This window comes from Ewingella americana ATCC 33852, from assembly GCF_000735345.1.
Classification (GTDB): Bacteria; Pseudomonadota; Gammaproteobacteria; order Enterobacterales; family Enterobacteriaceae; genus Ewingella; species Ewingella americana.
This window is the reverse complement of sequence record NZ_JMPJ01000066.1, coordinates 169279-270888: the sequence shown is the minus strand read 5'-3', so window position 1 is coordinate 270888 and position 101610 is coordinate 169279. Positions and strand designations below refer to the sequence as shown.

General features: G+C 54.5%; 85 protein-coding genes, 1 tRNA gene, 1 other RNA gene and 1 pseudogene (1 of these 88 only partly in view). 41 read left to right on the top strand and 47 right to left on the bottom strand.

Going from position 1 to position 101610, the window contains the following annotated elements:
* Positions 1-157 precede the first annotated feature (157 nt).
* From urtA to atzF, 4 genes are read right to left on the bottom strand one after another with little or no spacing between them, the layout of a single operon-like run.
* Complete coding sequence (gene urtA, locus GEAM_RS17810; protein WP_034794111.1) at positions 158-1426, bottom strand: urea ABC transporter substrate-binding protein; 1269 nt, start codon at positions 1424-1426, stop codon at positions 158-160.
* 41 nt (positions 1427-1467) lie between these two features.
* Positions 1468-2205 (bottom strand): GntR family transcriptional regulator, encoded by a 738-nt coding sequence (locus GEAM_RS17805; protein ID WP_034794109.1) that lies wholly within the window; start codon positions 2203-2205, stop codon positions 1468-1470.
* A 22-nt stretch (positions 2206-2227) separates the two neighbouring features.
* Positions 2228-5866, bottom strand: a complete 3639-nt coding sequence (gene uca / locus GEAM_RS17800) for an urea carboxylase (RefSeq protein ID WP_034794106.1) — start codon at positions 5864-5866, stop codon at positions 2228-2230.
* Positions 5867-5877: 11 nt separating this feature from the next.
* On the bottom strand, positions 5878-7725 hold the full coding sequence (atzF, locus tag GEAM_RS17795) for an allophanate hydrolase (protein WP_034794103.1): 1848 nt from the start codon (positions 7723-7725) through the stop codon (positions 5878-5880).
* Between the two features lie 405 nt (positions 7726-8130).
* Between atzF and GEAM_RS17790 the strand changes: the two genes are divergently transcribed.
* The 9 genes from GEAM_RS17790 to GEAM_RS22850 all read left to right on the top strand — a co-directional run bounded on the left by GEAM_RS17790 (position 8131) and on the right by GEAM_RS22850 (position 14019).
* Entirely contained in the window at positions 8131-8442 is a 312-nt protein-coding gene (locus tag GEAM_RS17790; RefSeq protein ID WP_246867342.1) for an antitoxin PaaA2 family protein, read from the top strand.
* A gap of 15 nt (positions 8443-8457) precedes the next feature.
* Positions 8458-8730, top strand: coding sequence for a type II toxin-antitoxin system RelE/ParE family toxin (locus GEAM_RS17785; RefSeq protein ID WP_034794091.1), 273 nt, complete (start codon positions 8458-8460; stop codon positions 8728-8730).
* Positions 8731-8744: 14 nt separating this feature from the next.
* Entirely contained in the window at positions 8745-10187 is a 1443-nt protein-coding gene (locus tag GEAM_RS17780; RefSeq protein ID WP_034794089.1) for an alpha/beta hydrolase, read from the top strand.
* Positions 10184-10534 carry a type II toxin-antitoxin system RelB/DinJ family antitoxin gene (locus GEAM_RS17775; protein ID WP_244956646.1) on the top strand — a complete coding sequence of 117 codons (351 nt, stop codon included), beginning with the start codon at positions 10184-10186 and terminating at the stop codon, positions 10532-10534. The genes GEAM_RS17780 and GEAM_RS17775 overlap by 4 nt, the downstream gene beginning before the upstream one ends.
* A 190-nt stretch (positions 10535-10724) precedes the next feature.
* Entirely contained in the window at positions 10725-11189 is a 465-nt protein-coding gene (locus tag GEAM_RS17770; RefSeq protein WP_034794088.1) for a MarR family winged helix-turn-helix transcriptional regulator, read from the top strand.
* 156 nt (positions 11190-11345) lie between these two features.
* Positions 11346-11768 carry an organic hydroperoxide resistance protein gene (locus GEAM_RS17765; RefSeq protein WP_034794086.1) on the top strand — a complete coding sequence of 141 codons (423 nt, stop codon included), beginning with the start codon at positions 11346-11348 and terminating at the stop codon, positions 11766-11768.
* Positions 11769-11991: 223 nt separating this feature from the next.
* A complete protein-coding gene (eptB, locus tag GEAM_RS17760) occupies positions 11992-13677 on the top strand; it encodes a kdo(2)-lipid A phosphoethanolamine 7''-transferase (protein ID WP_034794084.1) in 1686 nt (561 codons plus the stop codon).
* A 101-nt stretch (positions 13678-13778) separates the two neighbouring features.
* Positions 13779-13855 (top strand) — tRNA-Pro (locus GEAM_RS17755).
* A gap of 35 nt (positions 13856-13890) precedes the next feature.
* Positions 13891-14019: non-coding RNA, RtT sRNA (locus GEAM_RS22850), on the top strand.
* An 82-nt stretch (positions 14020-14101) separates the two neighbouring features.
* On the opposite strand, the gene GEAM_RS17750 is transcribed toward GEAM_RS22850, so the two are convergent.
* Together GEAM_RS17750 and GEAM_RS17745 are read right to left on the bottom strand one after the other, a co-directional pair.
* Positions 14102-14431, bottom strand: a complete 330-nt coding sequence (locus GEAM_RS17750) for a type II toxin-antitoxin system RelE/ParE family toxin (protein WP_034794081.1) — start codon at positions 14429-14431, stop codon at positions 14102-14104.
* Positions 14400-14636 carry a ParD-like family protein gene (locus GEAM_RS17745; protein ID WP_034794079.1) on the bottom strand — a complete coding sequence of 79 codons (237 nt, stop codon included), beginning with the start codon at positions 14634-14636 and terminating at the stop codon, positions 14400-14402. Before GEAM_RS17745 ends, GEAM_RS17750 begins: the two co-directional genes overlap by 32 nt.
* 696 nt (positions 14637-15332) lie before the next feature.
* Between GEAM_RS17745 and dppA the strand changes: the two genes are divergently transcribed.
* The 5 genes from dppA (at position 15333) to dppF (ending at position 21133) form a co-directional block, all read left to right on the top strand.
* Positions 15333-16940, top strand: a complete 1608-nt coding sequence (gene dppA / locus GEAM_RS17735) for a dipeptide ABC transporter periplasmic-binding protein DppA (RefSeq protein ID WP_034794072.1) — start codon at positions 15333-15335, stop codon at positions 16938-16940.
* A 206-nt stretch (positions 16941-17146) separates the two neighbouring features.
* Positions 17147-18166 (top strand): dipeptide ABC transporter permease DppB, encoded by a 1020-nt coding sequence (gene dppB / locus GEAM_RS17730; RefSeq protein ID WP_034794071.1) that lies wholly within the window; start codon positions 17147-17149, stop codon positions 18164-18166.
* A gap of 10 nt (positions 18167-18176) precedes the next feature.
* Positions 18177-19091, top strand: a complete 915-nt coding sequence (gene dppC, locus GEAM_RS17725; protein ID WP_034794070.1) for a dipeptide ABC transporter permease DppC — start codon at positions 18177-18179, stop codon at positions 19089-19091.
* Positions 19092-19101: 10 nt separating this feature from the next.
* On the top strand, positions 19102-20127 hold the full coding sequence (gene dppD, locus GEAM_RS17720) for a dipeptide ABC transporter ATP-binding protein (RefSeq protein WP_051899565.1): 1026 nt from the start codon (positions 19102-19104) through the stop codon (positions 20125-20127).
* Positions 20117-21133 carry a dipeptide ABC transporter ATP-binding subunit DppF gene (dppF, locus tag GEAM_RS17715; protein WP_034794069.1) on the top strand — a complete coding sequence of 339 codons (1017 nt, stop codon included), beginning with the start codon at positions 20117-20119 and terminating at the stop codon, positions 21131-21133. The genes dppD and dppF overlap by 11 nt, the downstream gene beginning before the upstream one ends.
* Before the next feature lie 116 nt (positions 21134-21249).
* Here dppF and GEAM_RS17710 read toward each other — a convergent pair whose 3' ends face one another.
* From GEAM_RS17710 to bcsO, 7 genes are read right to left on the bottom strand one after another with little or no spacing between them, the layout of a single operon-like run.
* The gene (locus GEAM_RS17710; RefSeq protein ID WP_034794068.1) at positions 21250-22278 is read right to left on the bottom strand and encodes a family 8 glycosyl hydrolase; all 1029 of its coding nucleotides are present in this window, start codon (positions 22276-22278) and stop codon (positions 21250-21252) included.
* 9 nt (positions 22279-22287) lie between these two features.
* The gene (gene bcsD / locus GEAM_RS17705; protein ID WP_034794067.1) at positions 22288-22767 is read right to left on the bottom strand and encodes a cellulose biosynthesis protein BcsD; all 480 of its coding nucleotides are present in this window, start codon (positions 22765-22767) and stop codon (positions 22288-22290) included.
* 20 nt (positions 22768-22787) lie between these two features.
* Positions 22788-26624 carry a cellulose biosynthesis protein BcsC gene (locus tag GEAM_RS17700; RefSeq protein WP_034794066.1) on the bottom strand — a complete coding sequence of 1279 codons (3837 nt, stop codon included), beginning with the start codon at positions 26622-26624 and terminating at the stop codon, positions 22788-22790.
* Between the two features lie 48 nt (positions 26625-26672).
* Positions 26673-29153, bottom strand: coding sequence for a cellulose biosynthesis cyclic di-GMP-binding regulatory protein BcsB (gene bcsB, locus GEAM_RS17695; protein WP_034794065.1), 2481 nt, complete (start codon positions 29151-29153; stop codon positions 26673-26675).
* On the bottom strand, positions 29150-31249 hold the full coding sequence (gene bcsA / locus GEAM_RS17690) for a UDP-forming cellulose synthase catalytic subunit (RefSeq protein WP_034794142.1): 2100 nt from the start codon (positions 31247-31249) through the stop codon (positions 29150-29152). The genes bcsB and bcsA overlap by 4 nt, the downstream gene beginning before the upstream one ends.
* A gap of 30 nt (positions 31250-31279) precedes the next feature.
* Positions 31280-32083: a cellulose biosynthesis protein BcsQ gene (gene bcsQ / locus GEAM_RS17685; RefSeq protein WP_034794064.1), complete on the bottom strand. Its 804-nt coding sequence runs from the start codon at positions 32081-32083 to the stop codon at positions 31280-31282.
* On the bottom strand, positions 32074-32661 hold the full coding sequence (bcsO, locus tag GEAM_RS17680; protein ID WP_034794061.1) for a cellulose biosynthesis protein BcsO: 588 nt from the start codon (positions 32659-32661) through the stop codon (positions 32074-32076). The genes bcsQ and bcsO overlap by 10 nt, the downstream gene beginning before the upstream one ends.
* Before the next feature lie 589 nt (positions 32662-33250).
* Between bcsO and hmsP the strand changes: the two genes are divergently transcribed.
* From hmsP to GEAM_RS17665, 3 genes are all read left to right on the top strand, one after another.
* Complete coding sequence (hmsP, locus tag GEAM_RS17675) at positions 33251-35230, top strand: biofilm formation regulator HmsP (protein ID WP_034794059.1); 1980 nt, start codon at positions 33251-33253, stop codon at positions 35228-35230.
* Positions 35231-35536: 306 nt separating this feature from the next.
* Positions 35537-36820 (top strand): dicarboxylate/amino acid:cation symporter, encoded by a 1284-nt coding sequence (locus GEAM_RS17670; RefSeq protein WP_034794058.1) that lies wholly within the window; start codon positions 35537-35539, stop codon positions 36818-36820.
* Between the two features lie 337 nt (positions 36821-37157).
* Complete coding sequence (locus GEAM_RS17665; protein ID WP_034794056.1) at positions 37158-38681, top strand: M16 family metallopeptidase; 1524 nt, start codon at positions 37158-37160, stop codon at positions 38679-38681.
* Positions 38682-39408: 727 nt separating this feature from the next.
* Here the strand turns inward: GEAM_RS17665 and kdgK are convergent.
* Both kdgK and GEAM_RS17655 read right to left on the bottom strand, forming a co-directional pair.
* Positions 39409-40338 (bottom strand): 2-dehydro-3-deoxygluconokinase, encoded by a 930-nt coding sequence (gene kdgK / locus GEAM_RS17660; protein ID WP_034794054.1) that lies wholly within the window; start codon positions 40336-40338, stop codon positions 39409-39411.
* A gap of 216 nt (positions 40339-40554) precedes the next feature.
* Positions 40555-40770, bottom strand: coding sequence for a 2-hydroxymuconate tautomerase family protein (locus tag GEAM_RS17655; RefSeq protein ID WP_072009923.1), 216 nt, complete (start codon positions 40768-40770; stop codon positions 40555-40557).
* A gap of 258 nt (positions 40771-41028) precedes the next feature.
* On the opposite strand from GEAM_RS17655, the gene pdeH reads away from it, so the two are divergent.
* The 4 genes from pdeH (at position 41029) to GEAM_RS17635 (ending at position 44841) form a co-directional block, all read left to right on the top strand.
* Complete coding sequence (pdeH, locus tag GEAM_RS17650; RefSeq protein ID WP_034794050.1) at positions 41029-41805, top strand: cyclic-guanylate-specific phosphodiesterase; 777 nt, start codon at positions 41029-41031, stop codon at positions 41803-41805.
* Positions 41806-41911: 106 nt separating this feature from the next.
* Positions 41912-43975, top strand: a complete 2064-nt coding sequence (locus tag GEAM_RS17645) for an AsmA family protein (protein WP_034794048.1) — start codon at positions 41912-41914, stop codon at positions 43973-43975.
* Between the two features lie 147 nt (positions 43976-44122).
* Positions 44123-44434, top strand: coding sequence for a type II toxin-antitoxin system HigB family toxin (locus tag GEAM_RS17640; RefSeq protein WP_034794046.1), 312 nt, complete (start codon positions 44123-44125; stop codon positions 44432-44434).
* A complete protein-coding gene (locus GEAM_RS17635; RefSeq protein ID WP_034794044.1) occupies positions 44431-44841 on the top strand; it encodes a helix-turn-helix domain-containing protein in 411 nt (136 codons plus the stop codon). The genes GEAM_RS17640 and GEAM_RS17635 overlap by 4 nt, the downstream gene beginning before the upstream one ends.
* Positions 44842-44846: 5 nt before the next feature.
* Here GEAM_RS17635 and GEAM_RS17630 read toward each other — a convergent pair whose 3' ends face one another.
* The 4 genes from GEAM_RS17630 to GEAM_RS17615 form a co-directional block, all read right to left on the bottom strand.
* Positions 44847-45620: a CDP-diacylglycerol diphosphatase gene (locus GEAM_RS17630; protein ID WP_034794042.1), complete on the bottom strand. Its 774-nt coding sequence runs from the start codon at positions 45618-45620 to the stop codon at positions 44847-44849.
* Positions 45621-45671: 51 nt separating this feature from the next.
* Entirely contained in the window at positions 45672-46994 is a 1323-nt protein-coding gene (locus GEAM_RS17625) for an MFS transporter (RefSeq protein ID WP_034794038.1), read from the bottom strand.
* Between the two features lie 270 nt (positions 46995-47264).
* The gene (gene yhjD / locus GEAM_RS17620) at positions 47265-48281 is read right to left on the bottom strand and encodes an inner membrane protein YhjD (RefSeq protein WP_034794035.1); all 1017 of its coding nucleotides are present in this window, start codon (positions 48279-48281) and stop codon (positions 47265-47267) included.
* 113 nt (positions 48282-48394) lie between these two features.
* Positions 48395-49294 carry a LysR family transcriptional regulator gene (locus tag GEAM_RS17615; RefSeq protein ID WP_034794032.1) on the bottom strand — a complete coding sequence of 300 codons (900 nt, stop codon included), beginning with the start codon at positions 49292-49294 and terminating at the stop codon, positions 48395-48397.
* Positions 49295-49420: 126 nt separating this feature from the next.
* Between GEAM_RS17615 and GEAM_RS17610 the strand changes: the two genes are divergently transcribed.
* On the top strand, positions 49421-50179 hold the full coding sequence (locus GEAM_RS17610; RefSeq protein WP_034794030.1) for an SDR family NAD(P)-dependent oxidoreductase: 759 nt from the start codon (positions 49421-49423) through the stop codon (positions 50177-50179).
* Positions 50180-50192: 13 nt separating this feature from the next.
* Here GEAM_RS17610 and GEAM_RS17605 read toward each other — a convergent pair whose 3' ends face one another.
* Positions 50193-50936, bottom strand: a complete 744-nt coding sequence (locus tag GEAM_RS17605) for a flagellar brake protein (protein WP_034794026.1) — start codon at positions 50934-50936, stop codon at positions 50193-50195.
* Between the two features lie 235 nt (positions 50937-51171).
* Between GEAM_RS17605 and GEAM_RS17600 the strand changes: the two genes are divergently transcribed.
* The 5 genes from GEAM_RS17600 (at position 51172) to mqo (ending at position 55635) form a co-directional block, all read left to right on the top strand.
* The gene (locus GEAM_RS17600) at positions 51172-51753 is read left to right on the top strand and encodes a cytochrome b (protein WP_034794139.1); all 582 of its coding nucleotides are present in this window, start codon (positions 51172-51174) and stop codon (positions 51751-51753) included.
* Positions 51754-51850: 97 nt separating this feature from the next.
* Positions 51851-52327: a tetratricopeptide repeat protein gene (locus GEAM_RS17595; protein WP_229333710.1), complete on the top strand. Its 477-nt coding sequence runs from the start codon at positions 51851-51853 to the stop codon at positions 52325-52327.
* A 90-nt stretch (positions 52328-52417) separates the two neighbouring features.
* Positions 52418-52873: a sigma-70 family RNA polymerase sigma factor gene (locus GEAM_RS17590; RefSeq protein ID WP_034794021.1), complete on the top strand. Its 456-nt coding sequence runs from the start codon at positions 52418-52420 to the stop codon at positions 52871-52873.
* On the top strand, positions 52870-53667 hold the full coding sequence (locus GEAM_RS17585) for an anti-sigma factor family protein (RefSeq protein WP_034794017.1): 798 nt from the start codon (positions 52870-52872) through the stop codon (positions 53665-53667). The genes GEAM_RS17590 and GEAM_RS17585 overlap by 4 nt, the downstream gene beginning before the upstream one ends.
* 300 nt (positions 53668-53967) lie before the next feature.
* Entirely contained in the window at positions 53968-55635 is a 1668-nt protein-coding gene (gene mqo / locus GEAM_RS17580) for a malate dehydrogenase (quinone) (RefSeq protein WP_034794015.1), read from the top strand.
* Positions 55636-55690: 55 nt separating this feature from the next.
* On the opposite strand, the gene cytX is transcribed toward mqo, so the two are convergent.
* Entirely contained in the window at positions 55691-56944 is a 1254-nt protein-coding gene (gene cytX, locus GEAM_RS17575) for a putative hydroxymethylpyrimidine transporter CytX (protein ID WP_034794013.1), read from the bottom strand.
* 111 nt (positions 56945-57055) lie between these two features.
* Positions 57056-57712, bottom strand: a complete 657-nt coding sequence (locus GEAM_RS17570) for a Qnr family pentapeptide repeat protein (RefSeq protein ID WP_034794010.1) — start codon at positions 57710-57712, stop codon at positions 57056-57058.
* A 139-nt stretch (positions 57713-57851) separates the two neighbouring features.
* On the opposite strand from GEAM_RS17570, the gene dcp reads away from it, so the two are divergent.
* From dcp to GEAM_RS17555, 3 genes are all read left to right on the top strand, one after another.
* Entirely contained in the window at positions 57852-60014 is a 2163-nt protein-coding gene (gene dcp, locus GEAM_RS17565) for a peptidyl-dipeptidase Dcp (RefSeq protein WP_034794008.1), read from the top strand.
* Between the two features lie 135 nt (positions 60015-60149).
* Positions 60150-61208: a bifunctional transcriptional activator/DNA repair enzyme AdaA gene (locus GEAM_RS17560; protein ID WP_034794006.1), complete on the top strand. Its 1059-nt coding sequence runs from the start codon at positions 60150-60152 to the stop codon at positions 61206-61208.
* Positions 61209-61223: 15 nt separating this feature from the next.
* Positions 61224-61985 (top strand): isocitrate lyase/PEP mutase family protein, encoded by a 762-nt coding sequence (locus GEAM_RS17555; protein WP_034794004.1) that lies wholly within the window; start codon positions 61224-61226, stop codon positions 61983-61985.
* Between the two features lie 172 nt (positions 61986-62157).
* Here GEAM_RS17555 and GEAM_RS17550 read toward each other — a convergent pair whose 3' ends face one another.
* Together GEAM_RS17550 and GEAM_RS17545 are read right to left on the bottom strand one after the other, a co-directional pair.
* Positions 62158-63357, bottom strand: a complete 1200-nt coding sequence (locus tag GEAM_RS17550) for an MFS transporter (protein WP_034794002.1) — start codon at positions 63355-63357, stop codon at positions 62158-62160.
* Between the two features lie 122 nt (positions 63358-63479).
* The gene (locus GEAM_RS17545; protein ID WP_034794000.1) at positions 63480-64133 is read right to left on the bottom strand and encodes a TetR/AcrR family transcriptional regulator; all 654 of its coding nucleotides are present in this window, start codon (positions 64131-64133) and stop codon (positions 63480-63482) included.
* A 148-nt stretch (positions 64134-64281) separates the two neighbouring features.
* Between GEAM_RS17545 and GEAM_RS17540 the strand changes: the two genes are divergently transcribed.
* On the top strand, positions 64282-65820 hold the full coding sequence (locus GEAM_RS17540; protein WP_051899564.1) for an MDR family MFS transporter: 1539 nt from the start codon (positions 64282-64284) through the stop codon (positions 65818-65820).
* A 45-nt stretch (positions 65821-65865) separates the two neighbouring features.
* Here the strand turns inward: GEAM_RS17540 and GEAM_RS17535 are convergent, their stop codons facing one another.
* Positions 65866-66678, bottom strand: a complete 813-nt coding sequence (locus tag GEAM_RS17535) for a Cof-type HAD-IIB family hydrolase (protein ID WP_034793999.1) — start codon at positions 66676-66678, stop codon at positions 65866-65868.
* Positions 66679-66857: 179 nt separating this feature from the next.
* Between GEAM_RS17535 and GEAM_RS17530 the strand changes: the two genes are divergently transcribed.
* Positions 66858-68690 carry an ABC transporter ATP-binding protein gene (locus tag GEAM_RS17530; protein ID WP_034793998.1) on the top strand — a complete coding sequence of 611 codons (1833 nt, stop codon included), beginning with the start codon at positions 66858-66860 and terminating at the stop codon, positions 68688-68690.
* A gap of 22 nt (positions 68691-68712) precedes the next feature.
* On the opposite strand, the gene GEAM_RS17525 is transcribed toward GEAM_RS17530, so the two are convergent.
* Both GEAM_RS17525 and GEAM_RS17520 read right to left on the bottom strand, forming a co-directional pair.
* Positions 68713-69834: a GNAT family N-acetyltransferase gene (locus GEAM_RS17525; protein WP_034793997.1), complete on the bottom strand. Its 1122-nt coding sequence runs from the start codon at positions 69832-69834 to the stop codon at positions 68713-68715.
* Between the two features lie 27 nt (positions 69835-69861).
* A complete protein-coding gene (locus tag GEAM_RS17520) occupies positions 69862-70779 on the bottom strand; it encodes a LysR substrate-binding domain-containing protein (RefSeq protein ID WP_034793996.1) in 918 nt (305 codons plus the stop codon).
* 115 nt (positions 70780-70894) lie between these two features.
* Between GEAM_RS17520 and GEAM_RS17515 the strand changes: the two genes are divergently transcribed.
* Complete coding sequence (locus GEAM_RS17515; RefSeq protein WP_034793994.1) at positions 70895-71650, top strand: metallophosphoesterase family protein; 756 nt, start codon at positions 70895-70897, stop codon at positions 71648-71650.
* Positions 71651-71700: 50 nt separating this feature from the next.
* On the opposite strand, the gene GEAM_RS17510 is transcribed toward GEAM_RS17515, so the two are convergent.
* Entirely contained in the window at positions 71701-72336 is a 636-nt protein-coding gene (locus tag GEAM_RS17510) for a carbonic anhydrase (protein ID WP_034793993.1), read from the bottom strand.
* Positions 72337-72646: 310 nt separating this feature from the next.
* Here GEAM_RS17510 and msrA point away from each other — a divergent pair, with 310 nt between their 5' ends.
* Both msrA and folC read left to right on the top strand, forming a co-directional pair.
* Positions 72647-73192 carry a peptide-methionine (S)-S-oxide reductase MsrA gene (gene msrA, locus GEAM_RS17505; RefSeq protein ID WP_034793991.1) on the top strand — a complete coding sequence of 182 codons (546 nt, stop codon included), beginning with the start codon at positions 72647-72649 and terminating at the stop codon, positions 73190-73192.
* 203 nt (positions 73193-73395) lie between these two features.
* Positions 73396-74661 carry a bifunctional tetrahydrofolate synthase/dihydrofolate synthase gene (gene folC / locus GEAM_RS17500; protein WP_034793989.1) on the top strand — a complete coding sequence of 422 codons (1266 nt, stop codon included), beginning with the start codon at positions 73396-73398 and terminating at the stop codon, positions 74659-74661.
* A 73-nt stretch (positions 74662-74734) separates the two neighbouring features.
* Here the strand turns inward: folC and GEAM_RS17495 are convergent, their stop codons facing one another.
* The 7 genes from GEAM_RS17495 to GEAM_RS17465 form a co-directional block, all read right to left on the bottom strand.
* Positions 74735-75745, bottom strand: a complete 1011-nt coding sequence (locus GEAM_RS17495; protein WP_072009921.1) for a DapH/DapD/GlmU-related protein — start codon at positions 75743-75745, stop codon at positions 74735-74737.
* Positions 75746-76068: 323 nt separating this feature from the next.
* Positions 76069-76488 carry a helix-turn-helix domain-containing protein gene (locus GEAM_RS17490; RefSeq protein ID WP_034793985.1) on the bottom strand — a complete coding sequence of 140 codons (420 nt, stop codon included), beginning with the start codon at positions 76486-76488 and terminating at the stop codon, positions 76069-76071.
* Complete coding sequence (locus GEAM_RS17485; protein ID WP_034793981.1) at positions 76485-76796, bottom strand: type II toxin-antitoxin system HigB family toxin; 312 nt, start codon at positions 76794-76796, stop codon at positions 76485-76487. The genes GEAM_RS17490 and GEAM_RS17485 overlap by 4 nt, the downstream gene beginning before the upstream one ends.
* A 200-nt stretch (positions 76797-76996) precedes the next feature.
* The gene (locus GEAM_RS17480) at positions 76997-77446 is read right to left on the bottom strand and encodes a GyrI-like domain-containing protein (protein ID WP_034793979.1); all 450 of its coding nucleotides are present in this window, start codon (positions 77444-77446) and stop codon (positions 76997-76999) included.
* Positions 77447-77720: 274 nt separating this feature from the next.
* A complete protein-coding gene (gorA, locus tag GEAM_RS17475) occupies positions 77721-79073 on the bottom strand; it encodes a glutathione-disulfide reductase (RefSeq protein ID WP_034793976.1) in 1353 nt (450 codons plus the stop codon).
* A gap of 193 nt (positions 79074-79266) precedes the next feature.
* Entirely contained in the window at positions 79267-80109 is an 843-nt protein-coding gene (locus GEAM_RS17470; RefSeq protein ID WP_034793973.1) for a 23S rRNA (adenine(2030)-N(6))-methyltransferase RlmJ, read from the bottom strand.
* A gap of 185 nt (positions 80110-80294) precedes the next feature.
* Positions 80295-80897 (bottom strand): histidine phosphatase family protein, encoded by a 603-nt coding sequence (locus GEAM_RS17465; protein ID WP_051899563.1) that lies wholly within the window; start codon positions 80895-80897, stop codon positions 80295-80297.
* 288 nt (positions 80898-81185) lie between these two features.
* Between GEAM_RS17465 and prlC the strand changes: the two genes are divergently transcribed.
* Together prlC and rsmJ are read left to right on the top strand one after the other, a co-directional pair.
* Positions 81186-83261 carry an oligopeptidase A gene (prlC, locus tag GEAM_RS17460; protein WP_034793970.1) on the top strand — a complete coding sequence of 692 codons (2076 nt, stop codon included), beginning with the start codon at positions 81186-81188 and terminating at the stop codon, positions 83259-83261.
* On the top strand, positions 83258-84004 hold the full coding sequence (gene rsmJ, locus GEAM_RS17455) for a 16S rRNA (guanine(1516)-N(2))-methyltransferase RsmJ (RefSeq protein ID WP_034793967.1): 747 nt from the start codon (positions 83258-83260) through the stop codon (positions 84002-84004). Before prlC ends, rsmJ begins: the two co-directional genes overlap by 4 nt.
* 105 nt (positions 84005-84109) lie before the next feature.
* Here rsmJ and uspA read toward each other — a convergent pair whose 3' ends face one another.
* Entirely contained in the window at positions 84110-84556 is a 447-nt protein-coding gene (uspA, locus tag GEAM_RS17450) for a universal stress protein UspA (RefSeq protein WP_034793965.1), read from the bottom strand.
* A gap of 347 nt (positions 84557-84903) precedes the next feature.
* Between uspA and uspB the strand changes: the two genes are divergently transcribed.
* Positions 84904-85239 carry a universal stress protein UspB gene (gene uspB / locus GEAM_RS17445; protein WP_034793963.1) on the top strand — a complete coding sequence of 112 codons (336 nt, stop codon included), beginning with the start codon at positions 84904-84906 and terminating at the stop codon, positions 85237-85239.
* Between the two features lie 126 nt (positions 85240-85365).
* Here uspB and pitA read toward each other — a convergent pair whose 3' ends face one another.
* Positions 85366-86880 (bottom strand): inorganic phosphate transporter PitA, encoded by a 1515-nt coding sequence (gene pitA / locus GEAM_RS17440; protein WP_034793961.1) that lies wholly within the window; start codon positions 86878-86880, stop codon positions 85366-85368.
* A 346-nt stretch (positions 86881-87226) separates the two neighbouring features.
* On the opposite strand from pitA, the gene GEAM_RS17435 reads away from it, so the two are divergent.
* The gene (locus tag GEAM_RS17435; RefSeq protein ID WP_034793959.1) at positions 87227-88423 is read left to right on the top strand and encodes a BaiN/RdsA family NAD(P)/FAD-dependent oxidoreductase; all 1197 of its coding nucleotides are present in this window, start codon (positions 87227-87229) and stop codon (positions 88421-88423) included.
* Between the two features lie 174 nt (positions 88424-88597).
* Here GEAM_RS17435 and GEAM_RS17430 read toward each other — a convergent pair whose 3' ends face one another.
* The 9 genes and pseudogenes from GEAM_RS17430 to GEAM_RS17390 all read right to left on the bottom strand — a co-directional run bounded on the left by GEAM_RS17430 (position 88598) and on the right by GEAM_RS17390 (position 97760).
* Positions 88598-89089, bottom strand: coding sequence for a DUF1120 domain-containing protein (locus tag GEAM_RS17430; protein WP_128124379.1), 492 nt, complete (start codon positions 89087-89089; stop codon positions 88598-88600).
* The gene (locus GEAM_RS17425; protein WP_034793957.1) at positions 89040-89267 is read right to left on the bottom strand and encodes a DUF1120 domain-containing protein; all 228 of its coding nucleotides are present in this window, start codon (positions 89265-89267) and stop codon (positions 89040-89042) included. Before GEAM_RS17425 ends, GEAM_RS17430 begins: the two co-directional genes overlap by 50 nt.
* A 128-nt stretch (positions 89268-89395) precedes the next feature.
* On the bottom strand, positions 89396-90019 hold the full coding sequence (locus GEAM_RS17420) for a DUF1120 domain-containing protein (protein ID WP_034793956.1): 624 nt from the start codon (positions 90017-90019) through the stop codon (positions 89396-89398).
* Between the two features lie 39 nt (positions 90020-90058).
* Positions 90059-92716 carry a fimbrial biogenesis usher protein gene (locus GEAM_RS17415; RefSeq protein WP_051899562.1) on the bottom strand — a complete coding sequence of 886 codons (2658 nt, stop codon included), beginning with the start codon at positions 92714-92716 and terminating at the stop codon, positions 90059-90061.
* Between the two features lie 117 nt (positions 92717-92833).
* Positions 92834-93538: a fimbria/pilus chaperone family protein gene (locus tag GEAM_RS17410; RefSeq protein WP_034794125.1), complete on the bottom strand. Its 705-nt coding sequence runs from the start codon at positions 93536-93538 to the stop codon at positions 92834-92836.
* A 923-nt stretch (positions 93539-94461) separates the two neighbouring features.
* Entirely contained in the window at positions 94462-95145 is a 684-nt protein-coding gene (locus GEAM_RS17405; RefSeq protein ID WP_034793955.1) for an outer membrane protein, read from the bottom strand.
* A 37-nt stretch (positions 95146-95182) separates the two neighbouring features.
* A pseudogene (locus GEAM_RS17400) lies at positions 95183-95678 on the bottom strand (GlcG/HbpS family heme-binding protein).
* 139 nt (positions 95679-95817) lie between these two features.
* Entirely contained in the window at positions 95818-96438 is a 621-nt protein-coding gene (locus tag GEAM_RS17395; RefSeq protein WP_034793954.1) for a response regulator transcription factor, read from the bottom strand.
* Positions 96438-97760: a sensor histidine kinase gene (locus GEAM_RS17390; protein ID WP_034793953.1), complete on the bottom strand. Its 1323-nt coding sequence runs from the start codon at positions 97758-97760 to the stop codon at positions 96438-96440. The genes GEAM_RS17395 and GEAM_RS17390 overlap by 1 nt, the downstream gene beginning before the upstream one ends.
* Before the next feature lie 313 nt (positions 97761-98073).
* On the opposite strand from GEAM_RS17390, the gene GEAM_RS17385 reads away from it, so the two are divergent.
* The gene (locus GEAM_RS17385) at positions 98074-99282 is read left to right on the top strand and encodes a serine hydrolase domain-containing protein (protein ID WP_034793952.1); all 1209 of its coding nucleotides are present in this window, start codon (positions 98074-98076) and stop codon (positions 99280-99282) included.
* 68 nt (positions 99283-99350) lie between these two features.
* On the opposite strand, the gene GEAM_RS17380 is transcribed toward GEAM_RS17385, so the two are convergent.
* Positions 99351-100217 carry an NAD(P)-dependent oxidoreductase gene (locus GEAM_RS17380; protein WP_034793951.1) on the bottom strand — a complete coding sequence of 289 codons (867 nt, stop codon included), beginning with the start codon at positions 100215-100217 and terminating at the stop codon, positions 99351-99353.
* 329 nt (positions 100218-100546) lie between these two features.
* Here GEAM_RS17380 and GEAM_RS17375 point away from each other — a divergent pair, with 329 nt between their 5' ends.
* On the top strand, positions 100547-101610 hold the 5' portion of the coding sequence (locus GEAM_RS17375) for a hypothetical protein (RefSeq protein WP_034793949.1). Its footprint extends 310 nt past the window's final position; only the first 1064 of its 1374 coding nucleotides appear in the window; its start codon is at positions 100547-100549; the stop codon falls past the right edge of the window.

The following is a 101610-nucleotide window of genomic DNA, read 5'->3' as shown; positions in this document are numbered from 1 at the left end:
TTATCACCTCGGGTTGAAACCACCCCTCATCCCAGCCTTCTCCCCGTGAGGGGAGAAGGAGTTAAGGCTCATCCTGCTTTCCCCATGAGGGGAGAAGGAGTAGAGGCTCATCCTGCTTTCCCCGTGAGGAGAGAAGGAGTTATCCCTTACCTAACAATCAGTTAGTGCTTTTCACCGGGGTGTCAGGCTTTTTGTCGTTCCCGGCGATATACGGGCTCCACGGCTGGGCGCGGATAGGCTTGTCGGTCTGCCATACCACGTTGAACTGGCCGTTGGACTCAATCTCGCCAATCATCACCGGCTTGTGCAGGTGGTGGTTGGTGGCGTCCATGGTCAGGGTGAAGCCAGACGGCGCGGCGAAGGTCTGCCCGGCCATGGCGGCGCGGACTTTATCGACATCCGTCGTCCCAGCTTTTTCCACGGCTTGCGCCCACATATGAATGCCCACGTAGGTGGCTTCCATCGGGTCATTGGTCACGGCGGTGTCAGCATTTGGCAGTTTGTGGGCCTTGGCGTAAGCCTTCCACTCGGCGACGAATTTCTTGTTCACCGGGTTATCCACGGATTCGAAGTAGTTCCACGCGGCGAGGTCGCCGACCAGCGGCTTGGTGTCGATACCGCGCAGCTCTTCTTCACCCACGGAGAAAGCGACAACCGGTACGTCGGTGGCTTTAACGCCCTGATTCGCCAGCTCTTTGTAGAACGGCACGTTGGAGTCGCCGTTGATGGTGGAGATCACTGCAGTTTTGCCACCGGCGGAGAATTTCTTAATGTCGGAAACAATAGTCTGGTAATCGCTGTAGCCGAACGGCGTATAGACTTCCTGAATATCGCTGTCTTTCACCCCTTTCGAGTGCAGGAAGGCGCGCAGAATTTTGTTGGTGGTGCGCGGGTAAACATAGTCAGTACCCAGCAGGAAGAAGCGTTTGGCGCTGCCGCCATCTTCGCTCATCAGGTATTCCACCGCCGGAATAGCCTGCTGGTTTGGTGCCGCGCCGGTGTAGAACACGTTTGGCGACATCTCTTCCCCTTCATACTGCACCGGGTAGAACAGCAGGCCGTTCAGCTCTTCGAACACCGGCAGCACTGATTTGCGCGATACCGATGTCCAGCAGCCAAACACCGCCGCCACCTTGTCTTGCGTCAGCAGCTGGCGGGCTTTTTCGGCGAACAGCGGCCAGTTCGACGCTGGGTCAACCACCACCGGCTCGAGCTTTTTACCCAGCACGCCGCCGTGGGCATTGATGTCGTCAATGGTCATCAGCGCCACGTCTTTTAAAGGCGTTTCAGAAATTGCCATGGTGCCGGAGAGCGAGTGCATGATGCCGACTTTGATGGTGTCGGCGGCCTGCGCGCCCCAGGCCAGACCCATGCTGACCACGGTCGCAGAGAGAGCAAAAGCTTTAATAAAATGTCGACGATGCATAGTAAAACCCCTGTTGGTTATTGGTTTAAGTCGAAAAATTTTTATAAAAGTCCTGATGGGTTGCCCTCATCATTTCGAGCCTGATGCAGCATGTGCAGCGTGATTTTGCGTACCTCGGCCTTACTGCCCGAGATGTGGTCGTGAAGTTGGCGCTGAGCCTCCTCGGTTTGCTGGTGCAAGATAGCGAGCAGAATGCTCGCGTGTTCGTGATACGTGGCATCAATGCGCGAGCCTTTGGTGAAATCGAGGCGGCGAATGATGCGGATTTTCTCCGTCAGGTCGCGGTGAATACGCGCCATTTCGGCATTGCCCGCGGCCTCGACCAGCGTCATGTGGAAAGCTTCGTCATAGCGCGAGACTTCCTGCCCGTCCTCGAGGCGCGGCGCCTCTACCCAGAACGCCTTTAGCTGGCCGAGTTGCACCGGCTGCAAGGCCGCAGGCAGGGCGCAGAGGCGTTTCACCGCCTCCAGCTCCAGCACGATGCGCAGGTCGTAAAGCTGCTCGAAATAGTCGAAGTCGAACGGCCTGACCTGCCAACCGCTGCGGAAAAACACCTCGACATAGCCTTCGCGCTCCAGCCAAAACAACGCCTGACGCACCGGCGTGCGGCTGGTTTCCATGCGGTCTGCAACATCGTTCTCACTGAACCTGTCGCCCGGCAGCAGGCGAAAGTTGAAAATGTCGTCCTTGAGCTGCAAATAAATGCGCTCGGCCAGCCCTTCCGGGCGGATTTTGGTGCGCTTTTTATCCGCAGCGTTACGTGAATCAGTCAGTTGCATCTTGGCTCCTACTCTTCTTGGCTTAGGCCGATTGCGCGACGTCTAGCCATAGCAGTGCGTCGCCGGGGCCGACCGGACGGCCTTGCTGACAGCTGATTTTGCTTACTCGGCCCGCGCAAGGGGCGTAGACCGACAGCTCCATTTTCATCGCTTCCACCACGATCAGCGCCTGACCCTCTTCCACCTGCTGGCCCGGCTCGACCAGAATCTTCCACACGTTGCCATTCAGGTCGGCGCTCACCAGATGGCCGTCCTGTTCGCTTTGATATTCAACCACTTGCACCGCGTTGGCGGCGGCTTCCACGGCCGCACTCTCCTGCGCGGCCCAGTGGGCGACTTCGGCGGTGAAAGCGGCGGACTGGCGCGAGCGGAAGTCGGCGATATCCTCCGCGTTGTCAGCCAAGAACTGGGTGTACTGGGCAAAATCAAACTCGGTTTCTTCAATCCGCACCTGCGCGCGGCCTTCGCGGAAGGCGTCGCGCTGGGCCTCAAGCTCCTCTTCAGTCACTTCATAGAAACGCACCTGATCGAAGAAGTGCAGCAGCCACGGCTCGCCGTTTTTGAACTGGGCATTTTTCAGATACTTGTTCCAAATCGGCAGGGTGCGGCCCACCAACTGGTAGCCCCCCGGCGAGTCCATGCCGTAGATGCACATGTACATGCCGCCAATGCCGACGGTGCCTTCGGCGGTGTAAGTACGCGCCGGGTTGTATTTCGAACTCAGCAGACGATGGCGCGGGTCGACAGGCACGGCGCACGGCGCGCCGAGGTAGACATCTCCCAGCCCGAGGATCAGGTAGCTGGCGTTGAAGATGATGTCTTTCACTTCCTGACGGCTCGCCAGCCCGTTGGTGCGCTGAATAAAGTCGACGTTGTTCGGCAGCCACGGCGCTTCGGCGCGCACGGTTTGCTGGTAGCGCTCCACCGCGCCAAGGGTGGCGGAGTCTTCGAACGCCATCGGCATATGCACGATGCGGGTAGGGATTTTTAGCTGGCTGACGTCGGCCAAGTCGTGCTCCAGCGTCAACAGGTGCTGAAGCAGGTGCGACTGGTGAATCACCCGGCTGTCATAGCGAATTTGCAGCGAGCGCACGCCCGGCGACAGCTCCTCAATGCCCGGCTCGGCGGCTTCGCGGATGGCTTTCATCAGCAGATAAAGGCGCAGACGCAGGGCCAAATCCAGCACGTTGTCGCCGTACTCGATCAGAATGTAGCCGTCACCGGCCTGACGATATTGCACCGACGGGCGCTCGGCGCTGGCCGGAAGTTCAGCCAGCACGGTGGCGGACGCCGTGGTGTCAGGCAGCAGGGACGGCGTGGCCAGCGCCATAGCTTCGACCGGCATTAATGAGTCGATGGTGCCCTGCTGGGCCAGCTCCAGCGCCTGCGCTTGCTCAAAGCTGATAGGGTGGAAGCGAATTTTATCCCCCGGTTTCACCTGACCGACTTTCCACAGCTCGGCTTTGGCAATGGTCACCGGGCAGACGAAACCGCCGAGGCTTGGCCCGTCGCGGGTCAAAATCACCGGGAAGTCGCCGGTAAAGTTGATTGCGCCGATGGCGTATTCGCAGTCATGCACGTTGGACGGGTGCAGGCCCGCTTCGCCGCCGTCCAGCCGCGCCCACTGCGGCTTTGGTCCGGTCAGGCGCACGCCGAGGCGGTTGGAGTTGTAATGCACTTGCCACTCGGCTTCGAAGAAGGCGTCGATGGACTCTTTGGTGAAGAAGTCCGGTGCGCCGTGCGGCCCGTAAAGCACGCCGATATTCCAGACATTGCCGTAAGTCGGCACGATGTGCGGTGCAGCGGCCTGCGGCAAATCTACCGGCGCAGGGGTGGTGCAGGCGTCAAGCTCCGGCTGGGAAACGGTGAGCATATCGGCGACGCGCAGCGTGCGGCCCGCGTGGCCGCCAAACTGGCCGAGGGCAAAGGTCGAACGGCTGCCGAGGTAAACCGGCACGTCGAAGCCGTTGCGCACCGCCAGATAGGTGCGACAGCCCTGAGTGGCGCGGCCAAGAGTTAGCGTCTGCCCGGCTTTGACCTGCACCGGCTGCCAATAGTCCACGGTTTCGCCATCAAGGTCTGCCGGGCAGAGTGCGCCGGCCAGCGCGATAGTGGCGTCGCAGTGGAAACGCAGGGTCGGGCCTTGCAGGGTGAATTCCAGCCCGGCGGCGTCGAGGTGGTTGCCCACGATGCGGTTAGCCAGACGGAAGGCAAAATCGTCCATCGGGCCGGACGGTGGCACGCCGATATCCCAATAGCCGAGGCGGCCGGGGTAATCCTGAATGCTGCTGTAGGTGCCGGGCGCAATCACTTCGACGGCCTGCGGCGCGTACTCGAAGCTGTCGAGCATCCGCGTCCACATCTCGCCCTGATGGAACACCGGCGTGGCGACCACTTGGCGCAGATAATCAATGTTGCTGCTGATGCCGTGCAGGCGGGTGGCGGCCAGCGCACGGGACATCTTCTCAAGAGCCTCTTCGCGGTCTTTACCGTGAACGATAAGCTTGGCGATCATCGGGTCATAAAACGCTGAAACTTCACTGCCGGTAGAGACCCAGCCGTCGACGCGTACGTCGTCAGGGAACACCACTTCCGTCAGCACGCCGGGGCTTGGCTGGAAGTTTTTCAGCGGGTCTTCGGCGTAAATACGCACTTCCATCGCTGCGCCCTGCGGGGCTTTTTCCATCGCAGCCCAGTCTAGCGGCTGATCGGCGGCCACGCGCAGCATGCACTCAATCAGGTCCAGCCCGGTGACCATTTCGGTGACCGGATGCTCAACTTGCAGGCGGGTATTCACTTCGAGGAAGTAAAATTCGTTGCGCGCCGGGTCGAAAATAAACTCGACAGTGCCCGCGCTGCGATAGCTGACCGACTCCCCGAGCTGCACGGCGGCGCGGTGCAAGGCTTCTCGCGTGGCCTGTGGCAGGTTCGGCGCTGGCGTCTCCTCAACCACTTTTTGGTTGCGGCGTTGCAGCGAACAGTCACGCTCGCCGAGGGCCACCACCCGGCCTTTGCCGTCACCAAAAATCTGCACTTCTACATGGCGCGCGCGATCTACAAAACGCTCTAAAAACACCCCCGCGTCACGGAAGAAGTGCTCGCCGAGGCGTTTCACACTGTCCCACGCGGCGCGCAGGGCGGCTTCGTCATCACAGCGAGTCAGGCCGATACCGCCACCACCCGCGGTGCTTTTCAACATAATCGGGTAGCCAATTTCAGCCGCCGCGCTGACGGCTTCTTCAATGCTATCCAGCAGGCCGGTGCCCGGCGTCATTGGCACATTGGCGGCTCCCGCCAGCTCGCGCGCCCGGTGTTTAAGGCCAAACTCGCGGATTTGCGCCGCGCTCGGGCCAATAAAGGCGATGCCCGCTGCTTCACAGGCGTCAGCGAATTCGGCGCTTTCGGACAGGAAACCGTAGCCCGGATAAATCGCCTGCGCGCCGGTCTGTTTGGCGGCGGCCAGAATCTTGTCGATCACCAAATAGCTGTCGCTGGCCTTCTCACCGCCCAACGCAATGGCGATATCGGCGTCGGTGACGTGCGGCGCATTGCGATCGGCGTCGGAATAGACCGCCACGCTGGTCACGCCGAGGCGTTTCAGAGTACGAATTGCGCGGCAGGCAATTTCGCCGCGGTTTGCCACTAATACGGTAGTAAACATCGTCGTGATCCTCAGGCGTGATTCAGGGAGGCGAGGTGGGAGATGTAGCTTCTCCAGCCGCCAAAATGGGTGATGTCGGTAGCGTCGGAAATTGCCCACGGCTCGCAGATAAAGCCTTTCACCGTGCGGCCGTCGGCCAGTTGCAGCGAGCCAATGCCCAGCGGCGCGGGGATCTCCGCCACGAACTCGCCGAAGCGCGCCAGCGGAATGTCCCACAGCTCGACGATGATGGCGCTGCCGCCCTCGGCGCGAACCAAGCCCGGTTTTGGCGGCTGGGTGTTGGCCAGCGCAAACAGCTTGTAGTTGGCAGCGGTGGTGGTCTGCTCGACCCGCACGGCTTTGCGCTGGGTCAGTTGGAAGTTCAGCGGCATGCCGGTCAGGTGCGCCCCCACCACGGCGACGCGCACGTGGTCTTTACTGGTCGGAATGGCGTGCATCAGCGCGTTGGCGCTCAGTTCGCGGCCGGTTGCACCGAGAGGCAGAGAAAGGCTGCGCTGCCACTGGCGACCAAAGGCGGCCAGCGCGTCGTCGTGCCATGCCGGAGCAATCAGCGTGATGCCGGACGGCAGGCCGTCGGCGCGAATGCTGGCAGGCAGCGCCAGCGCAGAAAGGTCCGCCAGATTGGTGAAGTTGGTATAGGTGCCGAACTGCGAGTTGTAGCGCACCGGCTCCTGCGCCATCTCTTCCAGCGTGCGAATGGTCGGGGAGGTCGGCACGATCAGCGCGTCAAAACCTTCGAGCGCCAGATTGATTTTGCGCGCCAGCTCGGCCCGCAGGTATTCGGCCCGCCAAGCATCACAGGCGCTGTAATTCAGCCCGTTCGCCACAATGCCGCGCACCGTGGGGTCCATCACTTCTGGCGTTTCTTCGAAAATTTTCCCCACCGCCACCGTGCGCTCGGCGACCCACGCGCCGTAATAGAGCTGCTCCGCCAGTTCGCGGAACGGCGTGAAGTCGATAGGCACCAGCGTCACGCCGCTGGCAGACAGGCGCTCAAGAGATTGCTCAAATTCAAACTCGGCCAGCGCGTCGCCGAAGAATTCCAGACTGTTCGGCACGGCGAAGCGCGGGTGGGCGGACATGGCGGCTGGCGCGGTGTGCGGATTGGCGCGCGAATAGGCATCAGCGGCGTCATATCCCCCGGCGGCGTGGGCCACGGCTTGGGCGTCTTCCACGGTGAGAGCGAAAACGGAGACGGCGTCGTTCAATCGGCAGGCCGGAACCACGCCTTTATTCGACAGCCAGCCCTTGGTGGGCTTCAAACCCACAATATTGTTGAAGCCCGCCGGTACGCGGCCGGAGCCTGCGGTGTCAGTGCCCAGAGAGAAGGCAACCAGCCCGTGCGCCAGCACCGAGGCCGAGCCGGAGCTTGAGCCACCGCTGACGTAATCTGGGTTGAAAGTGTTGCGCACCGCCCCGCGCGGAGAGCGAGTGCCCACCAGTCCGGTGGCGAATTGGTCGAGGTTGGTTTTGCCGACCACAATGGCCCCTTTGGCGCGCAGGTTAGCGACCACGGTGGCATCGTCTTGGGCGACGTAGGTGAATTCAGGGCAGGCGGCGCTGGTCGGCCAGCCGCCGACGTCGATGTTGTCTTTGACCGCGAAAGGCACGCCAAACAACGGCAGTGAAGCCAGTGAGCCATTGGCATCGCGGCGTAACTGCTCCAAATGGGCGAATTGCGCCTCGAGCTGGTCAGGCGTCGCCAAATAGAGCCATGCGGTGTCTTGCGGATTCAGGCTGGCCAGAACCATTGACAGCGAACTGCGCAAACTGTCCGGTGCAGAAAGATAGTGCCGTTGCCAGTCAGGTAAAGTGAAGGCATGAAAAGGTGTAGTTACCGAGCTTTTGCTGTCGTTCATTGGTTGAATTCCATCTGGTACACAAGATTGAATTCAACAAAGCAAAGGCTGTGCCATATTTTTAGTTTTTGATTTTAAAGGGTTTTGTGGTGGGTAAAATATCCACTGCACAAATGTTGCACCACCGTTGCTATGCAACTGACCGAAAATGGCGCGGGAATTTTGCGAGTTGCCACGCACAAAACAGATAAAATCGGCTTTCTATTCTCTGCGATGTATAGATAATTGCATAAATGATTTATTGTTGATTACAGGAAAGTGAGCTGACCTATGGCACAAGAGATGATCGACCACGGATCACTGACCCGCTTGAACGAGGCGGGAGTAGTGAGTCAGGTAAGTGTGATAGCCCAACATGGAGGATGGACAATAATGATTAAATATGGCGTAAGTCAGGCGGCCCTTATGGCCCAACGCAGTGGTAAGGTGCGCGTTTTCAAACGGTTTGAAACGCTCGCCGCTTACTTAAAAGAGTTCGGTATCAATCGCTTTGAAGTGGATATCACCGACTTTGACCCCGCGAACGGTGGAGGAGTGACCCGCCCGGACCGTTCCGAAGCCCTCAAACGTGCCCACGAGGCTGCGGCTCTTGATGCTTGGCTGCGCGAACAGGTCCAAGAATCACTTGATGACCCACGGCCCACCGTTGCTCATGAAGACGTCAAAGCCTACTTCGCAGCCCGAAAAGCCGTGCTGAATAAAAAAGAGAGTGAATAAGCGTTAAGGAAAACTATGCAACTGGTATGGAAACCAATGGCACTCGAGGACCGTGAACGCATTTTTGACTGGCTATCAGCCCAGAATGTGCAGGCTGCGATAGCGCTTGATGATGAGTTTGACATTTTTGCCGAGCGGGTCTGTATCGACCCGCTAATTTATAGAGAGAGTAGAGTCGCGGGTTTACGTGAGGCAGTGATTCGGCCAAATTACATTATGATTTATCAGATACGGTGCGTTGAACTTCATATCGTTAGAATCATTCACCACGCCCAGCGATGGCCCTAGGGAATACTGACTTCATGCACTTTCGAAAATTGTCGCGCCGTTTGAAAAGAGGGCTATTTGCCCTGTTGCTGGTGGCACTCACCCTGTTTGGCGTCCGTGCTTACGACTCCCTTCAAGGAGCACCCCTTGAGCCTTGGCATCGTTTGGTTCCGGATGAACTCACCGAGGCGCAGCTTGATAAAAGCACTTGGGCGGATTATCTCAAGGCAGAACAGCGCGCGTTTGAAGAAGTGAAACAGCAGGTGACGGACAAACTGGAGCCTGAAGAGCGTATTCCTTTGAATCGCTATTATGACCGTAGCCCGATTTATCCCGAGCATTTTGCGACGGACTGGAATCGGTCTTACGAGCTAATGCCCGAGGGGAAACCCCGAGGCGCGGTGGTGTTGCTGCATGGCCTGACTGACTCGCCTTATAGCCTGCGGCACATTGCACAAGATTATCAGCGGCGCGGTTTTGTGGCGGTGGGCATTCGTCTGCCGGGTCATGGCACCGTGCCGGGCGGGCTGACCAATGTTGATTGGCCGCAGTGGCTAGCCGCCACAAGGCTCGCCGTAAGGGAAGCGCGGCGCGCGGCAGGTCCCGATGTCCCGCTACAAATGGTCGGTTTCTCAAACGGCGGGGCGCTGGCGGTGAAGTACACGCTGGACGCGTTGGATAATGCCTCCCTTGAACGGCCGGCGCGTTTAGTGCTTATCTCGCCGATGATCGGCGTCACCAGCTTTGCGCGCTTTGCCGGTATCGCTGGCTGGCCGGCGATTTTCCCCGCCTTCGCCAAGACGGCGTGGCTAAATATTTTGCCGGAGTTCAATCCGTTCAAATACAACTCATTTCCGGTGAACGGCGCGCGACAGTCCTATCTGTTGACCCGCGCCTTGCAAAAGCAGGTCAGTGCAGATGCCAAGTCGGGCAAGCTGGAGCAACTGCCGCCGATTCTGGCTTTCCAATCAGTGTTGGACTCGACAGTCAGCACCCGCGCCGTGGTCACGCACCTGTTTAACCAGTTGCCCGCCAATGGCAGCCAGCTGGTGTTAATTGATATCAACCGCAATGCTTATGTCGGGCCATTGCTGCGTGCGTCTAGCGAAACCGCCATCGAGCGGCTGCTGCCCGCCGCGCCGCGTCACTATCAAACCACGGTTATCACCAACGCGTCGCCAGAGCAGGCGGCGACAGTGGCGCAAATCACCGAGGCGGAGCAGGCTCAGGCCACCACCACGCCGCTGGGTATTGATTATCCATCAGAGTTTTATTCGCTATCACACGTCGCGCTGCCTTTCCCACTGGACGACTCCCTGTATGGGCGAAATCCGCAGGGCGCACCGCAATACGGCATTCACCTCGGGCGTTTGGCCGCGCGGGGTGAAAGCGGGGCGCTGGTGGTCAGTATGGATCAGCTAATGCGCGTGTCATCCAACCCGTTCTATCCCTACATGCTGCAAAGAATCGCGCAGTGAAGGTGGATGTTGTCATTCAATTGAATGACAATAAGGGCTTAATGCCCAATGAGGAAAACATGATGCCAAATGCTCTGGTTCAGGCGCGTATCGATTCAGAAATTAAGGACAAAGCAAGCGCAGTGCTTGAAAGCCTTGGTTTGACCCTCTCTGACGTTGTGAGGATTTTATTGACGCGAGTCGCCAATGAAGGAGGGTTGCCAGCCGGGTTTGTCTCGGATTCAAAAGCTTACGATATATGGTTTAAGGCTAAAGTTCGGGAGTCCTTGGAAGACGACTCGCCGGGCATACCTCATGAAGAGGTGGAGGCGTATTTCGCCAAGCGCAGGGAAGAAAAGGGCGTTTAGCGGAAACCCGCGAACTGATTATTCCGGAAACACACTTCATTGTGGTCTATGCTGTTCTTCCATCAACTCCTAACAAGATCAAGATATTGCGTGTTTTACACAGCGCACGGCAATGGCCCGAATAGCTTTCGAGCAAAATTCCGTCAAAAAATGCTTGCGATAAAATCGTGCACTATATATATTGAGTCTCATGAAGACGAAAACTGAATCACCGATACCTACCAATGCTCTGCTCCATCTGGACCAACAGATGTGTTTTGCGCTCTATTCCGCGAATCTGGCACTGCATAAGGTCTACCGTAAGCTGCTGGGCGAGCTGGATCTCACCTATCCGCAATACTTGGTGATGCTGGTGCTGTGGCAGCGTGATGATGTGATCGTATCGGAGATTGGCGAAAAGCTGTTCCTTGACTCCGCGACCCTGACGCCGCTGTTGAAGCGTCTGGAAACCGCCGGGCTGCTGGTTCGCAATCGCGCTAAAAGCGATGAGCGTCAGGTGATTATTACCCTGACCGACGCAGGCAAGGCGCTGAAAGAGAAAGCAAAAGGTATCCCGGAGGCGATTATGTGCGCCACCGAATGTGATATCGAAGAAATGTCAGCGTTGAAGGGCCAGCTTGAGTCCCTGCGTGAAAGGCTGAAAGATAAGTCCTGATTGTTGACTATCAGGCAGCAACAACATTCTTTGCAGTAAGCAGATAAGTCCGGAGTAGAGTTTCGAGTTTGTCTGCGAATAATTAACAAGTCGTGCGCTATTAAATAGCGATATTAATTCTTACCCTAAACCTAACCTGTCTTAAAGGAATGAAATATGTCTATCGAAAAAGTAATGTACCGCGCTCATGTCTCTTCCACCGGTGGTCGTGATGGCCGTGCGGTTTCTGACGACGGTCTGCTGGATGTCAAACTGGGCCTGCCGAAAGAGATGGGTGGTTTGGGTGGTGCAACTAACCCTGAGCAGCTGTTCGGCGCGGGTTACTCAGCCTGTTTCTTGGGTGCTTTGAAAGCCGTTGGCGCGAAAGAAAAGGTGAAAATTCCTGCCGACGCTAAAATCGAAGCCACCGTGGGTATAGGTGAAATCCCAGGCGGCTACGGTTTAGAAGTGCAGCTGGACATCACTCTGCCAGGTATTGAACGCAGCGAAGCCGAAGCGCTGGTTGAGAAAGCGCACCACGTTTGCCCTTACTCCAACGCCACGCGTGGCAACATTGATGTCACTCTGAACGTAAAATAAAATCACGGCATCAGTGGAAACCTATTAATAACGCGTTTGCCACACCAGTTTTTATATCTCAAGGAGGCTTCGGCCTCCTTTTCTCGTTGATGGTTGGCTTATGCAGATCATTCTGGAAATCCTAGCCAAATCCCGTTTCTGACCAATATCTATGAACCAGTGGGTAACAAACATGTCACAATGATTCAGAATCTTTCTAAAACTGTCTGGATAACCACATTACATGAATAGAGTGAAGACTCTATCGCAGCAAAATCTCTCCTTCTTGTTAGCGATCTACATCGGCATTTTCCTCAATGTCTCCGTGTTTTACCGCCGTTTCGCACCGATGGCCCACAACGTCAATCTGACCGAAGTCATGCAGGCCGTCACTGAAGTGGTGGCCATCGTGCTGTTCACCTTCTTCCTGCTGCGCCTGTTATCACTCGGTGGACGCCTGTTTTTCCGCGTCATCGCCAGCTTTTTGCTGCTGATATCGGTGGCCGCCAGCTATTACATGGTGATGTTCAACGTGGTCATTGGCTACGGCATTATCGCCTCGGTTATGACCACCGACATTGACCTGAGCAAGGAAGTGATTGGCTGGTATTTCTTCTTGTGGATGGCCGTTGTCAGCATTATTCCTCTGATTTTTATCTGGAAGAATGACCTGCGGCTGACGCTGATTGAGCAGATGAAAACGCCGGGCCAGCGCCTGATCCCGCTGGCTATTTTGCTCGCGGTGGTGGCACTGGTATGGTTGCCGCTGCGCATGCTCGATCGCCAGCAGAGCTTGAATGAGAAGCTGACTAACGTCGATTTGCCGAGCTACGGCGGCGTGGTCGCACACTCCTATTTACCTTCTAACTGGCTGGCCGCGCTGGGGCTTTTTGCCTACACGCAGGTGGATGAAAGCACTGACACCAGTAACTTGTTAGACCCAGCGAAAAAGTTTACTTACATTCCTCCGGCCGGAATTGATGACACTTACGTGGTGTTTATCATCGGCGAGACCACCCGCTGGGACCATATGGGCATCCTCGGCTATGAGCGCGATACCACCCCGCGTTTGTCGCAAGAAGAGAATCTGGTGGCTTTCCGTGGTACCTCGTGCGACACCGCCACTAAGCTCTCCCTGCGCTGTATGTTCGTGCGGGAAGGCGGGGCGGAAGATAATCCGCAGCGAACCTTGAAAGAGAAAAACGTGTTTTCAGTGCTCAAGTCGCTGGGGTTCAGCTCTGAACTGTTCGCGATGCAAAGTGAAGTGTGGTTCTACAACAACACCAATACTGACAATTACTCATTCCGCGAAATCATCGCGTCGGAAAAGCGCAACGACGGCAAGCCGGTAGATGACATGCTGCTGGTGAATGAGTTGCAGGAGTCGGTGAAAAACCATCCGCAGGGCAAGCATTTAGTCATTCTGCACACCAAAGGCTCGCACTATCAGTACTCGCAGCGCTATCCGCGCAGTTTTGCGCGCTACACGCCAGAGTGCATGGGCGTTGACCGCTCTTGTTCGAAGGCGCAGCTGATTAACGCCTTCGACAATAGCGTGCTGTATACCGACACCTTTATTGGCAACGTGATTGACTCACTGCGCGATAAAAAGGCCGTGGTGTTCTATGCCGCCGATCACGGCGAGTCGATTGATGAGAACTCGCACCTGCACGGTACGCCGCGCCAGATGGCCCCTGACGAGCAATTCCGCGTCCCGATGATTGCCTGGGCGTCCGACAGTTTCCTCGCCCAGCCGGACCATCAGGAAGCTTTCGACAGGTTAAAAGCCCAGCAGCGCGTTGGTGGCAAAAAACGCCACGAAGAGTTATTCGACTCCATCTTGGGCTGTTTGGGATACACCTCGCCTGACGGTGGTATTAATCCCGCCAATAATTGGTGTGCCAAACCTCAGTCTGCTGACAGTATTTAAGGCTGAAAATGCCGGTTCCGCTGAATTTCTAAGCAGTCAGCAGAGTTGTCATAAAAAGGCGTTGACGCTCCGAATCAGCAGCAGTAACATGCGGCCCAATTCGGCGAGTAGCGCAGCTTGGTAGCGCAACTGGTTTGGGACCAGTGGGTCGGAGGTTCGAATCCTCTCTCGCCGACCACATTTAAGAAACCTGCTTTTTAAAGCAGGTTTTTTTTCGTCTGAAGTTTATGAGGATGAGAACCTCCGAAGGAGGTTTGAGCCGAGCGAAGCGAGACCACGTTGCTTTAGCAACGGCCCGCAGGGCAAGCATCGCAGATGCGCGTAATCCTCTCTCGCCGACCACATTTGAAAAACCTGCTTTTTAAAGCAGGTTTTTTTTCGTCTGGAGTTTATGAGGATGAGAACCTCCGAAGGAGGTTGGTGGTTACTTCATTAGCTTTAAATCAGCCTTCCGATGATTCTTCTGATCCTTATAGAAGTTTTCATGAGAATCCAGACTCAGCAAATACAGCGCAATTTTATCTTCGACCCAGCTATAGCCTATTAGCGCGAGCTGATGGTTGAGTTGGAATTTGTGCACTCGCAGGTAATTCAAGTCCCCTTTCTTTAACTCGCCGATAGTCGGGTTGTCCTGTATGCGTTCAATCTCATCTTCCACCACGGCTTGTTGCTGTTGCGGTAAGCGATTTAATGCCTTTGAGAAACGATGAGACTCAAACGTATCAATCCTTTGACCGCTCTGTCCTTCTGACATAACGCGTTACCTTGTGGTTATCAATTTCACTTTTGGCTAAGAGTGTTTCCATAATAAATCGATACGTAAGGTCGGGGTTATCTTCGGCAATTCGGCCTATTTTCGCCCAATGTTCGATCTGCTTTGGAATGCTGCGATGGGTAGCTTCTGCGTGGATTTTCACTTCGCTGACAAAATCATCATCAAGCCTGATGCTGGTTGCCATAATTTCACCTTTATTTGAGTGCATATTAGTCAATAATGTGCGCCATAATGTCGCTATGCGCAACAAAATGTCGCAAGTAAAATTCTTTCACTCGGTAACAAACACCCTTTTCCCCTCTGCACCAAAATGGATCGCCGGCTCTATTTTGGCGTCCATCTGCACCCTTTTCTGGCGCGTTCGCGGCAAATTATCTTATCCGTTCCCAGCATTTTCCGCTGGCTTATGGCCCGATCACACCAATAACCGTTCATATAATCATCATTTGGCAAGAAATTTTTTTTGAATGAAAACGGGGTAAAGCGCTGAGATGATTCTGTCAGATAGGTGAATGTGTTGACTTTAAGGCTTATGGCTGAACTTTCATCCTGCATATGTTAAAGAAAGGTTTTTTTATGTTTGTTTGCTGTTACTCACAGTCTTTGTAAATGCCTATTGGTTATATTGACGTCATCCATCAGAGTTGCCAAATTGATAGCCCGAAGTAAGACCAGAAGATTTTTCCGGTAATTTTTTGTAACGCTAAGTTTACGAGTTTTGCCTGAGAAAACGCCTCCTCGGCGTTCCTCCCTTTTTCTGGAAAGACTTTCCGCAGCGAATTGGGCAACACAGCCTCCCGTCTATAAAAAATAAAGGGGGGCGTGAGCTGCAAATACAACACACACATCCACATCACCATTAATAGATGGAGCACAAGCGATGAAAATCTCCTTGGGTAAAGCAGGGCTACTGAAATTCAGTATGGGCCTGATAGCGCTGACCGTGGCCGCCAGCGTCCAAGCCAAAACTTTAGTTTATTGTTCTGAAGGCTCGCCTGAAGGCTTTAACCCACAGCTGTTCACCTCTGGTACGACTTACGATGCCAGCTCCGTGCCTATCTACAACCGTTTGGTAGAGTTCAAAATTGGTACCACTGAATTGCAGCCTGGTTTGGCTGAGAAGTGGGACATCTCCCCAGATGGCAAAACCTACACCTTCCACCTGCGCAAAGGCGTGAAGTGGCAAGACAGCAAAGATTTCAAACCGACTCGCGATTTCAACGCGGATGACGTGGTTTACTCCTTTGAGCGTCAGTTAGACAAAAACAACCCATACCACGGCGTTTCTGGCGGCAGCTACGAATACTTCGAAGGCATGGGCATGCCTGACCTGATCAACAAAATCGTTAAAGTTGACGATTACACCGTTCAGTTCGTGTTGAACCGCCCTGAAGCGCCATTCTTGGCTGACCTGGGTATGGACTTCGCGTCAATCCTGTCGGGTGAATATGCAGCGAACATGCTGAAAGCCGGTACGCCGGAGAAAGTTGACCTGAACCCAATCGGTACTGGTCCATTCCAGCTGCTGCAATACCAGAAAGACTCCCGCATCCTGTACAAAGCCTTCCCAGGCTACTGGGGCACCAAGCCGCAGATCGACCGTTTAGTCTTCTCCATCACGCCTGACGCTTCTGTGCGTTACGCCAAATTGCAGAAAAACGAATGCCAGGTTATGCCGTTCCCTAACCCAGCTGACATCGCTGCAATGAAGAAAGACAAAACCATCAACCTGATGCAACAACCGGGTCTGAACGTGGGTTATGTCTCCTTCAACGTTGAGAAAAAACCACTGGATGACGTGAAAGTGCGCCAAGCACTGACCATGGCTGTGAACAAACAAGCCATCATCGACGCGGTTTATCAGGGTGCTGGCTCTGCGGCTAAAAACCTGATCCCACCAACAATGTGGGGCTACAACAAAGACATCGTTGATTACCCATACGATCCAGTTAAAGCCAAAGAGCTGCTGAAAGAGTCTGGCCACGCTGACGGCTTCACCATCGACCTGTGGGCAATGCCTGTTCAGCGTCCATACAACCCGAACGCTCGCCGCATGGCTGAGATGATTCAGGCTGACTGGGCGAAAGTGGGCGTGAAAGCCAACATCGTGACTTACGAGTGGGGCGAGTACCTGAAACGCGCCAAAGCGGGTGAGCATCAGGCTGTGATGATGGGCTGGACCGGCGACAATGGGGATCCAGACAACTTCTTCGCCACCCTGTTCAGCTGCGCAGCGGCGAAAGACGGTTCTAACTACTCTCGCTGGTGCTACAAGCCGTTTGAAGACCTGATCCAGCCAGCTCGTGCTGAATCTGATCACGCCAAACGTGCTGCGCTGTACCAACAGGCTCAGGTTGTGATGCATGACCAAGCGCCTGCGCTGATCGTGGCTCACTCCACCGTTTATGAGCCAGTGCGTAAAGAAGTCAAAGGCTATGTGGTAGATCCACTGGGCAAACACCACTTCGAAAACGTTTCTGTGGAGTGATCGACTACTGAGCGCACAGGGAGCTGCGTTGTGCGGCGCTCGCAATTTTCGCCTACCTGATGGTATGTCTCAATTGCGGCGCTCCTCCGCCTTGCTCGCTGAGCGCTCACTACGTCCTTCAGTTCAGTAGTTTATAGTTTTGTGAGCTAACAATAAGCCCGGCGAGCTACGGTTCTCCGGGCATTTTATACAAGAGAGTACGGGATATGTTTCAGTTCATACTCCGACGTCTGGGGTTAGTTATCCCAACGTTTATCGGCATAACTTTGCTGACTTTTGCCTTCGTGCACATGATTCCAGGCGACCCGGTGACCATCATGGCCGGAGAACGCGGTATTTCTGCTGAGCGCCACGCACAGCTGATGGCCGAAATGGGCCTCGACAAGCCGCTGTATCAACAATACTTCAACTATGTGACAGGGGTGCTGCACGGCGACCTTGGCGTCTCGTTAAAAAGCCGCGTCCCTGTTTGGCAGGAGTTCGTGCCACGTTTCAAAGCCACGCTGGAATTAGGCATTTGCGCCATGATTTTCGCGGTGATCGTCGGTATACCCGTGGGGGTATTGGCGGCGGTGAAGCGCGGCTCCATCTTTGACCACACCGCCGTAGGTATCTCATTGACGGGATACTCAATGCCTATCTTCTGGTGGGGCATCATGCTGGTGATGCTGGTCTCGGTGCATCTTAATCTCACGCCCGTGTCGGGGCGAATAAGCGACACGGTGTTCCTTGATGACAGCCAGCCGCTGACCGGCTTCATGCTGATCGACTCCTTAATCTGGGGCGAGCCGGGTGACTTCAAAGACGCCGTGATGCACATGATCCTGCCTGCCATCGTGCTCGGGACTATCCCGCTGGCGGTTATCGTGCGTATGACCCGTTCTTCCATGCTGGAAGTGCTGGGCGAAGACTACATCCGCACCGCGCGCGCTAAAGGCGTGAGCCGTATGCGCGTCATCGTGGTCCACGCACTGCGCAATGCGCTGCTGCCGGTCGTGACCATCATTGGTTTGCAGGTCGGTACGCTGCTTGGCGGTGCCATCCTGACGGAAACCATCTTCTCTTGGCCAGGACTCGGCCGCTGGTTGATTGATGCATTACAACGCCGCGACTATCCGGTCGTGCAGGGCGGTGTCTTGCTGGTCGCCATTCTGATTATCGTGGTTAACCTGCTGGTAGACGTGCTCTACGGCGTGGTCAACCCGCGTATTCGCCACAGAAAATAAGGGGCTCACTATGTCTCAAGTTACAGAGCCCGTTGCTAACGAAATAGTGACGGCAGCGCCGACGCCGATGCCGCCAATGCGCGAATTCTGGCACTACTTTAAGCGCAACAAAGGGGCCGTGACTGGCCTGGTTTACATCATCATCATGCTGGTTATCGCCATTGGCGCTAACGTGATTGCACCCCACGGCCCGGCCGAACAGTTCCGTGACGCGCTGCTGCGCCCGCCGGTCTGGCAAGAAGGCGGCAGCTGGAAGTTCCTGTTAGGCACCGACGACGTGGGTCGCGACATCTTGTCCCGCCTGATGTACGGCGCGCGCCTGTCGCTGCTGGTTGGTTGTCTGGTGGTGGTACTGTCGCTGATCCTCGGCGTGGTTTTCGGCCTGTTCGCCGGTTACTACGGCGGCGTGGTTGACGCCACTATCATGCGTATCGTTGACATCATGCTGGCGCTGCCAAGCCTGCTGTTAGCACTGGTACTGGTGGCGATTTTCGGCCCGTCGATAGTCAACGCCTCGTTGGCTCTGACCTTCGTCGCCTTGCCGCACTATGTGCGTTTGACCCGCGCCGCGGTGCTGGTCGAAGTGAACCGTGACTACGTGACGGCTTCTCGCGTGGCGGGTGCAGGTTCCGCGCGCCAGATGTTCGTGAACATTTTACCTAACTGCTTAGCGCCGCTGATTGTTCAGGCATCGCTCGGCTTCTCCAACGCCATTCTGGATATGGCGGCTCTCGGCTTCCTCGGCATGGGCGCACAGCCGCCAACGCCTGAGTGGGGCACTATGCTGTCCGACGTATTGCAGTTTGCTCAGAGCGCGTGGTGGGTTGTGACCTTCCCGGGCGTGATCATTCTGTTGACGGTACTGGCATTTAACCTGATGGGTGACGGTCTGCGCGACGCCCTTGACCCTAAACTCAAGCAGTAAGGGACGAGAGATGGAAACCACATTGATTAAAGATGTACCGGTTGGCAAAACCCTGCTGACCGTAGATAAGCTTTCGGTTCACTTTGGTGACGAAGGCACGCCGTTCCGCGCGGTTGACCGTATCAGCTACAGCGTTAAACAGGGTGAAGTCGTCGGGATTGTTGGCGAGTCCGGCTCGGGTAAATCAGTCAGTTCACTGGCGCTGATGGGGCTTATCGACTTCCCCGGCAAAGTGATGGCTGAAACGCTGGAGTTTGGTGGTCGCGACCTGCAGAAAATGAGCGAAAAAGAGCGCCGCCAGATTGTCGGTGCCGAAGTCGCGATGATTTTCCAAGACCCGATGACCAGCCTCAACCCTTGCTACACCGTAGGTTTCCAGATCATGGAAGCCATCAAGGTGCATCAGGGCGGCAACCGTAAAACGCGTCGTCAGCGCACTATCGACCTGCTGACGCTGGTGGGTATTCCTGACCCCGCTTCGCGCCTTGATGTTTATCCGCACCAGCTTTCTGGCGGTATGAGCCAGCGCGTGATGATTGCGATGGCGATCGCTTGCCGTCCGAAACTGTTGATTGCCGATGAGCCGACTACCGCGCTCGACGTGACCATTCAGGCGCAGATCATTGAGCTGCTGCTGGAGCTGCAACAGAAAGAGAACATGGCGCTGATGCTGATCACGCACGACTTGGCACTGGTTGCCGAGGCCGCGCAGCACATCATCGTGATGTACGCCGGGCAGGTGGTTGAGTCCGCCCGCGCGTCGGAAATTTTCCGCGCGCCGCGCCATCCGTACACCCAAGCCCTTCTGCGCTCCCTGCCGGAATTCGCGGCGGACAAGGCCCGTTTGCAGTCATTGCCGGGCGTCGTGCCGGGTAAATATGACCGCCCGAACGGCTGCCTGCTCAACCCGCGCTGCCCGTATGCTAACGATCGCTGCCGTAAAGAAGAACCTGCACTGCGCGACTTGGGCAATGGACGCCAGTCGAAGTGCCACTACCCGCTCGATGATGCCGGGAGACCAACTTATGAGTCATGATAATTCTGTGAAGTCAGAGCCGCTGTTGCAGGCGATTGACCTGAAGAAACACTATCCGGTGAAGAAGGGGCTGTTTGCTCCTGAGCGCACGGTAAAAGCCCTCGACGGCGTCTCTTTTGACCTTGAGCGCGGTAAAACGCTGGCGGTGGTGGGCGAGTCTGGCTGTGGGAAATCCACGCTGGGCCGCTTGCTGACCATGATTGAAATCCCAACCGGCGGTGAGCTTTACTATCGCGGGCAGGATTTGCTCAAGCCTGACGCCACGGCTGAAAAGCTGCGTCGCCAGAAGATCCAAATCGTGTTCCAGAATCCTTACGGATCGCTGAACCCGCGTAAGAAAGTCGGGCAGATCCTCGAAGAGCCGCTGCTGATCAACACCAAGCTGTCAGCCAAAGAGCGCCGCGAAAAAGCACTCGAAATGATGGCCAAAGTGGGTCTGAAAACCGAGCATTACGACCGCTATCCGCACATGTTCTCCGGCGGCCAACGTCAGCGTATCGCCATTGCCCGTGGGCTGATGTTAGACCCGGACGTGGTGATCGCCGATGAGCCAGTTTCCGCGCTGGACGTCTCGGTGCGCGCACAGGTACTGAACTTGATGATGGACTTACAGAAAGACCTCGGTCTGTCTTATGTCTTCATCTCGCACGACCTCTCCGTGGTGGAGCACATCGCCGACGAAGTGATGGTGATGTACCTCGGCCGCTGCGTGGAGAAAGGCTCGAAAGACGCCATCTTCAACAATCCGCGCCATCCGTACACCCAAGCGCTGCTCTCCGCGACGCCGCGCCTGAACCCGGATGAACGCCGCGAGCGCATCAAGCTGACCGGCGAACTGCCAAGCCCGCTGAACCCACCGGCCGGTTGCGCGTTCAACGCCCGCTGCCGCCGCGCCTTCAGCACCTGCAAACAGTTCCAGCCGCAGCTCAAGCAGTACGGCGACCAGCTGGTTGCCTGCTTCGCCGTCGATCAAGACGAGAACGGCCAGACGCAAACCGTGGCCTAACCTCTGGCTTCGACCCGTCTGCTGCAAAACAAAAAGCCCGCGATTGCGGGCTTTTTTTCGTCCAAATCATATTAAATATGCAATGGATACTCAGCCAATCCATTGCATATATACAATTATTTCCCCTGACTCGCCCACCACGCCAGCAGTTGCAGGGACGAGGAGTAGTAGTCATCTTTGGGGGCGAGGTCGGGGCTGATGGCGCTGCGGTTGGCCATGGTGAAGTCGCGGATGGCCAGCAGGCCGGGGGACATGTTGTAGTCGGCTTTGGTGCCGGTCATGACGTCAACCCAAGCAGGCGTGGTGTCGCGCGGGGACTTCTGCCACCACTGGATATAGGGCGCGAGATTTGGGCTGCCAGCGTGCGCCCAGCCGAGGTACAGCGGGATGCGCACTGCGTCGTAGCTAAAGCGCGGCGGCCATTTGCTGGAAGGCAGCAGGGTGCCGTCGGCTTGCAGCGTCACCCAGTCGGTCGGCAAACGCAGTTCGCCAAAGGTCATCTTGCCGAGCAGCGCGACGCCGCTTTCGTCGAGATCTTTCCATACTTTCAAATGGCTATGCTGGTAGAAAGCCTGCCACGCGGGGAACAGAAAATAGGACGGATTGAGGGTTATCGAGCTGGTCTGGTTAAAGCCCGAAACACCCGGCAGCATCACTTTATATCCGGCGTAGTCGATCACCGTATTCTTGATGAGCGCGGACTGGAGTTTGTTCGAAGCCTGCGTGTAGCGCGGGTCATGCCACTGATCGCCCGCCAGCAGCAGCGCCCAAGCCATCAAGGTATCGCCATCAGACGCGTTGTTTTTATCCGCCACTTTGGGGGTGGCGTTCGGGTCATAGCGCCAAGAATAGAGGCCAATATCCTTGCGATAAAGATTCTTATTGGCCCACTGCCACAGCTGGTCGAAACTCTTCTGGTCATTGTTGTACACCGCCAGCAGCATGCTGAAACCCTGCCCCTCGGTGTGACTCACGCCTTTGTTGGCGGTATCGGCGATGCGCCCGTCGGCCAGCAGAAATCGACTTTTATACTCTGACCAGCCACTGTTCTGCGCCATTACTGCCGCTGAGAACAGTGTTGCTGAAACCAGTGAACAGAAAACGCCAAGCCACAACAGCAGGCGACGTGCCCGAACTGACAACATAAAAATTCCTTACAATCCATTTTGATAACGGAAAAGCAGCGCGCCTTCGCGGCCGCTTTCCTGCCAGCGGAGTGACACCGAAGGCTGCCCGCCCTGTGCCAGTAACCATTCGCCGTAAGCCCCTTCCAGTACCGCAACCAGCGCCATTTGCCACAGGGATTCATCGCTGCCCTGCGGGGCCGCAGGCCAAGCGATGTGCGCCAGCGTCAGCTGTTGGTTGGTGGCTTCAATCTTCACTACACCCCAGTCGAACTGGCCGAGCAGTTGATTGAGCTGGTCTTCCAACTCGCCCAAGGTGGCTGCCGCCGCCAGCGGGTACTGCTTGGCTAGATTGCTGCCCATCAGTGCCAGAAAGCGTCGCCCGTCTTCATCATCCGCTGAGGAAAGGATCCCTGAGAACAGCACCTGCACCAGATTTTGCCAGCCTGAAGTCTGTTTACGCTGGCGATAATACTGCTGCTCTACCTGTGTATAGTCTTGTTGTTGCATGGTTTTTTCCGTCACTAAGATCAATTCTGGCCCATAAGATAGCGGAAGTAGAGTTGAGCTTTGCTTTCATTGTAGTCGCCGAAAGTGTCATAGCCCACTTGCCCGCCAATCTGCATATTTTTGTTCAGGTGGTAGTTGCCGCCGATCCCCGCGTTCCAGCCGATGCCGTTCTTCGAGCCGCCGGAGTAGAAGGCTTCCTGCGCTTTGCCGTCGGCGACCAGCTGTTCTAACTGGTTTTGCAGGTTTGAGTCTTCAGGGAAGTAAGGGCTTTCGTCCTGCGTGTAAGACTGGTAGCCGACCGAGCCGCTGAGTTTCAGATCCCAATCATCATACTTCTGGGTGTACTCCACCGGGAAGGAGACGCTGACGTAGTTCTGCGGGCTGAAATAGCCACCCTGACCATAGCTGAAGTAACTAAGGTTTTTGTCGAAGTTCATATAGCCGACGTTGACCCCGGTTTTCAACTCGCGGTCGTCATAGCGGTACGGGCGAATGTACAGGCCGACATTGGCGTTCACCGCCTTGTTCGAGGTGACGTGGTCGCCTAGATAGCTGTAGTAGCCGCCACCGGCGTAGAAACCGGCGTCGCCGTCGTCATAGGATAAATTGACGCTGCCGCCGTTTTTGGTGACTTGCCCCCACTTGCTGCCCGTATAGGCGTCTCTGGCCCCGACATAGGAAAGCAGGCTGTCGTTGACCGCGCGGCGTTCGGCGGTCACGGTCAGGGTGGTGAAGTCGCCCAGCTTAGGCGCCCACTGCGCGCCGCCGACCAGTGAAGTTAAATCCTGACCCAGCGGCGTGGAGCCGACGTCCACCTTGTAGTTGTCGCCACTCAGCGCGGCGTTCAGCTCGACGCCGGACTCGCTCTGCGAACCCGAAGACTCTTTGGCGATGTACTGCGACGGCGAGGCCGGGGTGTTGGAGGCGTTTTGCTGCGCCTGAGCCAGCGGGCTGAGTTCGCCGTGCAGCGCGCCAGTACCAAAGCGGTTGTTGGCGCTGCCGCTGCTTGAACCCGCGTCCAGCGTGACCGGCGTGACCCCCAGCGTGACGCGCGACGTGTCGAACGGTACGAAGGAGAAGCTCATCGGCGCTTTGGCTTCGGTCAGCTGGCTCAGACCACTTTCCCCATCGCGCCCGCGCACCGACAGTTCGCCCTGCACCCAGTTGGCGGTTCTGTCTTGCAGCTGGTCGAGCATGTCGTCAATCTGCTTTTCAGTGGCATTGCGCTGAACCACGGCGGTTGGCGCTGCGCCCGGCAGAGGCACGGTACTGGTGGAGGATACTTGGTCCGGCTGCTGCCACGGCATCACTGTGCCATACACCGACTGCGTGGTGGTGCGCGAGGTGCGGGTAGAACGGTTGATGAACGGATTGTCGCTCAGTTGCAATCCGGCAATCTGCGACGAGCCGCCGTCCGCGCCTTCCAGCCCGATCATCTTGCCTTTGGCCGAGCGCAGCAGCGCCAGCGCCTGCTGGTGGTCGCCTTCGGCTTCGGCAACTCTTGCGGCCAGCAGCAGGCGGTCTGGCGTGCGTGGCCCGGTTAAGCCATTCATCAATTGGTGCGCCCGCGAGGTATCGCCATCGGCCAGCGCGACGTTGATCGCGCCGACGCGCGCGTCCTGTGTCGGAGTATCGTTGCTCATCAGGTAGTTATAAACCTGACCCGCCTGCTTATTCATTTTGCCGGACTGGTACAGACGAGCCATCGCCAGCATCAGGTCGCGGTTTTGCGGATCGGCCTGCAGGGCGACAACCAGCTTGTCATAAGCCGCCGCGTATTGGCCCTGCTCGCGCAGTTCGTCGGCCTGATTAATCACAAAGCCGTTGCGCATTCCGGCCATTTCGGTCGGCGTCGAGCTGGCCTGAATCTGCGGATTTTGCAAGAACGCCTGCGCCTCGCCGCTCAGCCCGGCCTGATTCAGCACGGTTATCTGGTCGGCATAGTCTCCGGCATTGCCATGCACCCCTTGGCGCATATTCTGGCGGACAATCTGCACCGCCAGCGGAATTTGCCCGGTGGCGGCTAAGTTTTTCGCCAGCGCGCCCGCATCGGCGGGGGCCGAGGGCGGGTTCTGCGCTAAGGCACGCAGGGTGTTGGCGGCCGCGGCGCTGTCCCCTTGGCGTAAATAGGTTTCAGCCGAAGCCATCTGCTGATTGAAGTTCGCCCGCTGGCCAAGTTCACGCATGGCGGGAGTCTGGCTGGCACGTGGAATGCGCGCCAGCAGGGCGCTGGCGGTGGACCAGTTCTGCGTTTCTGAAGCGAACAGTGCGGCGGCGTAGAGTTCGGTTGCTCCTGCGCCCGGCTGATTCGCGCTCGCCATCAGAGACTGCGCCTGTCCGGTTTGCCCTTGTCTTTGCAGGATGCGTGCGATGTCCAGCTTCACCCAGACATTGTTCGGCTGACGCTCGCGCGCCTGTTGCAGAATCATCAAGGCGCGCTGCGGGTCATTATTAGCCACGGCCTGCGCGGCTTGGCGGCGCATCGGCTCGATGACGTCAGCCACCGCCGGGGGTTGCAGCTTATTGCGCAGCGCGGTCGGCAGGGTTTGCAGCACCTGATTGGCCTCGGCGGTTTTATTTTGCTGGCGTAAAACGTAGTACAGCCCCGCGCGGGCATCCTGATTGTCACCGAGCTGGCTGTACTGCTGCTCGGCGGAGGGCAGGTCGCCTTTACGGCGCAAAATATCGGCGCGCAGCAGGCTGGCGGACAGCCCTTTGTCGCCACTGGCCTGAGTCAGCGGCGTGACGCTGGCAAGCGCGGCGTCGAAGTTGCCCGCTCCGGCGTCATTTTTGGCTTTGCTCAGTTGCGCATAAAACTGCGAGTCCTGCGCCTGTGCCGCCAACAGGGCGCTGTTGCTGCCGCCCTGTTGCGCCGCGCGCGAGAGGTAATCCGCCGCCGCAGCGAAATCGCCGTTGCGCTGGGCGATATAACCCAGCCCGGCGAGCGCGTCGGCGTCGTTTGGATTGCCGTTTAACACGGTTTCGAATTGCGATTTGGCATCGTTGACGTTGCCGCTATTCAGCTCGTCGAACCCCTGACTTTTCGCCGCGCCGCCAATGTTTTTCTGGAAATAGGCCATCACGCTGGTGTCATTGGGATGACGTGCCTGATAACCCTGATACAACTCGCGATCGCTTTCGCGCGGCACCATCCACAATAAAGCCTGACGCAGTGAGCGATCGGCCTCCGGGCTGTTGGCCGCCATGCTGCCGAGCAGATTAATGCCGTCACGGCGAGTAGATTCCTGATAAGTCAGTACTTTTCCCAAAGCCAGCCGCGCCGTGGCGTCTTCCGGATGCTGGGCCACGCGCTGTTGTAAGCCTTGAATCGCCTGCGGTTGCAGGGACTTGTCGCCCGCCATGGTCAGGTAATATTCGTTGGCCAGACTGTCCAGCGGCTGGTCGCCATTGAACAGCGAACGGTAGGCGGTCAGCGCGCCGCTGATATTGCCCTGAGTCGCCATCTGTCGCGCGGCGGCTAGCTGGGCCGGAGGAATAGATTGCACTGCCTTGGCGTTGTTCAGCGAGTCGAGGCGCGGGTCCTGCGGCGAAACCGCGCTCAGTTTGTCCCGCCACTGGTTGGCTGCCGCCTTGTCGCCGCTTTGCATCGAATAGAGCGACATCAAATAGAGCGCCTGCGCGTTATTCGGGTCAACCAGCAGCACTTTGTTCAGCGCGTCTTTGGCTAAATCGTCGTGGGCGCGGTCATGCCAGTAGGCCGCCTGATCGAACAAGGCTTTCAACGCCGGATTGGAGGTATCCGCCGCCTGAGCCGCCCACGCAGCACTTCCCAACCCGGCGATCCCTACCAGATAAATAGCCCTGAACACCGCCAGAGATAGCTTATTGTTTTTCATGGTTAACTCCGGTGATCGCCGAGTCAGATATCATCGTTATTGTTATGTTCATTGCGTCGGCTTCTTACCCAGGCGCTTCGCCGCGTGCCTTGCCAGCAGGACATACAGGCTGAGGCCAAGCAGCAGGGAAATGCCCACGGTTATCAGCGACAAAATCACGATGTGCGAGCTGGCGTACCAGATGACCATCATGTACCACGGCATCTGGCCAGTCGGGAACTGCTTGCCGACGGTGAAGCTGCGAATGCCGTTTTCATCGGTGACAATGGCTAAGTCGCCACGCACCCCGGCGTTAATCTTCGACGACTTTAGGTCGCTGTGGATTTTCAGCAGCTGCTGGTCGTCGGTGCCGGTGGCGACCACCACCACGTGGGACGGCGACCACGGCGAGCGATAGCTCACAAAGCCGCGCCACGCGCCGGTGGAAGAGAGGTAACGGTCGGCGTCCAGCGGCTGGCGATACCAGTCGCCAGTCAGTGCGTCCAGCACGCTTTGCCACTGGTCCGGCGTTTTCACACTCAGCGAACTGTTGTTGATGGCAAACGGCGAGTCGTGCAGCAGTTGCTGGTTAAACGGCGAATCTCCCAGCGTGCTGATAGCCAAAATATCGCGATCAAACAGCGGGTTATCCTGCTCGTTGCCTTTCAGCCCAAACGCTACTTCCACATGATTTACCGGCACGCCGGTGGCATTGCCCGCGCGCGCCGCCATGTTTAGCAGGGTATGGATCTCCCCGGCCGACGGCGCTTCTGGCAACAGCATCAGCGTGTCGGCGAAGTCCGCCTGTTTGGAGAACGGGAAGGACGCGCCGACGAAGTAAGAGAGGTTCGGCAGCTGGGCAAAGTGGTAGCTGTTGCTCAGGTCGATGTAAGAGTTCGGGTCGATGCGGCTCTTAATGTTGTCGCTGCTCATGATGCTGCACGGCGCGTCTTTCTTCGGCTGAATATCGAAGTAGAACGCCAGCTGGTTATCACCATAAATCAGGTATGGCTGGAGCTGAAGGTTGTAGCTCTCCTGACGGCTGTCGAAGCCGATGCGCCGCCAGACGCTCTCCAGCAGGCCAACTTTATTCACCGTCAGGTTGCGCAGGAAGGTGCCGTTAATCGACACATTGAGCTGCGAGTTCTCTTCATCAATCCAGTTTTCTGTCGGGAAACGGTAATCGATTTTCACCGGAATGGTGTGACCATCCCACATAAACAGGTCCGGCGCGGCGCGGAACGGCACGTGGATTTCGTTATGGTAAATGCCGGTGGCGGTCAGCGGACTCTGGTCGCGCGCGACCAGTTCACCCAGCGTCACCGGGCGCGAAGTGTCAATCCAGTGCGGCGCGTCGTAAGGCTGGCGCGCCGGAATGGTCTGCTGGGTGACGTCCAGAGACTCGGTGTTGGCCGGAAGCGGGGCGCTGACCAGACGATAGGCCGCCTGACGCAGCTGATTTTCGTCATTGCCGGTGATCAGCAGCAGCTTGTAGACCGGATTATTCGGGTTATCAATCAGTTGGATGCGCGGACCCTGACTGACAGGTAGCGTCAGTGAGCCAATTTTGTCCCCCGGTTTGCCAAAAACAATCCCGCTCTGCTGAGGTAAGTCATTCAGCACCACCGGGAAGTCTACGCCGCGATAGTCAGACAGCACGCCCAAATAGGAGGCGACCATCGCCGCCGCGCTGACATCCTGCGGCTGTAGCGACGAGGTGAAGGCCATCGGCACGGTGGATTCCTGCATCTCCAGCGCGTCGAAGAACGGGCGCGGGAACTTGCCGAGGTCGCGGCCGGTATTCAGCTGCTGGCCTTCCAAATTGATGTGCGAGGTGGGCCGCACCGTCACCCAATACTTGTCGGACTGGTCTTTCTCGCAGGCCATGGTGTTGTTGTCATGCACGCGGAAACTGAGGTTGTTGCGCGACACCACCATGGCTGACGGGATATCCAGCTCGAACAGGTCACCGGCGCTGCTCTCTTCGCTCAGCGGCAGGCTGCCCAGCGGCTGGCCGTTGAGCATCAGCTCCAGCGTGGTGTTGCGGGCAATCAGCGCCGGGGAGATTTTCAAAGCCAGTGATAGCTTGGCGTTGGTGATCACCTGATCGGTTGGCAGGGTGAAGATAATCCCGGACTGAAGCTGACCGCCACTCAGGGTTAAGCCGTGCTTCTGGCCCATATCGGCCACGCTAATGCTGTTGGCGAAAGGCTGAACCATGGCGACCGGCGCTGGCGCGGCTTCAACGGCAGCCGGGGCCGGGGCGGTTTCTACCGGTGCAGGCGTGGCTTGTACCACCGGCGCGGGCGCTGTTTCTGCTGGTGTGGCGGTTTCCGGCTGCGGCGTCGCGGTTTCCACGGCGGAAGCCGCAGGCGCGGGTGGCATCCACGAAGGTGAAGCGGGCAGGGCGCTGGCGTCGGTATTAGCCGCCACGGGCGCATCTTCCGCGCTGGTTTGCGCCAGAGGCAGCATGCCTAACGCCAGCAGCGCGCCTTGGGACAAACGGCGATATAGCCCAGAAGCTATTGATTTATGGGGTAATGACTTCATGCTGCCTCACTCTTGCTGGCTGATTTTTGCAGCTTATTTTTGACCCGACGCTCGCGCCAAGTGCCGAAGAACAGGTCAAAGACGCAACGCGCAATGCCGAACAGCGAATGAAGCGGGCGGTCTTGCGGGTATTCATCACCAATCCACGCATCGGCGCGCGACAGCACCACGCGCACCAGCTCGCGGCGTTTATCCAACGGCAGATTTTCGAATTGCAGGCGGATACGGTCTTTATTGGCGCTGATCTGGCTGACCGGGAAGCTCTCCGCGCCCGAGGCCAGCTGGATTTCTACCTCTTCAATCTCTTCATTGATATAACGCTCGTCCGGCGTCACCAACTGCACGCCGCCCATCGACATATCAATGGTTTGGGTGCGCAGGGAGATGCCGTTGGCGTAGTGAATGATGGCCGGAATGGCGGCTTCCACCCGAATGGTTTTGCGCACCTGACGGGTCTCTTTCGCCACGGCGATGGCCGCCAGCAGGATAAGCACGCTGAAGCTGCCCCACGCCACGTTGAGCGCGATAACGCTCGGATCGACGTCGAAATAGTTGTGGAACACCACGCGGATCAGCCCCCAGCCGATGCCCATCAGCATCAGTGCCAGCGCGATCATGTGTGGCTTAACGATGTGGAAGTCAAAGAAGCCGTTGTCGAGCAGCCCGCCTTTGTCCGTCACGTTGAATTTGCCTCTTTTCGGCGAAACCAGCGTCAGCAGGGTCGGGATAATCAGATGGAAGGCCATGACCGTGTCATACACTTCGCCCCAGAAGGAGTAGCGGAATTTACCGTTCAGCCGCGAGTTCATGTAAATCGACATCACCAGATGCGGCAGGGCGTAGGCAAAAATCAGGCTTGAAGAGGAGGCGATGATATTCAGGTTGAACAGCAGGAAGGCGATTGGCGCGGTCAGGAACACCACGCGCGGCAAGCCGGACTGGAAGCTTATCATCGCGTTCAGGTAGCAAAGACGCTGCGGGAAGGTCAGGCCGCGACCAAACAGTGGGTTATCCATGCGCAGGATTTGCGTCATGCCGCGCGCCCAGCGAGTACGCTGAATGACGTGCAGCCCCAGTCGCTCGGTAGCTAAACCCGCCGCCAGCGGAATAGCCAAGAAAGCCGATTTCCAGCCCAGACGCTGCATTTTCAGCGCGGTGTGGGCATCTTCAGTCACGGTTTCTACCGCAAAGCCGCCAATTTCATCCAGCGCGCTGCGGCGAATAACGGCGCAGGAGCCGCAGAAGAAGGTGGCGTTCCAATTATCATTCCCTTTCTGAATGGGGCCATAAAACAGCGAGCCTTCTTTGGGAATATTGCGACCAATCGACAGGTTGCGCTCGAAAGGATCGGGGGAATAGAAATAGTGCGGCGTCTGCACCAGCGCCAATTTTTCGTCTTTCAGGAAACCACCGACGGTGGCCTGTAAAAAGACTCGGGTCGCCACGTGGTCGCAGTCGAAAATACAAATCAACTCGCCACGGGTTAATTTCATCGCGTTATTTAAATTACCGGCTTTGGCGTGAGCGTTATTATTGCGGGTGATATACCCCACGCCGACGTCGGCGGCGAACACCGCAAACTCGTCGCGCTTGCCGTCATCCAATAGATAGATTTTGAGCTTATCTTTAGGGTAATCAATGCATTGTGCCGCAAGTACTGTGTCACGAACCACGTCCAGACTTTCGTTATAACTGGGGATATAAATATCCACCGTCGGCCACAATGACATGTCGGCAGGCAATGGTTCGATGGTGCGATTCAATGGCCACATGGTCTGCAAATAGGCCAGAATTAACACCACCCAGACATAAATATCCGCCAAAAATAAGCCCAAGCCCAAAATGGTTTCAATAGTGGAATTGAAATGCAGGGTTTCAGTGGCCCGATAGTAGATATATCGGGTGGACATCAGCAACGACAGAATAACCAATACAATAGAAATTCGGCGGTGCTTGATGCGACCCAGAATAAATAACAGGCCGATACTGATTAAGCCAAAAATATACTGTTTCTGGCTATCCATAGGGGTAATGATAATAACTGCCGCAACGGGCAGTAAAAGAAGTACGAGCAGGGAGAATAGGAATTTATTCATCGCTTATAGGGTCGCTTTCTGCTGGAGCTATTAATAATTGTCTGGCTTTGGAGAGGCATGCAATTCCCCATCGCCGACTTTGATCCCTAAAATAGCGGCGACTTTTTTGCTGATCAGCTCAATATCAAAGGCCGAGGCCGATACCGGGCTGAAATCAATAATCGATCGCTGCGAGGCGTTGGCCTCTGGCACACATTCATCCCTGTGGATGGTGCCTAACAAGCGTTCATTCAAACGCTGTTCGAAGAACTGGGTGACGTCGCGGCTTAATGTCCGGCGGGTGTCACTTTGGTTGACCACGTAATACTCACCTTTTTTATTATTCAAAGGCGTGCCAATCAGCCGGTTTTTTTCCATCAAGGGTAATAACGACAGCGACGCGGTGTCCGCCAGCATCACCACCACGTGGAGATCCGCCAGCGCCTGCACTGCTTTCAATGCCGGGCTTGGGCCGGGAGGGAAATCGGCAATGATCACCAACCCCGGATAGTTGAGCACGGTATTTAGGCCGCGCTGCAAGAAGTGGGGATCGAGGGTTAACTGATGTTCGAACTCCATCCGCTGCTCTTCGGTGACTTCGCCATAAGGCAGCACGAAGGTGTTTGAACCGGCCTTGAGGATGAACTGGCTCCAGTCGGATTCATTCCCTGAGCCCGCCACGAAGCCGCGCGTGTCAGAGATAGGCACGCCAAAGTGCAGGCGCAGGGCATTTTGTACGTCGAAATCGATAACCAGCACTTTGCTGCCGCTGCGGGCAAGTGAATACGCCAGATTCGACGCGACCGTGGTTTTACCGACCCCGCCTTTTGGGGAACACACACAAACTAACGGCATGAGGCAATCATCTCTAACAGGGGTTGAAGCGGCGTGTCGCGAGGCAGGGTATTCCCCTCGGGCTGTGGCGCTTTTTGTTTAAACATTTGGCGAAATGGGTTGCTGGTCTCTTTTGGCTGAACGGCTGCCGGGGCAGGCTGTCTGGTGGCAAAAGGAGAGACAGCCTGAGGCGCAGGAGCTGGCTGCGGCGCGACTTCGGCGTCCGGCAGGGCGGCGCGCAGAGTGTCGAGAATATTCATGTCGACTGGCGTGATCGAGGAACTGACGATGTCATTTGAGACATTTTTAGCTTCGGCGGCACGTGCGGGAGTCGGAGAGGAGATCTCTGTTTTATGCGCGGCGGGAGCCACGTTTTTGAACTCTTCCTGGCTCACTGGCTGTGGCGTTGGCTGGGTCGTGCGGCCATTGTCTAGCGCCCCCTGTGGCTCATCGCCAGAGGAAATTTGCTTAATCAGCGTCCATTTATTCATCGAGCTGGTGATGCCATTCCCCATCGACTTTTCATTTATTTCTTTATAATCAAGACCTTCAGTTTTTGATTTATCAATGAAACGCTTAATGTCGTCATAATTATTCATATTTTATGCCCGATAGGATTTTTGTTATCAGAGGTATTAGGCGTAAAACTTCCCTGCTCAGTGCCGCTATTTTTCAGAATGTCTTAGTTAAAATCTAGATTATTTATGACGTAGGAATAATCTTAATGTATCAGTTATTGTCCGTTTATAACCAGTATTTACGAAAAATAAGCTGGTGGCTCTCTCAGACCTATTTTGATGTAATTTCATGATAAACAGAGGGTTAGATGTGATCTGCTTTTGTTAGCTGGCGAGCTGACTCATTGATCTCGGTTTTCGCTGCTTATACAGCACATTAACCCCTCTGGCATGCTCAGCGTTAGACTAATAGCCGATTTTAGTCGCTTTATTGGCTGCCGCGTGGCTAAGAGCATTGATATTAACTATTTATATTAGGGATACCATGAAGTTATCAGGGATTAAATCGCTATTATCCTTTGATATAAAACAAGGATTTTAATGCATAAAACCCTCGGTTAGGGCATGAGAAAGGGGGCTTATCAGGTATACTGCGCCAAGCTATTGTTCCTCCCGTTTGCACTGTTAGGATAGGCGGGTTGATCAGGTTGGCATCTCATGGAGAACTAGGTTGCGGGTCAGGCGTTCATTAACCATTAAACAGATGGCGGCGGTATCCACCGTTGCGGTGATCACTATCTGTATTTTTATCCTCATCCAACTGTTTCACTTTGTGCAGCAGCGGAGGGAGGATTACGCCCAACAGCTTGAAAATATTGCCCATTCCGTGAGAAAGCCCCTGTCGCAGGCGGTGCTTGACGTCAACCTCAACGAAACACAAGAAATTCTCAACACGCTGCGTCCGGTGGGTATTCTCAGCCGCGCCGACGTGGTAATGCCCAATGAAATTGCCGCGCTGCATACCAATTTTCCTGCGGGCCGCCCGGTCCCAGAATGGATAACTCGCGGTTTTAACCTGCCGGTGAAGATTTCCGTGCCGCTCTACTCGGCGGCGGCTAGCCCTAAAGACCCCAAACCCTTAGCTTATTTAGTGCTTCAGGCTGACTCCTATCGGATGTACCAGTTCATCATCAGCGCGCTGTCGACCATGCTGACCACTTACCTGCTGCTGGCGCTGATTTTGACCATTTCCGTGAGCTGGTGCGTGAATCGTCTGGTGGTAAAACCCTTGCGGGCCATTGCGCGCGAGCTGGAATCTCTGCCGGAAAACGAAATTTGCAGCCATCAGCTGACTCTGCCTCCGCGCCACGAGGATGATGAGTTCGGCATGCTGATACGCAGCTATAACCGCAATCAGCAGCATTTGCTCAAAATGCAGCAGAAGGTGCAGGACATCACTTCGACGACCGACAGCGCGTTAAATAATGAAGCGCAGTTTATGGCGCAGTTGCAGATGCGGCTGAATGCCGCGCCCAAGGAGAAAGATTTCCACCTGCTGCTGATTGGTATTGAAAGCCTGCGCGACGACGGCCATCTGAGCTGCCCGCTGATCAACTCGATTATTGACGTGCTGCCGTCCAACTGCGTGCTGGCAAGGCTGAGTTATAACGAGCTGGCCCTGCTGGCGAGTGACATTCCGCGCCCGTTTATGGCGATGCGACTGGCGCGCCAGATTATGGAGCGCATTAATGCGCCGCAGCAGAGTGACGTCGCCCCGCTGGCGCTGCACCCGACTGGCAGCATCGGCATTGTGCATTATGATGGCGAAGCGCCAGTCACCGCCACGCAGCTAATGGCCAATGCGCGCGCGGCGCGCGTTTCCGCCTACCAGCAAGGCAAAAACCAGATTTTGTTCTTCGAGCCAGAGCTGACTGACCGAATTCAAAAACGGCTGCTACAGGAAAATGAAATCCTGCACGCCGTCGGCCAAAATGACTTCATCTTATTTATTCAGCCCCAGTTCAATATGCAGACCGGCAAAGTCATGGGGGCCGAAGCCCTGCTGCGCCGCAGAATGGTGGACGGCAGTTATGGGCTGGAAAGTGATTTCATCGTGCTGGCGGAAGAAATAGGCGTGATGGGGCTGCTGGGATATAAAGTGCTGGAATTAGGCTGCGGCATTTTGGCGGATTGGCAGCAGAGGGGAATTACGCTGCCGCTGTCGGTTAATCTGTCTGGAATTCAAATTCAGCAGCGAAACTTCTTACCTGAACTGCGCAGCTTGCTCAGCCGTTATAAAATCAATCCGGGCCAACTGGTGTTAGAGATCACAGAAACGGCGCGCATTGAGGATTTGGACCGCGCATTATTACTGTTAAGTGAATTGCGCGCCGCCGGTGTCTCTATTGAGCTGGATGATTTTGGTCTCGGCTATTCCGGACTGGAGTACCTCAACCGCCTGCGCAGCCTGCCCATTGACGTTATCAAAATCGACCGCAGCTTTATCAACGTGCTGCCAGATGATGACGTGATGGTGAACATTGTTGCGTCTATTGGCAAAGCCATGGACATTCAGCTGATCGCCGAAGGCGTTGAAACCAATGAACAACGCCAATGGTTGCTGGAAAACAATATTATTTTCGGCCAAGGTTATTATTTCTCACCGCCTTTACCGCAGGCAGAATTCGAAAGTAAGTTCTGCGGAAAATAACTTTAGTTTTGAAACTAAAGTTATCGGAAGTTATTTATCCGCAACAAAAGCCCCTCTGGTTTTAATTCCAAAAATATCGCCAAGGTTTTGCCGACTTTTACCCGTGGGGCGGCATTTCTTATGTATTTTGCAGCCTATTACTTTTTAACTGAATCGTTTCAGTTCTTATTTTAAAACAAAGATAATTACAAAGCGGAACAAATTATTTCCATCTTGTTATGGCGGTGTTATTTTCCCGCCTATCAATTTTGAGCGGTAGCCTTGGTATTTACCAAGGCTGTTGTATCTATACAGGGTGGGCAATAAATGAAAAAAAGTCTCTTCAAAAGCCTCTATTTCCAGGTATTAACGGCAATTACGCTGGGCGTGTTGCTTGGGCACTTCTATCCGGATCTAGGCGCACAGATGAAGCCGTTAGGTGACGGCTTTGTTAAATTAATCAAGATGATCATCGCTCCGGTGATTTTCTGTACCGTGGTTACCGGTATTGCCGGAATGGAGAGCATGAAAGCCGTGGGCCGCACCGGCGCCATTGCTCTGCTCTATTTCGAAATCGTCAGCACCATCGCGCTGATTATTGGTCTGGTGATCGTCAACATCGTCCAACCGGGCGCGGGCATGAACGTTGACCCAGCCGCGTTGGATGCCAAAGCCGTCGCGGTGTACGCGGAACAAGCGCAGAGTCAGGGGATCATTCCTTTCCTGTTAGACATTATTCCGGGTAGCGTGATTGGTGCCTTTGCCAGCGGCAACATCCTGCAAGTGCTGATGTTTGCTGTGTTGTTCGGCTTCGCGCTGCACCGTCTGGGCGATAAAGGCCAGCTGGTCTTCAACTTCATCGACAGCTTCTCAAAAGTCATTTTCGGCATCATCAACATGATCATGCGCCTTGCTCCACTGGGTGCGTTCGGCGCGATGGCCTTTACCATTGGTAAATATGGCGTGGGTTCACTGGTGCAGCTGGGCCAGCTTATCCTCTGCTTCTACCTGACCTGCGTGCTGTTTGTGGTGGTGGTGCTGGGCCTGATTGCTCGCTTCACCGGTTTTAGCATCTTCAAATTTATCAGCTACATAAAAGAAGAGCTGCTGATCGTTCTCGGCACCTCCTCATCTGAATCTGTTCTGCCACGCATGCTGAACAAGATGGAGCGTCTTGGCTGTAAGAAGTCAGTGGTGGGTCTGGTTATCCCAACAGGCTACTCCTTCAACCTTGATGGCACCTCGATTTACCTGACCATGGCGGCAGTGTTTATTGCTCAGGCAACCAATACCCACATGGATATCTGGCACCAAATCACCCTGTTGGTGGTGCTGCTGCTCTCCTCTAAAGGCGCGGCGGGCGTGACCGGCAGCGGCTTTATCGTTCTGGCCGCAACCCTGTCAGCAGTAGGGCACTTGCCGGTGGCGGGTCTGGCCCTGATTCTGGGTATCGACCGTTTCATGTCCGAAGCGCGTGCCTTGACCAACTTGGTGGGTAACGGTGTAGCTACAATCGTGGTCGCCAAATGGTGTGACCAACTGGATGAAGGCCAAATGAACGCCGAGCTGTCCGGGAAAAATACCGAGCTGGCGGCAGGGAAAACGGTCTAATCGGATCCGTTGTTTCTAAAAACCGTTCGTAAGTTATAAAAAAGGCAGGTTGGAATACTCCAAACCTGCCTTTTTCATGCTTAATTTCCCTATAAATCCAACGGTTGCTTGATGTAACCCTAAGATTATCTTCATAATGTGCATCCCCGATGTCCCTGAGGCAGTTTTTTCTTAGAAAATTTTCATGTGAACGGTGACATCGGCGAAAACGTGCGGTCTAACACAGTGCTAAACTTTGCCGTCTTCGTTTCAACACATCGATATCCTGTGGGCCAGTCGTCAGACACCGGCAGGACAGACAAATTGAAAATTGGATTGTCATTACGTAGGGGTTCACATGCAGGGCACCAAAATTCGTTTACTCGTTGGTGGATTGCTGCTGGCAGTTGCCGCAGGCAATGTTCAGGCTGAGGCGCTACAACCCGACCCAGCCTGGCAACAGGGTAAATTAGACAATGGTTTTACCTGGCAGATGCTGGCAACGCCGCAACGTCCAAGCGATCGCATTGAATTACGTCTTATTGTCCGTACCGGCTCTTTAGCCGAATCAAGCCAACAAACCGGCTTCGCGCATTTCCTTCCTCGTATCGCCTTAACGCATTCCGAAGGTTTCAGCAGCGCTCAGTTACAATCTTTCTGGCAACAGGCTATCAGCACCGTAAGACCTCTTCCGCCAGCCGTCTCTTCTTATGATTTCACCATGTACAACATCAGCCTGCCCAATGGCCGCGCTGATCTGCTGAAAGAAGCCTTGTCATGGTTGGCGTCAACCGCCGGTCAGTTGCCTATCACTCCTGAAACCGTCAGCGACGGCGCGCGCATTTCTCCTGATCCCGTGGGTGCCATCCCGATGGATACCCAAGATGCTTGGTGGCGTTATCGCCTGAAAGGTTCAACATTGTTGGGCCACGATCCGAGCCAGTCTCCTGCGCACCCGGTAGATGCCAAGGCGCTGAGCCAGTTCTATCATCAGTGGTACACCCCGGACGCCATGACGCTGTACGTGGTGGGTAATGTTGATAGCAGCCGTAATCTCAGCGAGCAGATCAACAAAACCTTCTCCAAGCTGAAAGGCACTCGCGAGACGCCGCAGACCTTGCCAACGCTTGCCAGCCTGCCACCAAAAGCCATGACGCTGATGGATGACTCCATCACGCAAGATAAGTTGTCGCTGTTATGGGACACGCCGTGGCAGCCGATTCAAGATTCACAGGCATTGAGCACTTACTGGCGCAGTGATTTGGCGCGCGAAGCCTTGTTCTGGCATTTGCAGCAGGCGCTGAAAACCTCGCCTGACGGTAAAGAGTCTAAAGCCAGCGCCGAGATGCCGGTGCCTAACTTAAGCTTTGACTGCCGCGTGCAATATCAGCGCGCCCAGTGTGCAATCCGTATGGATGCTGCCCAAGACAAGATGCTTGATTCGCTGAAGCACCTGTCTCAAGAGTTGCTTAAAATGCGCGATACTGGCCTGTCTCAGGCTGAGTTTGACGCGTTGATTGCTCAGAAGAACGATCAGCTCAGCAAACTGTTTGCGACTTATGCCCGCACTGACACCGACGTGCTAATGAGCCAGCGCCTGCGTTCTCAGCAGAATGGTGTGGTGGATATCGCGCCAGAGCAGTATCAGAAATTACGTCAGGAGTTCCTCTCTTCCTTGACTCTGCCGGTATTGAATCAGGAGCTGAAACAGCAGCTTTCCCGCGACCCAGCCTTGTTACTGGTACAGCCGAAAGGCGAGCCAGAGATGAGCGTCAAGCTGTTGCAGGAAACCTACGATCAAATCATGGTTCCTGCTGTAGCGCCTGAGGCAGCACCTGCCGATGCGGCGAGTAATGCACCGGCGGCAGTGCAGGGGCAATAAAGTTTTAGAGGGGGCTTCGGCCCCTGTTCCCGAAAACCGTGGGCTCGCCGCCCATACTGGCCTTAAGGTCAAAACCGTGCGCTGCCGCCACACCGGCCTCAAGGGGCGCCTATCGCCGCGCCCCTTGAGAATCCCCGGCTCTTAACTACGCGCTCCGCTCGCTGGGCGGACGTGTTTCAGTTACTTTAGTTCTCCACCGCAAAATGTCGCCGCTTAGGCGGTGCCTTCGCTTCAGGCTTCGAGCCCTAGGTCTCGAACCGTTCGCTCAGCGCCATTTTTGACTGCGGTTTTGAGGCATTTCAACCGTGCCGTTTCATTGAAGTACTGCTCTGCTCCTCCTAATTAGGGGAGGAGCAAGTCAAAACCCAATGAAACGGCACGGCGTAAGTGCCAGTAGGCCACGTTCAGAAGTGACGCCGAGGGAGTGGTTCGAGACCTATGGCTCGAAGCCCGAACTGAGGGAACCGCCTAAGCGGCGGCATTTCGTGGCGATCACTGCGGCGGCTGAAACAGGTCCATTCCAACCCTGCGCAGCCTCGGTAACACAGCAACAAAAGCGCGGGAGTCCAGAGGGCGCGCGCTTACGCGCCTTCTGGGCCAGTTTGCGTGGCAACGCAAGGTTTTAGCGGTGTGGCGGCAGCGCACGGTTTTGACCTTGACCTTAAAGGTCAGTTTGCGTGGCAACGCAAGGTTTCCCCTTCCCCTAAAACTTTTTACCCAGCTTTTTTCAAAAAGCCACATCCCCAGGAATGATCGCCCCGCGATACTGAATAACCGTGCTGGCTGTCTTGTGGCCGCGAATGGCGGCTTCTTCTGGGCTGCCGCCGTTCAGGCGGACGGCGAGGTAGCCGGCGCTGAAGGAGTCTCCGGCGGCAGTGGTGTCGATGACTTTCTCTTTTGGCAGTTTCACCGCGGGCACGTCATACAGCTTGCCGTCGGAGGCGGAGACGATACAGCTCTCTGCGCCGCGTTTGATCACCACTTCACTGACGCCAAGCACGTGAGTGCGGGCGATAACCTCGTCATAAGGCTTCGTGCCCCACAGCATGTCTTCGTCGTCCAACGTCAAGAAGGCGATGTCGGTGCAAGAGAGCATCGCGTTATAAGCCGCCTGCGTTTTCTCTTTGCTGGCCCACAGGCGCGGGCGGTAATTGTTGTCGAAAATGACTTTGCCGCCGCGTGAGCGACAAGCTTGCAACAGGGTCATCAGGCGTTCGCGGCTTTCATCATTGAGAATGGCGAGGCTGATGCCGCTGAGATAAATGTAATCAAACTCGGCCAGCTGCTGGCAGATCTCGGCGGACTTCGGGCTGTCGAGCCAATAGCGCGCGGCGGCGTCATTACGCCAGTAATAGAAGGTGCGCTCGCCCGATTCATCGGTTTCAATCACGTACAGACCCGGCAGCTTGTTATCCAGACGCTGGGTCAAATCAGTTTTCACCCCTTCCTGCTGCCATGCCGACAGCATTTCATCGCTGAAACTGTCAGTGCCCAGTGCCGTGACGTACTGCACTTCCAGCGCGTCGGCCGGAACCTGACGGGCGATATAAACCGAGGTGTTGAGGGTGTCGCCGCCGAAGCCGCGATTCAGGGAGGAGCCTTTCTGGGACAGTTCAATCATGCATTCGCCGATAACGGCAATTTTTTTGCTGGTCATTCAAGCGGGCCTTGTCTTAAGAGATGGAAGCGACTGTTTGGCGCAATCAAGCTGGCGAAATCATGCACGTAGTCTCTTCGCTGACGAGGGGGCAGTCAATACTATTAAAACGCAGTTTTACTTTTTTTCGAGGCGTCTCGAAGAAGTGAAAAATAGCCATTAAAAAAGCGAAAGCCGGGAAGCTTTCGCCGTTATCTTGGTGACGAGAAGTGAAGCTTATTTGGCCGCGTTGCGACGCTCGGTCACGGTCTGGCCGCCAATGCCCCAATTGTCGGTGTCGATCTCGTCGATGATAACCGTGGTGGTGGCTGGGTTTTTGTCGAGAGTGTCTACCAGTAATTGGGTAACCCCTTCAATTAACGCCTTTTTCTGTTCAGCGGTTGCACCATCGCGGGTAATTTTAATATTCACGTAAGGCATGGCTTTCTCCATATTTATAACCGTTGTTAAGTCATTCAATGTAGAGCTTGAGGTGTGAGACGTCTAGCCTGATGGCGGGGTATTTTGTGCTGCCGCGGGCAGTACCGGCCAAGGTGATTAAAGTTTCCCCCTGCGACGCCGATAGTTATCACTATGAAGTGGAAGCAGGGGGGCGGGCTGTCGGTATAGCCACGCAAAAGCATGTTGCCGCATGTGACCTGATTGGATGATTTTTATTTCTGGCAACAGAAAGTATGGCGGCATAAAAATATGATAACGAAGATGATGTTAGGTCTGATGATGCCAACATTTTCTGTCATCGAACGCGTCAGGGCACAGTCCTACTGGCGCCAATGTCAGAGGGTGTATCGCTTTCAGCCCATTTACCGCACGTCTGGAAAGTTACTGGGTATTGAATTACTTACCGGGATTTTCCATCCGTCAGCACCACAGAAATTTGTCTCACCCGAAGAGTATTTTGTCGCCGTTGCGATAGGTAAACGTGTACAAATCGTTCAAGAACAACTCGATTTATTGCAGCAGTGGCAGCAGCTGTTTGTTGAGCATGGCCTGCTTGCCTCGATTAACGTTGATGGGCAAGTGCTGGAGGCTTTGCAGTCGGATAGCGCCCTGAAGCGGCAAATCAATACCATGCCTTATGTGCGCTTCGAGTTAGTCGAAAGTGCTGAACACGCGCTGAGCATCCCGCTTTCCAAAATTGAGCAATCCGACCGCCTGTGGCTCGACGATTTCGGTCAGGGTATCGCCAACTTCTCTTCCTTTACCACCTGGCATTACGAATACATCAAAATCGCCCGCGACCTATTTATCTTGTTGCGCCAGAGCGAAGAGGGTTCGAGGCTGTTTTTCACCCTCGTGACGCTGATGAATCGCTACAGTAAAGGGGTAATTATCGAGGGCGTTGAGACGGCGCAAGAGTGGCAAATGGTGCGTGAATCTGACGCGCTGGCGGCTCAGGGATACTATTTATCGCGGCCTCAAACCTTCGATCAACTCGATAAACTTCCTATACATTTCCCAGAATAATCACGTTCTGTCACGTTTTTCCCTCCCGTGCCGATTATGCAAGCTGCGGCAAACTCAACTATGGTTAAGTCTATGAATCAGTTAACTCTCTGATAGGAATAGACTAATGACGCGCACAGGTAAAGTGGTTAGCTGGGTGGTGGGGATCATCGTTATTCTGTTGATTGCCATCGTGATTTTCATCTCGCTGTTTGACTGGAATCGCCTCAAGCCCACCATCAATCAGAAGGTCTCTGCCGAATTAAATCGCAGCTTTGCGATACGCGGAAATCTTGGCGTCGACTGGTCGCGTCAAAAAGATGAAGCAGGTTGGCGAGCTTGGGTGCCATGGCCGCACGTGCATGCCGAAGATATCGTTTTGGGTAACCCAGATGATGTGCCGGGCGCCACCAAAGACGCGCAAATGGTTACGCTGGCCCGCGTTGACGCCAGCCTAGCGCCGCTGGCCCTGCTGCATAAAGAAGTGCTTATCCCGCGCATCTGGCTCAAGCAGCCTAATGCTTCACTGGTTCGCCTCGCCAACGGCAAAAATAACTGGACGTTTAATCTGGCGAACAGCGACAGCAAAGATAAAGACCAGCCAGCCTCGCCATGGTCCTTCACCCTCAATGACATCGTGTTTGACCGTGGTCAGATTGATTACAAAGACGCGCCGCTGAAGGCGGATTTCCGCGCGGTGATTGACCCATTGGGCAAACCGCTGCCGTTCACCGAGGTGGTCGGCGAGAAGGGCGATAAGAAGACGGCGGATAAAGGCAAAACGCCAGATTACGTTTTCGGCTGGAAAGTGGACGGTAAGTACAACGGCGAGCCATTGTCGGGTAGCGGCAAAATCGGCGGCATGCTGGCGCTGAAAGACCCGGACTCCCGCTTCCCGCTTCAGGCTGACGTGCGTTCAGGTAACACTCGCGTTGCCGTCGCCGGGACCCTGACCGACCCGATGAACCTCGGCGCGCTGGACTTACGCCTGAAATTCTCCGGCCAGACGCTGTCCGACCTCTATGGCCTGACGGGCGTGCTGCTGCCGCAGACTCCGTCCTATTCCACCGACGGCCACTTAACCGCGACGCTGCACGACAAAGACGGCGCGGTCTATCGCTACCAGAACTTCAACGGCCAGATTGGCGACAGTGATATTCACGGCTCGTTGACCTATCGCGCCAGCAAACCTCGCCCAAGCCTGAGCGGCAGCGTGGAATCCAAGCAGCTGCGCTTTGCCGACCTTGCGCCGCTGATTGGTGCTGATTCCAACAAAGACAAAGCCAAGCGCGGCGAAACCACCCGTCAGCCTTCAGACAAAGTGCTGCCGGTGGAGAAATTCGACACCAAGAGCTGGGACGTGATGGACGCGGACGTGAAGTTCAGCGCCAAACGCATTGAACACGGTAAATCGCTGCCGCTGAGCGACCTGAGCACCCATCTTAAACTCACCAACGGCGTGATCCTGATGGACCCTCTGCGCTTCGGCGTGGCGGGCGGTAACCTCAACTCCACTGTGCGGCTGGAAGGCGATAAGTCACCAATGCAGGGTCGCGTGGATATGCATGCGCGCGGCTTGAAGCTGAAACAGCTGCTGCCGAATGTCCAGTCGATGGAGCGCAGTCTGGGTGATTTGAACGGTGATGCCACCCTGTCAGGCACCGGCAACTCGGTAGCCGCGCTGCTGGGCAGCAGTAATGGCGATATGAAGCTATTGATCAATGACGGGGTCATCAGCCGCAGCCTGATGGAGATTGTCGGCCTGAACGTCGGTAACTACGTGGTGGGTAAAATCTTCGGCGATGACGAAGTGGCGATCAACTGCGCCGCAGCCAATGTGAATATCAAAAACGGTTTGGTTTCGCCACGGCTGTTCGTCTTCGACACGGAAAATGCGGTGATCAACATTACCGGTACCACCAATATGGCGACGGAGCGTCTCGATTTAACGATCGATCCGGAAAGTAAGGGTGTTCGCGTGCTGACCCTGCGTTCGCCGCTCTACGTGCGCGGTACCTATAAAAGCCCGGATGCCGGTGTGAAACCCGGCCCACTGATTGCTCGCGGTGCCGCCGCCGTCGCCCTCGGCGCGGTAGTTGCCCCAGCCGCCGCCCTGCTGGCGCTGATTTCCCCAAGTGATAATGAGCAAAACCAGTGCGGCCCAATCTTGCAGAAGATGAAAGAGAAGTAGCAGCAACACTGGCGTAGTCCTTCTAAACCCTCTCTTCCAGTAGAGGGTTTTTTATTTCGAGCCTTCTCGCAAAGTATGAGTTTCCATCTTGGCAACTTAATGTGTGAGTGATAGCATGTTCCCAAGTTGTCAACTTAGGGAGAAGTAATGCATCTGATCACCATGCGCGCTTTAGCAGAAGCAGCTATAAGATTTCCTCAATTTAAGACGGAATTGCTCAACTTCGGCAAAGTGATAGAAAAAGGGAATTTTCCAACACCGGCAGCATTAAAGAAGGTTTATCCGTCGTTAGATAATTTTAAATATCTGGATAAACATTATGTTATCGACATCGGCAGGAACGAAATCAGAGTCGTAGCCCTGATCTTCTTCGAAAGCCAAAAGTTCTATTTGAAGGGGATTTTTAACCACGCCGAATACGATCGCTTTACCCATTTACATCGAGGTAAAAAGAAATGATTAGCGACGCCATCAAAGCGACTGAAGAATTGGTTAACGCGGTACCTTTGCTTGGGCAGCACGCCAGCGAAAAGGACTATCGAGAAGCGTTGGAGCTGGTGGAGTATTTATTGATGAATCACCCACACAGTCCGCTGTTGGATATTGTCAGCAATAAAATCCGCGAATATGAAAATAGCCTGCCAGAGGTGGTTGCCTTCCGGGCTGAGATGGAAGCGCTGCCGAGCGGAGTTGCCGTGTTGGCGACGTTAATGGAGCAGTATGGCCTGAAACAGACCGATTTTCAGGACGAGATCGGAGGCAAATCCCTCGTCTCTCGTATCCTGAGTGGTCAACGTCAGTTCACCGTTGACCACATTGATAAACTGGCAAAACGGTTTGAAATCTCACCCGCTCTGTTTATCTGAGTTGTTCAAGGCTTCGGCACAGGATTCAGGACTGCGCAATCGTGGTCCTGAATTTCTTCGGTCGAGGCGTTGTTCATTTTGAGCAGATTACGCTGGTTGGCCAGCAGCAGGAAATCCCCGCCAGACAGGTTCACCATCGCCATACCAAAATGCCCCATCTTCTCGCGCGCTTCGGGAACACCCTCGACCAGCAGGCGGAATGCGCCTTTCTGATTCAGCTCCGCAGGCTCGACTTTGCGCACTAAGTAAGTGTGGCCAATCAGCTGATCCGGCAGCTCTTGCCAGCGATAGCCTATCTGCCCGGCGTCTTTCACCAGCGTATTTTTCACTTCTGGCAGCAGGCAGGAGATATGGATATGCAGCTGGTTTTGAGTGCGGCCATACTGCGAGTTGATGGCCAGCGAGACATTGCTGTCATCAATAGGTTTACCGTATTTATCCGCCATATAGTGCCGCGCTTCCCACGCTTGGCTGAAGTAGTTCGGCGTGGCGTCTTCGAGCAGCGCCGGACTTTCCATGCCGGTGACTTTAGCCGTCGGCATCAGCAGAAATTGCAGCGGCCCGTTTCTATCCTTCATTACCACAAAACCTTGCTTTTCATCGACCTGAGAGCAAGGAGCTGGCTGCCCATTGGCGCGCTGGTTAGGCACACACTTCTGGCTGATGATGTTCCACAGGGCGTCCGGGTTAGATTTATTGGGCAGGAAAAACCATAAAGCGGCGGCGATGATGACCACCAAAATCAGCAGCGAAATGAGGGAACGGCGAGTCAAACGCATGAGGGGTAAGTCCTTAGAAAATCCCCGCACCGAGTGGCGCGGGGGAATCAATCAGAGTGACTGGTCGCGAGTCTCTTTCGACAGCAGCAGCGCGATCAGGGTGATCAGCGCCATTGAAGCCAGATAGACGCCGACATAGAACAAGCCGTAGCGGGTCGCCAGCCAGGTCGCGATGTAAGGCGCAACCGATGCACCAAGAATCGATGCCACATTATAAGAGAATGACGCGCCGGTATAGCGAACTTCGGTCGGGAACAGTTCAGGCAGCAGAGCGCCCATCGGGCCGAAGGTCAGCCCCATCACCACAAAGCCGCACAGCAGGAAGATCATCACCAGCGTCTGTGAACCTGAACCCAGCAGAGAAGGGAACAGCAGGGCGAAGACAATCATCAGCAAAGTAATGCAAATCATGGTTCTGCGACGGCCAAAGGAGTCCGCCAGTTGACCGGCAATTGGCACCATCACGCCAAAACCGACCACGCCAATCATCAGCATCAGCAGGAAGTCATTACGTGTAATACCCAAGCCCAGCGGCTTTGGCTGTGTGCCGTAACTCAATGAATAGACAGTCATAATGTAGAACAGGGTGTAAGTCGCCACCATGATAAACATGCCCAGCACGGTCGCTTTCAGGTGCTTGCTAAACAGGGTGCCGATAGGAACGCGAACCTGCTTGCCCGCCTTGGCGATTTTGGCGAACACCGGCGTCTCATGCAGAGAAACGCGGACATACAGGCCAATCAGCACTAGCACGGCGGAGAGAAGGAAAGGCACGCGCCAGCCCCAGTCGATAAATTGCTGTTCAGTCAGTAACCACGACAGCAGCAGGAACATGCCGTTGGCGAAGAAGAAGCCAATCGGCGCCCCAAGCTGCGGGAAAGAGCCGTAAAGCGCGCGCTTCTTGGCTGGCGCATTCTCTGTCGCCAGCAGCGCCGCGCCGCCCCATTCACCACCCAGACCCAGGCCCTGACCAAAACGCGCCAGTGCCAGCAGCAGAGGAGCGAAAACGCCGATGCTGGCATAGGTTGGCAGCAGGCCGATCACCACGGTTGAAACCCCCATGGTGAGCAGCGAAGCAACCAGCGTGGCTTTACGGCCAACGCGGTCGCCGAAGTGGCCGAACAGCGCCGAACCAATCGGGCGAGCAATAAAGGCAATGGCGAAGGTCGCCAGAGACTGCAGCGTCGCCGCCGTAGGGTCACCCTGCGGGAAGAAGATGTGCGGGAAAACGATCACCGCCGCCGTGGCATAGATATAGAAGTCGAAAAATTCGATGGCCGTGCCGATAAGCGACGCCACGATGACTTTGCCGCGGGAGTTTTGGCTGACCAGATGGGCGTCAGCTGCTAATTCTGGTGTGACTGAGGCTTGCATAAGCGATGATTCTTATTGTGATTGAAAGGATGGATGTTATGTAAAGAAATGTTTGCTAAAGGCATATTAAGCAGGGAATGTGACGTTTTCAACGCCAGAGGATGGAGGGGAAAAGGCGGAATTGCACCAAATGGGGGAATGTTTTCCATCTGAAGTGATATCAGGTTTATCTGTTCAATAAGCAGATAAAAACCAGAATAACTCACTGGTAAATGGCCAAATAAAATGCCAGACAACGAATATTGTCTGGCACGATGTAAATCAGGGTACTTATTGAGCGGCGTTATGAGTCTCTGGCTGCTCGACTTCCTTATCCCCTTTGTATTGCGCGGTGGCAATCCATGCGGCGACGAACAGCGTCAGCCGGGCGAAGAAATAGAAGAAGGCCATCAGGCCGATAACCGAGCCGAAAGCCGCGCCGGAGGGCGAGCTTGCCAGTCGTGGCAAGGTCATGGTCATGACGAATTTGATCACCTCAAAGCCGATAGCCGCCAGCAGCGTGCCACGCAGCAGGGCTTTTTTACGCGGCTTGTGGCGCGGCAGCATCCAGAATATCCACAGGAACAACAGATAGTTAGCCGCAATGGAAATCACCAGTGTGACCGAGGTCATCACCGGGCGCAGCCACTCAATGCCGCCAAGACCTAACGCATCAACAATCGATTTTTGCGCCGAACCGGCAATCGAGGTCAGCGACAGCGTGATGATCAGCGCCAGCACCAGACCGGTCAGCGAGATGAAATCGCGGATATAGCGTTTGTAAATCACCTCTTTATCCTGCGGATTGCGCTCCCACACGTCGCGAGACTGGGCGCGGATCGCTTCGCGCAGATTCCCCATCCAGCTAATCCCGGAGTACAGAGCAATCAGCAAGCCGGATAGACCAACTGCCGTGCGCTGCTGAATCGCCGTGTTGACGGTGTTTTTCAGCGTGCTGGCAAGGTTCGGATCGCTAATGCTGTTGACGATTTTGCCAATCAGCCGCGCCAGCAGGTCGGGGTTGGAGGCCAGAATGAAACCCACGGCGGCGAATGACACCATCAAAATCGGGATCAGCGACAAAAAGGAGAAATAGGTAATAGCCGCGCCGAACTGGCTGCCGAGGCGATCGTTGAATCGCTCCGTGGCGCGCAGCAAGTGCGCGACCCAGCCCCATGACTGCACGCGGGTTACCAGCTTCGAAGCGCGAGTGATGTTTTTATCCACCGTGTGGTTGCCGGTCTTGATATTAATCAGCGGCTTAGCGTCTTCCTGTTCGAGCGTTTCTGAGTTTTTGGTGGTTGGCATTAATCCACGGAGTCCTTATTTTTGAGATTTTCCATCAGTTTAGTATAGCTGCTCAATCGCGCCCGCTGCCGGGCCACGGGCTGATTGCTTATCCATTGTCCAGCGAAGCGCCGTTATTTCAGATAGGCGTGGGTGATTTCGGTCAGCCAATCCATAAACACTTTGGCGCGCCGTGAGAGGTTCAGCCGGTGCGGATAAACCAGTGAGATGGGCATCGGCGGCGCGTTGTACTGCGGCAAGATTTTGACTAAACGGCCTGTCTCAAGGTAGTCACGCATCCCCATCATTGGCACCTGAATAATGCCTAAACCCGCCAAGCAGGCGCTGGAGTAAGTCTGAGTGCTGTTGACCGTCACCGCGCCGCCAGTCTTCACCGAACGCAGCGTTTTGCCTTCTACATATTCAAAGCTGGAGGTCCGTGCGCCCAGCGTCTGCTCGTAATGCACCATGGCGTGCTGGGATAATTCGTCCGGGTGCAGCGGCGTGCCGTGGCGTTGGAGATAAGCCGGGCTGGCGCAATTTATCATGCTGAGTTGCCCGAGCGGGCGAGCGATCAGCCCCGAATCCTTCAACGTGCCGACGCGGATCACGCAGTCAAAACCTTCGCGAATGACATCAACCCGATGGTCGGTGCTGCTGAGTTCAATCTCGATGGCCGGGTAGCGGTTGAGGAATTCGCCCAGCTTTGGCAGCACAAAATCGCGCGCCATGGCGACCGACATATCCACCCGCAGGCGGCCGCTGATGGTCGCCGGGTTAGCCTGAAACAGGGTTTCCATCTCTTCGACGCTGGCTAACAGCTCTTTGCAGCGGTCGTAATAGACCTGACCGTCCTGCGTCAGTTGCACCCGGCGGGTTGAGCGATGCAGCAGGCGCACGCCGAGTTGGCTCTCTAGCTGTTGGATCAGGCGTGAGACGCTGGCCTTGGGAAGGCTCAGACTTTCGGCGGCGCGGGTGAAGCTGTTCATTTCTGCAACACGAACAAACACCTGCATCGATTGAATTTTATCCACATTTTCGCCTATTGTTGTTTTTCATGGAACAGTGAAACCCATTTACCCCTGTTTATCGTTTCCTATTCTGCCAATAGACTCTATTTCATACAACGAGTACCCACGATATTCACTGCGGAGTCTACTATGAGCAATAAAATCGCGATCGTTACCGGCGCAAGCCGTGGTTTGGGCAAGAATGCAGTAGAAAAACTGGCAGATCAGGGTGTGGATGTGATTTTGACTTATCACAGCCAGCGGGAAGAAGCCGACAGCATTGTTCGCGCCGTGCAGGCCAAAGGCGGCAAAGCCGCTGCGTTGCAGTTGGATGTCGGCGACAGCAAATCCTTTACCGCGTTTGCCGCGCAGGTGAAGACCCTGCTGGCGGATATCTGGCAGCGCGACAGCTTTGATTTTCTGGTCAATAACGCCGGTATCGGCTTAGGCGTGCCTTTTGCTGAGGTGAGCGAAGAGCAGTTTGACCTGCTGATGAATATTCACCTGAAAGGGCCGCTGTTCTTGACCCAAAAACTGCTGCCGCTGATTGCCGACGGTGGCCGCATTCTCAACGTCTCTACTGGCCTAACGCGTTTCTCTCTGCCGGGTTATTCAGTGTATGCGGCGATGAAAGGCGCGATGGAAGTTCTCACCAAGTATCAGGCGAAAGAGCTGGGCGCGCGCGGCATCCGCGTCAATATTCTGGCGCCAGGGGCGATTGAGACTGACTTCGGCGGCGGCCACGTGCGTGACAATAAACAAACCAATCAGATGGTGGCGTCCAATACCGCGCTGGGGCGCGTCGGCCTGCCGGATGATATCGGCCACATGGTGGCGCTGATGCTTAGCGATGCGGGTGGCTGGATGAACGCCCAACGCGTGGAAGCATCGGGCGGTATGTTCTTATAACGCTGGTTAGCGATTAATCGCGAAAGCGTTTGGCTTTCTGATGCTGCTGCTTTTCCAGCTCAAATATCGCCCGTTGCAGGTCGCGTTCCTGCGCGGGGGATAAATAAGGAAAACGGAAACTGAGCCGCTGGCTGGTGACCGTTTCTCCTTTACTGCTCACCGTCTGTCGGTCCATCGCGCTGATAAACTCCAAATCTAGCTTGAAAGAGCCAAACTCGGCCAACTCCACCAGAGAGTCTTTGATCACCGCGCCGGCTTCAATTGCCAGTGGCATCACTTTGTCGACGTGCAGGCCAATGCCGCCGAGCGAGATATCTTTTAGGCGGAAGCTGAAGTCGCTGGCGTCGGGGAATTTGCCGCTACAGACATAGGCCGGTTGCAGTGGAATATTGACGCGGAAATATTCGCGACGCTGAATAAAATAGAGCTCCGGCGGAATTTCACAGCTAAATGTAGGTAGATTCTGCCAGCTGATTTCCTGCGCCTGTCCCGAGGTGAACTCGACTTTCGCACCCGCCGGTTCCGCCACGAAATTCAGGGTTTGCGCCTCTTTCGCCAGCTGGTTGTCGTAATCGCCACTGCCCAGATCAAACAGCAATTGGTTGGTATCCGGCAAAACGTCCAGAATTTTGCTGATAAATTGCCCGCGCCCGTGGGACACCATGACCAGCGTGTTGTTCTTCTTCAAATCACGCAGAACGGCCAAAATGCCTAGCTTGTTGCGTCGGACAAACTGCTCTTTAGATGCTTCATTCACCAGCGATACCCCACCTGACAGTTTTTATGATTGTAATGGTTTTAATTTGACTTAAAGGATGTCCACAACGGTTATCGGCAGGGCTTGTAGAAGCTTGATGCTTTTTTCTCTTTATTGCGAATAACGGCAAAATCGCCGCAAATTAAAAAATCGAAAAAAAATTTTTAAAACCATCGAATAAAAATCACCACTCAAGTGTTTACTGATAAATCGGACACTTATGGGCTTTTCCTTTATGCAAAACACTTCTGCTCCAACTCTGCGCCGCCGCTATGACGGCCTGACTATCCTCCTGCACTGGGCCACGGCGCTCATTGTTATCTTCATGTTTGCCAGCGCGCATATCTGGGAAGTTCTGGATCGCGGCACTCCGCTGCGCAAAGGGCTGCAATCCGTGCATATCTCCGTCGGTATTCTGTTGGCGGTGATCATTATCGGGCGTTTGCTGTGGCGCTTATTTACCGTGAGTACCGGCCGCAGCAAGCAGGAGCCTATTGCCATGCCGACGGCGATGAAAGCCGCGTCGCACCTGACCCATCTGGTGCTTTACCTGCTGCTGATTTCGCAAATTGTTCTCGGCTTCTTATTTCGCTGGGCGCAGGCCGAGCCGTTCTACTTCTTCGGCTTATTCCCGATCCCCGACGTGTTCGACTTCGACAGCGTCATGCCGCGCACCTTCGGCATGCTGCATAACAACGTGGCGTGGGCATTGATTATTGTGGCCGGGGTGCATGCTCTGGCGGCGCTATTCCACCACTACGTCTTACGCGACGGCACGCTGCGTCGCATGCTACCGGGCAGCCACGGCCGCTCATAAGAAACAAAGCCAACACCTTGATACTCAGGACCCTACAATGAAAAAAAATAATAATCTCACCACGCTGTCCGCCCTGTGCCTGTGCGCGGGTCTGTCGATGTTCTCAATCGCGGCCCACGCCATGGGTGACGACTCGGAGAAAACGCCGGACTGCCCGAAAGGGCAGGTTTATGACAGTAAAACCAAAAGCTGTATGGTAGAAAAAGGCAGTAAGATCTCTGATCAAGATAAGACCCAATATGCTTATCATCTGGCGAAAACTGGCCGTTTTCAGGAAGCTTTGGATCTGCTCGATACGCTGCAACAGCCGAACACCCGCGAAGCCTGGAATTATCGCGGTTACGCCACGCGTAAATTGGGTCGCACCGATGAAGGGATCGGCTATTATCAGCGTTCAATCGCTCTCGACGGGCATTACGCCAAAGTGCGTGAATACCTCGGTGAGGCGTACATGATCAAAGGGCGTCCGGATTTAGCCAAGGCGCAGCTCGCCACGATTAAAGGGATTTGCGGCACGGGCTGTGAAGAGTATCGCGACCTGAATGCCGCGATTGAGGGCCACCCGGAATCATAAAATCGATTGACCACGAGGTAGTGAAAAATCACATCCACAGAGATCCGGCATGAATTAAGCCTCTGTCTGGCGCGTCTTTGGCGTTACGGCATGGTGTTGTCGCGAAAACGCGATGTGGCTGATGATTTAGTGCAATCGACCTGCGTGCGGGCGCTTGAGCGCAGCGCGCAGTTCGAAGAGGGCACGCGCATCGATCGCTGGTTATTTTCGATTTTGCATTCGATTTGGATCAATGAACTCAGGGCGCAGCAGGTTCGTCAGGGACAGGGATTTGTGGATATTGATGAAGTGAGCACTTCGCATGAATCGGGTGATTTTGAGAGCCGCCGCTGGCAATTGCAGGTGATGCAGCAGGTCGGCGGCTTACCCGAAGCCCAGCGAAACGCGGTGTTTCTGGTTTATGTCGAAGGTTTTACCTATCAAGAAGCCGCCAACACGCTGGCCGTGCCGGTGGGGACCATCATGAGTCGGCTGGCGACTGCCAGACAAACCTTGGCGAAATCCGCCGTGACGCCTTTCCAACCACAACAGGGAGAGAAAAAATGACGCAAGAACGTCTGCCGATCCCTTTCCCTGATGAAGTGCTGGTGGCTTGGCTCGACAATCAGTTGAGTGACGCCCAGCGTGAACAGTTTGCCCAGCGATTACAGAGCGACGAGGCGTTGGCCGATCGCCTCAATCAGCTCTCTTACAGCAATCTGCCTTTCCACGAAGCCTACGAGCCTTTGCTGTCTGAAGCCCCGTTGAGTCGCTTGCAGGCCCGGCTGGATGCCATTCCAGACCCGGCAATAGCGCCAAAAGCAGCGCAGAAACAGGGCGTTAGCCGCCGCCATCTGCTGGCCGCCGCGGTGAGTTTCCTTGCAGTTGGCATTGCCGTCGGGCGCTACGCCGTGCCTTTTGCCCAGCCAGAGCAAGACCTCGGCTGGCGCAATCTGGTTGCAGAATATATGTCGCTCTATTCAGCCGACACGCTGGCTGATATCCATGAATCCCCAGAACAGCAGCAGCAAGAATTGCAGCGAGTGAACACCGCGCTGGGCACCAGCCTGACTCCCGCCAGCCTTGTTCTACAGGGCGCGACGCTGAAAAACGCCCGCCTGCTCAACTATGACCAGTACAACATTGCGCAGATAACCTATCTCGACGCCACCCACGGCCCGATGGCCCTGTGCATCACTCGCTCATCCCAGCGCGGCGACACCGCCCAGCAAAGTGAAATCCGCCGGGGTATGAATGTTATTTATTGGCGCGCCAAAGGTTTTAACTACATGTTAATTGGGCATAATCCTGCCGACCAAATGGCTTTGCGCGGGCAAATATTGTTGAGCGCGCTGAGTTGAAACTAACTTATTAATTTCCCTAAGAAACTACTTTACTGAATTAGTTTAATAATTAAAGTTATTTTTAGCTGACGTAGCGTTAATGTTACATTGGTTGCGAAAGGTCGATATTTGGAATATCTAGCAACAACAATGTGTGTTTAATTTGTTAACACATTCCGCAGTAAATAAAACCCTTTCATTCTGTCAGGGATAATCGCTTATCTCTGCACGCATCAGGTTATTGATTTCACCGACTACAATGAAATCTGGGCATTTTTCACCTGAAAGACAAAACTAAACTTAAGAGATACAGACGTCATGAGAAAGTTACTCGTCATGATCCTCTGCCTTAACGCTATGGCGCTAACCCCGCGCGCGTTTGCAGCAGAAGAAGAAAAGTCCGTCGATGTGTTACTGATCGGCGGAGGAATCATGAGTGCCACTCTGGGTACTTACCTCCAGGAACTTGAGCCAAACTGGTCGATCAACATGGTCGAGCGTCTTGATGGCGTTGCTGAAGAGAGTTCTAACGGCTGGAACAACGCCGGTACGGGCCACTCGGCATTGGCTGAGATGAACTACACGCCGGAAAAAGCTGACGGTTCAATCGATATCTCCAAGGCAGTCGAAGTCAACGAAGGTTTCCAGATTTCCCGCCAGTTCTGGTCTTATCAAGTTGAGAATGGCGTGCTGCACAACCCACGTTCATTCATCAACAGCGTGCCGCACATGAGCTTTGTATGGGGTGACGAGAACGTCGACTTCCTGCACAAACGCTACTTGGCTCTGCAAAAAAGCACCCTGTTCCGCGGCATGGAATACTCTCAGGATCCAACCAAAATTAAAGAGTGGATCCCGCTGGTCATGGAAGGTCGTGACCCGAACCAGAAAATTGCTGCGACCCGCATTCCAATTGGTACTGACGTTAACTTCGGTGAAATCACTCACCAGTTAGTGGCATCGCTGCAAAAAAATCAAAACTTCTCTCTGAGCCTTGGCCACGAAGTTCGCGACATCAAACGTAACCCAGACAACAGCTGGAACGTGACCGTTGCTGACTTGAAAAACAACGGCAAAGAGAGCGTTGTGAAGGCGAAATTCGTGTTTATCGGTGCGGGCGGTGCGTCTCTGACCTTGCTGCAAAAATCCGGTATTCCAGAAGCTGACAACTACGGCGGTTTCCCGGTTGGCGGTCAATTCTTGGTGACTGAAAACCCAGAAATCGTAAACCGTCACTTGGCGAAAGTGTATGGCAAAGCCTCTGTTGGCGCGCCTCCGATGTCCGTTCCACACTTGGATACTCGCGTGTTCAACGGCAAACGTGTTCTGCTGTTCGGGCCATTCGCGACCTTCTCCAGCAAGTTCCTGAAAAACGGTTCTCTGTGGGATCTGTTCGGTTCCGTGAACTTCTCTAACATCGGCCCAATGACTGATGTCGGCATCGACAACTTCGACCTGGTTAAATACCTGATTAGCCAAGTTATGTTGAGCGACAACGACCGTTATGAAGCGCTGAAAGAGTACTTCCCAGGCGCGAAGAAAGAAGACTGGAGACTGTGGACTGCGGGCCAACGTGTGCAGATCATCAAGAAAGACCCTAAAGAAGGCGGCGTACTGCGTCTGGGCACCGAAGTGGTTAGCTCTAAAGATGGCAGCATCGCGGCACTGTTAGGCGCATCTCCGGGCGCATCGACTGCGGCTCCAATCATGCTGCACCTGATGGAAACCGTGTTTAAAGATAAAGTTGCTACCCCAGAATGGCAGACCAAACTGAAGCAGATTATTCCTTCATACGGTACCCAACTGAACGGCAACGTGGAAGCAACCGAGAAAGAACTGGGCTACACCAGCCGCGTTCTGCAACTCGACAACCCAACGCCAGCAGCGCAACCTGCTGAGCAGGCACCGGCGGCAGAAGCTGCTCCGGCTCCACAGGGCAACACCGAGAAGAAAGAACAGAAACAACCAGCCGATATCGCGCTGTAAGTTACGTTCTATTCTGAGTAATGAAAACCGCCTTTAGGGGCGGTTTTTTTTATGCTTACGCTTTACGCCCCAGCCCCCAGCAAACCAGTGCAGCGATGAACAGTGACGGCAGCGTAGCCCCGACGTTTGGCAGGAAATTCGCCATCAGGTGATACACCGCAATACCTATTACCCAAGCTGCAAGCGAGCGCATATTCAGGTCGTGCTGAGTATGGCGGCGTAAAATGAAGTGATGGGTCAGCACCACGCCAAACAGTGGCGCAAACACCGAGCCAATCAGCAGCAGGAAGTTCTCATACTGGGTCAGCGGCACGCTCCAGGCAATCAGCGTACACAGCAGGCCAATTCCCAGCGTCAGTTTGCCGATGCCAATAGGCAGCGAGGTGCCAGCGGACACCGCCGCCGAGTGAATATCCGCGAAGGCATTTTCATGTTCGTCGACCAAAATCAGCAATAAAGGAATGCCCAAGGCGACGCCCGAAAGGGCCAACAGAAGGGCATTGGCGTCAGTCGAATTGGTAACGAAAGCCAGCGTGTAGGCCACGCCGAGCGACATCATCCAGCAGCTGCCAAGGAAATACCCACAGGCAGTTCCCCAGAAGTTCTGCCGCGCCGATTTGCCAAAGCGGGTGTAATCCGACACCAGCGGCAGCCACGAAAAGGCCATCGACACCACGATATCGCAGGCCAGCGCGAACGGCATCGAGCCGTCTCCGGCTTTGTGCCACAGTGTGGCGAGGTCAGCGTGCTGGAACAGATAAACCGTCAGCCACGCGCAGCTTGCCATCAGCAGCCAGATACCCCAGCGGCGCAGCACCACGCGAATAAACGCCAGAGGGCCACTGGCCGCCAGCAGTGTCGCCACCGCGCCAAAAATAAAGGTCCACAGGGTCGGATTCGCCCAAGGCGTGCCGCTTCCCCAAGCTCGCTGGGCCAGCAGGCTTGCCGCATCGCGCATCACCACGATTTCAAACGCGCCCCAGCCGATCAGCTGTATCAGGTTAAACAGCACGGGCAGGGCAACGCCGCGCTTGCCGAGAGTCAGCCGCAGAGAAGCCATCGACGACAGCCCGGTCTGCCCGCCAATCACGCCGACCAGTGCCAGCAGCGCCACGCCCACTGCACTTCCCAGCACAATGGCCGCCAGCGATCCCGCCAGACCCAGCCCCGGCGCCAGAATCGCACCCGCTTGCAATACCATCAGGCCCATACCGAGCGAGAACCACAGCGAGAATAAATCAGACCAACCGAGCACCCGAGACTTCTCAGGAATCGACGTTTGAGGGGAGTAAATACTATTATCTTTCATGGGGTTAATTTCGTTATCACAGCGAACGGCTGTTATAGCATATCTGCTGAGGGTTCAGATGACAGAGGGGGAGGAAACGCACTTTTAGGCTGAATAGCTTCACCCCAACCCCTACTTAGAATGAATCACAATCACCCCGAGCTTCTCCAGCAGGTGGCTTTGCTGCCAGTCGTCGATTTTTGCGCCGTCGAGATCCACCGTGCGCAGGTTGAGTTCGCCGAGGTCTGAGTTGGTCAGGTCGCAGTGGGTGACGTTGACATCATTCCAGCTGAATTCGGTGAATTCGCCGCCGGAAAGGTCGGAGCCGCTGAGATTCGCGCCGCGCAGATTGGCGCCGGTCCAGCGGTTTTCCCACAGTTCGCACTTCTCCAGTACCACTTTGCTGAAATTGGTGTAGCTGAAGTTGTTCTTGGTGAGAAAGGCGCTGCAAAACCAGCTGCGGGTGGTGATCATGTTCATGAAATTCGCCCCGGCAAAGTCTGCGCCGGTCGCTTTGCATTCGCGCATTTCCAGCCCTAACGCCTGAATATATTTGAAATCCGCCATGGTCAAATCACAGTGTTTAAAGCTGGCATCTTTCATCTGGGCGTTCTGGAAAGAGCAGCCTTTCTGGTTCTCATCATCATAAAAACTGCAATTGAGGAAGGCGGTATCGCTGAGGTCTGCGCCGTCGAAACGGCATTGCAGGAAGCGACACTCCTCTAAAATTTCGCCGGTAAACTGCAACTGGCTGATGCGTTTCTGAATGAAGATCTGATTTTTGATCATGAGGATTACCTGTGATTATTTACAGGTGTTATAACCTATGAGCAGCAGAATTCACAATAATCTCATCACGATTTTGCTGATTCAGCGAGCTGTTACTATGCTCAAGGACTTAACGGAAATTAGGCAAAGGAACCCTTTAATGCGTCTTTCAAACCTCTTCTTGGCTATCAGTTTGGCATGCAGCTCGTACGCGGTAGTGGCGGAGACCCCTTCCACGGCGACTTCAAAGCAGGAAAATGTCATGAACAGTCCCGAACAAACGGTAAACCCTTTCTTTGAACGTAGCCCGTTGATTTATCAGGCTCCGCAGTTCGATAAATATAAAGAGAGTGATTACGCCCCGGCGATTGCCGAAGGTATTAAGCAGAAGCTGGCTGAGGTCGATAAAATCGCCAACGACTCGGCTGCGCCAACCTTTGAGAACACCTACGTGGCGCTGGAGAAGTCCGGCGTGCTACTGACCCGCGTGTTGAGCGTGTTTGATGCGATGACCTCGTCGAACACCACCGACGGCTTGCAGAAAATTGACGAAGATACTTCGCCAAAACTGGCCGCCATGTCCGACAGCATTCATCTCAACAGCAAGCTGTTTGACCGCCTGAAAACGGTTTATGAGCAGCGTAATTCCTTAAAATTAGATGCTGAATCCCAGCGTCTGATTGAAGTCACTTATAAAGATTTCGAGCTGGCGGGTGCCAACCTGTCTGATGCCGACAAAGAAAAACTCAAAGCCTTGAACCAGCAGGCGGCGACGCTCAGCACCCAATTCACCAATAAGCTGCTGGCGGCCAGCAAGGCGGGCGGGCTGACGGTGAAAGACCAAAAACAGTTGGCCGGTCTGAGTGAAGCCGAGCTTTCCGCCGCGTCTCAAGCGGCAAAAGACCGCAAGATGACCGACGCGTGGCTGCTGGTGTTGCAGAACACCACCCAGCAGCCGTTGCTTCAGCCACTGGAAGACCGCGACACGCGCAAAGCCCTGTATGAGGCTTCGATAAATCGTGCTGAACACGGCGATGCTAACGACACGCGCCAGCTGATTTCCAAGCTGGCGAAGGTCCGCGCCGAGCAGGCGCAGATCCTGGGTTTCCCTTCTTATGCTGCTTGGAAATTGCAAAACCAGATGGCGAAAACGCCGCAGGCCGCGCTCGATTTCATGCATAAAATCGTCCCGGCGGCCACTGCCCGCGCTGAGCGAGAAGCGCAGGACATTCAGGCTCTGATTGATAAGCAAAAGGGCGGCTTCAAGCTGGCGGCGTGGGACTGGCAGCACTATTCCGAGCAGGTGCGTAAAGAGAAATATGACCTTGACGACGCGCAGATCAAACCCTATTTCGAGCTGAACAATGTGCTGGAAAACGGCGTGTTTTATGCCGCGAACCTGCTCTACGGGGTGACCTTCAAAGAGCGCCACGACCTGCCGGTTTATAACCCGGACGTGCGGGTGTTCGAGGTGTTCGACAAAGACGGCCAGTCCATGGCACTGTTCTACGCCGATTACTACCAGCGAGATAACAAAGGCGGCGGCGCGTGGATGAGCAACTTCGTCGATCAGTCCAAGCTGCTGGGCACCAAGCCGGTGATTTATAACGTCGCGAACTTCCAAAAGCCGGCAGAGGGCAAGCCCGCGCTGCTGTCATGGGACGACGTGATCACCATGTTCCACGAGTTCGGCCACGCATTGCACGGCCTGTTTGCCGACCAGCAGTACCCGAGTCTCTCCGGCACCGCGACGCCGCGTGACTTCGTTGAATTCCCATCGCAGTTCAACGAGCACTGGGCGAGTGACCCGAAAGTCTTCTCCCATTTCGCCAAAAATTACCAGACCGGCGAAGCCATGCCGCAGGCGCTGCGTGACAAAATCGAGAAGGCCAGCAAGTTCAACAAAGGCTACGATATGACCGAGCTGCTGGCCGCTGCGCTGCTTGATATGCACTGGCACAGCCTGAGCGCCAATGAGCCCGAGCAGGACGTGGACAAGTTCGAAGCGGCCTCGCTGAAGAAAGATAATATCGATCTGGCCTACGTGCCACCGCGCTATCGTTCCAGCTACTTCCAACATATCTGGGGCAATGGATACGCGGCGGGTTATTACGCCTATCTGTGGACCGAAATGCTGGCTGATGACGCCTTCGCGGGTATCGAAGAGCAGGGCGGGCTGACCCGTGAAAACGGGCAGAAGTTCCGTGACCAAATCCTGTCTCGCGGCAACAGCGAAGATCTCGAAAAACTCTATGAAACCTGGCGCGGCAAAGCTCCATCTATTGAGCCAATGCTGATAAATCGTGGGTTGAAAGAGGAGTAATGGATGAAAGGCCCGGAGGTATCTCTGGGCTTTTTTGATCTGACAAAAAGAAAAATAGACGCCCGAAATTTGGCGCTACGGCCTCGAAACTTCCTCTACCCTGAGAATCATTGTTCCCATCGCGCGAGCTCAATCATGCTTTTCGACCTACCCAGTGATGATGTGCTGTATGACGCCCTGATTGCCCGAGACCCAGCCTACAACGGCTTTGCGTTTGTCGGGGTGAAAAGCACCGGCATTTTTTGCCGTCTGACCTGCCCGGCGCGTAAGCCAAAACGTGAAAATTCAACCTTCTATCCTTCCATTGTCGCCGCGATGGAGGCCGGTTTTCGCCCCTGCAAACGCTGCTGCCCGCTCTCCCTTGGCGGCGAAAAAGATCCCTTGGTATTGAAGCTGTTGGCGGCACTGGAGAGTGAGCCAGATAAAAGGTGGAGCGAAGAGGATTTCGTCGCTATGCAGGTTGACCCTTCAACCGTCAGGCGCGCATTCAAACGCCAGTTCGGCATTACCTTTCTTGAAATGGCCCGTCTGCGGCGTTTGGGCAAAGGCGTCGACCATTTGACCTCGGGGAATCAGGTGATTGATGCGCAGTTAGAAGCTAATTATGAGTCGGGAAGTGGTTTTCGCACGGCGATCACCCGGCTCATTGGCATTGCGCCGCGCGAGGCGAAAACCCTGCCGTTTTTAAAAGCGGAGTGGATTGATACGCCGATTGGCACTCTGTTGGCAATTGCGGATGCGCAGGCTTTGCACCTGCTGGAGTTTGTCGATCGCAAGGCACTGCCTAACGAGATTCAGCGGCTGAAAGAGAAGTCGGGGTCGCAAATCATCATGGCGCGCTCGCCGGTTATAGAACTGCTGGAACAGGAATTGAATGCCTATTTCAGCGGCCGCTGCGGGCACTTCACCACGCCACTGGCCCAGTTTGGCTCGCTATTTAGCCGTCAGGTTTGGGATGCGCTGCGCGCGATCCCTCTGGGTGAGCTGAGAAGTTATTCCTCTATTGCCCGCGAAATTGGCCGTGGCTCTGCCTCAAGGGCGGTCGCGCGAGCCAATGGAGAGAACCAGATATCGCTGCTGATCCCCTGTCATCGGGTCATTGGCGCTGACGGCTCTCTGACCGGTTATGGCGGCGGGGTGTGGCGCAAACGCTGGCTGATCGAACATGAAAAAAGAATGCTGATAAAACCATAAGAAAAGGAATAATCCATGAATAACAGTGATAAAGCAGCACACTTTGGCTCATTGCACAAAAAACAAAATCCGCTGGTACTTTATAATGTCTGGGATGCGGGCAGTGCGCGCGCCGTGGCTGAAGCCGGTGCGCAGGCCATTGCCACCGGTAGCTGGTCTTGTGCCGCCGCGCAGGGCTATGCCGATGGCGAACAGATGCCATTTTCGGCCCTGCTTTATACCGTTAAACGCATTGTCGCGTCGGTCAATTTACCCGTCACCGTTGATTTCGAAACAGGTTATGGCACCTCGTTGGAAAACATCCAGCGTAATCTCGCTGCATTGCTGGACGCCGGAGTGGTTGGCGTTAATTTTGAAGATCAGCGCATCACCCAATCGGGGCTGGTGGACATAGAAGAACAGTGTCGGAGAATCACCGCATTGCGCGAAGTGGCAGATAAACACGGCACGGCGCTGTTTATCAACGCCAGAACCGATATCTTCCTGCAAGCCGCGTCAGAATCGACCCATAGCGCATTGATCGCCGAAGCCAAACAGCGACTTTTGGCCTACCAAGCCGCCGGGGCCAACGGCTATTTTGTTCCGGGCCTGAGCCAGCAGGCGCTGATCGCTGATTTATGTGAATTTTCACTTCTGCCGGTGAACATTATGATCACCTCGACCACGCCAGCACTAGAGTCCCTCCACCAGCTCGGCGTGAGCCGCATCAGCCATGGCCCGCTGCCCTACATCGACGCCATGGAGCAGCTAAAACAACGGGCAGCGGGGCTTTATTAAATTGACAGCCATATCAGCTAAGCCCATATAAAAGAAAACCCCGCTATCACTTTCATGACAGCGGGGCCTTTAACCTTGCGCTTTATGCCGGGGAACTGAGCACCATGACTAAGATGGGAGAAGAACCAGCGGCTAGCTACGCTGGTGAAATTACGCGCTATTGACCGTGCTGTCAAACAGCCCGCACCGCCAATCTATGCCCCAGCCAGAAGAACAGCAGGCCGGCGGCGGCGGCGGCGATGAGGACGATAAACATCACCGGCGGGGCGGTGTAACTGAGCAGAAAACCACAGAGGACGGGGTTGATGGCCCCGCCGAGGTTGCTCAGGTTTTGCATGCCGTAATAACTGCCTTTCATATTGTCTGGCGCAATAAAGTCGATGAACATATATTCCGCCGGAATGACGATTAGCTCACCGAAGCTGAAGATCGCCATCGCGATCACCCAAATCAGTACCGAAGGCCCAGCCAGCATAAATCCTGCCAGTCCAATCATGAAAAATACCGTGCCGAGGAACAGCCATCTGAGCAGGGTGGCCTGTCGCATGCGGCTACTGAGGGCATACTGAAACACGATGACAATCAAGGCGTTGGTGATCATCACCGCGCCAATCACCTTATAGGCGAACACGGCGTCAGAGGTCAAAATCAGGTATTGCGACAGGTAGCCGGTGAACTGGCCGAAGACAATCGACCCCAGCGTGCTGCCAAGGGTGAAGTAAATCAGGCGGCGGTCGTGGGCTAAAATGCTGAGGGTCTGGCGCAAATTCGGCTTCGGTAGCGGCTTTTGTTCGATTTCCGCCTGTGCCGGGCGATTAGGAATATTGCGAATGCCCCAGCTTAGAGTGATCACCGTGACCATCGCTAATCCGCCGGAGATCAAAAACGGCAGCATGGGGCTAAAGCCTGCCAGCCATACGCCAAGGGAAGAGCCGACTGCCCAGCCGACGTTAATCAGCGTGTAGTTCATCGAAAAGGCTTTCACCCGCTTATCCACGGGTAACCAACTGGCAATACAGGCTTTTATGGTGATGCTCAGCAGCGCATAGGAGGAGTTGAGCAGCGCCAGCACCACCAATACGCCGGTGATGGAAGGCAGGATAGGCAGCAGGAAAAAGCTTAGCGAGAAGAAGCTTATCGAGGCGGCGATCAGCGTTCGGTGGTTAAATTTATCCACCAGATAGCCGCCGTACAGGCTGCTGAGGATGCCCAGCGCCAGACTGGCACCCATTATCGCGCCGACGCTTTTGGGCAGCAGATGATAATGCTCGGTAAGATAAATGGTGATGAAGGGTAGCGTGATGCCACGCCCGATGGTGAGAACCAGCGAGCTGGCGAGTAAAGCGAGAATAATCGGCGGCATTCCCTTCATTTTCTTAACGTTCATCCTTCAAATTTTTAACAACCAGACCAAACACTCTACTCTCTTATCTGGCATTTTTTGTGTCGTAAAAAAGTTAAAAATGAAGGTATTACGTCTATAAAATGCTGCGTTTATTCCTTATTTTGGGGTGCAATGCCACGAAGTAATAAGGCTGCCACGTGACGGGATAAATCCTCGGCCGTCAGCTTGGTTTTCCCCGCGATACGGTGGTTTTGCATGGCGGCGATCGGCAGCAGCGTCAGGCCAAACAGGGAGAGAAAGACCAGCTCCGGCTCAATGTCTGGGTTCAGATAACCCTGCTTTTGCCAGCCCAACATGCACTGGTGAACCGCTTTTTTCTCATTGTCGCCAAAGCGCGCATCCATCCGCTCTTTCAACAGACCGCTCTCGCTGAGCACTTCGCGTATCCACAGCGGCGCAAACCAAGAGTGCTTGACGGAAATGTCGATAAAACGCTGGGCCAGCGCGGTGATGGCTGCCACAGGGTCATTCGGGTGTGCTTCAAAAAGACTACCCACCGAGGCACGCGCAGGCAGAAAACGCTCGTCGATCAGCACGTCTAGCAACTGTTCGCGAGTGTTGAAGTAGTAATGCAGCATGGCCGAGGTGACGCCAGCCTCGCGAGCAATGGCGCTCAGTGGGGTTTCGGCAATGCCTTGCTGGGCAAACATTTTCAGGGCGGTATCCAGCAAAAGGTCGCGCTTATCAGCGCTTTTGCTGGTGCCTGCCGGTCGGCCCGGGCGACGCGGTTGTTTCTCTGTCATGACTTTCCCTGAGAGGTGTAGGTGGATTCTGATTAAGACGTTTTACCACTTTTTGACGCCGATATATTCACTTTGATCCATTGACCAGATGATTGAGTTCCTCTTATATTAATTATCCAGTTAATTAATTACAAGTCAGACTCCTTTTATGACACTAGAGAATCAATCCAGCCTGATCGGTGACGGACAAGCAGAGAAAGCCCCGGTGGCGCAGAGCCAGCCCTCTTTCCGCATTGTCTTTTTCGCGCTGATGATGGCGATGCTGCTGGCGGCGTTAGACCAGACTATCGTTTCTACCGCGCTGCCCACCATTGTCGGCGAGCTGGGCGGTCTGTCCGACTTGTCTTGGGTGGTCACGGCTTACCTGCTGGCATCGACCATAGTGGTGCCGCTGTACGGCAAATTTGGTGACCTGTTTGGCCGCAAAATCGTGCTGCAAACGGCGATCATTGTGTTTTTGGTCGGCTCGGCGCTCTGTGGTTTGGCGCAAAACATGACCGAACTCATCCTGATGCGCGCCCTGCAAGGCTTGGGCGGCGGCGGCCTGATGGTGGTGGCGATGGCGGCAGTGGGGGACATTGTTTCTCCTGCCGAACGCGGCAAATATCAGGGCTTCTTCGGGGCAATATTTGGGCTGGCGACGGTGATCGGCCCGCTTCTCGGCGGCTTCTTGGTGGAGCACTTCAGCTGGCGCTGGATTTTCTACATCAACCTGCCGTTGGGCATTGTGGCGTTGCTTATCATCGGTGCGGCATTCCAGTCGCGGGTAGAGCGCGTTAAGCATGAGATTGACTACATTGGCGCGGCGTATTTGGCGACCGCGTTGACCTGCATCATCCTGTTTACCAGCGAAGGCGGCACCGTGCTGTCATGGTCCGACGGCCAGCTGTGGTGCATTTTGGCCTTCGGGTTAGTCTCGGTGGGCGGCTTTATTTACGAAGAGCGGCTGGCGATTGAACCTATCATCCCGCTGCATTTATTCCGCCAGCGCACCTTTATGCTGAGCTGCTTGATTAGCTTCATCATTGGTATGGCGCTGTTCGGCTCGGTGACTTTCCTGCCGCTCTATTTGCAGGTGGTGAAAGACTCGACGCCGTCCGAAGCGGGGATGCAGATGCTGCCGCTGATGGGCGGGATTATTTTTAGTTCGATTCTTAGCGGGCGGATTATCAGTAAGACCGGCAAGTACCGCATTTTCCCGCCGGTCGGCACCTTGCTGGCCTTTATAGGCATGATGCTACTGGGTTCGATGAAGCTCGACGCGCCGCTGTATACGCTCTATCTCTATATGGCGATGGTGGGTCTGGGGATCGGGATGGTGATGCAGGTGTTGATCCTCGCTGCGCAGAACAGCGTTGAGCTGAAGATGATTGGTGTTGCGACCTCGAGCACCACGCTTTTCCGCTCGATTGGCGGCTCGATTGGCGTCGCCGGGTTTGGTGCGGTCTTCACCCACGTGCTGCAAAACAAGTTAGAAGCGCTGATCCCCTCTGGCACCCAGTTGCCCCGCGCATTAGGAGCAAAGGCCGTGCACGAGCTGCCGCCGACCATCCGCGAGGACTATTTCCAAGCCTTTGGCTCGGCGATCCACTCGGTGTACCACATCGCCGCGGCGGTAATGATTGTTGGGTTCGGGCTGGCGTTGATGATGAAGGACGTGCCGCTGCGCGGGAAGGTGTCGAGATAAACTTAAAACTGCTCCTCCCACTGAAAAGGAGAGGAGCAGAATCAATCAGCTAAAAGGCTTCTCGTGTTTGATAATCTTATCAATCACATCCAACACCCCTTCCTCATTGTTCGACCCGGCGACGTAATTGGCGGCGGCGGTTGCGGAAGCCATGGCATTCGACATTGAGAAGCCAAACCCGGCCTGTTGCAGCATTTCGATGTCATTGCCGCCGTCGCCGAAGGTGACGACTTCGCTGTCGTCAATGCCCCACAGCTCCTGCAAAATGCGCAGTCCGTTGGCTTTATGGCGGCCGGGGATGATCAGGTCGGCAGAGCCGTGGCCGCTGGAAACTGGGGTGACGATATGGCCCAGCTCGCGGTCGATGGAGGACATTAACTCCGCCAGATGCTCGTCGGAAATATTCAGGGCGAATTTGAAAATGGTGTCGTTGATTTCGCTGGTGCTGTCGATTTGAATCAGGTGATGGTAAAAACGTTTCATCTTCTGGTAGAAATCTTCCGGGCGCGAAGCGTGAATATAGGCACTATTCTTGCCGCAAATTACCGTGCGCACGCCGGGGATTTCATGCAGGAAATTGAGGATTTTCTCCACCGACTCGGCGGGGATTTCCGCCACTGACACGTCTTGCCCTTCATTCACGATGTAAGCGCCGTTTTCGGCGACGAAGGCAATCTCAGAGGCTATTTCAGGGAAGAAGGATTTAAGCTGGAAATATTGGTTACCGCTGGCGACGACAAATTTAATACCCAACTGTTTTAATTGGGCATATTGCGACAAAAAACGCGTTTTGTTGTATTTTTTATCATCATCGAGAAACGTGCCGTCCATATCCACTGCGATTAACTTTACTGACATAAATCCCTCTCGTTGCGCTCAAAATGTAACTTTCATCATAAAAGCTATCGTATAAAGGTCAAACGAAAAGGCCGCCGAAAAGGGTCTACGCTTATAGCTTGTTGCACGTCACCACTGCCAATTCACCGGCGAAATATCAGGGCAGGACAGCTCTGACTAAATAACTTTAGAGGTTCTCTATGTTGTACCGCCGTTTTGAACGAATTATTGATATCTTCCGCAAAGCGCCTGCGGACTCGCCTCCTGACAAAGTGGGCGCTTTTTATCTCTATTATTTGCGTCAGGTTTGGCCGATGTTCGCCGCGCTGCTGGTGGTCGGGCTGGTGGCGTCATTAATCGAAGTCGCGCTGTTCAGCTATCTCAGCCGTATTATCGATTTAACCAACAGCACTCCTCCGGCGCAGTTTTTCAGTTTGCACGGGCCTGAGCTGCTGTGGATGGCGGTGGTGGCGCTGATCTTGCGTCCGGTATTCTTCGGGCTACATGACCTGCTGGTGCATCAGACGATCAGTCCGGGCATGACCAGCATGATCCGTTGGCAAAACCACAACTACGTGCTGCGCCAGAGTCTGAACTTCTTCCAGAACGATTTTGCCGGGCGCATCGCGCAACGCATTATGCAAACCGGTAACTCGTTGCGTGACTCGGCGGTGCAGGCGGTGGACGCCATCTGGCATGTGCTGATTTACGCGGCCAGCGCCTTGGTGCTGTTTGCCGAAGCCGACTGGCGGCTGATGATCCCGCTGGTTCTGTGGATTCTGGGCTATATCGCCTGCCTCTACTATTTCGTGCCGCGCGTGAAGGCTCGCTCGGTGGAGTCTTCCGAGGCGCGTTCCAAACTGATGGGCTGTATTGTCGACGGCTACACCAATATCACCACGCTCAAGCTGTTTGCCCATACCGACCTCGAGCAGCAATACGCCCGCGATGCCATTACTGAGCAGACCCACAAAACTCAGATGGCCAGCCGCGTGGTGACCAGCATGGACGTGGCGATCACCACCATGAACGGCCTGCTGATTGTCGGCACTACGGGTCTGGCGGTGTGGCTGTGGACCCAGTCGCTGATTAGCGTTGGGGCTATCGCGCTGGCGACCGGGCTGGTGATCCGCATCGTTAACATGTCCAGCTGGATCATGTGGGTGGTGAACGGCATTTTCGAAAATATCGGTATGGTTCAGGACGGGCTGAAGACCATCGCCCAGCCGATCAAAGTGAGTGATAAGCCGGACGCAAAACAGCTGGACGTTCACAGCGGAGAGATTCGTTTCGATCAGGTGAATTTCAACTACGGCAAAGAGCGTCAGGTGATTGGCGGGCTGAATCTGAATATTCGTCCGGGCGAGAAGATTGGTCTGATTGGGCCGTCGGGTGCCGGTAAATCGACGCTGGTGAACCTGCTGCTGCGCCTGTATGACATTGATGGCGGGCGGATTTCTATCGACCAGCAGGATATTTCGCAGGTCACGCAGGAGAGCTTACGGGCGCAAATCGGCATGATCACTCAGGACACCTCGCTGCTGCATCGCTCAATTCGCGACAACCTGCTGTATGGTCGCCCGGACGCCACGGATGAGGAGATTTGGCAGGCGATTCACCGCGCCCGCGCCGATGAGTTTATCCCCGAGCTGTATGACCCGCAGGGCCGTTCAGGGCTGGATGCCCACGTCGGCGAACGCGGCGTGAAGCTCTCCGGCGGCCAGCGCCAGCGTATTGCCATTGCCCGCGTGCTGCTGAAAAACGCGCCGATTCTGATTCTGGATGAAGCCACCTCGGCGCTGGATTCCGAGGTCGAGGCGGCGATTCAGGAAAGTTTCGAAGATCTGATGCAGGGCAAAACGGTGATCGCCATTGCTCACCGCCTGTCGACCATCGTCAAAATGGACCGTCTGGTGGTGCTGGAGAAAGGCAAAATTGTCGAAGCCGGCACCCACGCCGAGCTGCTGGTCCACAACGGCCTGTATGCCCGCCTGTGGCAGCATCAGACCGGGGGCTTTGTCGGCACCGATTAATATTGGGTTTGAACTCTACACGTCAGGCTTTGCGATAAGGCAGAGCCTGACGCGCTTCCTCTTCCCACTGCAACACCGCCGCGCGCTCCTCTTGCAAGAAATTCTCCACCGCAGCCTGCAACCCGCCGTGGCGTAAATGGTGCCACGAATGGGTTATCACCGGCTCAAAGCCGCGCAGCAACTTGTGTTCGCCCTGCGCCCCGGCGTCAAACCGCGCCAGCCCCTTGGCAATCGCGTAGTCCATCCCCTGATAGAAACAGGTTTCGAAATGCAGCCGGTCGAACTCTGCCAGACAGCCCCAGTAGCGGCCATAAAAGGTATCGCCGTCCACCAGACTAAAGGCCATTGCCACCGGCTGCCCGCCGAGGGTGGTGAGCACCAATCGCAGGTTTTGCGGCATACGTTCGGCCAGCAGGCTGAAGAATTCCCGCGTCAAATAAGGCGCACGGCCGCGCACCAGATAGGTGTTGGCATAGCAGGTGTAGACGAAATCCCACTGCGCTTCAGTAACCTGCGCGCCTTGCAGCCACTCAAATTCAAAGCCCTGAGCCGCCACCAGTTCGCGCTCCTTGCGCATCTGTTTGCGTTTGCGCGAAGCCAGCGTGTCGAGGAAATCCTGAAAATCGCGGTAGCCGCGATTGTGCCAGTGATACTGCAATCCGGTGCGCTGTAGCCATTCGCTGCGACCTGCAAACAGCGTGTGATTGCCCGCATCGGTAAAGTTGATATGCGCGCCGGAGAGCTGCTGTTGGGCCAAGTAATCTGGCAAATGGTCGAGCAGCTGCGCGGCGGCGGCAGGCTCGCCCAGCAGGCGGGCGCCGGTCACCGGGCTAAAAGGCACCGCACCGAGCCATTTGGGATAATAGCGAATTCCCGCGCGCTCGCTGGCTTCCGCCCATCCCTGATCGAAAACATATTCTCCGGCGGAGTGCATTTTGCGGTAGCCGGGAATGGCCGCCAGACAGTTTTCGCCCTCCATCCACAGCAGGTGCTCAGTCTGCCAGCCCGCGCGTGGCGTGATGCTACCACTCTCTTCCAAAGCAGAAAGAAAGGCGTGACGCTGGAAGGGCTGACCGGCGGGCACCATGGCGTCCCACTGCTCGGCAGGGAAATCGGCCAGACGGTTCAACGCGGTAATGGGCATGGCAATTCTCTCTGTCTTGATAGCGAATTAAGGTTTTATCGGGTGGCCCTGCGGCTCAATCAGGGCGTCATCAAACTGCATCGACTCGGCAAAGCTAATGAAATTCACAATCGCCGGGGTTCTTTCCCACTGGCGGAACAGCATCACAATGCCCGAGGGGATCTCCGGCGGCTGAATCGACCGGTAGACCACGCCCGGCAAGGAGATCACCCGCGAGAGGCTGGCCGGGATCACGGCGATGCCGACGTTAAATGCCACCTGCGCCAGCACGTCCACCAAGCCGCCCGACGGATGTTGCTGGCGAATCGAAAAGCCGCCGCGCCGCGCCACTTCGTGCATTCCTGAGGTCTGTTCGGCCATCACGAAGGCTTCTCCCACCAGCTGCTGAGGCGCAATGGGCTCGGCAGCGTCCGCCAGCGGGTGAGAGGCGGGCAGCGCGAGGCAGAAATTGTCTCGCTGGAGGGCGCGCATTTGCAGGCCGTCCGGCAGCGGCGTCGGGCCACGGACCAGCGCCACGTCCAGCGAGCCGTCGAGTAAATCCTGCGGCAGCGACACCATCGGCCTCTCGGAGGTCAGCAGCGCGATTTGCGGCCGCTGCTGCTTGTATTCACATACTAACTGGCCGAGCAAGCCTGACCACAGCGCCGAACCGACGTAGCCCAGTGCCACCTGACCGATTTCACCTCGCGCGGCGCGCAGCCCGGTGTCCAGCGTGCGCTGTGCCTGCAGCAAAGTGGCGGCAGCATCGTGGCGAAATAATTCCCCAGCTTGCGTCAGATGAACAGCGCGTTTTGTGCGCACGAACAGCGGCGTGCCGACCATCTCTTCCAGCTGCTTGATTTGCACCGACAGCGTGGGTGCCGCGATATCCAGATTTTCAGCCGCTGCGGCGAAATGCAGGGTGTCGGCCACCGCCATAAAGTAGCGTAAATGTCTCAGCTCCACGGCATTCCTCCTGATAATTAGTTTTTACCTAATTATTCTAACGATCCTGATGATTGAAGTTAACAGCCTGCGATCGCATCGTATTGCGATAGTTTGAGGAAAATGGAAACAAAAAATGATCAGGCAAATTGCCGTATTTAGTGATGTTCACGCCAACTTGCCGGCGTTAAAGGCCGTGCTGGAAGACATTGATGCGCGACAAATCACCGAGATTTACTGCCTTGGCGACTTGGTAGATTTCGCCCCTTGGCCGAACGAGGTGATTGAGCTGGTTCGCCAGCGCCAAATTCCCACGGTGATGGGCAATCATGATGACCGCGTGGCTTTTGACCGCCCGGTGACGCCAATGGCAAAACATCCGCCGGAGGAGCGAGACGCGCGAGTAGAAGCTATCGCGCTGAGTAAAGCGACGATTAGTGCCGAAAATATGGCCTACCTGCGCGATCTACCTTTTAAGCGCCGAGTGGTGCTGGGCGAAGGCGATAAGGCAAAAAGCCTGCTGTTGGTGCATGCCAGTGCTAACGCCATTCATGAATATATCTATGAAGATCATAGCCCCAGCGCGCTGGCCGAGATGTGCGCGGCCAATCATACCGACGGCATGCTGATGGGGCATACGCATCACGCCTACGTTCGGCAACTCGCGACGGAGCAGGGCAAAAGCTTATTGATGGGCAATACCGGAGCCACGGGGCGAATTAAACCGGGGGAACCTTTGGCAACCTATATGATTTGTACTTGGCAGGAGGGGGATATTTCAGCCGAGATTGTGACGGTGGAATATAACGTGGTAGAAACCGTTTCAGCCATTATTCATAGCCAAATTCCTGATTTCTACGCAAGGGAGTTAATAAATAACTCCCTCGGTTGAACCTACTGAATTAATAAGTCATCCTGCAGGATGACTTATTAAACGGCGTATTAGGTCGCCGTCGCTTCAGGGTTGTCAGACAGCGAGATAAAGGTCTTGGTCTTGCTGTCGAACGCTTCAATCGAGCCTGACTCGATATCATAAACCCAGCCATGCAGATTCATTTGGCCTTTGGCTAATGCCAGCGCCACGCAAGGGTGGGTGCGCAGATTCCCCAACTGGGCAATAACGTTTTCATGCACCATGCCGTTAACGCGCGCTTCGGAGGTTTCATGCCCGGCGGAGTCGTTAATGGCTTTCGCCGCATCCGCATAGCGCAGCCAGTGGGCTACGGCAGGCATGTGGTCGAGGCAAGAGCAGTTCGCCACGGCGGTCATCGCGCCACAGTCTGAGTGACCACAAACCACGATATCGCGAATGCCGAGCGCCATCACGGCGTACTCAACGGTGGCTGACACGCCGCCAGGTTCCGGCCCAAAAGGTGGCACGATGTTACCTGCGTTACGAATAACAAACAGCTCGCCCGGCTCACGCTGGGTGACTAATTCCGGCACTAAACGGCTGTCGGAGCAGGATATAAAAAGGGTCTTAGGGTTTTGATTAGATGCGAGCTTTTTGAAAAGCTTAGAACGCTGTGGGAATGCGTCTTTTTGGAATCTTAAAAAACCTTCAATTACGTCTTTCATCATGAATTCCATATATATTAATTGCAGCGATGTTGCCACGAAAAACAGGGCAAATCAATCAGCGGCGAATATGTGTAAATATATGTCATTCATCGCACGGGCAACGGCCGATTAATATCAGTATTTTCCTGATATTTTACTCTGTTATTATCCATAAGAAGGGTGTGGCTTATTTGGCGAGGAATTAGGGTATAGCTCGCGGCACTTTTCGCGCAGCCATTCCGCCCTTTTTCTGTTGTTATTCCTTTATGAACGCTGAGCGACTAGTCTTATGACATAAGAGGTCGTATCCCAATGTGAAGGAGTCTGTATGACAATCGAATATGCCGTCTTCGGTGGTGGGTGTTTCTGGTGTACCGAAGCCGTTTTCAAAGACGTGATTGGTGTCGAATCGGTTGAGAGTGTCTACACCGGTGGCCGCCGACCAAACCCAACTTACGAGCAAGTATGCAGCGGCGCGACGGGTCATGCAGAAGCCATTCGCGTTGGCTTTGACCCAGAGAAACTGAGCTACGGTGACCTGCTGGATATCCATTTCGTGACTCATGATCCGACCCAGTTGAACCGTCAGGGTAACGACGTCGGCACGCAGTATCGCTCGGTTTTATTCCCGGCAGACCAGCACCAGCAGGCCGAAGCCGAGGCCGCAATCCAGCGCGCTCAGGCTGACAACAGCCAGCCGGTGGTCACCACCATCGAGCCTCTGGGTGAAGTCTATGTCGCCGAAGATTACCACCAGAACTACTGGGACGGCGCGGGCCAGCGCAATGGCTACTGCCTGGCGGTGATCCCACCGAAATTGCAAAAGCTGCGTAAGAGCTATGCAGCCAAGGTGAAATCTCTGCAACAGCCGTGATTTTTTTTCGCCAAATGGCGAGAAAAAGCCGAAATGTGAAATTTATTAGCGCGCCCGTGGGGAAACCAGCGGGCGCGTTTTTTCATTGTGAGAAAACATTTCACTCATGTTGTTGGGCAGGAGTACATGTTGTATAAACTTTCTGCTCTACAGAATTTATAAAATATAAAAATTGAAGATTACTTATCCGAGGAAAATATAACATGAGTGAAAAAGTCGGTGTTCCACAGGCAACTTCCGATTTGCATGACTGGCTGTCCTATATTGATAGTCTCCACTCGCAAGTTATAGATATGAGTCTTAATAGAATTAAAGCGGTGGCTAATACTTTAGATGTATTAAAACCAGCGCCATTTATCTTTTTGGTGGGTGGCACCAATGGTAAAGGCACCACCTGCCATACGCTGGAAAAAACACTGCAACTTTCCGGCTATAAAGTCGGGGTGTTTAGCTCGCCTCACATGATTAATTACACTGAAACCGTGCGTATTCAGGGTAAAGAACTGGCCGGTAGCGAGCACGTAGCCGCCTTTGTTGCCATCAACCATGCCCGTCAGGACACCACGCTGACCCCTTTTGAATTCAACACGTTGGGTGCATTCTGGCTGATGAAGCAGGCGCAGGTGGATGTGGCGATTATTGAAGTCGGCATGGGCGGGCGCGATGATGCCACCAATATCATCGAGCCAGATATTTCGGTGATAACCAACGTTGCGCTGGACCACGAAGACTGGCTGGGCAAAGACACCGAGGCCATTGGCGAGATCAAAGCCGGTATTTTCCGCGCCGGTAAACCTGCCATCATTGGGCAGGCGAGCGCGCCCGCTTCGCTGCTGGCCTATGCCCAGAAAATTGGCGCGGTGACCCATCAGCGCGACGCCAATTGGCAACTCGACGTAGAAGAAAATAAATGGTCATTCAGCGATAGCTCAGGCGAGCTGGCTGACTTAGCCATTCCTAAAATGCCGCTGGAAAACGTGGCGACCGCGATTGCCGCTCTGCGCGCCAGCGGATTAAGTTTCACCCCTGCTGCGTTGCAAGAGGTTATTCTTCACGCCAATTTGCCGGGCCGCTTCCAAATTATTGGTAATAACCCAACCACTATTTTAGATGTTGCGCACAACCCGCACGCGGCGGCTTATTTAGCGGAAAGATTACGCAAGTTCCCAATTAAGGGAAATTATCGTTTTGTTATCGGCATGCTTATTAATAAAGATATTAAAGGTACTGTCGGCCATTTAAAAAGTTTATCTGATAAATGGTATTGCTGTGGAGTGCAGGCCGGGCCGAGAAGCACCAAGCCGGAAGATGTCGCGCAATATTTACCGCAGGCGCAAAAATTCGCCGATATTTTGGCGGGCTGGGAAGCCGCTAAACGTGATGTTGAAGAAGGCGATGTGATCGTGGTCTGCGGGTCATTCTTCACCGTCGCGCCGGTGTTGAACGCGCTGAACTCAGAGTCTGAATAAACAGTTTGGCCGAATAAAAACGCCCGCAGGTTGTGATACCCGCGGGCGTTTTTGCTTCTAAACGCTCAGTAATTTACTGCCAAACGTCATCCGGAACATAGGTCGGGTTGTTGCCCGAGCGATGCAATGTCGGCAATAACAAGTTTTGCTCTCCGGGGCGATCCACCACTTCAACCGTCCCCGTGGTCGCGCTTCTGCGGAACAGCAGGTTTGGCAGGCCGGACAGCGTGATGGCTTTCACCTTGCTGCCGTCGGGTTTGGTCACCGGCAGACCGGCGGTAATATACAGGCCGGCTTCCACCGCGCAGTTATTTCCCAGCGAGATGCCTACCCCTGAGTTAGCGCCCAGCAGGCAGTTCGCACCAATCGACACCACGTGCTTCCCACCGCCCGAGGTGCTGCCCATAATCGAGGCGCCGCCGCCGATGTGCGAGCCGCCCTGAATGGTTGCGCCAAGGCTAATACGCCCCTCGACCATGCAAGGCCCGAGGGTGCCGGAGTTCATGTTGCAGAACCCCGCCGAGGAGACAAAAGTGCCCGGTGCGAGGTAAGCCCCGAGCAGGATTTTGTTGGGATCGAGCAGGTAGACGTCGGTGGCTGGCACATAATCGACCATGCGCGGCAGCCTGAAAACGCTATACACCGTCGGCCTGCCCGGCGTGTTTCTGCTGACTTTCTGCAACTCTTTCAGCTGTTCCGGCAGGCACGGTCCGTGAGAGGTCCAAGCCACGTCGATCAGCAATTCAGTAAAACCGGCGAGGTTGGCCTGCCACGGCTTGATCTTACGCTGGCTGAGCAAGTGCAGGCGCAGATACAGGTCATGCAGGTCGCGGGGTGGCTGACGTAAATCAGCAATGGTGGTGTGAATGGTAATGCTTCGCACCCGACGCATAGCATCGTGGTCCGGCGTTGCTAATTGGAATTGTGTTTGTGCTTCACTGGCGGAAAGATAACGTGTTTCTGAAATTTCTGTCACCGACTGCAAGGTTGTTTCGGCAAACCAACTATCCAGTACGACTCCATTCTCGGCAACCGTTGCCAGGCCGTGTCCACTGGCCCCTTGAGCAACATAATTGTCTGTCATGTGTTCTTGTTCTTTTGGTAAGGATAACGGAATTCACAAAATGGCAGGTTCGTCACAAAGAGAGAATAGGGCGCGAATAAAGAATTATGTAATCAGATGTGAGACACGGATTTTTATCAAAAAAAGGAACTAAAAACGATTTTTCGCCACGCTTTCGCCATCATTTTAATGATTTTAACGGCTGTAGCCGATAAATTGATTTTTAACGGTTAAGGGCGGTAAAGTTGATTTTTGCCTTATAAGAGCAGAGTAGCTTTACGAATTAGCTACCCCCTTTAATTTGCTCGCCAATAAAAACCCCCGCTAAGAAGCAGGGGCATTTTTTAGTCTTCGTTGACGAATATCGAAACAGGCAGATTGAAGCGTTTTGCCAGCGCTTTCATGTGCTCCACCGTTAAATTCCTGTCGCCATTCAAAATGCGACTGACTAATGAGCGTTGGCCAATTTCGTTCTCAAAATCGCTCTGCGTGAGTCCGTACTGATCCATTAAAACGCGTAACATGGAAACGCCCGGAGGCGTGGCCGCCAGCAAAGCGTTAAATTCAGCAAAATCGGGCGACTCATTTTCATAACGATCGATTTTGGCCGTTAACATCTCAATGAGCGGATTGCTTGGATCAAATTCTACAAGGTACTCAGCAAGCTCAACGGCTTCTTTATAGTCAGCCTTAGACGTGCTGCCTCCTAAAAGAGGTACAATGCTAACCAACTGTTGTGAGGCTTTGATTGCTTCGCTAATCATGCTGGGTTCTCCCGATATTTCTTCACTAACTTATCGTATTCAGCGTGGGTGGATATTGATTTGATGAACAACCGCCCGTATTCAAAGTCAGCGAAGAACATTAACCTGAGGTTATTGCCGCCTACATCAACTACCCACCACTTATCTCTGTACTTCATCCTATCCAGACTGGGAAAAACCTCCCTCATCTCATCTGGATCACTAAAATTTCCTCGCTTGAACGCTCTGTAGACATCATTTAGCGCTTTAGCATCGTTTGGAAACTTCTGTGCTGCTTCATCAAATGGTCCCTTTGATACAACGTGCATGGCTCACTCCCTGTTCCAACTTGGAAACATAATAGCACGCTTTTTATACGTTTCCAAGTTGGAACATTTGAGGCTGAGCGATGCCTCAGGTTGGCTGCACTTCGCCCCGCAAAATCCTCTTTTACAAAGTCGACAAATACGTGGGTTTTCTGCGAGCAAATAATAATCCCCAACACATCGGGGATTATTATTTATGACACCTATTTCACCGCAATATAAATACTAATGCTTTGTTCACCCGAGTAATATTCAAAGTCAGTAGTATAAGCCCGCTGATACTGAACTTCTTCACTCTGGAAATAACGCCAGACTTCGCCCCATAAATCGATACAGGTTTGCGGCAATTCACCTTCGGCAGAAAAAACCAGATAATTACCCGCTTGAATCTCTACGGCTTCCAACCCAGAGTCGTCTTGTGTGGAAAGCGTATTGGCTGCGGCATAGACATCAAAGCTGGCGTTGAAATCCGACTCATACCCCGAGTAAACCCCATAAACTTTCGATCTGGGTTGCAAGCGAGGTGCAGCTTGTGCAAAAAATCGCTGCCAAAGCGGGCCAATTTTTGCGGTTTCAGCCGTCATCTCATCCTGATTTTTTGTCCGCGTCTTAAAACCAAATACCGTAAATCTTTCAATCTGTTGGGTCTGCATATTCATTCCTTTATTGCACAGAGATAAAGTTAAACCAAAAGCAGATGATGACTTTTAAAATTATGTAAAGGAAATGGAGGTAGAGCCTTGTGGTCCACGACCTACAGCCGTCGCAGACTTATCTCATTCTCTCACTCTGCCTTAATAATAATATAGATGCTTCTTGCTGTGTTTTGCCCGCCCTGTCGGCGGGCTTTTTTATTATTAATATCCCAAAAACAAAAAAGCCGCAGATATTACTCTGCGGCTTTTTATTTAATTCCAGAATAAGGAATTAACGCATGGTCACGAACTCTTCTGCGCCCGTTGGGTGAATGGCGACAGTGTTGTCGAAGTCTTTCTTGGTTGCGCCCATTTTGATGGCAACCGCGAAGCCTTGCAGCATTTCATCCATGCCGTAACCGATGCCGTGCAGGCCAACGATTTTCTCTTCTTTACCCACGCAGACCAGCTTCATGCGGCACGGCTGGCGGTGCTGGGTGACGGCGGTGTACATCGCGGTGAAAGCAGATTTGTACACTTTCACGTTGTCCGCGCCGAACTTCTCGATAGCTTCCGGCTCGGTCAGGCCCACGGTGCCGATGGCAGGGTGGCTGAAGACCACGGTCGCGATGTTGCTGTAATCCAGATGCTCGTCCGGCTTGTTGTTAAACAGGCGTTCGGACAGACGACGGCCCGCCGCAACGGCAACCGGGGTCAGCTCAACGGCGCCGGTGTTATCGCCCACCGCGTAAATGCCTTTAACGCTGGTGTTCTGGAATTTATCGACGACGATGTAGCCTTTATCGTTGGTTTTCACGCCAGTGGCTTTCAGGTTGAAGTTGTCAGTCTCTGGCTCACGGCCAATCGCCCACACCAGGCTGTCGACTTCAAACTCTTTGCCATTTTCCAGTTTCAGGGTCAGGCTGCCGTCGGCATTTTTGACCACTTCTTTTGGAATCGACTCGGTATGCAGCGCCGGGCCTTCGGTGTTCATCACTTCGACCAGCGTTTCAACGATCAATGGATCGAAAGTACGCAGCGGCGCGTGTTTACGCACGAACAGGTGAGTTTCGGCACCCAGCGCGTTCATCACGCCAGCAAGCTCAACCGCGATATAGCCTGCGCCGATGACCGCAACGCGTTTTGGCATTTCAGTCAGGTCAAAGAAGCCATCGGAGTCGATACCGTATTCCGCACCCGGAATGTTCGGGTGGCTAGGACGTCCGCCGGTGGCGATCAGGATGTGATCGGCAGTGATCTTCTCGCCGTTAACTTCAACGGTGTGATCGTCGATGAAGCGAGCAAAGCCGCGGATCACGTCCACTTTATTTTTACCCAGCACGTTGTCGTACGAGGTGTGGATACGATCGATGTAGGCCGTACGGTTAGCGACCAGCGTCTTCCAGTTGAAGCTGTTGACCGTGGTATCGAAGCCATAATCTGGGCCGTAGTTACGGATTGCTTCGGCAATTTGCGCCGCGTGCCACATGACTTTCTTCGGAACGCAACCTACGTTGACACAGGTGCCGCCAAGCTCTTTTGCTTCGATCAGCGCACATTTTTGCCCATACATGGCGGCACGGTTAATTGATGCGATACCGCCGCTGCCGCCGCCAATTGCCAGATAGTCATAATGTTTAGTCATCGGTTAGTCCGTTAGAGAAAGTGAATGGGCCGTAATGGGCGTCATGAATCTTAAAAAATTGCCTAAGAGTTTAACGTGAGAATTCGCTTTGTCGCAAAGGTTGCATCAATGATTGTAATAGGTGTGGAAGGTTTTGATTGCCAGAGCCTTGGGGGAGGCGGCTCTGGCGAGGAAAGACTGATGCTGGCTAAACTTACTCTGGCACCACCCATTTCACCAACTGGTGGCCCGTGCCTGATGGCACCAGCGTTTCCAGCAGCCACGGCAGCACGTTGTTCATCTGCTGTTCCAGCTTCCACGGCGGGTTAATCACAATCATGCCCGAAGCCGTCATGCCGCGTTGGTCGCTGTCCGGGCGCACGCCCAGCTCAATTTGCAGAATGCGGCGAATGCCGGTGGCTTCTAAGTCGCGCAGCATCTTCTTGATTTGCTGGCGCATGACGACCGGATACCACAGCGCGTAGGTGCCGGTTGCGAAGCGCTTATACCCTTCCTGAATGCCTTTCACCACGTCCTGATAATCCGTTTTCAGCTCGTAAGGCGGGTCCATCAAAATCAAACCACGGCGTGACTGCGGCGGCAGCTGTGCCTTCAACTGCTGGTAACCGTCTTCGCGCACAACGCGGGCGCGGTTGTCTTTCTGGAACTCACTGCGCAGCAGCGGGAAGTCGCTCGGGTGCAGTTCGGTCAGGTGCAGTTTGTCATCTTCACGCAGCAGCTGGCGGGCAATCAGCGGCGAGCCAGGGTAGTAGCGCAGGCTCTCGTTGCGGTTGAAATGCTTGATGGCCGACATATAGGCCGCCAGTTCCTCAGGCTGATCTTCACGCTGCCAAATACGCGCGATGCCTTCCAAATATTCGCCGGTACGCTCGGCGTGTTCGCCGCTCAGCAGGTAGCGACCAGCACCTGCATGAGTGTCGAGATACAGGAAAGGTTTCTCTTTTTCTTTCAGAGATTCGATGATCAGGCTCTGAACAGTATGTTTCAGGACGTCGGCGTGGTTGCCTGCGTGAAAACTGTGGCGGTAACTCAGCATAGGTTTTACGTTTCCGAATAATGAATGTAGACAGTAAAATCAGTGGGTTACCGAAATTTTATACTGTACTGGGAAAATGAAGAAGGCGGCCAGCTGTCGCGGCGCGCCTTGAATGGGGGTTAGTATAAACTGTCTGGCGGGGAAATTGGCAAAAGCCTTGCCTGGTCACCAGAAGCTTGGTCGGATTAGGACGCGTTCGGGCAGGTGTCGGACACGCCGTTCAGGTTTTCCTGCTCGATTTTAAAGGTCACTTTTGGCGTTGCGGCGGACTTATCTAAGGTCACGATAAAGATGCTGTCGAAATCCTTGCCCGGCCATTCTGGCACTACGCTTGGGTCGCCGCCGTTCTCTTTGACGATATTTTTCACGATTTTATCGAGGTTTTTGTGCTCCCAAGAGACAAAAATATTCGCGTCTTTGTACTTATCGTCCTGCAACTCTTTGGTTACGCCATCAACGTCATCGGCGTGGAACTGAATATTGATTGGCTGGTTGAGGCGCACGGCAGTCGGCATGATGGTGGAAAGCGGGCGCAGCGAGTTACCAAGCTTCTGCTCCTTCGGGCCAGCGGCAAAAATGTGGTCAGGATTGCCATAGCGTGGCAGTAACACGCCCGGCAGCGCCAGTGCGCGGTTCAGTCCTTTGCAGGTTAACTGGCCGCTGCTGCTGGTAGGCTTTTCGCCGTGACGGACAAAAATCAGCGTTTCTTGCGCGCTAGCCATCTGGCTGGTCATCGCCACTGAGAGCAGGCCACAGGCCAGTAAACCTAAATTCATCGCTTTCATCATTTTATCCTTTGCTCTGTTTTTGTTGGTTGTGAGCACATCCTAACCCGCGCCCAAAGGCCGCGTGAACGCCGGTCGGCTAAATTTTCGTTACCGGTTGAAACAGCCAACATCGCGTCCAGCCATTGATTTTCGCCGAAACTGGCCTCATGTTAGAAATTACGCCATTTTTATTGCAATTCGAATTTATGACTGACGCGCGAAGACGCCGAACACCGCGCCGCGCATCAGACCCAAGGCGGCAAGCGCACGACGCTACCGCCCTTAGCGACACAAAAAGGACTGGCCCCTATGACTGAACAGCAAAATCTGTCGAACAACCCGCTTCTGAAACCTTTTGTCCTGCCGCCGTTTTCTGCGATCCGTCCTGAACACATTGTCCCTGCTATCGAATCCGTGATCGAAGATTACCGCCAGACGGTCGAAGAGGTTGTGGCGCAATCCGGGCCTTTTAGCTGGGAAAACCTGTGCCAGCCGCTGGCAGAAAGCGACGACCGTTTTAGCCGCATTTGGTCGCCGGTCGGCCACTTGAACGCGGTAAAAAACAGCCCAGAGCTGCGCGAAGCCTATGAGCAATGTCTGCCGCTGATTTCTGAATTCAGCACTTGGATGGGCCAGCACGCGGGGCTGTATCAGGCTTATCGCGAGCTGAAAGAGGGCGCCAACTTCGACAAACTGACGCTGGCGCAGAAAAAATCTGTCGATAACGCGCTGCGTGATTTCGAGCTGTCCGGTATCGGTTTATCTCCAGAGAAGCAAAAGCGCTACGGCGAAATCTCTGCTCGCCTGTCTGAGTTGGGTTCGACCTACAGCAACAACGTGCTCGACGCCACCATGGGCTGGAGCAAGTTGATCACCGATGTGAATGATTTGAAAGGCTTGCCGGAGAGCGCGCTGGCCGCTGCCAAAGCGCTGGCGGAGTCGAAAGAGCAAGAAGGCTGGCTGCTGACGCTGGATATCCCGAGCTACCTGCCGGTGATGACCTATGCGGAAAACCGCGAGCTGCGCGAAGAGATGTATCGCGCCTTCCTGACCCGCGCCTCGGATCAAGGCCCGAACGCCGGTAAGTGGGACAACAGCCAAGTGATGGCCGATGAGCTGGCGCTGCGCCACGAACTGGCCGAGCTGCTGGGCTTTACATCCTTTGCCGACCAGTCTCTGGCCACCAAAATGGCCGAAAGCCCGTCTCAGGTGATCGACTTCCTTAATGGTCTGGCGAAACGCGCCCGTCCGCAGGCCGAGCAAGAGCTGGCCCAGCTTCGCGCCTTCGCCAAACAGCATTACGGCGTGGATGAGATGGAAGCCTGGGACCTGCCGTTCTACGGTGAAAAACAGAAACAACATCTGTTCTCTATCAATGACGAACAGCTGCGCCCGTACTTCCCTGAGCAGCGCGCGCTGGAAGGCTTGTTCGAGGTGGTGAAACGCATTTATGGCATCACCGCCAAAGAGCGCAAAGACGTGGACACGTGGCACAAAGACGTGCGTTTCTTCGACCTGTTTGACGACAGCGGCGAACTGCGCGGCAGCTTCTACCTCGACCTCTATGCTCGCGAACATAAACGCGGCGGTGCGTGGATGAACGACTGCGCGGGCAGCCTGCGCAAAGCCAATGGCGAAGTGCAGAAGCCGGTGGCCTACCTGACCTGTAACTTCAACCGCCCGGTGGGTAACGGCCCGGCGCTGTTTACCCACAACGAAGTCACCACGCTGTTCCATGAGTTCGGTCACGGCCTGCACCATATGCTGACCAAAATCGACGTTTCGGGCGTTGCGGGTATCAGCGGGGTGCCGTGGGACGCCGTCGAGCTGCCAAGCCAGTTTATGGAAAACTGGTGCTGGGAGCCGGAAGCGCTGGCGTTTATCTCCGGCCATTTCGAAACCGGCGAGCCATTGCCGACCGATATGCTGGATAAAATGCTGGCAGCCAAGAACTATCAGGCGGCGCTGTTTATCCTGCGTCAGCTGGAGTTCGGCCTGTTCGACTTCCGCATGCACGCCGAGTATGACCCGGCCAAGGGCGCGCAGATCCTGCAAACCCTCGCGGAAATCAAAAAGCAGGTGGCGGTTGTGCCTTCACCGAGCTGGGGCCGCTTCCCACATGCCTTTAGCCACATTTTTGCCGGTGGCTACGCGGCGGGTTACTACAGCTATCTGTGGGCCGAAGTGCTGTCAGCCGATGCTTACTCGCGCTTCGAAGAAGAGGGGATTTTCAACCGTGAAACCGGCCAATCCTTCCTCGACAACATTCTGTCGCGCGGCGGTTCTGAAGAGCCAATGGAGCTGTTCAAACGCTTCCGTGGGCGCGAGCCTCAGCTAGATGCTATGCTGCGCCATTATGGTATTAAGGAAAGCGTCGCCTCGTGAGTGTCTGTTTAATCTGTGAAGAAGGCGCCTCTCAGGGCGCCTTATCTATTCTGGCCGAGCGCTGGAACCTGACCTCTGACCCCGACGCCAATATGGCGCTGGTGCTCACTCCTGAGCGTCTCGAACTGCGCAAGCTGGACGAGCCAAAGTTGGGGGCGATTTTCGTCGATTTCGTCGGCGGAACCATGGCCCATCGCCGCAAGTTCGGCGGCGGGCGGGGCGAAGCGGTGGCGAAAGCCGTCGGCGTCAAAGGCAGCTATTTGCCGAACGTGGTGGATGCCACCGCGGGCCTTGGGCGCGACGCGTTTGTTCTGGCATCGCTGGGCTGCCACGTGCGCATGCTGGAGCGTAACCCAGTGGTCGCGGCGCTGCTCGACGATGGTCTGGAAAGAGGCTATCGCGATGCTGAAATCGGCCCGTGGCTGCGCGAGCGCATGACGCTGCTGCACGCCTCCAGCCTGACCGCCTTGTCGGAGCTGACGCCGAAGCCGGAAGTGGTCTACCTCGACCCGATGTATCCGCATAAGCAGAAAAGCGCGCTGGTGAAGAAAGAGATGCGGGTGTTTCAGGGGCTGGTGGGGCCGGACGAAGATGCCGATGGCCTGCTGGAACCTGCGCGTCGCTTAGCGACCAAGCGTATTGTGGTGAAACGCCCGGACTACGCACCGCCGATGGCTGACATCGCCGCGCAGGCCGCGGTGGTCACCAAGAGCCATCGATTTGATATTTATACCCCGCTTTAAGCCTTCATTGCTTAACGCTGCACCATAGAAAAAGGAGATGCCATGCATCTCCTTTTCTTTTACTGCCAACTTATACTGTGAACCGAGCGCCGGGGCTGAGAAAGCTTAGTCAGCGGCGGTCTCTTCTTCGTCACGCAGTGGGACGATCAGCATGTCGATGTGAACGGTGTTGATAAGCTGGCGCGCAGAGGACATCAGCTTGCTCCAGAAGTCCTGATGATGGCCGCACAGCACCAAATCGACGTCGTATTTCTTAATGGCATCAACCAGCACCTGAGCCAAATCGCCGCTGCCGCTCAGGGTTTCCGAAATCGGATAGCCCGCGTTGTGGGACAGTTCGTTTAGCGCGTGGTGGGTCTCTTCAGAAATACGTTTCTGCATATCACCCAAATTCACGTCAATCAGGCCGGTGTACAGATCGGAGTAATTTACGTCTACATGAATCAGTGACACTTTGGCGTTATAAGGGCGCGCCATAGAAACCGCTTTCTCTACCAGTACTTTGCTTTCAGGGGAAAGATCAACCGCAATGAGTATGTGTTTGTAAGACATGAGAAAACTCCTTCCATAAGTCAGTTAGTAGCCATTTCAGCATCATGCGAGTTCCATGTCTTAAGTATAGCGCTAAAACGGACAGATAAATCAAGCGCATCGCCCGCGTTTCTGGCAAGAGATAAATACTTCCCCCTTTTTTTATTTCGTTTCCTACACTGAATATTAGGGGGCCGACGCGTTGTGCCTGCGCCCCCGAGTTTCTGCAATAGTTTGGAGGGCGGGCGAGATATTGCCCTGGGGGTGTGATGCCAAAAAGGTTCGGCGGGGTCGCTAAGCGTCATCAGGAAGGACAGCCCGTTTTGTTAATTGCTGTCCGCGTGATGAACCCGTCTTGAGGGGGAATTATGATCAGTCCCGTTGCGCTGTTTTGGGCTTTATGTTTTGTCTTCGTCGTGAATATGCTGCGCTATTACTCTTCTTTGCGGGCGCTATTGGTGGTGCTGCGCGACTGCGATCCGCTGCTCTATCAGTATGTCGATGGGCGGGGTTTCTTCACCACTCACGGGCAACCGAGTAAGCAAATTAGACTGGTGAGCTACATCTATGCTCAGCGCTATACCGATCATCACGACCCTGAGTTTATTCGCCGTTGTGAGCGAGTGCGCGGCCAGTTTATGTTAACCACGGCGCTGTGCGGGTTAATCCTCGTCAGCATGTTAGCGATGCTCATTTGGTTCTAATCTCAAGGTTTTACTGTTTAGCTAAGGGAGGGATTTTGCTTTTTCAGCCAACAAAAAAGGCGACTTGCTATTAACAAGTCGCCTTTTGCATTTTTAACCTAACTCAGTCCAACCTAACTCATCAACTTAGATAAGTTTCAGCGCGATCCAGTACAGGCCACCTGAAAGCACAATCGACACCGGCAGGGTTAAGATCCATGCCATCGCGATGCTTTTCACGGTTTTGCTCTGCACGCCGCCACCGTCAACCAGCATAGTACCGGCAACGGCTGAAGAGAGAACGTGGGTGGTTGATACCGGCATACCGGTATAACTTGCCACGCCAATCGACAGTGCTGCGGTCAGCTGGGCTGACAGGCCCTGTGCGTAGGTCATGCCTTTCTTGCCAATCTTCTCACCGATGGTGGTCGCAACGCGCTTCCAGCCAATCATCGTACCCAGCGCTAAGGCCAGTGCGACGGCGATAATGATCCACAGCGGCGCGTACTCGACGGTTTGCAGAAGGTCGCCCTTCAGGTTGCCGAGGAAGCGTTTGTCGGCTGAAGAGGTTTCATCCAACTTCGCGGCTTTGTCTGCGGTATCGGCAACACACATCAGCAGGCGGCGCATGTGGCTGCGCTGCTCTGGCGACAGGTCGCTGTAAGATTGCAGATTCGCCAGCAGAGACTGCGCGCGATCGATAGCGTCCAGCGCGTGTGAGCTGTCGCAGTGGAACACTTTCTCTTTCTGCGTATCCGCGGCATCGGCCGCCGCTTCGTCCGGTGTTGGCACCAGCGGAGTCAGCGCCACCACGTGCGGCAGGGCATCACTGTGCTGCTGATAGTACTGCTGCAAGTGCGTCACTGCGTCACGGGTACGCGCGATGTCGTAACCGGTGGCATTCATGTTCAGCACGAAGCCCGCAGGCGCAACACCAATCAGCACCAGCATAATCAGACCAATGCCTTTCTGACCGTCGTTCGCGCCGTGCGAGAAGCTCACGCCGATAGCGGACAGGATCAGGCCGATACGGGTCCAGAATGGCGGCTTCTTCTTGCCGTCTTTCTTTTCACGCTCAGCAGGCGTCAGGTGAATACGCGCGTGTTTCTTGGTGCCGCTCCAGTAGCGACGCAAAATGAAGATCATCGCCCCCGCCATAATCATCCCCACCAGCGGTGAGACAATCAGCGAAGCGAAAATACCAATCATTTTTGGAATGTTTAACGCATCGACCACGGAGCTGTGAGTCACTAACGCGTTAGTCAATCCGACGCCGATGATGGCACCAATCAGGGTATGGGAGCTGGAGGCCGGGAGGCCAAAATACCAAGTGCCGAGGTTCCAAATGATGGCGGCAAGCAGCATGGAGAACACCATGGCCAGACCGTGGGTGGAACCGACATTCAGTAGCAGGTCAGTCGGCAAGAGGTGAACGATGGCATAAGCCACACTCAATCCGCCGAGAATAACGCCTAAGAAGTTAAATACCCCAGCCATAACGACCGCAAGTTGCGAGCGCATTGCACGGGTATAGATGACAGTAGCTACTGCGTTAGCCGTATCATGGAAGCCGTTGATGGCTTCATAGAACAGCACAAACAGTAACGCGAGGATCAACAACGAACCGGTATGGATGTCTAACCCGGCAAATAAATGCAGCATAATTGTTACGCCAGTTTGTGGTCATGAACGCCGCGCATTATCTGCGAGAACGGGGCGACGGTAAAAGGAAAATATGACATTTTTTTGACTAAAAGCAGGTTGGTTTTGCAGCTTCTTCGAAGTAACTCTTTCCAAATCAAAAAGTTACTCTCCCGTCTTTCATGACACATTTCGTTACCAGCGCCATCTATTTACTTTCCCGGCTGGTATCAGCTCCTTCCGCACCTTACAATCGCCGCCCGTGACAGGTTTCTGGCGACTATTTAGCCTGCTTTTCTGTCAAAAAAAGTACAGCAATCAATACAACTTTAAACGTAGTTGAAGATAAGAAAAAAGTGAGGCCGATGTGGAACAGGTTGATGTAGTCGTGGTTGGCGCAGGCGCTGCGGGCATGTTTTGTGCCGCGCTGGCAGGTCAGGGTGGCCGCCGCGTTGTGCTGCTCGACAACGGCAAAAAAGCGGGCCGTAAAATCCTGATGTCAGGCGGCGGTCGCTGTAACTTCACCAACCTGTATGCCGAACCAGCGGCTTACCTTTCCAACAACCCGCATTTCTGCAAATCGGCGCTGGCGCGCTACACCCAGTGGGATTTCATCGACATGGTGAACCGCCACGGCATCGCATGGCATGAGAAAACCCTCGGCCAGCTGTTCTGTGACGACTCGGCGCAGCAAATTGTCGCCATGCTGGAGAGCGAATGCGCCAAAGGTAAGGTGGAAATCCGCCTGCGCAGCGAAATCACCTCGGTGACAAAAACCGAAAGCGGCTTTGAAATCAATGTGAATGGCTCAACTGTGAGTACTCACTCACTTGTGGTGGCGAGCGGCGGATTATCCATGCCCGGCCTCGGGGCATCGCCGTGGGGATATCGTCTGGCGGAGCAGTTTGGCCTGAAAGTGCTGCCAACGCGCGCCGGATTGGTGCCTTTTACCCTGCATAAGCCGCTGCTGGACCACCTTCAGACCCTGTCCGGCGTTTCGGTGCCGTCAGTGCTGACTGCCGAAGACGGCACGGTGTTCCGCGAAAGCATCTTATTCACCCATCGCGGCCTCTCCGGCCCGGCGGTTTTACAGCTTTCCAGTTACTGGCAGCCCGGTGAGTTTGTGAGCGTTAACTTACTTCCCGACCTAGATTTAGCGGGCTTTTTGAACGAACAGCGCCTGCAGCATCCTAACCAAAGCCTGAAAAATACGCTGGCAATGCAGCTGCCGAAGCGTCTGGTCGAATGCCTGCAAACTCTCGGCCAAATTCCCGATGTCACCCTCAAGCAGCTTAACGTGCCGCAGCAGGCAGAATTAGTCGAGCAGCTACAAAACTGGCGCGTCCAGCCCAACGGCACCGAAGGCTATCGCACGGCGGAAGTCACCCTCGGCGGCGTCGACACCAAAGAGCTGTCATCCAAAACCATGGGCGCCACCAAGGTCCCCGGCCTGTACTTTATCGGCGAAGTGGTCGACGTGACCGGTTGGCTCGGCGGCTACAACTTCCAGTGGGCCTGGAGCTCGGCGTGGGCCTGCGCGCAAGAGCTGGTGCGGGAACATTAAAATTAAGTATCTTTGAAAACTGCAAGAATGGGTATTTAGCGAGGTAACTTGAGGATATTCTTGATTGCTTGGTTTTCCACGTTGGTGGTTTCACTTTTCTGTTTGTTGTTCCGACCAGCTAATGTGCGCAGGCCGGATCCTTATTTAACGTATTTTTTTAACTTTTAAGACCTATTACAGGTATTCAAAGTTAATGGTGGTGTTGCCGTCCAGGTTCGCCGTTTCGGTGATACCGCCCATTGCAGAACTCAGCGATGGTGTCGCTTTCAGGTTAAAGGTGAGCACTGTCGCAACTTTTGGTGCCGTGGTCCCGGTTGCTGCAAGACTCAGATACTGCTGTGACGTATTGTTATTAGCGAAGGTATCCAGCGTCATTTTGCTCCAGCTCGTTTTATCAGAGCTCATCAGCAGGTCACCAGCGGTGCCATCACCCTGAATAGAGGTGATGCTCAGACCGTAGGAACCGATTTTGATGTCGCCCGCTTTGCCCAGGCCGAAGGCTGTAGCTGCCGTGGTTGGCTCATTGGTGTGAGCAGGTACGGAGTCAGCGCGGTTATCTACAAAGCTCATCGCCACTTTGGTCGCTGTAGTACAGGTCACGGTAGCGCTGATAGATTTACCCGCCAGTGCTAAGGTGCCGGTGGCCGGTGGCCGGTAGCTGGTCAACGGAGGTTTCGCCGAAGTCGATGATGCCGCTGTTAGTCAGCACGGGTGAACAGGCACCCGGCGTGACGGTACCGGTAATGCGCAGGGTGGTCTGAGGAACCGCCATCGCAGAGGTGGTGGCCGCCAGCAGGCAAGCCAGGGAGGTCATTTTCAGTACTGATTTAATATTTCTTTCCATGTTGTAAATCTCCATTAGTTACACGTTTATAAATTTACATCTCTTTATACCAAGCAGCCAAAGAACGGGTTCTTCCATTTGGCGCTGCCGTTCGCTTTCATGATTACTAAATGGGTCACTGCTTAGGATTAATTCATCGGCAGCAGTTCAATATTCAGCAACTCCTCTTGCACATTGGCTTCCTGCACCACAAACGCCGACTCGTGCAGATAAGGTGTGACGGTCACTACCGCGTTCAGGTTGGTTCCTTTCACGCTGCTGTTCGCGCCCACGGTGATTTCATCGTCCGCACTCAGAGTCTGGGTATCTGCAATGATCGGGCCGATAATCACGCCTTTACGTTTGGTTTTCGCCAGTTGTACTGCATTGCCGTCCAGCACTGCGGATCCCAGAGTCACGCTGACATTACCTTTCGGACCAAAGGCAAAGTTGCCGTCAGAAAGGATCCTGCCCGTGAAGCGCACATTCATTATTTCTGCCTGCGGACAGGTAATGGTTAAGTTACTGCTGCGAGCACTTAAGGTGGTCGCATTGCCCTGCGCGGTGTTAACAAAGTTCTGCCGACTTTTGAGCAACTCGCCGTAATCGTGTATAGGAGGGGAGAGCGTTATCGTGCAGTTATTGATATCCGCACGAGCCCCTTCACTAGTAAGCATCGTGCTGGCCAGTGTCAGCAGCATCAGGGCGATATAACCCGCACCTCCATTAAGCCGCGGCATTCTTTGGTTAAAAGCATTCATCATCTTTCGCATGGAACCGTCTCCGGTGAGCAGTAACTTTTCGCCGTGCCCTTATTTGACTTGGCAGGTTGCGCCCACGTTTTCATAAAATTGATCTAAATCTGGCTCTTCAGCGAGCGAGAACTTCAGCTTGCATTTGTGCCCGGCATCATCGCTCTGGGCGTACAGGTCGCCCGCGTTGGCAGCGTCAGTAACAAACACCACGCCGTTTTCCACCGCAGTCGTCACGTATTGGTTTTCACTGTCGAAAATCACCGTGCCTTTCTGTATCGGCTTGCCGTCCGGCATGGTCAGCTTCAGCATGGCGCGTCTCACGGTCAGCACGCCAAATTGCACCTTGCTTACCGACCCGTGCCCGGCAGTAAGGGATTTCATGCCGTTGTTCACGTCGACGTTCTTCGGCAAGGTTTCGGTATTGACCATCACGTTCGAGTTTTTGTACGGAGTGAGCGATGGCACTACGGCCTGCCCCCATTTATCCGTCCACACTGTGCCCTGCGGCGTGCTGATTTCTACCCCAGCGACACGTTCGCCGAGTGAAGCTATGCCAAACGTGTCTTGCACGGCGTATGGCGAGAAGGTCACGCCGCCGCTGTGGGCAACAATTGCGCCATCAAGCGTGGCCGATGTGTTGCGGCTATTATCGGAATTGCCGCCAGCATTCATGCTTAAACGGGTGTAATGCAGGTTGGCATTAATCCCGCCGTTCACATTGTTCTGACTGCCAGGGTTGGCGTTTTCCGCCGAAACGGTGTAGCCGAGATCGCGGGTGATATTGCCCGCCGTCTGCACGCCGTAGCTGGTGTCCCGTCCGTCGTTACGCGCATAGGTATTCACGCTTTGCTTGCCAAACGGAATGCTGACGTTGACGTAAAAGGTGTCGCCGCGGTCATCATTCTCGTTGCGGTAATTATTAGTGTTATTGCTGCTGTCAATTTCGTGCTGCCAGTTGACGCCGACCGAAGCATATTTAAAGGTTTTGTTCCAGGAGGCTGTAACACGTTTTGACGTCCCAATTTCGCCGAAGCTGACGGTACGCGAATAACCCAATGAGAAACTGCCCGCCACGTCGTTTGACCATCCGGTTGATAACGACAGGTCGCGTTTGGTGTGGCTGGTGGTATCGTCATTGGTAAACGTATCTTGTAAGTCCCGATAACCCTGACTGTTCTGTGTCCCGGACACGCCAAAACTCAGCTTATAAGGCGCGGCATAGTTCGCTGACAGTGTTAGCTGCTCGCCTTTGTTGTTATTGCGTTTGTCTGCGGCACTCAGCACTTTGGCACTGAGCATCAGGTCGTTGATCGGCGTAACATTGATGCCTCCGGCCACGGCCTGATATTGGTTGGCACCTAACAGCCCGCCGCTCAGGTTCAGGTATTTTGTGGCCTGCCAGCCATTCGATATCGTAGCCAGCCACGGGTCTTCAAAATCTGCATCCACGTCGCGTACCTTACCGACGGCCATTGATAATCCCTGTGGGCGTCCAAGTGTGGAGCCCGACATACTGGCTGCTGAGACGATAAAGTGGCTGGACGAACCGGATGTTTCGGTGACCGTCACATCCAGATCCGTGTTGGCACTGATGACCGGTACGTTGTCGAGGGTAAACGGCCCGGCAGGGACCAGCGTCGAGTAAATCAGGGCCCCGGATTGTTTGATGTCCACGCGCGCCTGCGGAGTTTGTGCAATGCCGGTGACGGTGACGCCGCTGCCGCCGTTGTCATCCAGTGCCGTTTCTGGAACCAATTGCGCGCCGTTAATTGCACTGCCAGAAAAGAGGGTACTGCTGACGTTAATCTGGCCGACCTGCGCAATCTTTTTGATGCCGGTAAAGGTATGTTGTGCATAGGTATAAAGCGCATCGCGGTTATAAGTACCGTCGGACTCACTGACCATCTGCTTGCTGCGCAACAACCAGTCATGAACATTAAATCCCGCCTCAAACATGCCCTGCTTGTAACTGCTGCTCCCGCCGTTAAAGCTGTTGTTACTGGTAAACAGCGAATAGTTCAGCAAGGCCGCCGTGCCGCCGGTGTTGTAATGACCCGTCTGCCTGGACGAGGGTTGTAATGCTCCCGGCGGGGTGACCAGTTCAATACGGTCTTCCGTCGGAAACAGGCTGAATATGGTCCCCGGGAAGGCGGTGGCATAGTCGTAGCAGACCTGCGTCACGTTCTCCTGTTCGGGTGCCACTTCGGGCAGGACAATGTTTACTTCTGCCGGACGTGCGGCCTGCGCTTTTTGCTCAGGCTCGGCGATCTCCAGAGGGAATGGCGCGTGGACCATTTTCGGAGGGATTTTTAACCCGGCCGCCTGCAAGAACGTACGATCAACGCAAGGTTGTCCCTGGCTGTCAAATGTCACAGGAATAGTGCCTTTCGGGTCACCGTTGAGGGAAAAACCTACCATTTTGGTGCCGGGCGAAAATCGCGCACGGCGGGAAAAATATTTGGCGACTGATGGGTCAACGCCACGTGAGCGTAGGGTTTCCACATCAAAGTTCAGCGCAATCTCTGTACCAGCCACCGTCGGGGTAATAGCCGCCGTCTCCATCGGGGCAGGCGTCGGGGTAATGGCTGCCGTCTCAACCGGTGCGGGCGTCGGGGTAATAGCCGCCGTCTCAATTGGGGCGGGCGTCGGGGTGATGGCTGCAACTGGCTCCGCCGCCTGAGCATTTCCCACGTTAGCGCCCATGACGCTCAACATTATTAACCCTGATACATACTTATTATCCATAACGATCACTATCTGCTGTCTCAATATAGGGTGGCAGAGCCTCTTCCCGAGGCTTGAATTCAGGGTTAAATAAAACCTGTATTACCTTTATTTCATCGAGGCGGCGTAGCTACCCACTTCGAATCCGAAACGAGATGCAGGGAACATCTCCACTTGCTTATCAGTGGTAGAACTTTTCAGATGCACCGTCAGGGTTTCGCCCGGTAGGATGAAGGTTTTGTCAAAACTGCCTGAAATTTTGGACGGTTTGGTGACAACTTGTGGAGACATGCGAACCACGTAAGGACTTGGGTTGGTCACTGTCAGCACATTGCCTTGTGCTTTCCACTCCAGTTTTTCCCATGGAGTAGTGAATTCCGGCAGGCCTTTAGGGTGGATAATCACCGGAAGATTCTGACGAATAGTGGTGATAATCTGCTTTTTACCGACGGCTTTAGCTTGAGGAATACCTTCAAAAATCACGCGCTTATATTGCTCAACTTGCAGTGGTTCTGTGGTGTTCAGCACAAAGCGCACGCGCTGCGTCTGACCGGCTTCAAGGCGGACAATCGGCTGGGTCGCGACGAGCATCGCGCCTTTATTACTGCTGCCGTCAATTTCCTGAATAGTGGTGTAAAGCAGGGCAGCTTTATCGTCAGTATTTTTGACGTTCATACTGCCGCCGCCTTCAGCCTCATCAATTAATAAGACAGTAGTTTCCGGTACCATGCCGGTGGCATGAGAGATGTTAGGTAATAAAGGTAACAGTACACTGGAAATAATCAGGGCGAGGTTAATTGATTTTCTTTTCATAACAATAAAAACCTTTTGATAATGCATCGGGCGGATTAATTGGTGTTGTGCCAAAATGTAATGGCCGAGCATTGCGTGATGTTTTCGACTTAAATGAGTGTTTATCCTCATGCCTATAAATTTAATGGCAGTGGTGTATTACCCAGCGGCCATTTGATGGGAGGAATTATCTTCCAAAGCCTCATCCACGGGAAGCCAGATAATTAACAGAATATATGTAGAAATAATAAATAAAGGGTGGTGGTTGTGGTGAATAATTTCGCTTATTTTTCAATGGATAGAGTTGCATTCTATGGGTAGTGTAGGAGCTAACATGGGGAGTGGCAGGAGGCTTCTGAGGGCCGCTGTTATAGCTCGGAGATCTGGTTTTTGATATGTTGCCAGCTCACCATCTCTCACTGCGTAACAATCTTGTCCAACAGGAAAACTGATATACGCAGGAAATTAATAACGCATGTATTTCAATGTTAAAATAAAAAATATAGCGATTTACTTAACTAATTATGAAGAAGCCCACTAACGATTAATTGAGGAAGCAATTACTACCACTTTTGAAGAAAGGATAAAAAGATAATTTTGCGGTCATTTATTAAGAGGATTTCATGGTTGGAGTGAAAGGCAGGGTTCGGGATGTTATTCTTAGTTCGTCAATATGTAGCGTGTAGATAATCTTTCTGACATAAATGCTATAAAATTTATTGTAAAAAACGAGGTGGGAATTTATAGAGAATCTTAATGGAAATATTAACAATGCACTGATTTACTGTGGAGTATCTTTTCTTAATAAATAATTAATAAAGCATGTCACCCAGCGTTATCAAAGCACCGCTAATTCGCATTACACCCTTCCAAAAATAAAAAAGTGGCGCTTGAATGATCTTCAAGGCGCCACTTTTCAATATAGGTTGAGAATGCGTTTCTAATTAGAACAGATAACGCACGCCCAGAGTGAACTCGTTGGAGACCAAGCGAGCTTTCATTTGCTCATCTTTCAAACCGCGGGCGTTGGCGAAATCATTGTAGCCGCTTTCAATTTTACCCATATCGACATAGCGATAACCCAGATCGAAAGTCACACGCTCCACCGGCGCATAGCTGACGCCGCCACCGATAGTGTATGTAAGGTTGGTTTGGGTGCTTGAAGCATACTCACGCGAGTCGACGCCCTGCCAGCCCCCAGCCTTGATTTTACTGATACCCAGCCCCGCAGTGCCGTACAGCGATACGCCGTAGCCCAGCGCATAGTCGTGATAAGCATTAAACATCAGGCGCTCTGCGTCGACTTTCATATGGTTGTAGCTGGTGGCGAAGGTGCTGGAGCCGCTGGTGTATTCCGATTTTTTCTTAAAGGTATACTCGGCTTCCGTGCGCCAGCCGTTACCAAATTGATAACCACCGGCAATGGCGGCACCGCCAAAATGTTCTTTTTCTTGGCCGCTGACAAACTGACCTACGCCGGGACGGGCGCTGGTGTCCATTTCTTTAGCACGTTGCTCGATTTGCAGATATCTTGCCGAGCCGTAATAGCCCTCAGCGAAATCAGCAGCCATAACGCTGCCCGAAGCCAAGATCAGCGGCAGAGTGGATAAGGCTAATTTGATGTTCATTTCTCGCTCCTTGAGTAGAGAATAAAAGGGGATGGAATTAACCAGCGTTCAGGCTGGATTCGTTGCTTTTCAAGGCATCAAGCGCGCACTGCTGATCAAGATTTCCGCCCGGCGCCACCGACGCCAATGGCACCAATAACTTCATTTCCCTGCTTCACTGGAACACCGCCAGCCAGTAATAAGAATCCAGGGATGTCACGCAAGTTGGCGGCTCCGGCGTTAGCCTGAGCATTCTTCATCACGTTTTCGCTGGCAGTTTTGGTGGTTAGCGCAGTAAACGCCTTCATACGGCTGGCATCGACGGTATGAGGACCGGCGTTGTCCATGCGCTTCATCACCAGCGGCGTACCGGCGCGATCGACCACGGTAACGGCAACGTTGTAGTTACCTGTGCTGCAGGCCTGAATGGTGCTTTGTGCCAGTTTGTCGGCCAGTTCGAGAGAAAGGTTTTTTTCGGTTAAAACACCGCTGGCGGCACTGGTGAATGACATCAGGCTACCGAGCAAGAGAGTACCGGTGACAATAAGTTTCATGTGAATGTGCTCCTTGATAACACTGTGGGATAGCAAGGAGTCTAAAGAGGATAAGGGAAGCTAACTATTGGCGCGATCACCTAGGTTATTAGGTAGTTTTACTTAGAGAAAAATCTGACGGCCGGAGAAAGGGCGGCATTCACTCCTTTTTCAATAAGGCTATCTCGCCATATTCATTAATTAATTTTGGCAGTGAGTTGACCTCAAGCTTGGTAAAAATATTGGCACGATGAGCCTCTACGGTGCGCGGAGAGAGCGAATAGATGCGGGCAATCTCCTTACTCGAGCTCCCCAACATAATATGCTCGAAAATTTCCAACTCTCTGGCAGTCAGGGTGGCGAGTTTACTTTGCTTCAACCGTATTTTTTGTTGCTTGGCCTGCGAGGCGTCTTGCAATTCCAGCGCGGTTCCGATGGTTTCAAACAGTAGATCGGCATCAATCGGCTTAGTCAGAAATTCAAACGCGCCATTTTTGAATGCGCGACGACATAACTCAATATTGGCATGCCCGGTCATGATGATCACCGGGATCGCCAACCCTTGCTGCTTCCACTCGTCCAATAGCGTTAGCCCTGTTTTACCGGGCATTCTGATATCCAACAGCATGCAACCGGCGAGCGTATGCAGTTCGCCCACGCTTTGTTGAAAAGAGAGCGCGCTGTCGTAGGCTTTGGTTTGCCAACCGACGGTACCCAGCAGGGCACTGAGCGAGGCGCCAATCGCCGGTTCGTCATCAATCAGATAAATATACTTTTCCATTACTCCTCCTGAGGATGAACCGGCAACCAGAGGGTAAAGCTAGCACCGCCCAGTCCCGCGATATTGCACACATTAATGCTGCCGTTAAGGCGCTGTATCAGCGTTTCAGTCAGGGCCATTCCCAGACCAATGCCAGCGGCGCGGGTGGTGAAAAACGGCATAAAGACCTGTTGCAAGGCAAGCTCTGACAAGCCCGGACCGCCGTCGGTGATGGTGATCGAAATACCGTTATCCGAGGTCTGTGCCGCCAGATTGATCCAAGCCGTGCCTGCGGCATTGTCGTCTTGCGCCTGCACGGCATTATGAACAATGTTATGCAGTATCTGTTCAATCCAAAGCGGCGGTGCAAACAGCACGGGTAAATCATCAGGGATATGGCTGCTCACTCTGATTTTTTTACTGCTGATTTCGGTATCCAGCAGGGTGATCACCTGTGCCCAAAGTCGCGCCAAAACAATCGGCTGATAGTCAGCCTGCTGGCTGGTCAGCTTCTGCCGGAACTGTTGCAATAGCGCATCGGTACGTTTGATCTGCACCACGGCGGCATCAAGCAGCGACGGCACTTGCTCGGTGCGTTGTTGTTGTATCAGGCGCAGCGCGGTTTGGTTGTAGCTTAATATCGCGGTAAGTGGCTGATTCAGTTCGTGCATGATGCCTGCTGCCAACTCTCCCATCGTATTGAGCCGCGTCAGCTCGGCGTATTGGTTACGCATATCGGCGATATCGCGACGGCGTTTGTTGGCCCGATATTGGTTAATCAGGTACAACACCAGCCCCCAGAACAGGGCCGGAGTGAGTATCAGCGGCCAAGGCATTTCGGCCCAGTTGGGCTGATCGTCGGCAGTCAGCATAAACGGCTGCGACTGGCTGCTGATCTCTTTCTCCCAGCGCCAATAATCATTTGGACTTGCGGCACCTTGCTCAAATAGCGTCGCGTTATTCCATTGTATCGTCAGATGTTTGAACGGTTTTTTTTCCACCACATCGCTGATCAGCCTATTGAGATCTATCAACAGCGACTGGTTGTCAATATTGAGCCAATAGCGTCCCTGCTTCTCGGCCACAATGGACCGCCGCGGCTCAATACCCGAGTGTTGACGCCAGCGAATAATCTGCGGAAAGAGCTTTTGTACTTCCCACTCTGGCCGATTTGCCGGCAAGAGGGGAATGATTGCGTCATGCTGCGACAGCTTTATCGTCACATCGCGATAAAGAATGCGAAATTCGGCGCTTTTCTCTTCATATTGCTGCTGTAGAAAATAGGCTACCAGTCCGCCACTAGAGACGAGGGTGAGCAGTAACCAACCGACTATCTTAATCATACTTCAACCCTGTTCTGTGCTGAGGCCCTTACCCTTTCATACCATAAATCGAGTGTTCAGCTAAACCAGCCTGGGATTGGATTTGGGCTGACTGGGCACGGTTGAGGCTGCGAATGATGACGCGCCTCCTGAGGGAAATTTAGGCCATATATCCTATAGTGGCGAGCTGGGATTTGAGTAGAATGCGCTGGGATCTACCTCTAATTAATTGAAATTGTTTTTTAAACTTTTCGCCGGGGAGTGTTACCAGTGCCAGAAAGCCGACTTTTTCCCTTTCTAAACCAGCCATGAACACTCACTTTATTGCTCCCACATGGTGAAATCCCGCTGGCTGGCCCTCGCGCTGCCTGCTCTACTGGCGTCATGCGGCACCTTGTCTGAAATGCAGGTGGATGAGCACCCCGAACAGGTCAGGGAGCTGAGCTGCACCCAGAATATTGATGGGATGGTGGATGGCGTGGTGCATCGCTATCTTCGGCAGGAAAAAGTCAGCGGGCTGGCGGTGGGGATAATCCACCACAACGGCCCGGCCAGAAGCTGGGGGTATGGCTATACCAACGCGGTGAATGGCTACAAAATCGATGGCGAAACCCTGTTCGCGCTGGGATCGGTGAGTAAAGGCGTGACCGGCGAGGTGATTGCCGGGCTGGTGGATAAAGGCCAGTTGAAATGGAGCGACAGGCTGGTCGATCTCTTGCCGAAAAACACCCCGCTGAGTGCCGATGCCAAAAATATCACCCTGCTGCAACTCGCGACCCACACCTCCGGCTTGCCAAGACAAAACATGAATAGCGACATGCTGGAAAGCTTCCTCAAGTATCTGTATACCGGAGATAACTTTTACCGCGAGCTGGACAGCAATGCCGTGCTGAACGACTTATCCTCTTTCCGCCGCCCGGCCAGCATGCAGCCGCAATACTCCAATTTGGGATACGCCCTGCTGGGCTACATTCTGAAGCTCAAAACCGGCGAAGATATCCAGCAGCTCTCCTACGATTTTATTTTCAAATCGCTGCAAATGAACAACACCAGCTTTGCCGCGACCAGCCTCAAAACTTACCCTTTCCGCGCCATTGGTCACGCTGGCGACCAGCCGAAGTTTATTCCTCGTGGCGACGTGGTGCCCGACTGGCATTTCTCCAACAACATGGTCGGCGCGGCCAGCCTTTATAGCAATGTTGATGATTTGCTGAAGTATTTACGCGCCCACATCAGCGACAGCCACACCGGCGATCTCAACGCGGCGATTAACGTTACCGAACAAATCTACTTCGCCCGAGACATCGAAGCGGCCAATATCGCCTGGGTTACCGACCACCAATACGGCCAGACCATCACGTATCAGGTGGGCTATATTGGCGGCTACTCCAGCTATATCGGCTTTGATAAACAGCATCAGAACGCCGTGGTGGTGCTGCAAAACTCCTTCAACTGGAGTAATTACATCGGCCACGACCTGCTGCTAAGAATGGGCATGGCGGATGATTATCGCGGAAGTTGCCGCGCCGCCTCTGCCAAGTGAAGGGCTAGCCCGAATCGGTTGAATTGAATCAGCGCCACCCTGACCCCCAGAGTGGCGCGGCTAAAGGCTTATTCCTGACTAAACAGCTTCACAATACTGGTCATATTTTCCTGACCAAGCCCCTGCGCCATGGCCTGACGGAAAACGTCGCGCGCGGCGGAGGTGGTCGGGGCGGAACTCAGCGACCCCGCTGCTTGCAGGGCATAGCCAAAATCCTTCTCGATCAGCTCAACCGGGAACATCGGCGCAAAGTTGCCACTCAGCATGCTGTTGGACATCACCGTGGCGACTGGCGACCACACGCTGGTGGCGGACATCGCCTTCAGGGCCTGTGCTGGGTCAACGTCATTGTGTTTCAGCAGGCCGATGATCTCCGCCAGCGCCGCCACCTGAATACCCAGCAGGGCATTAGTGGTCAGTTTAACCAGCGCGCCGTTGCCTAGGCCGCCGACGTGATGCAGCGCCGAACCCAGCGTTTCAAGCAGTGAACGGCTGCGTTCCAGCACCTGCTCATCGCCGCCCACCAGATACACCAGTTGGCCCGCTTCGGCCTGCGGACGCGAGCCGGACACCGGGGCCTCCAGCAGCGAAATGTCTTTCACTTCGAGACGCATACCCAGCTCTTTCACCCAATCAGGCGAAAGGGTCGAGCTTTCAATGGCAATAGCGCCTGGTCTCATGCTGAGGATGGCGCCGGTTCCGGCATCAAGCCAAACCTGCCGTGAAGCGACGTCATCGCGCAGCATGGCAATCACGAAATCCGCGCCCTCTGCGGCTTGTTTTGGGGTGAATGCCTGTACCGCGCCTTGGCTGACCAAGGCCTCAGCAGCGGCAGGCGTGCGGTTCCACACCGTCACTTGGTGTCCGGCGGCGAGTAAATTAGCGGCCATGCGCGATCCCATCGCGCCAAGGCCGAGTACGGCGATATGACTCATACATGATCCTATTGGCTAGGCTGATTAAAAAGAGGGTGCCAACGCTGGAAATTCAACGCCGGAAAGCGCGGCGCATGGTGGTGCGAAGCTGTACCGAAGAATGCGTGGGAGAATTGTGGGTGGTTTGCCGCCGCTTTACGAGAGCACGGAAGTCATTTCATTTATGACTTGGAATCACTAATGACGTGGGGAGTGAGCAGGGGCAGAAAACACCGGTCTGATTGATTCCTGCACAGCAGGCGGAACTAACCAAAATTATTGTCCACTCAAAATCTTCGTCATCTGAAGACAACTTTGATAGTCATCATCGAATCGAATGGATACTCACCATGCCAAACCCATATAACTACGGAATGCCGAATAATAATTACATTTATCGGCCGCCCGAACCGCCTGCTCATCCGCAAAATTATATTTATCAGCAGCCCGCGCTGCCGAATAATCAGCAGATTTATCAACAGCCTAATAATGGCAACTGGGGGCCGATGCCGCCCGCGCCGCGTCCAAACAATGTGCCGCTGCCGCCGGTGCATGTTCCGATGCCGCCGCCGCCGATAAATAACCTCTATGCGTCGACCAGCAATAATCGGCACTACGACTATGTGCCGATGCCACCGCCGCCGCATCCGAAAACTATTCCGCTACCGGCCTATGAGCCGCCGCGCCAGAGCAATTTGCATCCGCTGGCCCAGCAGGAAGTCAGGCGTAATCCGCTGCCTTCGACCAGTCGGGCACCGGCACCTGCTCCGGCGCAAAGTACCTCGCGCCCTCGCGCCAACACCCTTGCCGCCACGCCGCCGAAGTTTGACGTGCGCGGCAATGACGTGGCTGCCACTCAGCGGGAATCGCGCTGGGCCGTGCATTTGTGGAGCAACATGAGCAGCAGCCAGTCCAGCCTGTTGGTCAACCATATGCATCAGATGATTGGCACGCTGCGCTCGTGTGAAAGCCGTTTCGGCGAGTTCACTGCGGGGATGGATAAAGCCACGGTGTCCGAGCTGCACCGTGGTTTAAGGAAGGCCGGGGAGCTGGAGCGTGAGCTGAAAGAGTGGTCGCGGTCAGGCGAAAGCAGTCAGGTACTGGCGAACCGTTTGCAGGGTTCTATCAAGCAAACTATCGACGTGCTCGGCAACGCGATGAACTACTACAAGCCCGCCGTCTCCAAGCAAATTCGCTCCCAGTCGGTGTTTACCGATCGCGGCAGACAGAAAATTCGTTCCGATCAGGTGCGCAGCAGCAGTCGCGAGAACCGCCACGCGGGAATTGTCGACACGCTGAACCGCCGCCCTTCGACGGAGAACTTTTTCCCGCAGCGCATCAACCATGCGAAATCGAGCAATGAGCGCATGCCGAACTCTGACACGGCCAAGCGTTTTAAGGCCAGCGGCACGCC

Excerpts from the sequence above, each read along its gene's own strand:
- GEAM_RS17395 (WP_034793954.1), bottom strand. The coding sequence starts at position 96,438 with ATGGAAAAGTATATTTATCTGATTGATGACGAACCGGCGATTGGCGCC.
- GEAM_RS17635 (WP_034794044.1), top strand. The coding sequence starts at position 44,431 with ATGATTAGCGACGCCATCAAAGCGACTGAAGAATTGGTTAACGCGGTA.
- folC (WP_034793989.1), top strand. The coding sequence starts at position 73,396 with ATGAGTGAAAAAGTCGGTGTTCCACAGGCAACTTCCGATTTGCATGAC.
- GEAM_RS17600 (WP_034794139.1), top strand. The coding sequence starts at position 51,172 with ATGCAAAACACTTCTGCTCCAACTCTGCGCCGCCGCTATGACGGCCTG.
- GEAM_RS17495 (WP_072009921.1), bottom strand. The coding sequence starts at position 75,745 with ATGACAGACAATTATGTTGCTCAAGGGGCCAGTGGACACGGCCTGGCA.
- GEAM_RS17420 (WP_034793956.1), bottom strand. The coding sequence starts at position 90,019 with ATGCGAAAGATGATGAATGCTTTTAACCAAAGAATGCCGCGGCTTAAT.
- yhjD (WP_034794035.1), bottom strand. The coding sequence starts at position 48,281 with ATGCCAACCACCAAAAACTCAGAAACGCTCGAACAGGAAGACGCTAAG.
- GEAM_RS17490 (WP_034793985.1), bottom strand. The coding sequence starts at position 76,488 with ATGATTAGCGAAGCAATCAAAGCCTCACAACAGTTGGTTAGCATTGTA.
- bcsQ (WP_034794064.1), bottom strand. The coding sequence starts at position 32,083 with ATGCCGTTAGTTTGTGTGTGTTCCCCAAAAGGCGGGGTCGGTAAAACC.
- GEAM_RS17380 (WP_034793951.1), bottom strand. The coding sequence starts at position 100,217 with ATGAGTCATATCGCCGTACTCGGCCTTGGCGCGATGGGATCGCGCATG.
- GEAM_RS17625 (WP_034794038.1), bottom strand. The coding sequence starts at position 46,994 with ATGCAAGCCTCAGTCACACCAGAATTAGCAGCTGACGCCCATCTGGTC.
- GEAM_RS17410 (WP_034794125.1), bottom strand. The coding sequence starts at position 93,538 with ATGAAAAGAAAATCAATTAACCTCGCCCTGATTATTTCCAGTGTACTG.
- gorA (WP_034793976.1), bottom strand. The coding sequence starts at position 79,073 with ATGACTAAACATTATGACTATCTGGCAATTGGCGGCGGCAGCGGCGGT.
- GEAM_RS17670 (WP_034794058.1), top strand. The coding sequence starts at position 35,537 with ATGAAAAAAAGTCTCTTCAAAAGCCTCTATTTCCAGGTATTAACGGCA.
- GEAM_RS17710 (WP_034794068.1), bottom strand. The coding sequence starts at position 22,278 with ATGTTGTCAGTTCGGGCACGTCGCCTGCTGTTGTGGCTTGGCGTTTTC.
- GEAM_RS17550 (WP_034794002.1), bottom strand. The coding sequence starts at position 63,357 with ATGAAGGGAATGCCGCCGATTATTCTCGCTTTACTCGCCAGCTCGCTG.
- bcsA (WP_034794142.1), bottom strand. The coding sequence starts at position 31,249 with ATGAATAAATTCCTATTCTCCCTGCTCGTACTTCTTTTACTGCCCGTT.
- dppF (WP_034794069.1), top strand. The coding sequence starts at position 20,117 with ATGAGTCATGATAATTCTGTGAAGTCAGAGCCGCTGTTGCAGGCGATT.
- GEAM_RS17510 (WP_034793993.1), bottom strand. The coding sequence starts at position 72,336 with ATGAAAGACGTAATTGAAGGTTTTTTAAGATTCCAAAAAGACGCATTC.
- GEAM_RS17385 (WP_034793952.1), top strand. The coding sequence starts at position 98,074 with ATGGTGAAATCCCGCTGGCTGGCCCTCGCGCTGCCTGCTCTACTGGCG.
- GEAM_RS17545 (WP_034794000.1), bottom strand. The coding sequence starts at position 64,133 with ATGACAGAGAAACAACCGCGTCGCCCGGGCCGACCGGCAGGCACCAGC.
- eptB (WP_034794084.1), top strand. The coding sequence starts at position 11,992 with ATGAATAGAGTGAAGACTCTATCGCAGCAAAATCTCTCCTTCTTGTTA.
- dppD (WP_051899565.1), top strand. The coding sequence starts at position 19,102 with ATGGAAACCACATTGATTAAAGATGTACCGGTTGGCAAAACCCTGCTG.
- GEAM_RS17570 (WP_034794010.1), bottom strand. The coding sequence starts at position 57,712 with ATGATCAAAAATCAGATCTTCATTCAGAAACGCATCAGCCAGTTGCAG.
- GEAM_RS17770 (WP_034794088.1), top strand. The coding sequence starts at position 10,725 with ATGAAGACGAAAACTGAATCACCGATACCTACCAATGCTCTGCTCCAT.
- GEAM_RS17585 (WP_034794017.1), top strand. The coding sequence starts at position 52,870 with ATGACGCAAGAACGTCTGCCGATCCCTTTCCCTGATGAAGTGCTGGTG.
- GEAM_RS17610 (WP_034794030.1), top strand. The coding sequence starts at position 49,421 with ATGAGCAATAAAATCGCGATCGTTACCGGCGCAAGCCGTGGTTTGGGC.
- GEAM_RS17745 (WP_034794079.1), bottom strand. The coding sequence starts at position 14,636 with ATGGCAACCAGCATCAGGCTTGATGATGATTTTGTCAGCGAAGTGAAA.
- GEAM_RS17535 (WP_034793999.1), bottom strand. The coding sequence starts at position 66,678 with ATGTCAGTAAAGTTAATCGCAGTGGATATGGACGGCACGTTTCTCGAT.
- GEAM_RS17590 (WP_034794021.1), top strand. The coding sequence starts at position 52,418 with ATGGTGTTGTCGCGAAAACGCGATGTGGCTGATGATTTAGTGCAATCG.
- GEAM_RS17665 (WP_034794056.1), top strand. The coding sequence starts at position 37,158 with ATGCAGGGCACCAAAATTCGTTTACTCGTTGGTGGATTGCTGCTGGCA.
- GEAM_RS17640 (WP_034794046.1), top strand. The coding sequence starts at position 44,123 with ATGCATCTGATCACCATGCGCGCTTTAGCAGAAGCAGCTATAAGATTT.
- msrA (WP_034793991.1), top strand. The coding sequence starts at position 72,647 with ATGACAATCGAATATGCCGTCTTCGGTGGTGGGTGTTTCTGGTGTACC.
- GEAM_RS17485 (WP_034793981.1), bottom strand. The coding sequence starts at position 76,796 with ATGCACGTTGTATCAAAGGGACCATTTGATGAAGCAGCACAGAAGTTT.
- GEAM_RS17415 (WP_051899562.1), bottom strand. The coding sequence starts at position 92,716 with ATGTTGAGCGTCATGGGCGCTAACGTGGGAAATGCTCAGGCGGCGGAG.
- GEAM_RS17480 (WP_034793979.1), bottom strand. The coding sequence starts at position 77,446 with ATGCAGACCCAACAGATTGAAAGATTTACGGTATTTGGTTTTAAGACG.
- cytX (WP_034794013.1), bottom strand. The coding sequence starts at position 56,944 with ATGAAAGATAATAGTATTTACTCCCCTCAAACGTCGATTCCTGAGAAG.
- GEAM_RS17405 (WP_034793955.1), bottom strand. The coding sequence starts at position 95,145 with ATGAACATCAAATTAGCCTTATCCACTCTGCCGCTGATCTTGGCTTCG.
- GEAM_RS17470 (WP_034793973.1), bottom strand. The coding sequence starts at position 80,109 with ATGCTGAGTTACCGCCACAGTTTTCACGCAGGCAACCACGCCGACGTC.
- GEAM_RS17765 (WP_034794086.1), top strand. The coding sequence starts at position 11,346 with ATGTCTATCGAAAAAGTAATGTACCGCGCTCATGTCTCTTCCACCGGT.
- atzF (WP_034794103.1), bottom strand. The coding sequence starts at position 7,725 with ATGAACGACAGCAAAAGCTCGGTAACTACACCTTTTCATGCCTTCACT.
- GEAM_RS17525 (WP_034793997.1), bottom strand. The coding sequence starts at position 69,834 with ATGCCCATTACCGCGTTGAACCGTCTGGCCGATTTCCCTGCCGAGCAG.
- prlC (WP_034793970.1), top strand. The coding sequence starts at position 81,186 with ATGACTGAACAGCAAAATCTGTCGAACAACCCGCTTCTGAAACCTTTT.
- GEAM_RS17595 (WP_229333710.1), top strand. The coding sequence starts at position 51,851 with ATGTTCTCAATCGCGGCCCACGCCATGGGTGACGACTCGGAGAAAACG.
- GEAM_RS17425 (WP_034793957.1), bottom strand. The coding sequence starts at position 89,267 with ATGGAAAGAAATATTAAATCAGTACTGAAAATGACCTCCCTGGCTTGC.
- uca (WP_034794106.1), bottom strand. The coding sequence starts at position 5,866 with ATGTTTACTACCGTATTAGTGGCAAACCGCGGCGAAATTGCCTGCCGC.
- GEAM_RS17655 (WP_072009923.1), bottom strand. The coding sequence starts at position 40,770 with ATGGAGAAAGCCATGCCTTACGTGAATATTAAAATTACCCGCGATGGT.
- GEAM_RS17465 (WP_051899563.1), bottom strand. The coding sequence starts at position 80,897 with ATGATGAAAGCGATGAATTTAGGTTTACTGGCCTGTGGCCTGCTCTCA.
- GEAM_RS17645 (WP_034794048.1), top strand. The coding sequence starts at position 41,912 with ATGACGCGCACAGGTAAAGTGGTTAGCTGGGTGGTGGGGATCATCGTT.
- GEAM_RS17555 (WP_034794004.1), top strand. The coding sequence starts at position 61,224 with ATGAATAACAGTGATAAAGCAGCACACTTTGGCTCATTGCACAAAAAA.
- uspA (WP_034793965.1), bottom strand. The coding sequence starts at position 84,556 with ATGTCTTACAAACACATACTCATTGCGGTTGATCTTTCCCCTGAAAGC.
- GEAM_RS17700 (WP_034794066.1), bottom strand. The coding sequence starts at position 26,624 with ATGAAAAACAATAAGCTATCTCTGGCGGTGTTCAGGGCTATTTATCTG.
- dcp (WP_034794008.1), top strand. The coding sequence starts at position 57,852 with ATGCGTCTTTCAAACCTCTTCTTGGCTATCAGTTTGGCATGCAGCTCG.
- kdgK (WP_034794054.1), bottom strand. The coding sequence starts at position 40,338 with ATGACCAGCAAAAAAATTGCCGTTATCGGCGAATGCATGATTGAACTG.
- GEAM_RS17540 (WP_051899564.1), top strand. The coding sequence starts at position 64,282 with ATGACACTAGAGAATCAATCCAGCCTGATCGGTGACGGACAAGCAGAG.
- GEAM_RS17805 (WP_034794109.1), bottom strand. The coding sequence starts at position 2,205 with ATGCAACTGACTGATTCACGTAACGCTGCGGATAAAAAGCGCACCAAA.
- GEAM_RS17780 (WP_034794089.1), top strand. The coding sequence starts at position 8,745 with ATGCACTTTCGAAAATTGTCGCGCCGTTTGAAAAGAGGGCTATTTGCC.
- GEAM_RS17515 (WP_034793994.1), top strand. The coding sequence starts at position 70,895 with ATGATCAGGCAAATTGCCGTATTTAGTGATGTTCACGCCAACTTGCCG.
- GEAM_RS17530 (WP_034793998.1), top strand. The coding sequence starts at position 66,858 with ATGTTGTACCGCCGTTTTGAACGAATTATTGATATCTTCCGCAAAGCG.
- GEAM_RS17790 (WP_246867342.1), top strand. The coding sequence starts at position 8,131 with ATGGCCCAACGCAGTGGTAAGGTGCGCGTTTTCAAACGGTTTGAAACG.
- pitA (WP_034793961.1), bottom strand. The coding sequence starts at position 86,880 with ATGCTGCATTTATTTGCCGGGTTAGACATCCATACCGGTTCGTTGTTG.
- dppA (WP_034794072.1), top strand. The coding sequence starts at position 15,333 with ATGAAAATCTCCTTGGGTAAAGCAGGGCTACTGAAATTCAGTATGGGC.
- GEAM_RS17390 (WP_034793953.1), bottom strand. The coding sequence starts at position 97,760 with ATGATTAAGATAGTCGGTTGGTTACTGCTCACCCTCGTCTCTAGTGGC.
- uspB (WP_034793963.1), top strand. The coding sequence starts at position 84,904 with ATGATCAGTCCCGTTGCGCTGTTTTGGGCTTTATGTTTTGTCTTCGTC.
- dppB (WP_034794071.1), top strand. The coding sequence starts at position 17,147 with ATGTTTCAGTTCATACTCCGACGTCTGGGGTTAGTTATCCCAACGTTT.
- GEAM_RS17560 (WP_034794006.1), top strand. The coding sequence starts at position 60,150 with ATGCTTTTCGACCTACCCAGTGATGATGTGCTGTATGACGCCCTGATT.
- GEAM_RS17630 (WP_034794042.1), bottom strand. The coding sequence starts at position 45,620 with ATGCGTTTGACTCGCCGTTCCCTCATTTCGCTGCTGATTTTGGTGGTC.
- GEAM_RS17785 (WP_034794091.1), top strand. The coding sequence starts at position 8,458 with ATGCAACTGGTATGGAAACCAATGGCACTCGAGGACCGTGAACGCATT.
- bcsB (WP_034794065.1), bottom strand. The coding sequence starts at position 29,153 with ATGAAGTCATTACCCCATAAATCAATAGCTTCTGGGCTATATCGCCGT.
- mqo (WP_034794015.1), top strand. The coding sequence starts at position 53,968 with ATGAGAAAGTTACTCGTCATGATCCTCTGCCTTAACGCTATGGCGCTA.
- dppC (WP_034794070.1), top strand. The coding sequence starts at position 18,177 with ATGTCTCAAGTTACAGAGCCCGTTGCTAACGAAATAGTGACGGCAGCG.
- bcsO (WP_034794061.1), bottom strand. The coding sequence starts at position 32,661 with ATGAATAATTATGACGACATTAAGCGTTTCATTGATAAATCAAAAACT.
- bcsD (WP_034794067.1), bottom strand. The coding sequence starts at position 22,767 with ATGCAACAACAAGACTATACACAGGTAGAGCAGCAGTATTATCGCCAG.
- urtA (WP_034794111.1), bottom strand. The coding sequence starts at position 1,426 with ATGCATCGTCGACATTTTATTAAAGCTTTTGCTCTCTCTGCGACCGTG.
- GEAM_RS17750 (WP_034794081.1), bottom strand. The coding sequence starts at position 14,431 with ATGTCAGAAGGACAGAGCGGTCAAAGGATTGATACGTTTGAGTCTCAT.
- pdeH (WP_034794050.1), top strand. The coding sequence starts at position 41,029 with ATGATAACGAAGATGATGTTAGGTCTGATGATGCCAACATTTTCTGTC.